This is a genomic window from Marinobacter panjinensis (genome assembly GCF_005298175.1).
In the GTDB taxonomy this organism is placed as follows: domain Bacteria; phylum Pseudomonadota; class Gammaproteobacteria; order Pseudomonadales; family Oleiphilaceae; genus Marinobacter; species Marinobacter panjinensis.
Genome location: NZ_SZYH01000001.1, coordinates 1,669,274 through 1,782,633 on the forward strand (window position 1 = coordinate 1,669,274; position 113,360 = coordinate 1,782,633).

The 113,360-nt window shown below is 55.8% G+C and carries 118 protein-coding genes, 1 tRNA gene and 1 pseudogene (2 of these 120 running past the window's edge); 50 read left to right on the forward strand and 70 right to left on the reverse strand.

What is annotated here, in order from left to right:
- The 3 genes from FDP08_RS07600 to FDP08_RS07610 form a co-directional block, all read right to left on the reverse strand.
- On the reverse strand, positions 1-602 hold the 5' portion of the coding sequence (locus tag FDP08_RS07600; RefSeq protein ID WP_137435384.1) for a DUF4124 domain-containing protein. Its footprint begins 346 nt before the window's first position; only the first 602 of its 948 coding nucleotides appear in the window; it begins with the start codon at positions 600-602; the stop codon falls past the left edge of the window.
- 298 nt (positions 603-900) lie between these two features.
- A complete protein-coding gene (locus FDP08_RS07605; protein WP_137435385.1) occupies positions 901-1,377 on the reverse strand; it encodes a sll1863 family stress response protein in 477 nt (158 codons plus the stop codon).
- Between the two features lie 118 nt (positions 1,378-1,495).
- A complete protein-coding gene (locus tag FDP08_RS07610) occupies positions 1,496-2,881 on the reverse strand; it encodes an FAD-binding oxidoreductase (RefSeq protein WP_137435386.1) in 1,386 nt (461 codons plus the stop codon).
- Between the two features lie 232 nt (positions 2,882-3,113).
- On the opposite strand from FDP08_RS07610, the gene FDP08_RS07615 reads away from it, so the two are divergent.
- The gene (locus FDP08_RS07615; RefSeq protein ID WP_170978986.1) at positions 3,114-4,415 is read left to right on the forward strand and encodes a flavin-containing monooxygenase; all 1,302 of its coding nucleotides are present in this window, start codon (positions 3,114-3,116) and stop codon (positions 4,413-4,415) included.
- Between the two features lie 43 nt (positions 4,416-4,458).
- Here FDP08_RS07615 and trxC read toward each other — a convergent pair whose 3' ends face one another.
- Positions 4,459-4,899 (reverse strand): thioredoxin TrxC, encoded by a 441-nt coding sequence (trxC, locus tag FDP08_RS07620; protein ID WP_137435388.1) that lies wholly within the window; start codon positions 4,897-4,899, stop codon positions 4,459-4,461.
- A 115-nt stretch (positions 4,900-5,014) separates the two neighbouring features.
- Positions 5,015-5,797: a helix-turn-helix domain-containing protein gene (locus FDP08_RS07625; protein ID WP_137435389.1), complete on the reverse strand. Its 783-nt coding sequence runs from the start codon at positions 5,795-5,797 to the stop codon at positions 5,015-5,017.
- A 150-nt stretch (positions 5,798-5,947) separates the two neighbouring features.
- On the opposite strand from FDP08_RS07625, the gene FDP08_RS07630 reads away from it, so the two are divergent.
- The gene (locus FDP08_RS07630; RefSeq protein WP_137435390.1) at positions 5,948-6,355 is read left to right on the forward strand and encodes a hypothetical protein; all 408 of its coding nucleotides are present in this window, start codon (positions 5,948-5,950) and stop codon (positions 6,353-6,355) included.
- Positions 6,356-6,503: 148 nt separating this feature from the next.
- On the forward strand, positions 6,504-9,197 hold the full coding sequence (locus FDP08_RS07635; protein ID WP_137435391.1) for a cation-translocating P-type ATPase: 2,694 nt from the start codon (positions 6,504-6,506) through the stop codon (positions 9,195-9,197).
- A 236-nt stretch (positions 9,198-9,433) separates the two neighbouring features.
- Here the strand turns inward: FDP08_RS07635 and FDP08_RS07640 are convergent, their stop codons facing one another.
- The gene (locus tag FDP08_RS07640; protein ID WP_137435392.1) at positions 9,434-9,892 is read right to left on the reverse strand and encodes a styrene oxide isomerase; all 459 of its coding nucleotides are present in this window, start codon (positions 9,890-9,892) and stop codon (positions 9,434-9,436) included.
- Positions 9,893-10,029: 137 nt separating this feature from the next.
- Between FDP08_RS07640 and FDP08_RS07645 the strand changes: the two genes are divergently transcribed.
- Positions 10,030-10,632 carry a TetR/AcrR family transcriptional regulator gene (locus FDP08_RS07645; protein ID WP_137435393.1) on the forward strand — a complete coding sequence of 201 codons (603 nt, stop codon included), beginning with the start codon at positions 10,030-10,032 and terminating at the stop codon, positions 10,630-10,632.
- On the opposite strand, the gene FDP08_RS07650 is transcribed toward FDP08_RS07645, so the two are convergent.
- The 4 genes from FDP08_RS07650 to FDP08_RS07665 form a co-directional block, all read right to left on the reverse strand.
- Positions 10,622-10,852: a hypothetical protein gene (locus FDP08_RS07650; protein WP_228263258.1), complete on the reverse strand. Its 231-nt coding sequence runs from the start codon at positions 10,850-10,852 to the stop codon at positions 10,622-10,624. The two genes, FDP08_RS07645 and FDP08_RS07650, sit on opposite strands and share 11 nt — an antisense overlap.
- The gene (locus FDP08_RS07655; RefSeq protein ID WP_137435394.1) at positions 10,849-12,561 is read right to left on the reverse strand and encodes a mechanosensitive ion channel family protein; all 1,713 of its coding nucleotides are present in this window, start codon (positions 12,559-12,561) and stop codon (positions 10,849-10,851) included. The genes FDP08_RS07650 and FDP08_RS07655 overlap by 4 nt, the downstream gene beginning before the upstream one ends.
- Before the next feature lie 83 nt (positions 12,562-12,644).
- The gene (radD, locus tag FDP08_RS07660) at positions 12,645-14,423 is read right to left on the reverse strand and encodes a DNA repair helicase RadD (protein WP_137435395.1); all 1,779 of its coding nucleotides are present in this window, start codon (positions 14,421-14,423) and stop codon (positions 12,645-12,647) included.
- Positions 14,424-14,441: 18 nt separating this feature from the next.
- Positions 14,442-14,921 (reverse strand): FKBP-type peptidyl-prolyl cis-trans isomerase, encoded by a 480-nt coding sequence (locus FDP08_RS07665; RefSeq protein WP_137435396.1) that lies wholly within the window; start codon positions 14,919-14,921, stop codon positions 14,442-14,444.
- A 194-nt stretch (positions 14,922-15,115) separates the two neighbouring features.
- Between FDP08_RS07665 and FDP08_RS07670 the strand changes: the two genes are divergently transcribed.
- The 4 genes from FDP08_RS07670 (at position 15,116) to FDP08_RS07690 (ending at position 17,723) form a co-directional block, all read left to right on the forward strand.
- Entirely contained in the window at positions 15,116-15,412 is a 297-nt protein-coding gene (locus FDP08_RS07670) for a hypothetical protein (protein ID WP_137435397.1), read from the forward strand.
- Between the two features lie 155 nt (positions 15,413-15,567).
- The gene (locus FDP08_RS07675; protein ID WP_137435398.1) at positions 15,568-16,314 is read left to right on the forward strand and encodes a class I SAM-dependent DNA methyltransferase; all 747 of its coding nucleotides are present in this window, start codon (positions 15,568-15,570) and stop codon (positions 16,312-16,314) included.
- Positions 16,315-16,986: 672 nt separating this feature from the next.
- Positions 16,987-17,286 carry a 2OG-Fe(II) oxygenase gene (locus tag FDP08_RS07685; RefSeq protein WP_137435400.1) on the forward strand — a complete coding sequence of 100 codons (300 nt, stop codon included), beginning with the start codon at positions 16,987-16,989 and terminating at the stop codon, positions 17,284-17,286.
- Between the two features lie 152 nt (positions 17,287-17,438).
- The gene (locus FDP08_RS07690) at positions 17,439-17,723 is read left to right on the forward strand and encodes a DUF3175 domain-containing protein (RefSeq protein ID WP_137435401.1); all 285 of its coding nucleotides are present in this window, start codon (positions 17,439-17,441) and stop codon (positions 17,721-17,723) included.
- Positions 17,724-17,882: 159 nt separating this feature from the next.
- Here the strand turns inward: FDP08_RS07690 and FDP08_RS07695 are convergent, their stop codons facing one another.
- Entirely contained in the window at positions 17,883-18,125 is a 243-nt protein-coding gene (locus tag FDP08_RS07695) for a hypothetical protein (RefSeq protein ID WP_137435402.1), read from the reverse strand.
- Positions 18,126-18,358: 233 nt separating this feature from the next.
- Here FDP08_RS07695 and rlmF point away from each other — a divergent pair, with 233 nt between their 5' ends.
- Positions 18,359-19,291, forward strand: coding sequence for a 23S rRNA (adenine(1618)-N(6))-methyltransferase RlmF (rlmF, locus tag FDP08_RS07700; RefSeq protein WP_137435403.1), 933 nt, complete (start codon positions 18,359-18,361; stop codon positions 19,289-19,291).
- A gap of 44 nt (positions 19,292-19,335) precedes the next feature.
- Positions 19,336-19,857: an FAD-dependent oxidoreductase gene (locus FDP08_RS20580; protein ID WP_137435404.1), complete on the forward strand. Its 522-nt coding sequence runs from the start codon at positions 19,336-19,338 to the stop codon at positions 19,855-19,857.
- A 113-nt stretch (positions 19,858-19,970) separates the two neighbouring features.
- On the opposite strand, the gene bcp is transcribed toward FDP08_RS20580, so the two are convergent.
- The gene (gene bcp / locus FDP08_RS07710; protein ID WP_137435405.1) at positions 19,971-20,426 is read right to left on the reverse strand and encodes a thioredoxin-dependent thiol peroxidase; all 456 of its coding nucleotides are present in this window, start codon (positions 20,424-20,426) and stop codon (positions 19,971-19,973) included.
- Between the two features lie 136 nt (positions 20,427-20,562).
- Here bcp and FDP08_RS07715 point away from each other — a divergent pair, with 136 nt between their 5' ends.
- Together FDP08_RS07715 and FDP08_RS07720 are read left to right on the forward strand one after the other, a co-directional pair.
- Positions 20,563-21,108, forward strand: coding sequence for a nucleoside 2-deoxyribosyltransferase (locus FDP08_RS07715; RefSeq protein WP_137435406.1), 546 nt, complete (start codon positions 20,563-20,565; stop codon positions 21,106-21,108).
- The gene (locus FDP08_RS07720) at positions 21,101-21,613 is read left to right on the forward strand and encodes an MOSC domain-containing protein (RefSeq protein WP_137435407.1); all 513 of its coding nucleotides are present in this window, start codon (positions 21,101-21,103) and stop codon (positions 21,611-21,613) included. The genes FDP08_RS07715 and FDP08_RS07720 overlap by 8 nt, the downstream gene beginning before the upstream one ends.
- A gap of 32 nt (positions 21,614-21,645) precedes the next feature.
- Here the strand turns inward: FDP08_RS07720 and FDP08_RS07725 are convergent, their stop codons facing one another.
- The 3 genes from FDP08_RS07725 to FDP08_RS07735 form a co-directional block, all read right to left on the reverse strand.
- Positions 21,646-21,942: a hypothetical protein gene (locus tag FDP08_RS07725; protein ID WP_137435408.1), complete on the reverse strand. Its 297-nt coding sequence runs from the start codon at positions 21,940-21,942 to the stop codon at positions 21,646-21,648.
- Positions 21,943-22,246: 304 nt separating this feature from the next.
- Positions 22,247-22,320, reverse strand: a tRNA-Gly gene (locus FDP08_RS07730).
- Between the two features lie 18 nt (positions 22,321-22,338).
- Positions 22,339-22,566, reverse strand: coding sequence for a hypothetical protein (locus tag FDP08_RS07735; RefSeq protein WP_228263259.1), 228 nt, complete (start codon positions 22,564-22,566; stop codon positions 22,339-22,341).
- 357 nt (positions 22,567-22,923) lie between these two features.
- Here FDP08_RS07735 and FDP08_RS07740 point away from each other — a divergent pair, with 357 nt between their 5' ends.
- Positions 22,924-23,865, forward strand: coding sequence for a hypothetical protein (locus tag FDP08_RS07740; RefSeq protein ID WP_137435409.1), 942 nt, complete (start codon positions 22,924-22,926; stop codon positions 23,863-23,865).
- An 85-nt stretch (positions 23,866-23,950) separates the two neighbouring features.
- On the opposite strand, the gene FDP08_RS07745 is transcribed toward FDP08_RS07740, so the two are convergent.
- On the reverse strand, positions 23,951-24,361 hold the full coding sequence (locus tag FDP08_RS07745; protein ID WP_137435410.1) for a hypothetical protein: 411 nt from the start codon (positions 24,359-24,361) through the stop codon (positions 23,951-23,953).
- Positions 24,362-24,804: 443 nt separating this feature from the next.
- Between FDP08_RS07745 and FDP08_RS07755 the strand changes: the two genes are divergently transcribed.
- The 3 genes from FDP08_RS07755 to FDP08_RS07765 all read left to right on the forward strand — a co-directional run bounded on the left by FDP08_RS07755 (position 24,805) and on the right by FDP08_RS07765 (position 26,876).
- Positions 24,805-25,644, forward strand: a complete 840-nt coding sequence (locus FDP08_RS07755) for a hypothetical protein (protein ID WP_137435411.1) — start codon at positions 24,805-24,807, stop codon at positions 25,642-25,644.
- Positions 25,645-25,837: 193 nt separating this feature from the next.
- Entirely contained in the window at positions 25,838-26,095 is a 258-nt protein-coding gene (locus FDP08_RS07760; protein ID WP_137435412.1) for a DOMON domain-containing protein, read from the forward strand.
- A gap of 103 nt (positions 26,096-26,198) precedes the next feature.
- On the forward strand, positions 26,199-26,876 hold the full coding sequence (locus FDP08_RS07765; protein ID WP_206077273.1) for a 1-phosphofructokinase family hexose kinase: 678 nt from the start codon (positions 26,199-26,201) through the stop codon (positions 26,874-26,876).
- Between the two features lie 175 nt (positions 26,877-27,051).
- Here FDP08_RS07765 and FDP08_RS07770 read toward each other — a convergent pair whose 3' ends face one another.
- The 6 genes from FDP08_RS07770 to FDP08_RS07800 form a co-directional block, all read right to left on the reverse strand.
- On the reverse strand, positions 27,052-27,936 hold the full coding sequence (locus tag FDP08_RS07770) for an alpha/beta fold hydrolase (RefSeq protein ID WP_137435413.1): 885 nt from the start codon (positions 27,934-27,936) through the stop codon (positions 27,052-27,054).
- A 319-nt stretch (positions 27,937-28,255) separates the two neighbouring features.
- Entirely contained in the window at positions 28,256-28,417 is a 162-nt protein-coding gene (locus tag FDP08_RS20300; RefSeq protein WP_170978988.1) for a hypothetical protein, read from the reverse strand.
- A gap of 142 nt (positions 28,418-28,559) precedes the next feature.
- Positions 28,560-29,480 carry a M14 family metallopeptidase gene (locus FDP08_RS07785; protein ID WP_137435414.1) on the reverse strand — a complete coding sequence of 307 codons (921 nt, stop codon included), beginning with the start codon at positions 29,478-29,480 and terminating at the stop codon, positions 28,560-28,562.
- An 89-nt stretch (positions 29,481-29,569) separates the two neighbouring features.
- On the reverse strand, positions 29,570-29,851 hold the full coding sequence (locus tag FDP08_RS07790) for a hypothetical protein (RefSeq protein WP_137435415.1): 282 nt from the start codon (positions 29,849-29,851) through the stop codon (positions 29,570-29,572).
- Positions 29,852-29,920: 69 nt separating this feature from the next.
- Entirely contained in the window at positions 29,921-30,202 is a 282-nt protein-coding gene (locus FDP08_RS07795; protein ID WP_137435416.1) for a hypothetical protein, read from the reverse strand.
- 627 nt (positions 30,203-30,829) lie between these two features.
- Positions 30,830-31,882 (reverse strand): AraC family transcriptional regulator, encoded by a 1,053-nt coding sequence (locus tag FDP08_RS07800; protein ID WP_170978989.1) that lies wholly within the window; start codon positions 31,880-31,882, stop codon positions 30,830-30,832.
- Between the two features lie 71 nt (positions 31,883-31,953).
- On the opposite strand from FDP08_RS07800, the gene FDP08_RS07805 reads away from it, so the two are divergent.
- The 4 genes from FDP08_RS07805 (at position 31,954) to FDP08_RS07820 (ending at position 34,722) form a co-directional block, all read left to right on the forward strand.
- Positions 31,954-32,763: a class I SAM-dependent methyltransferase gene (locus FDP08_RS07805; protein WP_137435418.1), complete on the forward strand. Its 810-nt coding sequence runs from the start codon at positions 31,954-31,956 to the stop codon at positions 32,761-32,763.
- Positions 32,764-32,990: 227 nt separating this feature from the next.
- The gene (locus FDP08_RS07810; protein ID WP_137435419.1) at positions 32,991-33,440 is read left to right on the forward strand and encodes a hypothetical protein; all 450 of its coding nucleotides are present in this window, start codon (positions 32,991-32,993) and stop codon (positions 33,438-33,440) included.
- Between the two features lie 116 nt (positions 33,441-33,556).
- Positions 33,557-34,045, forward strand: coding sequence for a hypothetical protein (locus FDP08_RS07815; RefSeq protein ID WP_137435420.1), 489 nt, complete (start codon positions 33,557-33,559; stop codon positions 34,043-34,045).
- A gap of 11 nt (positions 34,046-34,056) precedes the next feature.
- The gene (locus tag FDP08_RS07820) at positions 34,057-34,722 is read left to right on the forward strand and encodes a hypothetical protein (RefSeq protein WP_137435421.1); all 666 of its coding nucleotides are present in this window, start codon (positions 34,057-34,059) and stop codon (positions 34,720-34,722) included.
- Positions 34,723-34,806: 84 nt separating this feature from the next.
- Here FDP08_RS07820 and FDP08_RS07825 read toward each other — a convergent pair whose 3' ends face one another.
- On the reverse strand, positions 34,807-37,032 hold the full coding sequence (locus FDP08_RS07825) for a tetratricopeptide repeat protein (RefSeq protein WP_137435422.1): 2,226 nt from the start codon (positions 37,030-37,032) through the stop codon (positions 34,807-34,809).
- Positions 37,033-37,283: 251 nt separating this feature from the next.
- Here FDP08_RS07825 and FDP08_RS07830 point away from each other — a divergent pair, with 251 nt between their 5' ends.
- The 4 genes from FDP08_RS07830 to FDP08_RS07845 all read left to right on the forward strand — a co-directional run bounded on the left by FDP08_RS07830 (position 37,284) and on the right by FDP08_RS07845 (position 41,630).
- Positions 37,284-39,173, forward strand: coding sequence for an amidohydrolase (locus FDP08_RS07830; RefSeq protein ID WP_206077275.1), 1,890 nt, complete (start codon positions 37,284-37,286; stop codon positions 39,171-39,173).
- 34 nt (positions 39,174-39,207) lie between these two features.
- Complete coding sequence (locus FDP08_RS07835) at positions 39,208-40,020, forward strand: transporter (protein WP_206077276.1); 813 nt, start codon at positions 39,208-39,210, stop codon at positions 40,018-40,020.
- 185 nt (positions 40,021-40,205) lie between these two features.
- Positions 40,206-40,772, forward strand: a complete 567-nt coding sequence (locus FDP08_RS07840; RefSeq protein WP_137435423.1) for an outer membrane beta-barrel protein — start codon at positions 40,206-40,208, stop codon at positions 40,770-40,772.
- A gap of 189 nt (positions 40,773-40,961) precedes the next feature.
- Entirely contained in the window at positions 40,962-41,630 is a 669-nt protein-coding gene (locus tag FDP08_RS07845; protein WP_137435424.1) for a glutathione S-transferase family protein, read from the forward strand.
- Between the two features lie 907 nt (positions 41,631-42,537).
- Here the strand turns inward: FDP08_RS07845 and FDP08_RS07850 are convergent.
- Entirely contained in the window at positions 42,538-44,139 is a 1,602-nt protein-coding gene (locus FDP08_RS07850) for a winged helix-turn-helix domain-containing protein (RefSeq protein WP_137435425.1), read from the reverse strand.
- Between the two features lie 177 nt (positions 44,140-44,316).
- On the opposite strand from FDP08_RS07850, the gene FDP08_RS07855 reads away from it, so the two are divergent.
- From FDP08_RS07855 to sorU, 4 genes are all read left to right on the forward strand, one after another.
- Positions 44,317-44,538 (forward strand): tautomerase family protein, encoded by a 222-nt coding sequence (locus FDP08_RS07855; RefSeq protein WP_137435426.1) that lies wholly within the window; start codon positions 44,317-44,319, stop codon positions 44,536-44,538.
- 179 nt (positions 44,539-44,717) lie between these two features.
- Positions 44,718-46,343, forward strand: coding sequence for a tetratricopeptide repeat protein (locus tag FDP08_RS07860; RefSeq protein ID WP_137435427.1), 1,626 nt, complete (start codon positions 44,718-44,720; stop codon positions 46,341-46,343).
- Positions 46,344-46,530: 187 nt separating this feature from the next.
- Positions 46,531-47,757, forward strand: coding sequence for a SorT family sulfite dehydrogenase catalytic subunit (gene sorT / locus FDP08_RS07865; RefSeq protein WP_137435428.1), 1,227 nt, complete (start codon positions 46,531-46,533; stop codon positions 47,755-47,757).
- A 51-nt stretch (positions 47,758-47,808) separates the two neighbouring features.
- The gene (gene sorU / locus FDP08_RS07870) at positions 47,809-48,129 is read left to right on the forward strand and encodes a SorU family sulfite dehydrogenase c-type cytochrome subunit (RefSeq protein ID WP_137435429.1); all 321 of its coding nucleotides are present in this window, start codon (positions 47,809-47,811) and stop codon (positions 48,127-48,129) included.
- A gap of 3 nt (positions 48,130-48,132) precedes the next feature.
- Here sorU and FDP08_RS07875 read toward each other — a convergent pair whose 3' ends face one another.
- A complete protein-coding gene (locus FDP08_RS07875; RefSeq protein WP_137435430.1) occupies positions 48,133-49,023 on the reverse strand; it encodes an alpha/beta fold hydrolase in 891 nt (296 codons plus the stop codon).
- 217 nt (positions 49,024-49,240) lie between these two features.
- Here FDP08_RS07875 and FDP08_RS07880 point away from each other — a divergent pair, with 217 nt between their 5' ends.
- Positions 49,241-50,566 (forward strand): ethylbenzene dehydrogenase-related protein, encoded by a 1,326-nt coding sequence (locus FDP08_RS07880; RefSeq protein WP_137435431.1) that lies wholly within the window; start codon positions 49,241-49,243, stop codon positions 50,564-50,566.
- Between the two features lie 110 nt (positions 50,567-50,676).
- Here the strand turns inward: FDP08_RS07880 and FDP08_RS07885 are convergent, their stop codons facing one another.
- Both FDP08_RS07885 and FDP08_RS07890 read right to left on the reverse strand, forming a co-directional pair.
- Positions 50,677-52,434: an alkaline phosphatase family protein gene (locus tag FDP08_RS07885; RefSeq protein WP_137435432.1), complete on the reverse strand. Its 1,758-nt coding sequence runs from the start codon at positions 52,432-52,434 to the stop codon at positions 50,677-50,679.
- A 214-nt stretch (positions 52,435-52,648) separates the two neighbouring features.
- Positions 52,649-53,104, reverse strand: a complete 456-nt coding sequence (locus tag FDP08_RS07890) for a metallophosphoesterase family protein (RefSeq protein WP_137435433.1) — start codon at positions 53,102-53,104, stop codon at positions 52,649-52,651.
- Positions 53,105-53,252: 148 nt separating this feature from the next.
- Between FDP08_RS07890 and FDP08_RS20470 the strand changes: the two genes are divergently transcribed.
- From FDP08_RS20470 to FDP08_RS07900, 3 genes are all read left to right on the forward strand, one after another.
- On the forward strand, positions 53,253-53,381 hold the full coding sequence (locus FDP08_RS20470; protein ID WP_228263260.1) for a tautomerase family protein: 129 nt from the start codon (positions 53,253-53,255) through the stop codon (positions 53,379-53,381).
- A gap of 42 nt (positions 53,382-53,423) precedes the next feature.
- Positions 53,424-53,687, forward strand: coding sequence for a tautomerase family protein (locus tag FDP08_RS20475; RefSeq protein WP_228263261.1), 264 nt, complete (start codon positions 53,424-53,426; stop codon positions 53,685-53,687).
- Positions 53,688-53,796: 109 nt separating this feature from the next.
- A complete protein-coding gene (locus tag FDP08_RS07900; RefSeq protein ID WP_137435434.1) occupies positions 53,797-54,897 on the forward strand; it encodes a mandelate racemase/muconate lactonizing enzyme family protein in 1,101 nt (366 codons plus the stop codon).
- A 691-nt stretch (positions 54,898-55,588) separates the two neighbouring features.
- Here FDP08_RS07900 and FDP08_RS07905 read toward each other — a convergent pair.
- From FDP08_RS07905 to FDP08_RS07915, 3 genes are all read right to left on the reverse strand, one after another.
- Positions 55,589-56,317 carry a substrate-binding periplasmic protein gene (locus tag FDP08_RS07905; RefSeq protein WP_170978990.1) on the reverse strand — a complete coding sequence of 243 codons (729 nt, stop codon included), beginning with the start codon at positions 56,315-56,317 and terminating at the stop codon, positions 55,589-55,591.
- 217 nt (positions 56,318-56,534) lie between these two features.
- Positions 56,535-57,425: a hypothetical protein gene (locus tag FDP08_RS07910; protein WP_137435436.1), complete on the reverse strand. Its 891-nt coding sequence runs from the start codon at positions 57,423-57,425 to the stop codon at positions 56,535-56,537.
- A 221-nt stretch (positions 57,426-57,646) separates the two neighbouring features.
- On the reverse strand, positions 57,647-59,017 hold the full coding sequence (locus FDP08_RS07915; protein WP_170978991.1) for a S41 family peptidase: 1,371 nt from the start codon (positions 59,015-59,017) through the stop codon (positions 57,647-57,649).
- A gap of 238 nt (positions 59,018-59,255) precedes the next feature.
- Here FDP08_RS07915 and FDP08_RS07920 point away from each other — a divergent pair, with 238 nt between their 5' ends.
- Positions 59,256-59,675 (forward strand): universal stress protein, encoded by a 420-nt coding sequence (locus FDP08_RS07920; RefSeq protein ID WP_137435438.1) that lies wholly within the window; start codon positions 59,256-59,258, stop codon positions 59,673-59,675.
- Between the two features lie 285 nt (positions 59,676-59,960).
- Here the strand turns inward: FDP08_RS07920 and FDP08_RS07925 are convergent, their stop codons facing one another.
- The 8 genes from FDP08_RS07925 to FDP08_RS07960 form a co-directional block, all read right to left on the reverse strand.
- Positions 59,961-60,497 (reverse strand): hypothetical protein, encoded by a 537-nt coding sequence (locus FDP08_RS07925; RefSeq protein WP_137435439.1) that lies wholly within the window; start codon positions 60,495-60,497, stop codon positions 59,961-59,963.
- Entirely contained in the window at positions 60,494-61,108 is a 615-nt protein-coding gene (locus tag FDP08_RS07930; RefSeq protein ID WP_137435440.1) for a hypothetical protein, read from the reverse strand. The genes FDP08_RS07925 and FDP08_RS07930 overlap by 4 nt, the downstream gene beginning before the upstream one ends.
- Positions 61,109-61,195: 87 nt before the next feature.
- The gene (locus FDP08_RS07935) at positions 61,196-62,056 is read right to left on the reverse strand and encodes an AbiJ-NTD4 domain-containing protein (protein ID WP_137435441.1); all 861 of its coding nucleotides are present in this window, start codon (positions 62,054-62,056) and stop codon (positions 61,196-61,198) included.
- Positions 62,057-62,194: 138 nt separating this feature from the next.
- Positions 62,195-62,503, reverse strand: coding sequence for a hypothetical protein (locus FDP08_RS07940; protein WP_137435442.1), 309 nt, complete (start codon positions 62,501-62,503; stop codon positions 62,195-62,197).
- A gap of 113 nt (positions 62,504-62,616) precedes the next feature.
- Entirely contained in the window at positions 62,617-63,537 is a 921-nt protein-coding gene (locus FDP08_RS07945) for a beta/alpha barrel domain-containing protein (protein WP_137435443.1), read from the reverse strand.
- A gap of 414 nt (positions 63,538-63,951) precedes the next feature.
- Positions 63,952-65,115 (reverse strand): AlbA family DNA-binding domain-containing protein, encoded by a 1,164-nt coding sequence (locus FDP08_RS07950; RefSeq protein WP_137435444.1) that lies wholly within the window; start codon positions 65,113-65,115, stop codon positions 63,952-63,954.
- A 100-nt stretch (positions 65,116-65,215) separates the two neighbouring features.
- Complete coding sequence (locus FDP08_RS07955; RefSeq protein WP_137435445.1) at positions 65,216-66,334, reverse strand: DUF3800 domain-containing protein; 1,119 nt, start codon at positions 66,332-66,334, stop codon at positions 65,216-65,218.
- A 107-nt stretch (positions 66,335-66,441) separates the two neighbouring features.
- Positions 66,442-67,203 (reverse strand): hypothetical protein, encoded by a 762-nt coding sequence (locus tag FDP08_RS07960; protein ID WP_137435446.1) that lies wholly within the window; start codon positions 67,201-67,203, stop codon positions 66,442-66,444.
- A gap of 480 nt (positions 67,204-67,683) precedes the next feature.
- Here FDP08_RS07960 and FDP08_RS07965 point away from each other — a divergent pair, with 480 nt between their 5' ends.
- Entirely contained in the window at positions 67,684-69,633 is a 1,950-nt protein-coding gene (locus FDP08_RS07965) for a DUF3604 domain-containing protein (RefSeq protein ID WP_206077277.1), read from the forward strand.
- Between the two features lie 302 nt (positions 69,634-69,935).
- Here FDP08_RS07965 and FDP08_RS07970 read toward each other — a convergent pair whose 3' ends face one another.
- The 5 genes from FDP08_RS07970 to FDP08_RS07995 form a co-directional block, all read right to left on the reverse strand.
- Positions 69,936-70,949, reverse strand: coding sequence for an alpha-ketoacid dehydrogenase subunit beta (locus tag FDP08_RS07970; RefSeq protein WP_137435447.1), 1,014 nt, complete (start codon positions 70,947-70,949; stop codon positions 69,936-69,938).
- Positions 70,946-71,992, reverse strand: a complete 1,047-nt coding sequence (locus tag FDP08_RS07975) for a thiamine pyrophosphate-dependent dehydrogenase E1 component subunit alpha (RefSeq protein ID WP_137435448.1) — start codon at positions 71,990-71,992, stop codon at positions 70,946-70,948. Before FDP08_RS07975 ends, FDP08_RS07970 begins: the two co-directional genes overlap by 4 nt.
- Before the next feature lie 348 nt (positions 71,993-72,340).
- Positions 72,341-72,700 (reverse strand): hypothetical protein, encoded by a 360-nt coding sequence (locus tag FDP08_RS07980; RefSeq protein WP_137435449.1) that lies wholly within the window; start codon positions 72,698-72,700, stop codon positions 72,341-72,343.
- A 278-nt stretch (positions 72,701-72,978) separates the two neighbouring features.
- Positions 72,979-73,668 (reverse strand): glutathione S-transferase, encoded by a 690-nt coding sequence (locus FDP08_RS07990; protein ID WP_137435450.1) that lies wholly within the window; start codon positions 73,666-73,668, stop codon positions 72,979-72,981.
- Between the two features lie 209 nt (positions 73,669-73,877).
- The gene (locus tag FDP08_RS07995) at positions 73,878-74,204 is read right to left on the reverse strand and encodes an SHOCT domain-containing protein (protein WP_137435451.1); all 327 of its coding nucleotides are present in this window, start codon (positions 74,202-74,204) and stop codon (positions 73,878-73,880) included.
- A gap of 572 nt (positions 74,205-74,776) precedes the next feature.
- On the opposite strand from FDP08_RS07995, the gene FDP08_RS08000 reads away from it, so the two are divergent.
- The gene (locus FDP08_RS08000; RefSeq protein WP_137435452.1) at positions 74,777-75,235 is read left to right on the forward strand and encodes a hypothetical protein; all 459 of its coding nucleotides are present in this window, start codon (positions 74,777-74,779) and stop codon (positions 75,233-75,235) included.
- Positions 75,236-75,536: 301 nt separating this feature from the next.
- Positions 75,537-75,953, forward strand: coding sequence for a globin (locus FDP08_RS08005; protein WP_137435453.1), 417 nt, complete (start codon positions 75,537-75,539; stop codon positions 75,951-75,953).
- A 132-nt stretch (positions 75,954-76,085) separates the two neighbouring features.
- Here the strand turns inward: FDP08_RS08005 and FDP08_RS20365 are convergent, their stop codons facing one another.
- The gene (locus FDP08_RS20365) at positions 76,086-76,364 is read right to left on the reverse strand and encodes a hypothetical protein (protein WP_206077278.1); all 279 of its coding nucleotides are present in this window, start codon (positions 76,362-76,364) and stop codon (positions 76,086-76,088) included.
- A 161-nt stretch (positions 76,365-76,525) separates the two neighbouring features.
- Here FDP08_RS20365 and FDP08_RS08015 point away from each other — a divergent pair, with 161 nt between their 5' ends.
- Entirely contained in the window at positions 76,526-77,725 is a 1,200-nt protein-coding gene (locus tag FDP08_RS08015) for an MFS transporter (RefSeq protein WP_137435454.1), read from the forward strand.
- Here FDP08_RS08015 and FDP08_RS08020 read toward each other — a convergent pair.
- Complete coding sequence (locus tag FDP08_RS08020; protein WP_137435455.1) at positions 77,666-78,418, reverse strand: glutathione S-transferase; 753 nt, start codon at positions 78,416-78,418, stop codon at positions 77,666-77,668. The two genes, FDP08_RS08015 and FDP08_RS08020, sit on opposite strands and share 60 nt — an antisense overlap.
- A 185-nt stretch (positions 78,419-78,603) precedes the next feature.
- Between FDP08_RS08020 and FDP08_RS08025 the strand changes: the two genes are divergently transcribed.
- A complete protein-coding gene (locus FDP08_RS08025) occupies positions 78,604-78,948 on the forward strand; it encodes a DUF2956 domain-containing protein (protein ID WP_137435456.1) in 345 nt (114 codons plus the stop codon).
- Positions 78,949-79,051: 103 nt separating this feature from the next.
- Here the strand turns inward: FDP08_RS08025 and FDP08_RS08035 are convergent, their stop codons facing one another.
- On the reverse strand, positions 79,052-79,411 hold the full coding sequence (locus FDP08_RS08035) for a YajD family HNH nuclease (protein WP_137435457.1): 360 nt from the start codon (positions 79,409-79,411) through the stop codon (positions 79,052-79,054).
- A gap of 506 nt (positions 79,412-79,917) precedes the next feature.
- On the opposite strand from FDP08_RS08035, the gene FDP08_RS08045 reads away from it, so the two are divergent.
- Positions 79,918-80,271: a sugar porter family MFS transporter gene (locus FDP08_RS08045; protein ID WP_257791957.1), complete on the forward strand. Its 354-nt coding sequence runs from the start codon at positions 79,918-79,920 to the stop codon at positions 80,269-80,271.
- Positions 80,272-80,305: 34 nt separating this feature from the next.
- Here FDP08_RS08045 and FDP08_RS08050 read toward each other — a convergent pair whose 3' ends face one another.
- On the reverse strand, positions 80,306-80,872 hold the full coding sequence (locus tag FDP08_RS08050) for an OsmC family protein (protein ID WP_137435458.1): 567 nt from the start codon (positions 80,870-80,872) through the stop codon (positions 80,306-80,308).
- A 157-nt stretch (positions 80,873-81,029) separates the two neighbouring features.
- Between FDP08_RS08050 and FDP08_RS08055 the strand changes: the two genes are divergently transcribed.
- Both FDP08_RS08055 and FDP08_RS08060 read left to right on the forward strand, forming a co-directional pair.
- A complete protein-coding gene (locus FDP08_RS08055; protein WP_137435459.1) occupies positions 81,030-82,064 on the forward strand; it encodes a GlxA family transcriptional regulator in 1,035 nt (344 codons plus the stop codon).
- Between the two features lie 148 nt (positions 82,065-82,212).
- A complete protein-coding gene (locus tag FDP08_RS08060; RefSeq protein ID WP_137435460.1) occupies positions 82,213-82,893 on the forward strand; it encodes a flagellar basal body-associated FliL family protein in 681 nt (226 codons plus the stop codon).
- A 49-nt stretch (positions 82,894-82,942) separates the two neighbouring features.
- On the opposite strand, the gene FDP08_RS08065 is transcribed toward FDP08_RS08060, so the two are convergent.
- From FDP08_RS08065 to FDP08_RS08075, 3 genes are read right to left on the reverse strand one after another with little or no spacing between them, the layout of a single operon-like run.
- Positions 82,943-83,359 (reverse strand): hypothetical protein, encoded by a 417-nt coding sequence (locus FDP08_RS08065; protein WP_137435461.1) that lies wholly within the window; start codon positions 83,357-83,359, stop codon positions 82,943-82,945.
- A gap of 60 nt (positions 83,360-83,419) precedes the next feature.
- Positions 83,420-83,749 (reverse strand): thioredoxin family protein, encoded by a 330-nt coding sequence (locus tag FDP08_RS08070; RefSeq protein ID WP_137435462.1) that lies wholly within the window; start codon positions 83,747-83,749, stop codon positions 83,420-83,422.
- 2 nt (positions 83,750-83,751) lie between these two features.
- Positions 83,752-84,396 carry a DUF1294 domain-containing protein gene (locus FDP08_RS08075; RefSeq protein ID WP_137435463.1) on the reverse strand — a complete coding sequence of 215 codons (645 nt, stop codon included), beginning with the start codon at positions 84,394-84,396 and terminating at the stop codon, positions 83,752-83,754.
- Positions 84,397-84,623: 227 nt separating this feature from the next.
- Here FDP08_RS08075 and FDP08_RS08080 point away from each other — a divergent pair, with 227 nt between their 5' ends.
- Together FDP08_RS08080 and FDP08_RS08085 are read left to right on the forward strand one after the other, a co-directional pair.
- Entirely contained in the window at positions 84,624-85,175 is a 552-nt protein-coding gene (locus FDP08_RS08080; RefSeq protein ID WP_137435464.1) for a hypothetical protein, read from the forward strand.
- A 36-nt stretch (positions 85,176-85,211) separates the two neighbouring features.
- Positions 85,212-85,826: a PEGA domain-containing protein gene (locus FDP08_RS08085; RefSeq protein ID WP_137435465.1), complete on the forward strand. Its 615-nt coding sequence runs from the start codon at positions 85,212-85,214 to the stop codon at positions 85,824-85,826.
- 202 nt (positions 85,827-86,028) lie between these two features.
- Here the strand turns inward: FDP08_RS08085 and FDP08_RS08090 are convergent, their stop codons facing one another.
- Positions 86,029-86,529, reverse strand: a complete 501-nt coding sequence (locus FDP08_RS08090) for a transposase (protein ID WP_206077279.1) — start codon at positions 86,527-86,529, stop codon at positions 86,029-86,031.
- 390 nt (positions 86,530-86,919) lie between these two features.
- Positions 86,920-88,737, reverse strand: coding sequence for a cytidine/deoxycytidylate deaminase family protein (locus FDP08_RS08095; RefSeq protein WP_137435466.1), 1,818 nt, complete (start codon positions 88,735-88,737; stop codon positions 86,920-86,922).
- A 148-nt stretch (positions 88,738-88,885) separates the two neighbouring features.
- Here FDP08_RS08095 and FDP08_RS20305 point away from each other — a divergent pair, with 148 nt between their 5' ends.
- The gene (locus FDP08_RS20305; protein WP_170978992.1) at positions 88,886-89,038 is read left to right on the forward strand and encodes a hypothetical protein; all 153 of its coding nucleotides are present in this window, start codon (positions 88,886-88,888) and stop codon (positions 89,036-89,038) included.
- Positions 89,039-89,280: 242 nt separating this feature from the next.
- Here the strand turns inward: FDP08_RS20305 and FDP08_RS08105 are convergent, their stop codons facing one another.
- From FDP08_RS08105 to urtA, 18 genes and pseudogenes are all read right to left on the reverse strand, one after another.
- Entirely contained in the window at positions 89,281-89,466 is a 186-nt protein-coding gene (locus tag FDP08_RS08105; RefSeq protein ID WP_137435467.1) for a hypothetical protein, read from the reverse strand.
- Positions 89,467-89,510: 44 nt separating this feature from the next.
- Positions 89,511-89,810 (reverse strand): annotated as a pseudogene (locus tag FDP08_RS08110) (GTP-binding protein); the annotation flags it as partial.
- A 246-nt stretch (positions 89,811-90,056) separates the two neighbouring features.
- Positions 90,057-90,596: an ATP-binding protein gene (locus FDP08_RS08115; RefSeq protein ID WP_137435468.1), complete on the reverse strand. Its 540-nt coding sequence runs from the start codon at positions 90,594-90,596 to the stop codon at positions 90,057-90,059.
- Complete coding sequence (locus FDP08_RS08120; protein WP_170978993.1) at positions 90,590-91,567, reverse strand: beta-ribofuranosylaminobenzene 5'-phosphate synthase family protein; 978 nt, start codon at positions 91,565-91,567, stop codon at positions 90,590-90,592. Before FDP08_RS08120 ends, FDP08_RS08115 begins: the two co-directional genes overlap by 7 nt.
- Positions 91,548-92,297 carry a phospholipase D-like domain-containing protein gene (locus tag FDP08_RS20310; RefSeq protein ID WP_170978994.1) on the reverse strand — a complete coding sequence of 250 codons (750 nt, stop codon included), beginning with the start codon at positions 92,295-92,297 and terminating at the stop codon, positions 91,548-91,550. The genes FDP08_RS08120 and FDP08_RS20310 overlap by 20 nt, the downstream gene beginning before the upstream one ends.
- Before the next feature lie 307 nt (positions 92,298-92,604).
- Positions 92,605-92,784 (reverse strand): hypothetical protein, encoded by a 180-nt coding sequence (locus FDP08_RS08125; protein ID WP_137435470.1) that lies wholly within the window; start codon positions 92,782-92,784, stop codon positions 92,605-92,607.
- Positions 92,785-92,824: 40 nt separating this feature from the next.
- Positions 92,825-93,463 carry an urease accessory protein UreG gene (ureG, locus tag FDP08_RS08130; RefSeq protein WP_137435471.1) on the reverse strand — a complete coding sequence of 213 codons (639 nt, stop codon included), beginning with the start codon at positions 93,461-93,463 and terminating at the stop codon, positions 92,825-92,827.
- Between the two features lie 32 nt (positions 93,464-93,495).
- The gene (locus tag FDP08_RS08135; protein ID WP_137435472.1) at positions 93,496-94,197 is read right to left on the reverse strand and encodes an urease accessory protein UreF; all 702 of its coding nucleotides are present in this window, start codon (positions 94,195-94,197) and stop codon (positions 93,496-93,498) included.
- A complete protein-coding gene (ureE, locus tag FDP08_RS08140; RefSeq protein WP_137435473.1) occupies positions 94,181-94,729 on the reverse strand; it encodes an urease accessory protein UreE in 549 nt (182 codons plus the stop codon). The genes FDP08_RS08135 and ureE overlap by 17 nt, the downstream gene beginning before the upstream one ends.
- Positions 94,730-94,762: 33 nt before the next feature.
- A complete protein-coding gene (gene ureC / locus FDP08_RS08145) occupies positions 94,763-96,466 on the reverse strand; it encodes an urease subunit alpha (protein ID WP_137435474.1) in 1,704 nt (567 codons plus the stop codon).
- Between the two features lie 148 nt (positions 96,467-96,614).
- Positions 96,615-96,932: an urease subunit beta gene (locus tag FDP08_RS08150; RefSeq protein ID WP_137435475.1), complete on the reverse strand. Its 318-nt coding sequence runs from the start codon at positions 96,930-96,932 to the stop codon at positions 96,615-96,617.
- A 10-nt stretch (positions 96,933-96,942) separates the two neighbouring features.
- Positions 96,943-97,245 carry an urease subunit gamma gene (gene ureA, locus FDP08_RS08155; RefSeq protein WP_070964506.1) on the reverse strand — a complete coding sequence of 101 codons (303 nt, stop codon included), beginning with the start codon at positions 97,243-97,245 and terminating at the stop codon, positions 96,943-96,945.
- Positions 97,246-97,320: 75 nt separating this feature from the next.
- Positions 97,321-98,217, reverse strand: coding sequence for an urease accessory protein UreD (locus tag FDP08_RS08160; RefSeq protein WP_137435476.1), 897 nt, complete (start codon positions 98,215-98,217; stop codon positions 97,321-97,323).
- Positions 98,214-98,912, reverse strand: coding sequence for an urea ABC transporter ATP-binding subunit UrtE (gene urtE, locus FDP08_RS08165; RefSeq protein ID WP_137435477.1), 699 nt, complete (start codon positions 98,910-98,912; stop codon positions 98,214-98,216). The genes FDP08_RS08160 and urtE overlap by 4 nt, the downstream gene beginning before the upstream one ends.
- A complete protein-coding gene (gene urtD, locus FDP08_RS08170) occupies positions 98,912-99,736 on the reverse strand; it encodes an urea ABC transporter ATP-binding protein UrtD (RefSeq protein ID WP_137435478.1) in 825 nt (274 codons plus the stop codon). The genes urtE and urtD overlap by 1 nt, the downstream gene beginning before the upstream one ends.
- Positions 99,733-100,872, reverse strand: coding sequence for an urea ABC transporter permease subunit UrtC (urtC, locus tag FDP08_RS08175; RefSeq protein ID WP_137435479.1), 1,140 nt, complete (start codon positions 100,870-100,872; stop codon positions 99,733-99,735). The genes urtD and urtC overlap by 4 nt, the downstream gene beginning before the upstream one ends.
- 3 nt (positions 100,873-100,875) lie before the next feature.
- On the reverse strand, positions 100,876-102,474 hold the full coding sequence (urtB, locus tag FDP08_RS08180; RefSeq protein ID WP_137435480.1) for an urea ABC transporter permease subunit UrtB: 1,599 nt from the start codon (positions 102,472-102,474) through the stop codon (positions 100,876-100,878).
- A gap of 97 nt (positions 102,475-102,571) precedes the next feature.
- Complete coding sequence (gene urtA / locus FDP08_RS08185; RefSeq protein ID WP_137435481.1) at positions 102,572-103,879, reverse strand: urea ABC transporter substrate-binding protein; 1,308 nt, start codon at positions 103,877-103,879, stop codon at positions 102,572-102,574.
- A gap of 352 nt (positions 103,880-104,231) precedes the next feature.
- On the opposite strand from urtA, the gene atzF reads away from it, so the two are divergent.
- The 6 genes from atzF to FDP08_RS08215 form a co-directional block, all read left to right on the forward strand.
- Positions 104,232-106,076, forward strand: coding sequence for an allophanate hydrolase (atzF, locus tag FDP08_RS08190; protein ID WP_137435482.1), 1,845 nt, complete (start codon positions 104,232-104,234; stop codon positions 106,074-106,076).
- 14 nt (positions 106,077-106,090) lie between these two features.
- A complete protein-coding gene (gene uca / locus FDP08_RS08195) occupies positions 106,091-109,723 on the forward strand; it encodes an urea carboxylase (RefSeq protein ID WP_137435483.1) in 3,633 nt (1,210 codons plus the stop codon).
- Positions 109,724-110,147: 424 nt separating this feature from the next.
- A complete protein-coding gene (locus tag FDP08_RS08200) occupies positions 110,148-110,873 on the forward strand; it encodes a GntR family transcriptional regulator (RefSeq protein ID WP_137435484.1) in 726 nt (241 codons plus the stop codon).
- Between the two features lie 421 nt (positions 110,874-111,294).
- Positions 111,295-111,564 (forward strand): ComEA family DNA-binding protein, encoded by a 270-nt coding sequence (locus tag FDP08_RS08205; RefSeq protein WP_137435485.1) that lies wholly within the window; start codon positions 111,295-111,297, stop codon positions 111,562-111,564.
- 138 nt (positions 111,565-111,702) lie between these two features.
- A complete protein-coding gene (locus tag FDP08_RS08210; RefSeq protein ID WP_137437258.1) occupies positions 111,703-112,482 on the forward strand; it encodes a (Fe-S)-binding protein in 780 nt (259 codons plus the stop codon).
- A protein-coding gene (locus tag FDP08_RS08215; protein WP_137435486.1) for a LutB/LldF family L-lactate oxidation iron-sulfur protein crosses the window boundary here: on the forward strand, positions 112,479-113,360 show its 5' portion. 558 nt of this gene lie beyond the right edge of the window; the window shows 882 of its 1,440 coding nt (coding positions 1-882); its start codon is at positions 112,479-112,481; its stop codon lies off the right edge, out of view. The genes FDP08_RS08210 and FDP08_RS08215 overlap by 4 nt, the downstream gene beginning before the upstream one ends.

The following is a 113,360-nucleotide window of genomic DNA, read 5'->3' on the forward strand; positions in this document are numbered from 1 at the left end:
TACAAACCCGATTCATCACGCTCCAGCATCTCCATCTGCTCGGCAAGGCCCTCATTTAACCAGGCAGGCGCATAAGGAACGATGGTATCGACGACCGCGTGACTCACCTCGTGCTTGATCGTTTTAAAGGTGAGGCTCCTGTTTTCCCGCACATAGACCGCTATCTGATGCTCAGAGGGTATATACAGGCCGTACGACGCAACCGCCGTGCCTCTGTTATTGCGAATCAGGTATTTCTGGTATTCAGCCCTATCTTTGAAAATCAGGATGTTGACGGGCACGGTCCTGTACATGTCAAAGGACATCACACGATCAAAAAACTCATAGACGTTGTTCACGCCGTCAACGATCTGCTGGTTTTCCTCGTCACTCAGCTCTACATCTACTGCTTTAACCTTGATATCAAAACGCGACCATTTCGACGCGCCCGGATTCACGTTGACAACTTCCTGCTCAACGCTGTGGTCTTTTCGGTCGCTGAAATGAATCTTCCCGTCTTCATCAACCCATTTATAAATCTCTGCATAACCTGAGTTTGCAATGATTAAAAAGAGCGAAAACACAACGACTGGATGTACGGCTTTCCTTAACCTATTAAACACTGCGATTTACCCGACGGCGAGGTGAATTAGTTGCTGTGGCCTTAAGTCTGACTCTTTAGCGCCCTAGCGCACCGACCAGCCCAACTCCCTTAGCGTAGATTAGAAATCTCACTCGGTTCGCTGGAGAGTCCTTTGAAAAACCTACATTCGCTCGCATTTTACGCATAGATTACACCAGGCCCTAGCCCTGGGCTCAGGTGCCGTGCTCGTCGCACAAGGTAGCGAGGGGAAACTGATCTGGGAGAACAGGGCATGGGCCAGGATGGTAAAGCGGCTCAATGCATGAACCTGCCGGGCCCTATGAGTCCTTCTCGAGAACCTGGCGGACATTTTCCTCTGCGCTCTGCCAGGCCTCGGAGAGTTTGTCGAAGGCGTCGTTGAAGCCGTCCTTCATGGATTCCCAGGTAGAATCAGTGCTGTCCTGCATACGCTGGTACCATTCAGTCACCCGCGACCGCTCCCCGCGCAGTGATGCCAGCGCGGTCTGCGCCTGGGCCCGGGCCAACCTATCGGTCGCATCCCGATCCTCCTGCAGACGATTGTCCATTGCCACTATGCGGGCATCAATGGCGCCGAGAACGTCGTCGATGTCCGCCATCAATCGTTCCCGCCGCTCGGCGGTAAAATCCGCCAGCTCCTGATTAAGGCTCTGCACCTCCTGGCGCAATGATTCCATGGCCGCATCACCGTCATCCTCAGCGGCGTGCCCTTGGGCCAGCGGCAGCACCATGGCCAGCAGCAAGGCGCTGGCCTGTAATCGCAATGGGGATCGCACGGTCTGTTACCTCCTCTGAATCACATTTGAAAATCTCAGTCCTTCTGATAATCAGTCTATCACCCAGCCAGGCAATGGAACCTGCACGTGCCCCACGTTCTCAATGGACACCCTCCCCCTAACCAGGTCGAATATTCTGATTCACCCGGAACAGGTTATCCGGATCATACTTCTGCTTTACCTTCACCAGGCGCTTATAAGCCGCCCCGTAGGCAAACTCTACCCGGTCAGCCTCATCGTGCGAAAGAAAATTAATGTAAGCACCGCCGCTGGCATAAGGCTTGGCAGCCTCAAAGAATGCGCGCGCCCACTGGCGGCAATGCTCATCTTCCTCAGACGTTTCCCAGCGTGCATGCACGTTCATCACATAGTTGGCGTCGCGGCTGGAATAGGCCATGGCATCGTGCGCCACCCGGCCGGTTTCGCCACCAATGGAGGCAATGAAGATCTCACAGTGGGGCGATGGCAGCTTGTCCCCAAACTCCAGCGCAACCCGGATCACATCGTCGGTCAGCTTCACAAAGTTGTGGGACTTCCAGTAATTCCGGGCACCCTCCGCCAACAAGGGGTCGAAGGCCTGCTGCCAGTTGACGTAGGGCTGAATACCAACATGCTCTCCGTGAGCCTCGCCGAATGAACGCAGCGGCGCAATCAGCTTTTTGCCAGCTTCCGGGTCCCCGGCGTAGCAAATCGCCAGGGCGACGATCGGCTCGCCATGAACCGATTCAGGCAGGAAGGGCAGCGGCGGTGCATGGCGAATAACCAACCAAATATTGAGCTCATCGGGCATGGTTTCCGTGAAACGCGCAAACTGCGTCACCACCGACTGGGCCTGGTCGAAGGGGAACACCATCAGCCCACTCAACAACTCCGGCCCCACCGGGTGCAGCTGGAACTCGAACCGCGTGACAATCCCGAAGTTACCACCACCGCCCCGCGTGCCCCAGAACAGGTCCGGATTCTCGGTGGCGCTGGCGCGAGTCTGGCGACCGTTGGCAGTCACCATGTCCACAGAGATCAGGTTATCAACGGTCATCCCATGCTTCCGGCTGAGCCAGCCAAACCCGCCGCCCAGGGTCAGTCCCGCGACACCCGTTGTGGAATTGATACCCAGCGGCGTTGCCAATCCATGCAACTGGGCTGCAGCGTCAAAGTCTGCCAACGTGCAGCCGGGCCCCACGTAGGCACGCTGTTTTTCAACATCGACCTCTACATCCTTCATTTTCGACAGATCAATCATCAGACCATCGTTGCACACCGCGTTGCCCGCGATGTTGTGCCCACCTCCCTTGACCGAAACCAGCATCGACTGATCGCGCCCGAAGTTTACCGCGGCCACCACATCCTTCACCGAGTGGCACTGGGCTATCAGCGCCGGTTTACGGTCGATCATGGCGTTCCAGATCTGGCGCGCCTCGTCATACCCGGCGTCTGCCGGCTCAAACACAGGGCCACCGAACTGCCCCCTGAAGGTGTCTATCGTTCCTTGCTGTAACCTGGTCATAGCCATCTCCTCGCCCCATAAGGCACCACCCTTTATCCTCCGCCGTTTCAGCAGGAACACCAGCGGGTTATTAGACTGTTTAAGGACTATGGCGGAACTGTTAGCCGGTTTTAGTCAGGAAAACCGGGAATATTGGCGCTGGGAATCAGGAGGGTGTAGCTTAATAATTGAACGCAATGCGTCGATCACCCCTACCCTCTTCGGGATGCCACCGCATTCGCAGGAGTACCCGATGATTCAGAGCACCAATCAAGGCCTTGATCTGGTTATCGTGGGCGGAGGCATTGGCGGCATCATCTGCTTGAAGTATGCCAAAGACGCCGGGCTGAACGCGCTGCTTCTTGAGCGCGGTGACCACATCGGTGGTCTATGGCGCGACCTCCCGTCCTGGCAGGACATTCAATTCCGCAAGGAAGACTGGACGCTTGGCAATTTACCGCTCGCCGGAGAGGACCAGCCCAGCATTCTGGGTAACATAGAAGCCTGGGTCGAACGCTTTGAATTATCGCCCTACATCCGCCTGAATGAGTCCGTAACAAGTGCCCGGCCGTGCGAGAAGGGCTGGAGGCTGACCACAGATACAGCAACACACGAAGCGAAGTGGCTGATTGCCGCCACCGGTGGACACAACCGCCCTGTCGTCCCAAACGTCGAGCGGATCGATTCTTCGATCACTGAATATCATTCCTCCGCCTTACGCGATCCCGAGGAATTGCGGGACAAGCGGGTTACCGTGGTGGGCGGCGGTGCGTCCGCCTATGATCTTCTGGATCTCTGCTTCGCCCACGGTGCTCGCAGTGTCGTGTGGCTCTATCGCTCCACCAAGTGGATGCGGCCGACGCGCCGAGGCAAACACTTTGGCATCGACATGCGGGTTCTGGCCAGGTATCAGATGCTCTGCTTGCCAGCGAGTCTGGTCCACCGACTGTCCAACAAAGACCTGCGGGCGAGGTACGCGAAAGCAGGCATCAACGAGATAATGCCAGAGGGCGATTTCGACATCCGCCGCGACCAGCTCATCCCGGGCCGGCCGGGGATGCTCACTAACTTTGCCAGCATTGAGCGCCATCAAGGCGAAGTAAGCTCACTCCGCGGCAAGACCATCGAGCTCTCAAACGGTGAAGCGCTGGAAACCGATCTGCTACTCTGGGGTACTGGGTATGGTGTTGACTTCGGCTATCTCGGCCTGGAGGCGCTTAACAAGGCAAAAAACCTCAACGAGATTGGCAGTCGCTGCTACTCCGGCTTCCTCTCCGCCGACGCTCCCAATCTCTTCCTGCTGGCACCAGGAGTGCTCGACACTAATACCTCGACGCCCTGGGCCTATGCCCATGTGGCCAAGTCCATCATGTCTCATATCGGGGGCAGACCGGTTTTTGTGAAGGCGCCTTGCGAAGCCTTCACGAATCATTTTGATCTGGTCAAGTTACTGGCGCCGCAGGACCGGGGAAACTATCCGCTCGGGATCTGGTACCTGAAGTATCTCTGGCTCGCAGTATGCCATCCCTGGAAACGATCAATGCCTATCCCCTGAACGTCCCCGTTTTCCCCCGAATGACCGGGCATGAAAATCGCGGCTACCGAATACCGTTGGACTGCAGCCACTGGCTGATCTGCGACTGGTTCATGGCACCGCTCTGGCGCGCCACTTCCCGGCCATTCTGGAACAGGATCAGCGTGGGTATGCTGCGAATACCAAACTGGCCGGCCGGCCCGGGCGATTGTTCGGTATTCAGCTTGGCAAAGCGCACTTTTCCCCGCCAGGCTTTCGCAGCCTGCTCGAACTGAGGCGCCATCGCTTTACAGGGGCCGCACCAGCTGGCCCAGAAATCCACCAGTACCGGCACATCACTGCGTGCGGTATGGGCACTGAAGCTCTGGTCCCCCAGCTCCAGAACCTGATCCGGCCAGAGCGGCTGTTTGCAGGCACCGCAATTGCCGCCGGATGACAGCTTATCGGCGGGCACGCGATTCACTTTGTGGCAATGCGGACACACGAGGTGTCGAATATCGGTCATTATCTATCTGCCTTTGATTGCATACTGACTTGAATAATCAGGGCAGATCGAGAGAAATCAAGCGGGGTTGGGCGCAACCGGGATTGAAGTAAAGTATGACACCGATATGCATGCGTCAGCCTTGCCAATAAGCCTTACTGTCCTCATCCATCGGAAAGAAATGCTCAATCCGCAAATTCTGGGCGGTAACGTCCAGGGGCGTGCCTATGGTTGCGATGGTGGAAAAGATTCTGAGTTGTTGGTTTCCCAGGTTCAGGGTAAACGGAATCGCCGGGTAGTCCAGGTGTTCCACCACGTGGCTTTTCCAGGTCTGTGGCACGCCGGGCACAGTCAGCGCCTGTTCCAGCAATCGATTGGGCTGATCCCGAAACGGGCCGGCAAGATGCTCATGGTAGACACGTTGCAGCATATGGCAGGCGATATTCTCCCAATCGCCCACGAAGGGTTTTATGCCGTGACCATCCAACAGCGACAACAGAAAGTTCGGCCGGGCCGGAAACTGAGCGCCCAGCGCCACCATTCTTGCCATCATCTCCTGCATGGCCTGGTTGGCCATAACCAGATAATACTCGTGATCGAACACCACAGCCGGGTACGGCAGGTGCCCCTGCAACAGATGCTCAAGCGCATCCCTGATCATGGCCATACCGGGCGCGTTCAAATCCTGGTCGGAGTAGACCTGGCTGTACCCCGCCGCCGACAACAGCCGGTTGGTTCCGGCCAGATCCGATTGCAGCATCTGGGCTAAATGCAGAACCATACCTTTGCTGGGCTGGCTGCGGCCGGTTTCCAGAAAGCTGATGTGCTTCGCCGACACCTCGCACGCAAGGGCGAAATCCATCTGGCTCAGGCGCTTACCCTGCCGCATTTCTCTGAACAGCGTACCGAAGGCGCTCATTGGGTTTCCTGTCAATTGCGAGTATTCCGCCATTATGCTGGCCGAGGGTAGGCTACACCATTACCTCACAGGTAATTGAGTCTATCTCCGCCCGGGTAGAAGCTTTGTAGCGTAGTCAAACACATTGCGAAACCCGATTGAGGTGATCCTATGAAAAACTTAGTCCGTCGATTCAGCGTGAAGCAAATCATCCTGAGCGATGTATTCCTCTCCACGCCCCTGGCGCTGGCTCTCATTCTGGCCGCCGAGCCGATTGCCCAGTGGGCAGGCGGCCCCGGCGCAACCTTCTACCTGGTGGTCGGCATTATAATGCTGCTGTGGTGCGTGGATATGGCCGCCATGGCCATCAATGAACAGTGGCAGGAGCGATACTTGAACCTGATGATTGCTGCCGATGTAACCTGGAGCCTGCTGTCCCTTGGCTTGATGGTGTGGTTTGCGCAGAGCCTGCAGCCCCTGGGCTGGGTGCTGTTCGCCCTGAACGTACTGGTTCCGCTGGACATGGCGTGGATGAAACGGGTTGCTGCGGGTAAACCGCACCAGCCGGCGTTCAGATGATGGCCCTTCCCTGCAATTGAAAATGTGTGGCTGAGCGGCACCCTGCCAGCCACACAAGCGGTCGAAGCTATTGATGGACCGGGGTAAAAATAGCGGGCTACACTTCCTGTACACGGCACTCCCTATCCTGCATGGCCCGATAAAAACTATGAACAGCGCAGCCCCAGAGCAACCCATCACACCGGATCCCGCTGACAACGGGCTATCCAACCAGGAGGCCAGTGCACGCCTGGAGAAATATGGTTACAACCAGCTGCCCACCCCTCCCATGCCGGGTGTGCTGGAGCTTTTTGCGCGGCAATTCCTCAGCCCTTTCATTTACATCCTGCTGATCGCTTCCGTGGTTTCGTTTGCCCTCGGCCAGCCCCCCAGCGGTGTTTTCATCCTGATCGTCCTGCTGATCAATGCGCTTATCGGCACGGTCCAGGAGTTTTCGGCCCAGAAGGCGGCTGCCGCGTTGAAGCAACTGATGAAAGGTACCGCGCATGTACTTCGGGATGGCCAGATCGTAACCGTTGAAGTCGAAGAGATCGTTCCAGGCGATGTTGTTCTGCTTTCCTCCGGCGACAAGGTGCCGGCTGATATTCAATTGCTCAGCGCCAGCAGCCTGGCGGTGGATGAGTCCATGCTGACGGGGGAATCCCTGGCGGTTGCCAAGAATGCCGGCGCGGCAAGCGACGACAGTACGCCGCTCACAGAGCGCGGTAACCAGTGCTTTGCGGGCAGCATCATCACCCATGGGCGGGGACGCGGCCGGGTGATAGCGACCGCCTCTGATACCCAGCTTGGCAAGATCGCCCAGGGAGTCACCGGCAAAACGTCTGCCGAACCGCCCTTGATGATCCGGATCCGAAAGTTCACCTACCAGGTTGCCTTTGGCATTCTGGTGGCCATTGCCGCCCTGGCCGGCCTGATGATCCTGGATGGCGGGTATTCAGTCGAAGACATGGTTCTGATGACCATCGGCCTGGCGGTATCGGTGATTCCCGAGGGTCTGCCTGCCGCACTGACCGTTGCCCTCGCCATCGGCATGACCCGGATGGCAAAGCGCAACGTGATCATCCGCAAGCTTGTGGCTGTGGAAGCCCTGGGGTCCTGCACCCTCATCTGCTCCGACAAGACCGGCACCCTGACCGTCAACGAACTCACTATTCGCAAGGTGATGCTGCCTGATGGTCGCCAGTTCGATGTCACAGGCGAAGGCGTGGCCCCGGGAGGAGAGATCACCGGCCATGCCGGAGCCCAGGTAGGCCCGGACCAGGACACCCTCAGGGAGCTCTGTATCGCAGGCGTCCTCGCCAATGAAAGCCACCTGGACTATAGCGGCGGCGAATGGGTTTCCCAGGGTGATATCGTGGACATCGCCTTCCTGGTCATGGCCAAGAAGCTGGGCATGTCCATCTCTGACCTGCGAACCCGGCAGGAGCAGGTAGCCCTGATCCCCTATGAGTCGGAAAAGGCCTACAGCGGTGTGGTCAACCGGGTCGGCGATCAAACCGTTATCTACGCCAAAGGCAGCCCTGAAAAGATGCTGGCCATGTGCAACCGCATGGCAACCACTGACGGCTCCACAGAAATCGACAAACCAGCCCTCGAAAGCCAGTTCACCGAGCTCGCTTCCCGGGGCTATCGGATTATCGCCCTGGCGAAGAAAACCTCGTCACCCGGCGACCATGAGATGGCCGATATGGTCTTTCTCGGTATGGTCGCCATGATCGACCCGCTCCGTCATGAAGCCTTTGACGCCATCGAAAAGTGCCGCACCGGCGGTATTGAAGTGGCCATGGTCACAGGCGACCATCCTGCTACCGCAAAATCGATCGCCCTGGAACTGGGCCTGTGTGACGCGGACGCAAAGGTTGTTACCGGCCCAATGCTGGACGAAGCCAGCACCAGGGGCCAGGAGGCCGTCGACCAGCTCATTCGCCAGGCCCGGGTATTCGCCCGCATAGAACCTGGCAGGAAAGCCCAGATTGTGGACAGCTTTATGCGAGACGGGCATTTTGTCGCGGTCACCGGGGATGGCGTCAACGATGCACCGGCCATGCGGCAGGCCCATGCGGGAATCGCCATGGGCAAGCGCGGCACGGATGTGGCCAAGGAAACGGCGGACCTGATCGTTACCGATGATAATTTTTCCTCCATTGTCGCCGGCATCGAGCAGGGGCGCGTGGTTTACAACAATATCCGCAAGGTTATCGGGCTGCTGGTTGCCACCGGTTTCTCGGCGATCCTGCTCTTCTTGTTTTGTGTACTGGCCGGTCTGCCAATGCCCATGATCGCGGTACAGTTGCTCTGGCTAAACCTGGTTGCAAACGGCTTCCAGGACGTGGCCCTGGCCTTTGAACCGAAGGAAGGCGGCGAATTGTCAGTAAAGCCGCGCTCACCTCAGGAGCCCGTGTTCGATAAACACATCATTCAGCATGTCCTGGTGGTGGGATCATGGATGGGCCTCGTCGCATTCCTGAATTTCCAGTGGACGCTCGAACAGGGCCAAAGTGTTGAGGAAGCCCGTAACCTGACGCTGATGCTGATGGTGCTTTTCGGCAACATCCACGCGCTGAACAGCCGCTCGGAGCTCCGCTCCCTGTTTAGCATGCCCCTGCTTAGAAACCCTTTCCTGATGCTGGCTGTTCCCCTCGCGCAACTCGCCCACATTGGTGCCATGTATACCCCGGGCCTCTCCGATGTCCTGCAGATTCAGCCGATTTCAATGGAGGAATGGTTGCAGTTGCTCGCGTTCGCCATGAGCCTTCTCGCCGTGGAGGAGTTGCACAAGATGCTGATCAGGAGGCAATCGCAGGCAGGCAATCTGATCGATCACCCGATTTCCGTAGGTTAACTTCCCCTTTCGTGAATCGTGTCAAGGCGGCAATGTGACAGCGACAAGGTAAGCAACGATCACAAAAAGCGGTTTCATCTGTCGAGCCAGTTTCTCGACCTCTGGCCATTCAATCCAGTCTTCCACAGAGCCTTTGGCATCGCGGTCACAATGATCGACCGGAGAGTGACGGGCTAAAATTCAGGCCGCGGGGACAGATCATTCCCACGAAACGGAATACCTGGAGGCGATATCACTTATCCAACCTGACTTCCCTTACCGCAGACTCCCCACAGCACCATCAAAGCAACCACCACCATCGCCACCGAGAGCGATGTCAGGGCGATGGCAATGAGGCCTTCCTGTAGCGCCGAGCCCTCGAAGCCTGCAGCAGCGATCGGCATTATGGATGACCCTGCACCGATAAAGCCGGCAGCCAGCGTGGCCAGCCAGTTGGTGTAGGTACCGAATACCGCAAGACCAAATGCAATTCTTTCGGCCGTGCGGCCCAGCCGAAGCTTGGGCCAGATCACACCCAGCACAATCAGCACCATTCCGTTCATGATGCCCTCAAGGTGGCTCGAAAGCCCCATTCTGGCATTCTCCATTAACGGCAGTAGAAATCCGGTCAACAGCCCCATGAGAAACAAGAGGATGCCAAGTTGGTAAAGTCGGCGCTCGCGGTTGATGCCAGTCGGCAGAGATGCGTTATTCATGAGTTATCCCCCTGATTGTAGTCAGGGAGACCCGCCCCCGACTCGCGTTCCACTCAATTTAGGAATACACTGTGTATATTCAATACGAGAGATTATCCCTCGTTCATGCGCCTGTCAATATTGAGTATACAGCCTGTATGTCGATTAATTCCCCGAAACGTAGCTACCGCAAAACCACTCGGGCAAAACAGGAAGAACAGACCCGGCGACGGATTACCGAAGCGGTCGTTGAGTTACACAGAACGGTCGGGCCAGCGCAGACAACCATTAGTGACATTGCAAACCTGGCGGGTGTCGGCCGCGTAACGGTGTACAAACACTTCCCTGATGACTCTGCGATGTTTCGTGCCTGTAGTGATCACTGGATTGCCGATAATCCTCCGCCAGATTTTGCGCAGGCACTCGCAGAACCGGATGAGCTAAAGCGGGCCGCCTGCGTACTCCGATTACTTTACGACTACTACCGCCGTACCTACGACATGATGGGAAAAGTGATGCGGGACGCGAAGACTATGCCCGCCCTGGCAGATGTGGTTGAAAACGGATGGATGCAGCTGCTGCAAAGCCTTGAGGACGCTTTGGTGCCAGAGGGGAAGCTAGGCGCCAACGCGAAACCTTATCGCGCAACGCTCCGGGTGGCTATGGATATCGATACATGGAGTACAATCTCCGAAATGGGTATTGATGACCGCTCGGCAGCAGAGCTGGTGTGCCAGTGGTTAAAGAAGGCTAGAGCCTGATGACTCCTTTACCCTGTTCGTGCAACCAACGCCTCCAGTCCAAACCCAACATACTTACCCCGCCAATGTAATTATCATCCACCAGGTAATACGCCAGGGTGCGATCACCCCGGTTAAAGTTGTGCATTAGCCGCACCACAAAGTTACGGCGGGTCGGTTTGGAGAGCAGGAAACTAAGGAAAAAAGCGAAAAACCAGCGCCGGCTACGTTTTAGCATCACGTTGAGTCTCCTGCGTCGGGGCCGTCTGCAACGGTCGCCGGGCTGGCCGTTGGCCTTTTCCCGAGAGCCATGTCGTGGTGGCTGGCGACCACCACCTCCCTCGGCCACCATTCGGGGTGGTTGTCGCGGATGAATGCCAGCAACTTCTCACGGACATTCATTTCGGCCTCCCAGCCGGCAAAGGGCTCGGAGGTCATGAGGTAGAAAGAAACCTTCTGGGCAGCCTCGGTCTGCGCAGTGACAAAGCACGAGAGCTTGTGGTGCTCGATGACGTTTTTTTCTGCCTCGGCGAACTCCTTGAATTTGTCCCTCAGGCACTCGATGTCGGCGTTCAGATGAAGCGACAGCTCTATCATCCTGTACATTTTGGCACTCTTGACCGACAAATTCTGGAAGGGCTTCGAGGTGAAGTACTGGACCGGTACAACCAAACGGCGTTCATCCCAGGTTCTCAAACGAATGAACGTATAGAAGATGCCTTCCACATAGCACCATTGATCCTCGAAGACGACCAGGTCACCCATTCGTATGGGCTTGGCGAGCGACACTTGAAATGAAGAGAGAATATTGCCCAGCACTGCCTGACCCGCAATACCCAGCAGAACCGTCAGGATACTGGCCGAGGCCAGGAGGGTCATGCCCAGCGTCTCGAAAAGCGCGATCTGCGAAAGTATGTAGATGGTGACTGCGACAACCGTCACCAGGATGATGCCTCGCCGCACCGCATAGAGCGATGTCAATAACTTGCGTTCATCCCGGGGTTTGGTGTCATCGATTTCTCCCACCAGACGTCGCTTTATGTTCAGCAGGATCACGTCCACGAAACGCAGCGCGATCATACCGATGCCCCAGGCCAGGATGGTGATCAGCAGTATGCGGAAAGACGTCGTCGCCACGGCCGAGAAGGATACCACGTAATTGAGAAGGGCCTGGGCCACGAGCGTCATGACGACTAATGCCATGGGCAGCCTGATCTCGCCAGCGAAGATGCTGGGCGAGCCGGAGGGTAGCCATCGTGCCACCAGTCCGACCAGGCGATGAACAAACCACCCCACGGAACCTACCCCCAGCAGGAAAACTGGAATAGCGATCCACTCCCAGATCTGGAGCGAGCCGAACGTTGACTTGAAACGCTGCGGCACATGCTCTTCCAGCCAGGAGGGGCCGTATTCTTCATAAAGCAGAGGGACGGAGGACAGACTGTCCGGCGTGATCAGCCAGACGGGGTTCTCTTCGCCCACGCGGTATCGGGCCAGACGAATATCATAGGATTGCCCTTCGGCACGGAGTGATGCGAGTTGGAGATTGCGTCGTGGTTGCCCTGCCAGGGGATTTTTCCCCGACGGATCTACAATGGCGGCATCCTGCCGGCCGGACAGGTTGGAGGTATCGATCCACTCGCCACGCCTGAGAACGGCGGCGAGTTGCCTCGCTAACTCGCTACCCTTCTCGCGCTGTTCTGCAGCACTCAGCTTGGAAAGATTGAGAAGGTGCGCCGCCGCCTCAAACTCCTCCTGTTTGGTGAGGTCAAAAAAGCTACGGACCGACTCGCGTGGCGTCTGCCGCTTGACCGCCTCGGGGGGTGCATCAAGCCCCACATTCAACGAATCGATGGAAAACCATCGCATCTCTTTGTCTTCCGTCTGCGCCACGCACAGGCTGGAAAACACGAGAGCAACGACCAGCCACCCTATCGCATATTTTTTCATTCGCGTCCTACCGGCATTGAGGTGCATCCATGGTCTATATCACTATAGAAGAAAGAAAACGCCGGGGAAAAACCGGGACGGTTCTATTTACACGCCTTGCGATAGCCCCCCTGATAGTCAAAGATCCGTTCCTGCACCTGCCAATAATGCTTTTGTTTGCGGGCAATCACAAAATCCGGTGCCGGTAATAAGCCCTGCATCTCAAGCACCTCATCCGCCCTCCTGAACATTTTCGGAGCCTGACCATCGGCGAAACGACGCCCGAACAGTTTGTTAAAGACGTTGCGCTGGCCCGGCTTGTCGAAATCAAACGACTCACTAAGTTCCTCCCCATCCTCACCGTGATAGGTAATCCTCAGTTTGCTGCCGGTCTTGGAGGCCTGGGCACCTAATGTGATCCCGGCGCAACGGATCACCATGGCATCTTTGAGTTTCAGCGCATCTCGTAGCTGATCATCCGGGTCGATGATGGCTTTGTAGCATCGCCCACAGTTACGGGCCGCAATGTCATTCTCGCCACCGCAGTGTGGGCACTCCTTGAAACGAAAACGGTAATCGCACTGTTGCGGACGCCCGTTCTGCAAGGCAGTCCCACCCTCTACCGCAAGCTCCAGCAGCCCCTGACAACGGCGGCCGTAGTGCTCGAGCACTCGGCCGTCACTATCGGTTTTGCCCCAGAAGATATTGGCAAACCCACAGCCCGGGCAGAACACCTGCACCGGCTCACTGTCGGGGTTCGGCTTCGGCTCCCCCACCTCCGGGTGATGCAGGTTCACGTGGTTGCCCGCGTAATCGATCACCAGGCAATCCTGCTTGCCTTTGTCCAAACGAAGTCCACGGCCCACGATCTGCTGATACAGGCTGACCGACTGGGTAGGCCGAAGAATGGCGATAAAGTCCACATGGGGCGCATCGAAGCCCGTGGTGAGCACGGACACGTTCACCAGATACTTCAACTGCCGCTGTTTGAAGCGCCGAATCAGCAGATCCCGATCATGCAGATCGGTCGCGCCGGTCACCAGGGCGGTCTGGTGTTCCGGCAGATAGCGGGTGATCTCCCGGGCATGCTCCACCGTTGCCGCAAAAACCATCACCCCCTTGCGCTCAGCCGCCAGCTCCATCACCTGCTCAATGATGGCACGGGTCACACGCTTATGTTTGCTCAGCAGCTGGTTGACGTCCTTCTCAGCGTATTCACCAAAGCGATCCTGAGGCAGCGCGGAGAAATCGTATTGCGTCACCGCCGCGTTCACCAACTCAGGCCGGGTGAGGTACCCCCGATTGATCATATAGCTCAACGGCAGTTCATAAATGCAGTGCTGAAAAGGCTTCTCCTGTTCACCTCGGACAAAGCCCCGGTAGTGATAGCGATAAATCCAGCCCATGGCCAAGCGATAAGGTGTGGCGGTCAGCCCGAGCACTTTGAGGGAGTCGTTCTGTTGCCGCAGCAGCTCGATGATCCGTTGATACTGGCTGGTTTCTTCACCGCTGACCCGATGGCACTCATCGATGATGACCAACGAGTATTCATCCCTGAACTGATCCGGATTCGCCGATACGGACTGGACGCTGGCGAAAGTCACCTGATGCCGGTTTTCCTTACGCTTCAGCCCGGCGGAGAAGATGCCGCCCGTTAACCCATAACTCTGGTATTTGGCGTGATTCTGCTCCACAAGCTCTTTTACGTGGGTCAGCACCAGAATCTTCCGGCGGGCAAGGCGGGCCAACTCGGCGATGACCAGACTCTTACCCGCACCGGTGGGCAGAACAATAACGGCAGACTCATCGGATTGGCGAAAATGCCTCAGCGTGGCATCCACCGCTTCCTGCTGGTAAGGCCGCAGCGTAAAAGGCGCATTCATTTTGCTGGGCTTAATCGTTCAATGATGCCCGCCCGGCCCATGCGCGTGGCCGTGCGCAATCTCTTCCGTGTCAGCAGCGCGTACTTCAATGACTTCGATATCAAAGGTCAGGGTTTTACCGGCCATCGGATGGTTGGTGTCGACATCGGCAAACTTGTGGCCGACCTTGGCGACGACTACATGGCGCGGCCCCTGCTCGGTTTCCACCTGGGCAATCATGCCCGGCTTCCAGCGTTTGGCACCCATCAAATGCTTAATAGGCACGCGCTGCACGGCATCGGCCTTGCGTGGTCCGTAGGCTTTTTCCGGACTGACGGTGACGGTGAACGTATCGCCGGCCTCGCGACCTTCCAGGGCTTCTTCCAGACCTGGGATAATGCCGCCGTGACCATGCAGGTAGGCGTTCGGCTCGCCGCCCCGGGAATTTTCGACAACGTTGCCTTGGTCATCACTGACACTGTAGTGAAACAAGACCACCTGATTCTTTTCGATTGGCATAGAGTTCTCTGCGACGGTTCAAAGTTCGTCATTATAACCAGCAGTGGCGCCAGAAACGATGGTTAGCACCGGCGCTCAACGGCCGGCTCAATAAGATAGAGCAGTATGCCGAGTTGATAAGCACAACTTCCTGAGCTTAGATTAAAGGATCATCCGGAATTCCGTATGAAACATCGTATTCGAAGGAGAAATCTATGAAAAAGCTACATTCACTCGCCTTTTATGCCTTGATCACACCGGCCATAGCCCTGGGTTCGGCTGCTTTGCTCGCCCAAGAAGGCGGCAATGGGGATAAGGATCTGGGAGAGCAGGATATGGACCAACATGCTGAACCCGAGGATCAGAACTCTGAGCTACACGATGAGTCCACCAAGTCCAAATACAATACAGATGACGCAACTGGCACAAATGACCCGGAAACGAAAGACCAGTCTGGCAAGCAGAAAAAGGATGATCGGGAGTCTACTTCGGATAATGATATGGACGAGTAACCCTATCGGACCTGAGCTCAATACCCCTCGTGATGTAAGCATGGGTGTGTCGAATTGACCAATCCGGCAGTTCGATGATGTCACCCGCCACACCGCCTTCATACACCTTCTGCTATACTGCCGGCCAGCCCGCCTACCCCGCCCAGTGAGCCGTCATGCAACCGTCCACCAAGCTCTACACCGACCTCTCCGGTTATTACGACCTGATGTGTGCCGACATCGACTACCCGGAACAAAGCAGCGGCGTGCGCAGGCTTAACCAGTTGTTCGGAAACGGCGGTCACAGTCACCTGGACCTGGCCTGTGGAACCGGCCCCCACATTCGGCATTTCCTCGACTTTGGCTACCAAAGCCAGGGCCTGGACATCAATCAGCCTATGCTGGATAAAGCGAAAGTGCGCTGCCCTGAAGCCGAGTTCACCCTGGGTGACATTGGCAGTTTTGCCTTTGACCAGCCTTTCGATCTGATCACCTGCTTTCTGTATTCGATTCACTACAGCAGTGACATCGACCGCCTGAAATCCTGCATCACCAGCGTACACGATGCCCTGCAGGCCAATGGCGTTTTCTGCTTCAATGCAGTGGACAAGAACAAGATCAACAACAACCTGTTTGTAACCCATACCGCAGAGCACCAGGGCGGTGCTTTCACATTCAGTTCGGGCTGGCACTACCGCGGCTATGGTGAGCAACAGTCACTCAAGCTGCGGATCAAAAAAACCACGCAAAATGTCAGCGAGACCTGGAAGGACGAGCATCCCATGGTGGCGTTGGGTTTCGAAGAGCTTGCAAAGTTGCTGGAACCCTTTTTCGAGGTTCATATATTCGAGCACGACTACGGCAAGATAGAGCCTTGGGACGGGCAGTCCGGGAACGCCCTGTTTGTCTGCGTAAAGAGCTAGAGTAATGTTGCCTTGTTTATAGGCTCATACCAACGCAAAGCGCCGGCGCGGCATCGTTGTAGGTTCACAGGAAGTGTAGTTGAGGTTATCGCTATATGCTGATCCGGGAAAGCCGGGAATTTTCCGGTTTCCACCGCAGTTTTCAATAAAACCATAACAACAGGCAAGCAACCCCGAAAAGAAGCGCGGCAAAATGGATAGCCAGGTTTTTCCGGATAGTTGGGGCGGGCTTTCTGGAGAAACTGAAGTAATCCTCACCAAACAGCCCCACACCGCAGCCCTCACAGTAGTTTCTCGAGTAAGAAACCCTCAGTGCAGACGGCTCGAACTTTTTCCGACAACTGTAACAACCAGGCTTAATCATTTCGGGCTCCGGGCAAAACGATGTTTGAACAAAAATACTGAGATTTTCTCACGGACCAGGTAACGCCCCATGAGCATGGCCGGCTTAATATTACCATTCAGACGATAGATTTGACTGGTCTCCGCTAGGTCTCAAATTCTAAAAATAAATATCTGATGCAATGTCAGCAGGCGTTGATCGACTGCTGGCGCATGTCTCACCCGCCGGAGCCGGAAACGGGCACAATCGCCCCGGGCCGTCAGGTTGACCGCACCCAACCAGACCGCGCAGACTTGGCCTGTCACCCTTACATAGTGAACGCACACCCAATGGCAACAAACGTAAAAACCCGGATCCTGTTTCATTCCAGACGGCTCAGCATATACCTGGTTCGATATCCCCAGGGCCATAAGGTAGTGCCCCATGTGGACATGGTTTCAGAAGGCTGGCTCTACAAACTGAACTGCGTTCTGGTCAAACCCGCAGCCGGTGGCGAGTTCACTTGTGAGAAGAATATTTTCAACCTGTTCGGGCGGGTCTACCTGTTTCGCCCGGATCTTTATCAGCACCGGGTATCAAAGATCGAGCGTGGTAACCGCTGGCTGCTCAGTTTTGCGATTACAGGCTGAGAGCAAACCATCAGGAAGCAACAGGACACCTGATTAGATAAAACCATGGAAGGTGAGTGAGCCTTTCTGATTCAATTCGCTTCCCCCTTGCGTAACGCCCTTCTCTTGATATGGTTATAAATAACGTCTTGCCACACGACTGGAGGTAAGTTTTGGATAAATCTGAGCGCTGGTCGCAGAAGGTGACAGAATCCAGTGATGCCCTGAACCTTGAGCACGGCGTATTCGCTCTGGAAGATCCCCGGGAAATCGCCCGCTCTCTGAAGAAGTCTGCCGAGGAGAGCAAGCGTCGCAAATCAGACCCTTATCGGTCAGCCATGTCGATGCTGACGTTTTACATCAATCGGGCGGGAAAACAACTCTCCACGGAGCAAAGAGAACGCCTTGAGGCTGCAAAGGATGAGCTGCGCGACCTTTTCGGCAAGCCCCGCAAGTAAGTCCTGTCCGAATCGAGCAAATATAGCCCGCACCTTCCAGGGCAGACTGACCGGAGGACCTCACCCCTTGGAAACCGCAGATATCTTCCTGGCGCTGCTCTTCGGCTGCGCCGGTTTCGGGTACGTCATGGACAGCGTGGTTTTGCTATTGATTATCCCTTACAACGCAGCGTCCAGTTCATCGATCGCTTTTCTTAGCGCAATCTCAGCCTCGGAATGTTTACCCTGATTGTGCAGCGATTCACCCCGATCCCGGAGCTCTTTAACCTTGGCCTCAGCCTTAATGTCCAGTTGCGCTGACTGCAGTTGATGATCGATCTGTTTAACCAGGCTCGGGCACTGGCCACTAAGGGCATTGCCCGCAAAGAAAACCGTGAATAACACAACCGCAAGATACCGCATGTCAGTTCCTCCTTTTTAACAGGACCCTATTGAGTATAGACAATCGGGGGGCAATGGGCCGCGCAGACGGCTCAAACTTATTCCGGGAACTGTAACAACCAGGCCTTGTCACTATGGGCTCCGTGCAAAACAACTGCGCATCATGTTTTCATGCATCACATACTTTAAGATTATACTCACGGACCAAGCCAGCCCCATCCTACTATTGAACTCCAAGCCCCGGGCCTATGACTGTGAGCAGCCTCCATCGAAGTGAAAAAAGCCAGGCCAAGCCTGTTCGCAAAGGCCTGCACCCGAGGAATCTACACAACCAGGGCTACGACTTCCCGGCTCTCGTAAAAAGCCACCCGGCACTAGCGCCCCATGTGAAACCGAACGCCCATGGCGACCTTTCCATCGATTTCGCAGACCCATTGGCAGTAAGAGTTCTCAACGCCGCATTATTAACCCGGTACTACAACATCGTCGATTGGGATATTCCAGAGGGCGCGCTTTGCCCTCCAATCCCGGGAAGAGCCGACTATATCCATTACATGGCAGACTTGCTGGGGCCTGAACAGCCCAGCATCAGGCTGCTCGATATTGGCACTGGCGCAAATGGAATCTACCCGCTACTGGCCTGCCAGATTTACGGCTGGCAGTGTGTCGGTAGTGACATTAACACCCAGTCGCTTGAGAACGTCGCCACCATTATCGCCAACAACCCCACCCTCAAAGAACGCTTCACGCTGCGCACGCAGCCAGACAAAAACCACATGTTTGAAGGGATCATTCAAGCCGGGGAGTTCTTTGACGTCAGCGTATGCAACCCACCCTTCCATGCCTCGCCCGAAGAAGCACTTAAAGGTAGCCAGCTTAAACGCAATAACCTTGCTCGTAGCCGCGGTGAACAGAAAGCAAAAACCGAATCCCCCACTCTCAACTTTGGCGGGCTGGGAGCAGAGCTTTGGTGTAAAGGGGGCGAACAGCTGTTTCTGAAAAAGCTGATAAGAGAAAGCCAGGTGTATTCAACTCAATGCCGCTGGTTCACCAGCCTGGTTTCAAAAGCCGACAATGTTAAACCTGCAAAGAAGTTGATTCGCAAGCTCGGTGCCGTTGATATTCGGGAAATAGAGATGAAGCAGGGAAACAAGATTACCAGGGTATTGGCCTGGACATTCCTCTGAGCCGCTACCGAGGTGGCGCATGATTATGAGAAGGGAGCTACACGATGCCGGAACTGAACGACGCCATGATAAGCAACCATTCCTTCTGGCAATACAAATATGGCGATTATTCCGCCAACACCGCCCTTCCTCACGGTTCCTATGAAACCGACGTATTGGTTATTGGAGCTGGATACACAGGCCTGACCTGCGCAAGAGAAATCCGTAAAGACGACAAAACAAAGCGCGTTATGGTGCTCGATGCCAACGAAATAGGCTTTGGCGCATCCGGCCGCAATGGCGGCTTTAACATGACTCTGTTTGGCGTTGAGCCAGAAGTGACTCAGCTGCGCTGGAGAAAAGAAAAACCCGCGAAGCCCAGGCCTATATGCAAAAGACTAATAGCCGACCTCGTTCTCGGGAAAGACACAAGCCTCACCAAATTCTGGGTCGTGAACCGTAAGGCGATTCCCATGCCTCCGGGAAACATCCTGCGTTTTGCAGGCGTTAAATTGATTGAAGGCATCTTGACCGCGGTTGACCGTTATGAAGAAAGCGGATCAAGAACAATCAAGCCCCGCAAGTAAGCCCTTGCTTGCCCTCGCTCTCCAACAGGATCACGGCCGAGAGAACATGTAATGCGATAGCCAGACTCATATAGTGATTCCCGGATGAGAAATGTGTGTGATGCAGTTGTTAATTACGCCAGGTCATCCAATATTTCCTGCACATGCTCGGCCGGTTTGACCTTGCCGTAATGGCGCAGAATCACACCCTGTTCATCAATCAGGAACGACTCCCGGTTCACGGACATCACCTGTTTACCGTACATGTTTTTCTGTTTGAGCACTTCGTACTGGTTGACCACCACTTCTTCGGGGTCCGCCAGAATCGGGAAGTTCAACGACTCTTTCCGGGCGAACTTCTCGTGTGAGCGAACCGTGTCCCGGCTCACACCCAGCACCTGCACGCCATGACTGCGGAGTTCGTCCAGCCGGTCCCGGAATTGCTGAGCCTCGATGGTACAGCCGGGCGTGTCGTCACGTGGGTAAAAGTAGAGCAGGACTTTCTGTCCCTGATAATCCGACAGAGAGTGTTTTTTACCTTCCTGGTCTTCCAGCGTGAAATCGGGTGCGCTTTTGCCTTCCCAGCTCATAGGGTGTTCCTCCTTACAAAATCCAAGGCTAACGATATACGAATCCGGTACAAGTTAAGAGTAAAATCTGCCTGGAGGTCCTACCCCGAAAATACCGGATGCTATCCTGCAGTTTCATCAGCTCTCAGAGGCACCCATGGCAAAGCCAAAACGAATCTACCTCGCCGGCCCGGAAGTCTTCTTTCCGGCTGAAGACCACCAGACCATCGTCGCCGAGAAAAAACGCCTGCTCCGGGAATACGGATTTGAGGGTGTGGACCCACTGGACACGGAGCTCGTAGTTTCAGACGACGAAGCAAAACCGGCGCGCGGTCAGCAAATCTACCAGGCCAACCGCGAACTGATGGACAGCTGCAATGCCATCATCGCCAACCTGACTCCCTTTCGAAGCATCAGCGCGGACCCGGGTACCGTCTTTGAGGTGGGCTACATGATCGGACAGGGCAAGCCCGCCTTCGGATTTACCATGGACAGCCGTTGCTACCGGGAACGGGCGGGCTCAAGCAGCCTGGACGAACTGGGCCACACCATTGAGGATTTTGAGATGAGTGACAACCTGATGATCGAAGGCGGAATCAGCGATTCCGGTGGTCAGCTGTTCGTGGCAGAGCAGCCAGGCGAACACCGGTTCTTCTCGGCGGAGCTGTTCCGCCGCTGTGTGCGAGCGTTGGCCCATGCCTGAACAAACCCCACTACAAACCCTGTTCGACACCCTCCCCCAAACCGGCCGGGTGGAATGGATCGGCATCCGCCCCGCCCGTGGTGAGGCCATGGAAGCACTCGATAGCGTAGCGATCACACCCGGAAAAGGCCTGGAAGGAGACCGATTCAAGGGCCGCGAAGCCAGCAAGCGGCAAGTGACCCTGATCCAGAAAGAGCACCTGCACGCCATCGCCTCCTGCCTGCAGCGGGAGGCCATCGCACCCGAGGTTTTCCGGCGAAACATTGTGGTGTCTGGCCTGAATTTGCTGGCTCTGAAAGGCAAGCGATTCCGAATCGGAAATGTGGAGCTGGAATACACAGGCCTTTGCCACCCCTGCAGCAAAATGGAAACGTCGCTTGGACCGGGCGGTTACAACGCCATGCGCGGGCATGGGGGTATTACAACGCGGGTGGTTGAAGGGGGTGCGGTGGCGCTTGGTGACGAGGTTCAGGCCTGCCTGGGCACCAGGCAGACTGGAAAATAAATCTGTCCCGGTTTTCTCGCAGTTATTTCAAATCAGACATTATCAACGTCGATACCAACGGGTATGTAGGCCCCACGAGAAGCAGGCTTGATGAATTCAACATAGCTTCCAGAAAACCTCTCTGCTTTTCTGTTGAGGGTGCGAGCAAACTGAAAGAACGAATCGCTCTTGCTTTCTACCAAGCTCCGAACCCGCTCCAAGCGAAAATACGGCACTTCGTCTGCAACGATTTTCATCGTGTCGAAGGTGCTACTGGAGAGATCATGCTGCATGGCTTCAACAACAGAAATCAGCGAATCGATTTCTCTAAAAATAGAGTAAGTATTCATAACAGATCCTCTGTTTTTAATTTAAACATATATATAAACTAGACATGACATAGGATTTTTGTTTAATTTAAGCGTCAAATCACAATTGAGCGATATTAAAACATTTAAAAATAGGGCACTCATACTAATTTATATGAATTGTTTGTTAAATTAAATTAAATATTAAAAACAGGGTCTTGCAACCTTGAATTGCAAAATATTACTTGCAAGTAAAGTTGACACGCCTCGGTTTTTAGACACCGGAAAAACAATAAGTAAAAACATCTAGAATGGCTATTAACCTGCTTTGCAATACGCTTTCAGATGGAGCGGGTGAAGGGAATCGAACCCTCGTCGTAAGCTTGGGAAGCTTCTGCTCTGCCATTGAGCTACACCCGCATCCTGCGCCCCAATATACTAAAGCGATCCCGGTTTTCCTACTGACAGCGGATACACGTCCAGGCCATATTCCAGACGGCCATACTCTTGCACGTTGAAGCGCCAACGCAGCCGCTCGACCACGCTCAACACGTCGGACTCGTAACTGCGGTGACGGGTTTGCCGTGACAGCCACTGGGCACGTTCCGCATTGCCCCAGGGAGTGCCGGGCGTGCCGATTGGATGGGCCGCTGAAACGGTGCTCATATCGCTTTTCCCTTGGGTCAGCCACCAAATGGTTCAGACGCCACAAGGTGACGTCGCATGCTAGCAGAATGCCCCGATGGAGAGTAAACAGGCTACAGCCCCGCGTACACCGTACTCAAGAACAGCACAGGCGTGTCACACAACTGAACGCCCAGACTTTACCTTTATAAGCGTATGTCGTATTAATGTGCAGTTGTTCAGGGATAGATAGGAAGCAACATTGGATGTTGTAAACACGCCTCCTTTTTACCTCCAGTGCTCCCTTGAAATCCTCTGAATATAGACACGTTCGTCTGGAATAAACTCCGAACGCTGGACTCCAGACATAGAGCATTTGAGGAAATCTGAGAGGGAAGCATGAATAAACAGAAATTGAGCGGGCGTTTCATTGTAGTCTCCAGTTTGGCTCTACTGGCCGCCTGCGGTGGTGGGGGTGGTGGAGAGGGCGGCGGAAGTGCAGAGCCAACACTCTCGCTTGACTCAAGCAACTACGCGAACAAAAAAATTGAAATTTCCTCGTCAACGAACGTCGACAATATCAACCAGCTTTCGACTGATATGAACGATGCTTTTGGTTTACTTGGTGATCTTCATGAATCTCTTTGGGATCAATCCGGAGGGGAATCGGGAACCACCAATTGTGACGGGGGAGGCACGGCCAACGTCACCTACGCGGGCAAAGACTGGAATGTTGATGAAAGCTGGGAGTTCAATGACTGCATAGTTTCAACCTATAGTCACGGCGACGTACTGCTTAACGGAACTTTCCGGTATGTTGATACCCTCACCGGTGAAACGGCGACCAGCGAAAGCTGGAAGGGGTATGAAAGCTATAATATCATCGGTGAGCTTAAGGATAGTGGCGAGCCATTGAACGTGAAAGGTCGCAGCGACTGGGACCAACTTTTACGCTGGGATAATGACACGAAAAGCGGCCGTTCTGTTGACACCATCGAAGCCTTCGAGCTCAAAGTCGGTAATCGTTACGTCGCTCTCACCAATATCGAGACGCGCCTGGAAGGGACGGAGTTTGGCGCCGAATTCACGATGGATGGCACGCTGATCGGGTCTGCGATTGAAGGGTATGTTCAGATATCGACACCCACTCCGGTAAGCATCTCAGTCAATGAAACCTGTCCAACCGAGGGCATCTTCCGTATTTCCAGTGATGGTTCTGCAGAAGTGCGATATGGCAGCAGTGCGGCTGGTACAGCAGGCGCCGTAGCTGTGTGGATAGATGGCCAGATTGTTGAAAGCTATGAAGACTGCAACGACGTTGGCTTTGCACCGGTCTATTGAGGAGTGGCGGCGAGGAATGCTATTCCTCGCCATCTATCGTCAGCGAATTAAATACTGCTGCTTTTGGTGGTTCCCCCTGAGAGCTCTAAAGCGTCTTCAGGCTTTCAGGCCGGAACAGCGCCGTACCCAACACCAGAACAAACGCTGTTACCACAAACACCTTATTCACAAACCAGTTCGTGCGCCAGATGGACCACTCCGGCTCCGCCAGGAACCAGATGAACAGCGTGGAGATGATCAGAATCTCAACCACCGACATGCCGATGGCAAGCATGCGCGTATACCACGGCCTCGCCAATAACGCCCAGGCCAGCCAGAGGTGCGCAACCGGCCACAGGTCCCAGTAGATATAGGTTGTCCATGCCTCATTACTGGCCAGCGCAAAGCCGATCGGGAACAGGTATTTGATAAAGAGGGTCCAGGCCACGAGGATCACGAACAGATGCGCGAGGAACGTGATCCAGGGGCTCCGAACAGTTTCAATGGGCGATGTCATTATGGCGCTCCTGTCGGCGAGCTCATTCGAAACTGGGACAGATCTATTCTTCAGATGCCGGCTGGCGGTTATGACCGCGTTGAACAATATGATGGGGAAAACCGGGCACGATAACCCTGGCCTGTCTGGGCATCACCTACTCCCTGCTTTTTTCGGCACAGAATCCGTTCTGTGTAATGGGATTGATGTTAGCGGAAGTATTGCCACTGTTGGTAGCTGAATACCGTCAGGTTTGGGGCACCCGAGACACTCCGAAAATAAACCTGTCCCAGTTTTCCCCTCTACCTGAGTGTCGGGAAACTATACATATTTATTATTAACTGCCGGAGTAACGACATACCCAGCTGATTAAAAGAGCTTATTTTTTACAGGCGCAATATTTGCAGTCCAAACGATGCTGGCCAACTTGTGCTTGGTTGGTACAAACAATTTGGAGAATAAGTATGTTCAGGAAAACAAGAAAAGCAGATATTGTCCTCGCAACAACCTTCATGTTCGCACTGCCTGTGGCGGCATTAGCAACACCCGTATCAAACCTTGACAACCAACCATGGGAAAGAACCCTGGTGGCTGATGGTGGAACGGCTGAAATTGTAGACTTGACCGGACAAGGCGGTAACCTTGAGAACAATGCGCCCTTGCAGTCGGGAGCGGTGAAGCTTCAGACCGGGTCGACAAATGCTTCACGCGCAGAAATTCAGCTTCTTCCTGACGGCGGTTTTGGCACTGTCAATGATCTTTCTGCTGCGAACGCCTCCTTCAGTTATTCGATGTACAAGGGCAGCACCGGTGCTGCTGAACCCGCCCCTTCGTTAAAAATGCAGTTTTATAATGCTTCTCCAACCCAAAATCAGGGTGGTTATACTCAACTGATCTTCGAACCCTACTGGAACCAGCCTGGTGCCGAAGGCTCAAGCTCTGCAGTGCCGAACGGTGAGTGGATTGACTACTCCGTCAGTTTTGACAGCGGTTTGCTTTGGAGCACCGGTGGTTTTAGCGCAACCAACAGCGCAGGTGGTCCGCCTCTACTTACCCTGGGCGATTGGCTTACGACGCTGAACTCAGATTTTGGCGAGGCTAATCTGTTCGGTATCAGTCTAGGTCTGGGCTCGTACACTCCCGATCAGACTGGTTATATCGACAATGTCTCCGTCAGTGCCGGAGATTACCAGAAGACATTTGATTTCGAGGTCGCCGCCGAAGTGCCAGCGCCAGCATCACTGCCATTGCTTCTGATAGGCCTGCTTGGGGTCGCCGCAAGGAAGTTACTTCGTCGTTCCTGAATGAGTAACCAAATCCAAGAAAAGCGCCAGCGTTCAGCTGGCGCGCTGAAGGAAGCGGTGACGAGAAAAAAGGAGAACAAGTAAATCTGCCCTGGGTTTCCCTTGTAGTCTATGTTGTGGTCATGGACGAGCGTTTCCAGGGCAGATTAAAAGTTTCGCCGTCGGAACCCACCTACCATGCCGAGGATGCACCATGTTGCAGACTTCACTGAGATACCTCGCCGTGGTTGCCTTTGCCGCTAACTTTTCTGCAGCTTCCGCTCTGGCTGACGCCACAACACCAATCGACTGGACATCGGTTCCGGTTGAAGAGGTTACGCTGTTCTATCCCGGACAATCTAGCCTCCAGTGGTTACATAGCCCGGAACATCCCGGTGCGCGCATGCTGGAACGCGGCACCGCCTGCACGGACTGCCACCGTGACTCGGAACGACGCATGGCTGGATTGTGACCTGGATCAGACCGCTCGACACCGGCCATTACGACGACATCACCCTGAAGCGCGGTAAGACCTGTACCTTCGGGTCCAGGATGCAACCTCCCAGGAGCATTTGATGATCGATGTTCACACCCGAATGCCGGTGGCCGTTCTGAGCCTGAATCCAGCGGTGGATATCACTTATGAAATCCCTCAGCTGGTTGCAGACCAGAAGGTTCATGCCCTTGCATCGCGCTACGATCCCGGTGGCAACGGGATCAATGTTGGTCGGGCGCTAAAACGGCTGGACGCGCAAGCTTGTACCTTCTGTGTTGTTGCAGGCGAAATAGGCCGCTTCCTGCGTCACCAGCTCGATGCGCAGCTGGATCAAGTGAGCTATCTGGAGGTGAAGGGGGAAACCCGGATCAATGGGACTATTCTTGAAAACCTGACGGGGGCCCAGTTTGAAGTCAGTGGTGTTGGCCCTGAGGTATCGACCCGTCAATGGGAAGACCTGCTGGACCGATTCGTAACCCATTGCAGCAATGGGTTGGGAATAATCACCGGCTCACTACAGCCCGACTTACCAAGAGATTTGTACGCGCAGGCGGTGCGACGGTTGAGAGCCGCTGGCGGGCAGGCAGTGGTGGACTCCCACGATGAATTACTCCGCAACGCGATTGATGCCCAACCCTTTCTGATCAAACCCAACCGGTTCGAACTAGAAAACCTGACCGGGCAGCCCTTGAGAAACCTTCAGGACATTGTTCGGGAAGCCCGACACTTGCAGGAACGGGGCGCGACCTGGGTGTGAGTGTCACTGGGCTCCGAGGGTGCAATACTGGTAACGCAAGACAGTGTCTTGCAGGGCGCGTCGGCCGAGGATTCATTACGACAGGGGGCGCAGCGACTGTCATGCAACCGGGGACCGAGTTATTCGATACGAAAACGGTCGACCGGTTACGGGCTGAAGTTAGCATAACGCGGCTTTAAAACCGGGACAGGAAATCAAGCTGATCTTCGATTGACTGAACCAGCGCGTCGCCCCGATAGACATCAAAATGACCGACCGGATAGTGCTTCACTTCCGCGCTCGGCATTCTTTCGGCCGCTTTGACCGCAGCACTCGCCGGGGCGACCGTATCGTGGTCGCAAATCAACACCAGTGCCGGGCAGGCGACTTTGCTGGCCAACCGGATGGGCCGGAAAAAGGGAATGGCATAACTCACGCCCGCTGCAACGTAATTCGACGCGTTATCGGCCAGCAAGGGAACATACCCCTCCTGGCAGTCCTCAGCGGTCATCATGCCCAACTCGCCGGGGCGACCGGCCGACGCAATATACCGAGGAGACATCCCCAGCCCACGGCGAAGCCAGTCGACCGTTCCGTGCCAGGTCAGGCGTATCGCCTGCATGAAGCCGGCATAACCGATAACCCCCAGCAAAGACGCCAGACCATCCATCATCGGGCACTGGGAGATGATGCACTGCACGTTTCCATCCTTTGCCGCGGCCGCAATCACAAGGCCGCCAGAAAACGACGTTCCCCACAGGCAAATGCGGCTGCCATCGACACGATCCAGCTGCCGCGCGAAATTCAGTGCCGCCAGCCAATCCGCCACTTCCTTGCGCGGGCTCAGCGTCTGTCGTGGCTGACCATCACTGTCACCGAAATGGCGGTAGTCAAAGGCAAACACCGCATAACCCGCATTGCAGAAGGCTTCTTTAAACGGTGCCAGACCACTGGCATGAGTCAGACCAAAACCATGCGCCATCAAGACACACGGCAAATTTCTACTGTCGCCATTCGGAGTGTAAAGAACACCACGACAGGTTGTACCATGACTCGGAAATTCCAGGGGATTTTCGATCATCGTTTGGCTCTCATGCTTGAAGGTCGAAAGTCTCAGGATAGCTCATTGCTTCAAGATGAGGTCGAGGGGTAACAAAACCACCTCGTTTGTGTCTGAAGGCGGAAGGTACACCGCAACAGTTTCACATGCACCCATGCCGCAACCGCAGCGTAATATAGGTTGTGCTACCAAGGCTTCGCCGGCGGCTACTGCGCCTGGGCGGTCGCCCAGGGCTACCTCGCCAAAGGTGATCCACAACATTGGGCCATTCGGGATGGCCGTCTATATTTAAACTACAACCAGTCTGTTCAGGACCGGTGGCTGAAGGACGCCCCCAACTTCATTCGGCGGGCGCGTGAATCAGGCGCACCAGGTGTATGTGCAAGGCCTGGTAAGGCAAAGCCGCAGTAACGAGGTCAAGCAGGCCCTGATGATCCAGATGCTTGAAGAGATAGTCCGAATTGCAGGCATAACTGTTGAGGACGTCTGGATCTATTTGCAAGACATTCCAGCCACTCAGATGATCGAGTTTGGCAGATTTCTTCCAGCGCCGGGAGACGAAGCTGAGTGGGAGTGGGAAATGACTCCAGAAAAGCGGTCCAGGTTACCCAAATAACCGAAATAAAAGATCTGTCCCAGTTTTCCTATCCTGACAGCGCATAGTCGATCGCCGCACACACCGCGGCAACCTGCGCGGCATTGCATTGCTCGGGGGTCACTCGGTCGCTGTCCGGATATACCTCGGTGGTGGTCCTGTAGCGGGCGTTGGTCATGCTGGTGCAAAGGCCAAGCTGCGCCAGCGGATACTGAATAACGCCCCGAGCGGCCGCCGGTGAGCCGAGGATCTCGCCGTTGTCATCCGCCGGCGCGATATGGGTGATCTTTTCCACCGCCTTGATCAACGCCTGCTGGAATTCCGGGTGCGGGCTCTCGGTGTCATCCACCAGGTAGAAGCCGTCCGGAATGTCCCCCGGCTCAAACGGTTTGCCATCACGGGCTGCAAGCGCCGGGCGAAACTCGGTTTCGTCGGTATCGGTCGTCTCGTGCAGGTCGATGTGCAGCAGTATTGGCTCCTGTGTCGCAGCGACCAGCTGCATGAGCGCTACGGACTCCCCGGCCTGGCCGTCTTCACGAAACGAGCGGTTTGGATCAATCGCGTTCGCGTTCCAGCGATGGATGCGCTCGTAAGCCCAGGGGCTGACACAAGGCGCGACCAGCAGGTTTACACGACCGGCATAGTCCGATGCATGTTGTTCAACGAACTGCAGCGCACCACGGACACCGCTTGTTTCATAGCCATGCACGCCGCCCGTAATCAGCACCACCGGCCGATCGGCCCGCCAGTCGCGGCTGCGGCTTGCCATCAGCGGATAAACGTCCTGGCCATATTCCAGTCGGCCATACTCTTGCACATTGAAGCGCGAACGCAGCCGCTCGACCACGCTCAACACGTCGGACTCGTAACTGCGGTGACGGGTATGCCGTGACAGCCACTGGGCACGTTCCGCGTTGCCCCAGGGAGTGCCGGGCGTGCCGATTGGATAGGCCGCTGAAGCGGTGTTCATATCGCTTGTCTCCTTCAGTCAGTCACTCGCGCATGCATAACAAAAACCGATGCAAATACGGCCTTATCGATAACTTTCGATCAAAGTGTTCAGTTGTGATTGGAATTCGGAATAAAATCAACCTTGCGAACTTCCAGCTTCTTCGAATAGCCAAGTTGTCGAGCAATGAATCGGGCGTCTTCAGCGGGCTGCACCAAATCCGGAAACAGCCCGACAGCCCTCTCGTCACGCGAGAAACTGTAAGGCGGTGATTTTCCGCTGAACGCGAAAGTCAGATTGCTGCTTCCCATCGAGACACCAGGCAAAGCAAGGAATACAACCAGAAACGCGAGGCAAAACGCCGGAAATCCTTCCAAAAGATGCTTATTCACCAAAGTTACCTCTGAGGAGCTCTGTGCTTGCATGAACAAGTCATCATGGCGCTAACACGTCAGTTTTAATTATAGAGTGGAAATGCCGTCGATCGCGGTCACCGTTTTGGCATCCGCCCGCTCAATAATTTTCACGAGGGTGGATTGAATCGTTTCATCTTCGCGGGCATCACCGCCACTTACAAACGTTTGCTTCTGAGGATCGGCACCCTCTTCCTCAGTATATGAAACAACGACCTCGGTGGCTGAACCCGGCGCTTTACCAAAGTACTCTAGCGAAACCAGCGGATAGCCATGAAAGCCCTTCTTAATCTGCTTTGCAATGCGCTTTTTTGCTTTATCCAAATGCATAATAAGGCCTGTCGCTGCGCTTGTTATCTGGGTGCCACACAAACACCCAGTCGATACCATTCGCCAATTCTATGCCGTTAAACCCATCAAAAATAGACCTGCCGCTGTTTGGTTAGCACTGTCATTTCCGGGTGAGACAATCGCCAGGGACGAGGCCCTGGCGATTGTCTGTTACGATGCAGCACGCAGACGCGCACGAAGGATGAGTGCCACATTCATGGTTGATAGCTCAGTCTAAAGGAGTGTGAGAGAAGGGTCGGCTTACGCCGACAAGCTATCCCTCCCCGCCTCTAAGGATGGGGTTTCTCACGAACCATCTTATGAATTACGAACACGCAATTGTAAAATTTGAAGGAGACGTTGCTGTCTTGCTCTGCAACGGATGCGGCATCACTATCGCAGAGGGCACCAAACACGAGGACCGTGAGCACTACTGTACGATGTGCATGAGCGGCAATTGCAAAGCAAAATTCGAAAAAGGAAAATAAAAAACATAGAGTAACGCTCGTCTACCAACGCGGAAGAGCATTCAAAGTGTGGAGAGGTTTGATAGCGACTCAAATTAGCCCTGAGCCACCAGAGATACCGTCAGCAACGGCGACACGAAAAATAGGTCTGCCCCGGTTTTCAGTCCCGGTTTTCACCGATTTTTGCCGATTGCGAGGACCGTCGGAAGGCACTGGGACTTACCCCCATAGAACGTTTGAAGGCGCGACTGAAAGCCATCTCCGACTCGTAGCCAACGCTTGAAGCAATCGACAGGATTTTATCCGGCCGCTCCCTCAGCAATCGCGCCGCCACCTGCAATCGCCATTGGCTCAGATATTTCATCGGCGGCACCCCAATCACCCTACTGAATCGTTCCGCCAGAATGGACCGGGAACAATTCAGCTGGCCAGCCAATTTTTCAAGGGTCCAGGTCTCCGCCATGCGGCCGTGGAGCAACGAAAGGCATTTTGCGATAAGCGGGTCAGCAAGCCCCCGCATCCAGGGGTTGTTCGTCAGACCCTCGTTTTGGCAATACTGTCTGATGACTTCAATGAACAGCAATTCCCCCAGCCGCCTCATCACCGAACGACTGCCGGCCCAGGGATGGCCGCATTCCCGGAGCACAATATCAATCAGATCGTTGACCGGGCCCTCCAGCGCCGAGCGGGACAGCAGGATATAACGGGGCAATCCGTCAAGCAGCGGGTTCCATGGATAACGATCACACCCCAGAAACCCGCACACCAGCCGGTTCTGTCCGGGCCCACCACCGCCATTTTCAATGACCAGGGGCAGCTCACCGGCCGCCATCAACGTGAAAAACTGCCGGGCGGGCTCGATATCCTTGTCAGACGGGTCCCGGGGTTGGTTCGAAATGGCGTAAGCATCGCCATGCGGGAACAGAATAATGTCGCCACCGTCCAGCCTGACGGGAGGCTCGCCCTCCACGGTCGCCCAGCAAGGCCCCTCTATAACAACATGATAGGAGATCACCTGATCAGACGCCGGCAAAATCAGATCCCGAAAATAACGTTCATTAGGCACACCGGTGGCGTAAGGCCAGCTGGGCCGCCAGGCAAAAAACACCGCCCCCTGCAGCCGGATGTTCTCAAGGACATTGGAGATGAGGGCATCCACCATCCCGGACGTTTGGACAAGCGAATCGGACGACAGGCTATGGTTCCTTTGCATGGTAGTCCCTAGCATATGACGTAAGGGAACCGGATCACCATTGAGACCCGACGATGGAAAAGGAGGCTGCCATGTCCTCGCTCAGCAAAGTGGAAACTAAACCTCCAAGCCCTGCTTTAATCTACCACCAACAATTTGTGCCCGCATTATTCGGTCAGTGGGGTCCGCGACTCGCGGTGCAAGCCGGACTGCGCAATGGCATGGCTATACTTGATGTGGGCTGCGGCACCGGCGTGCTGGCCTCGGCTGCCGCCGATATTGTCGGTGATGAAGGCGTCACCGGTGTGGATATCAACCCGGACATGCTGGATGTGGCCCGGCAACTGCGCCCAAGCATCACATGGCTCCAGGCACCGGCCGAACACCTTCCATTCGCTGACGCCAGCTTTGACGCGGTTCTGAGCCAGTTTGCCCTGATGTTTTTTGACTCCCGCGCACAGGGGCTGGCAGAAATGTGGCGTGTGCTCAGACCGGGCGGAACCCTCCTGGTTGCCGTCTGCGATGGCATCCACCGGTCGGCGGGTTATTCGGTGTTTGCTGAAGTGCTGAACAGCCTGTTTGGCCCCGATGTCGCGGAGTCTTTCAGGGCGCCGTTCAGTGCCGGTAACGCGGACCACCTGCGCGAACTTGTGCAGAAAGCGGGCATCCCTGACGCGAGCATCGAGCAACAGCTGGGAACCGTAAAATTTGACACCATCGGCGACATGATCTCAACCGAACGAGCCTGTGTGTTCACCCTGGGTGGGATTCTGGATGATGTGCAGTTTACGAAGCTGATGCGCGAAGCCGACGTGGCGTTCCGGGACTTTCTGACCAGTAAGGGGACCGTTGAGTTCACCATGCCAGCCTTAACCATTCAGGCGCAGAAAAGTGCAGAGTGAAGGGTGCGTGTTCCCGGTTTTCACTTAAGTCTGAAATACTGTGCCGGAGTCAAATATTGGGTCTTGGATATGCCGCAAACACCATCGTCGTCATGAAATGGTGATCATTTCGTTATCGTGATATGAGGAACTCTCGTTAGGGATGGCAGAAGCTATACCTAGTCCGTTGGAAATCTTGCGGGCTGGAAGACATAGCGCGACAACTATACTGCCAAGGAGAATCCACCATGTCACGTATCGCTCTGTTTTTACTGGGAAGCTTGCTCATGACCAGTCTGGCTCACGCAGACCCCGGTCAGCCAAATTTCATGCCTGCACTTTGGGGTGATGGCGAAGTCTGGGGTACCAAGGGAACCACCACCTTGCCGGCTCCCACGGCCAACAACCTTCAGTCTTTCGACGCTCTCTACGTGGTGACCAATTCCAATAACCCGGAAGGTCAGCTGCCAATCTCCGAAGCGGCGCCTGGCAATCCGGCCTATAACGGGGGGCGTTGGTTCACACACACTGTAGAATGGACCGGACCCGGGTTTATGTATCATGGCATCGTGCCGGTTCTGACCTCCGATGAGGACATCGACTATCACGAAGCCATGGGCCACCTGACCATCACTCCGGGATCTTTTCCGGACGGCCCGCCGGTCTACTTCCAGTGTCCCTTGCTTCCCGTAAAGTAAGGTAAAGCTGAGAGCGGGATGAGTCGATCAACCCGCTCTCTGTTTACTGAGACCGCTGTATTTTAGCGCTGGATTGACTACACTTTAATCAGGTCCAGTGCACGGAGGATGTGTTCATGGAACATTCTCCTGGCTTTACGCCATGCCTTTACAAACGCCTTTCATTTTCAGGTCCGAGTCACCGGATTTTGTGGCTGGTGATGCTTCTTGCCATCACTTATCCCACTCACCCACTCGCTGATGAACAGTCTCCACTGCCCATGGCGCTGGACGGCAAATCCTTCCAGAGTCGGCTTGGCCCGGTAGGGCAACCTGCGGATGTTGATGACCTGCTGGTGTTTGAAGACGGCTATTTCGTATCCAGGGAGTGCGAGCGGCGTTGCGGTTACGCCAAGGTCGAGTACTGGCTGAGGACCCGGGAAGACGGCATTGAGATGCGAGCAGAAGTACCGTGCACCGATTCGGGTGCCATGATGTACTGGCGGGGTACCGTCCGGGGCGACGAGATTGAAGGCTCATTCACCTGGGTAAACAAGCGTTGGTACTGGACCTTTGAGAAAGAGTTCTGGTTTGAGGGTCGGCTGGTAAAGGCCGACAATCCATGACCCGGTCCGTCATGCCAGCCAGACGACGTGTGGCAGGGCTGCTAAAACTCACCATTCTGATCGTCATCATTGTGGCAGGAAACCTGCTGACCAAGGGTATTATTGATGGCCTGGACATGGACATCCGACCATCGAACGAGCCCATGCTGCACCAGATCATCATGATCTCCATGGTCGCCTACATCCTGCTGATGGCCATTCCTTTTGTGCCTGGTGTTGAAATCGGGCTCGCACTGATGATGATCCTCGGGCCCAAAATTGTGCCCCTGGTGTATGGGGCCACCCTGATTTCCCTGTGTCTCGCCTTCATGGCCGGAAGACTGTTACCGGAAAAAAGCATCACCCGTTTTTTGCGTGAAGTGCGCCTCGTAAGGGCCGCGGCGTTTTTGGAGAGCTTCCACGGGCTTGGCCCCGAGCAACGACTGGCCCGGCTAATGGACATATCGCCCCGGCGATGGGTGCCGTGGCTTTTGAAGCACCGCTACCTGACCCTGATGCTTGCCATCAACCTTCCGGGCAATATGGTTGTGGGCGGCGGTGGCGGTCTGGCGCTGATGGCTGGCATGAGCAGGATGTTTTCCATTCACCGATACATACCCATGGTCGCCGTTGCGATTTCCCCAGTCCCTCTTTTTCTGCTGGTATTCGGAAACAGAATTGCCAGTTGGCCGATCTGAGTTGAAGCTCGTTCAACACAGATCAATCCGTCTCCGGCTTTCGTACCTAAGGCCTTGATGATCCGGTGAACAACCCGGAGATGTTCACCTTTGCTGCAGTCGTTGCTCATAATTCCTGGCTTTATCCGTTTCACCCAAAGACCGATGAAAACTCATTAGTGCCGATAACATGTCGCGGTTGTCGGGAAACTTTTCAATTGCCCGCTCCAATACGGCGATGGCCTCGCGGGTCTGTCCGCTGGATTCCAGGGCAACCGCATAGACGTAGATGTAGCGATCGGTCGCGCTGCTGCCCTCGGCCGCCCTTTCAAGATAGTTCAGCGCTTCGGCAAGCCTGCCCTCGCGCACCAGAAGCAGACCGAGAGAGTGCTCAATCGGCGCCGGATCACGAACGGCAGTGAGGCCATTTTCCAGAACCTGCCTGCCCTCACCGTCTCTGCCATCAGCGCGCAGAAACGCCGCCAGATTAACGTAGGCCGGGGTGTAATAGGGCGCCCGCTCAATGGCTCTTCGGTAGTAAGATTCGGCCTTGTCGACCTTGCCCTGGCGCCACAGATACTCACCCAGATTCAGCAGCGACTCAGGCCTGTCTGAGTTATTCAGCTGGGACTGGACATAGTCCGACAAGGCACGTCGGTATCGCTCTCGCACTTCTGCCGGCCGCTCAGGCAGGGCCGGTTCCGAGAGCTGACTGGCAGTCAGGCTGCTGATTACCCGGTGCTGATCATACAAACCGGGCACGCCAAACATCGGTCGGTACTCTTCCGGCAATGCACCAAGCGCTCGTGCGGCGCCCAAGGCCACCAGCGGATCGTCAGACCGGCTGGCCTGCTGCAGCACAGCCGCTGACTGCCGGGACAGATACCCTGGCAACAGAGTCACTGCGGTAGCCCGCGCTATCGCGGGCTGCGTGGTATCCAGGATCAGTTGCGCCAGCAGAGCCTCAGCCTCGGGGCTGCCGTATCGCCCTGCCTGCAGAGCCAGGGCAAAGTGACCCTCATCCGGCGCGCCATGGCGCGCCTCCAAGACATTTGCGGCCCATTCCGCTGTTTTATCCGTGTGGCATTGATTACAGGCATTGGGCACTCCCAGCTGCAGGGACAGATCGGGCCGGGGCACCCGGAAACTGTGATCCCTGCGGGCATCCACCCCCATATACACTTTGTCTGGCATGTGGCAGTTGACACATTGCGCGCCGGCACTGCCTTCGGGATGACCGTGGTGTTTTTCGACAGCAAATGTTGTCGGCAGATGACACTGGCCACACACGGCATTACCCGGCGCTTTCAACGACAAACTGTGTGGATTGTGGCAATCGGAACAGGTCACGCCCGCATGGAACATGGCGCTCTGAACGAATGACCCATAAACGAAAACCTCACCGTCAATCTGACCGTCTGCGTGGTACAGGCCTTGGTCCAGAAGTGCCGGCATAAAATGCTGGAAAAGGCCGTCTGCCGGACGTGCACCATGGAACTGGGTTACCCGGCGTGAATGACACTGGGCGCAGGTTTCAAGTTCCGGCTGCGATGCCGCGCCGGAACGTCCGGGGGCTGGGCTACCAGTCTGAGGATCAGCGAACCAGTCTTTGGTCTTCGCCCGGGAAAGCGCCAGCTCAAAGCCCGAAAACGGCAGGCTCCTGTTGCCATCTTCCATGGCCGAGACGTGCTCCTGCCCGGGGCCATGACAGGCCTCGCAGGCGACATTCACCTCACTCCAGGTGGTGTCATAGCGATCGAGCTTCAGATCGTAGTTTTTCTGCAGGTGTGTGGAGTGGCAATCCGCACACATAAAGTTCCAGTTCTGGTTCAGTCCCGTCCAGTGAAGCTCATCGCCGGCACGGATGGGTTCGTCCGGATACAGGTGATACCAACGCTGCCCACCCATCACCGATGGCCGGGTATCCCAGACAATGCTCAAAGCCTGCAAACGGCCGCCGGGCATTTCAATCAGGTACTGCTGCAATGGGTAAACGCCAAAGGTGTAGGCGATGGGATAGTCCGTCAGCTCGCCATCAGGCCCGTCTGTCCTGACCATAAACCGATCGCCCCGGCGAAAAAACCGGGACTCTACCCCAAAATACTCAAACGAGACGTCATCAAATCGGCCGAGAACCGTCTTGGGGGTTGCTGGCTGCATCGCTTTCTCGTGGTGGGAGTCCTGCCAAAGCGCATACTCAGACTGATGGCACCCGGCGCAGACCGCCGCGCCCACATAACCGGCGGCACCGCTGGCATCGAAAACGTTTACGGCGTTTTGGGCCGGAAAACTGGCACATAGCAACAGCAGCGCAAGAACTGTTCTGATCATAAGCCTTCCCTGACGAGCTACCTCGATAATAATGGCAGATAAAAATTAGAATGCACTGAGAATGACAAGAGTTAATAGTGCCATTGTCATGATCCGTTTTGACTGAGTTTCAACTTATGCGGGCGCTTGCGGCCGCGCCAAAACTGTTCTAGATTTTGAATCACAAACCCGCCCTATTGCCGCAGGAGTACGCGTTGTTCGTCACGAGGGCTGCCTGATAGTGATCCGCCCCCGCATACAAGGAGGCTTCCGTGACCGTTCAGCGTCGACTAGCGCTTATCCTTTTCTTGTTATTAAGCCTGACCAGCCGTTCTCAGGCAGCAACCGAAGCAACTGTAGAGTCTGACGTCAACGCCGACACGATTTATCAGGGCGGGCCAGTTATCACCATCAATGACGCGCAGCCTGGCGCCGAGGCGGTCGCCGTTAAAGACGGCATCATCATTGCTGTAGGCGCTCAAGCCCAGATTGAGCGCCTGAAAGGGCCTCAGACCAAAGTCCATGACCTCCAGGGAAAAACCCTGCTCCCCGGGTTTGTGGATTCCCACGGCCACGCTTACCTGCAGGGCGTTCAGGCAACCACGGCAAACCTGCTGCCACCACCGGATGGGGCCGGAAAAGACATCCCCGCCCTTGTCAGCCTGCTGTCCGACTGGGCGGCAAACAATCAGGACGCCATCGAAAAGGTCGGATGGATTGTCGGATTCGGGTATGACGACTCCCAGCTGGCAGAGCAAAGACACCCCAACCGCGACGACCTGGATAAAGTCTCCACCGAACTGCCTGTATTGATCATTCACCAGTCCGGCCACCTCGGCGCGGGCAACAGTAAAGCACTCGAACTGGCGGGGGTGACCGCCAAAACCCCGGATCCCCAAGGGGGGGTATTCCGCCGCCGGGAGGGCTCCAATGAGCCAAGCGGCGTCAGCGAGGAATACGCGTTTTTCTATCTGCTCAGCAAACTGGCTGGCCGCTTCAACGATGAAATCAACGATGCGCTGGTAGAGGCAGGCACAAAACAGCTGGCCGCCTTTGGCTACACCACTGGCCAGGAGGGCAGAGCCACCGGTGCTGGGCTGGCCGCCATGAGCCGGGTTGCGGGCAAAGGAAACCTGCCGATCGATCTGGTCGCCTATCCCGATATTCTGGAAGTGGAAACCATTCAGCCAACGTTGGACTATCAAAACCGGTATCGTGTGGGGGGCGCAAAGTTGACCATCGATGGCTCGCCGCAGGGTAAAACAGCTTGGTTATCAGAACCTTACCATGTGCCTCCTGAAGGCAGGGAACAGGGTTATCGAGGCTATGCAGCGGTGGACCAGGCGACGGTGGACACGGCGGTAGACAAGGCCTTTGCCAACGGCTGGCAGATCCTTACCCACGCCAATGGGGATGCAGCAACCGACAGCCTGATCAGTGCCCTCAGCAAAGCCCGGGAGAAATACCCCTCGATGAAGAACCGCCCGGTACTGATTCATGGGCAAGTGCTTCGAAGAGACCAGGTCAAGAAGCTGAAGGCGCTCTCCGTTTTTCCATCCCTATTCCCCATGCACACCTTCTATTGGGGCGACTGGCACCGCGAATCCGTACTCGGTCCAGAGCGTGCCGAAAACATCTCGCCCACGGGTTGGGTGCTGGAAGAAGGTATGATGTTCGGGACCCATCACGACGCACCAGTGGCACTGCCCGATTCAATGCGAGTGCTGTCTGCCACCGTGACCCGTACAACCCGCAGTGGGCGAGTCCTGGGGCCGGAGCACAAGGTGCCCGTGCTGACAGCCCTCAAGGCCATGACCCTGTGGCCGGCCTGGCAGCATTTTGAAGAGCAGCAAAAAGGCAGCATCGAGGTCGGCAAGGTTGCAGACTTTGTCGTATTGTCAGAAAACCCGCTGGAAACGCCGGAACAGGATCTAGCCGACATCAAGGTCCTGAAAACCATCAAAGCTGACCAACTGGTTTACGAAAGGCCATCCGACGTGACCGCAATCTCCACACCTGCTCTGTTCGGACTGGTCCGGGGCTCTGAGTATCACGACCATTCGCCGGATGCGCCTACAGCAGCGCTGGGCGGAGACGGCTGCTTCAATGACGCGCTGAACCTTTTATACCGTGCAATCAATAGTCCTGCACCGGAACTCTGAATCCCGATGACCCGAATAGGGCCAGGAGATGAGCATGCCCAATGTCCGTTTCAGAACAATCAAGAGTCTGTCGTTGCTCTTTCTCAGCGCATCTGCTTCCAACACAATGGCACAGGAAGGCAGCGCGGATCTTGCCAAACAACTGGCCAACCCGATAGCGGCGCTGGTCAGTGTGCCCCTGCAGTTGAATTATGACGACCATATCGGGCCAAAGGATGACGGGGAACGCTGGACCCTGAATGTGCAGCCGGTAATACCTGTTGAACTGAACCCCGAGTGGAACCTTATTTCCCGGACTATTGTGCCGCTGATTTCGCAAGACGATATTGTACCGGGCGACAGCCAGTCAGGCCTGGGTGACGTTGTTCAAAGCGTCTTCTTCTCGCCAAAGGCGCCAACGCAATCAGGATGGATCTGGGGTGTGGGGCCGGTTGCATTGTTGCCAACGGGCACCGACGATGCTCTTACGGCTGACAAATGGGGCGTAGGGCCAACGGCCGTCGCACTGAAACAGGACCGTGGCTGGACCTACGGCGGCCTGGTCAACCATATTTCATCCTTCGCCGGAGATGACGACAGGGCCGATATCAGTGCCAGCTTCGTCCAGCCCTTTATTTCCTTCACCACTCCCGAAGCCATCACCTATTCCCTCAACACAGAAAGCACTTATGACTGGAAAGGCAACCAATGGAGCGTCCCTGTGAATGCAAGCGTGTCGAAAGTCACCAAAGTCGGCACTCAGCTGCTGAGTGTTGGTGGTGGCGTTCGATATTGGGCTGAATCCACTGCTGGTTCTCCTGAAGGTTGGGGATTCAGAGCAACTATCACACTGCTTTATCCCAAGTAGAAATCCAGGCGGTTAATGGTTTCCAGAGCCTGGCAACCCACTGAAATGTAGCGTAAAGCTGCACAAATGACCGAAAAATGGAAACTTTCGGGGGAATTAAGGGTTTTCCGCCTTATTAATTCGACAATGACCAAAGGATTGTCTAGTTTTTAACCGATGCTCTCTTGGCATAGGAGGCTAAGACCATGAAAACTATCATTCCCCTGATATTTGCAGTTCCCCTTCTGGCAGTATCCAGCAACACCCTCGCAGGCAGCGACAGCGGCCTGTACATCGGCGCCTCAGTCGGCCAGGCTCAACTCGACTTCGACGACGAACTTCCGGACCCCGGCAATGTTGACGTTGATATTGACTTTGATGACGACGACACCGCCTTCAAGATTTTTGCCGGCTACAACTTTGGCCTGATTCCGCTGGTGGATCTTGCCGTCGAGGGTGCCTACGTTGATTTCGGTAAATTCAACGGCCGTGTCGGCACCTTCAATAACTCAGAGCTTGAGGTTGACGGGTGGACCGCTGCCGGGCTCGCAGGCTTCAAGCTGGGCCCTGTTGGGGTGTTCGGCAAAGTCGGGTTTATCAACTGGGATGGCGACGCTGACAACTTCGGTGGCGACGACGGGACCGATCCGCTGTATGGCATCGGGGCGCGGTTTACCCTGATGTCCTTCCAGGTTCGGGCCGAATACGAGCGCTACGATCTGGATAACATCGACATCGACTACTTCTCCGTAGGCGGCGCTATCACCTTCTAACCTAACCTCACCGGGCGACGCCGCAGGCGCTGGTTGTCCCGGCCTCCTCCCGCTAAAAAACGTCCAGACTTCTGGCACGGCTCGCGCTCCGGGCATTTGACGTCATCGTCAGGCATGGCGGCGAACCAGAAAGCCATTTGCAACCTACTCTGATAACCTGCCCATTCTTTTTGCGAATGGAGCTTCCGCATGATTACAGTTCATCACCTTAACAATTCCCGCTCACAGCGAGTTCTCTGGATGCTGGAAGAGCTGGGCGTGCCCTACGAGATCCAGCGTTACGAGCGCGATCCAAAAACCATGCTGGCGCCAGCAAGTCTCAAGAAAATACACCCGCTGGGTAAATCGCCGGTAATCACCGACGGCGACCTGGTGGTGGCGGAGTCCGGTGCCATTATCGAATACCTGGCCCATACCTATGGCAAAGACACCATGCTGCCCGAAGGCGGCGGCCAGGCATGGCTTGATTACACCTACTGGCTGCATTACGCCGAGGGCTCGTTAATGCCTCCGCTGGTGATGCGCCTGGTATTTCAAAAGGTGAAAACCAGCCCGATGCCGTTTTTTGTCAAGCCAGTCGCCAAAGGCATTGTCGACAAAACCAATGAAACGTTCATCGGCCCGATGATCAAGACCCACCTGGATTTCGTGGAGTCCCATCTGGAGAAAAACACCTGGTTTCTCGGAGATAATCTCAGCGCAGCGGATATCCAGATGAGCTTTCCTCTGGAAGCCTCAGTAGCACGGGGCATTGTCGGCAAGAACCGGCCCCACATCACCGCTTGGGTGGAGCGGGTGCACGCCAGGCCGGCTTACCAGAGCGCTCTCGAAAAGGGCGGGAACTACGATTTCGCCTGAAGAAACAACATCGCTTTGCTAAGACGCGTTGCTGAATGTTGATGGTTTCCTCTGGAGGATATACCTGTGCCCGATAGAGCAGATGTTACTCGATGAACATCACCGTGCATTTCGCAAAGGCCATGCCCGCCGTACCCGGTTCTCGTTTCGGGATCAGTGCCTTGCTTTGGTCACCACTTACGGTGCTGCCGGCTCACCGGGTTCTGCACATCTTTGTTAAGGCGCGGGCGCGTCGGATAATAAACCTGGCCCGATTTTCCAGATTTATTCAAATCCCTTGTAACTTTTATCCGCTTTGACTTTCTAATTTTCAGGCACCACTCGTCAGGGTATGCATCACTGAGGTAATGGGATCGATCAAAAATAACATGCCCGTTTCCTTGGACTGTTCCGATGCAAGCCATCGGATAGAGATCTGGGAGGGCAAGCCATGAAACATTCATTCATTTATCCCGCATCCCTGTCATTATTCCTGGTCGTTTCACCTTCATACGGCAACCAGTGGGAACGGCATCTGGGCGCTGAGGCAATGGGCGAGAGCATATCAGTCACCGCAGGCACCCCCCGCTATGATTGGTCAGAAGTGCACGCCCAAAGAAGGGAACAACTGGAGCGAGGTTCATACGAGGAACCGGTCTTTGATATCGAAAACCTGCCGCCTACGGCTGCCGGGCCTCAAGGCAACCGCGGCAGGAGTAAGACGTGGGGTGAGGCAGAGGCCGAGCGTCGGAGGCAGCTGGAACGTGGTAGGTTCTAAAGCGCGACTTTTATTCACCTGGGAGCCAATCGCCAGAGTCCCGGCCCTGGCGATTGCCTGTTACCAGATAAGCGGCCGCAAAGACTTCGACCAATCAAAGCCCAATTATTGGCGCCAACTCATCCCCTCTGGCGCCGACCTCAGGTGCCCCTAGGGCGGCAGTCCATCCAACAAGCCTCCTTTTTGTAATAACGCCATTTCGGCGCGACTGGCAAAGCAGGCGATCTCTCTCTGGCCCAGATTAGGCCGGATTCGACGGGCATCATTCAAGGCATCGACTGCCCGTGGGATATTGCCCTCGTGAATATGGGCAATGGCGAGCACAACTCTGGGCAGGAAAATCCGGTCATCACAACGACAGGCATCACTGGCGGTGCGAATGGCATTGTCGATCTGGCCGAAATTGAGCATCCCCCTGGCAAGCAACGCGCCCCAGGCCGAGCGACGATTATCACGCGGGCTGATCTTCATGCCCCGGAGCATAAAATCGATGCCCTGGACATCGCCCTGGCGAATCATGGCAGCCCCCAGGGCGGCCATCGCCTGGGCATTACTGGGGTCCAGTTCCACGGCGCGACGCAACATGCCGACGCCCCGCTGCAGGTCCCCCATATCGGCAAACGCACAGCCGGCATAGCCCAGAACGTCGGTATCCTGACCGTCCAGAGCCACGGCTGTTTCAGCTGACTGGGCGGCCTCCATGAGCCATTCGTGCCCACGGATGAGCCCCACCAGATGACCAATGGCAATAATCAGGGCCAGATAGGCATGGGCAAATGCCAGTTCCGGATCCCGCTGGATTGCCTGTCGCAGGAGGTTGGCAGCTTCGGTGAAACTTTCCTCACTCCAGCCTTTTTGGCCAAGAATGGCGTGCCCCTGGCGATACAGGGCCCAGGCACCGAGGTCCACCGTGCGTCGTTTCCGGAGCTGGCTCAGCTCAGCCCGATTGAGTTCGGGCTCAATTCGGCTCACGATCTCGCGCACCACCTCCTCTTCCAGCGCGTTCAGGCTTTCGGCCGGGATCAGTTTCCGGTCCGACCAGAGCATGTTGCCGCTCGCCGCGTCCAGCAGCTGGACCCCGACTCGCAGATTGTCCCCCATGGCCCACACCGAGCCTTCGATGACGTAGTCCACACCCAGCTCTCTCGCGATGTGCTGAATGCTCACTTCCCGCTGACGATACTGAGATGCGGTATTGCGAGACAGCACCAGAAAACCGGGAATGCGGGCCAGGTGAATACTGATATCTTCACTGAGCACTTCCGCAATCCAGGCAGTCTGGTCAACGCCCACGCCGTGAGAGAACGGAAGCACCGCCAGCACGGGCTGCTCTTTCTCCCTTTCATTGCCGGACGAAAACAGGCAGGCGGCGGCCAGCTCCTGATGCGCCTCGGCAGCGCTCTGCTGCATGGCATCTGACTCGGAGTTCGGGGCAAGGGGATCGGGAGCATCAATGTCGGCCACAAAGCGATAGCCCCGACGATTGAACGTGGCGATGAAGCCCTGTGTCTGCCCGTTATCCCCCAAGGCCTGGCGTGCTGCTTTGACGGCACTGCTCAAGGCGGACTCGCTGACGACCTTGCCCGTCCATAGCTGATCCAGCAGCTCCGTCCGGCTGACGATACGGTCGCGGTGAGTCACCAGATAGGTCAGCAAATCGAAGACAAGCGGCTCCAGGGGCTGGGCTACGCCGGCGCGACGCAGCTGCAGCTGGTGGGTGTCCAACTGAAAATCAGAAAAACTGAAAATCATGGATTGAGTCCGCAATAACTAGCTGTGTATAAAATTAGCAGACAACACCCCGAGATTCTCCACATATTCCCCACACCCACCCCAAGTATGGTCCAGGGCAACCCCGTAGACTGATCTCAAGTTGTTTCACACGCCGCCCATTACGGGAGGCTTCCAACCAGAGCAAGGAGAACGACCATGCCATTAGTCACCATCAATCTGATCGAAAACGTATTCGACAAGACACAGAAGCAGGAGATGATTGCGAAAGTCACCGACGCCATGGTGGGCATTGAAGGTGAGGCCATGCGAGGTCTGACCTGGGTAGTCATTAATGAAGTCAGCGAGGGGGAATGGGGAATCGGAGGAAAGCCCCTCAGTAGTGAGGATGTGCACAAAATCCAAGCCTCTGCTGCTTGAGATCAAGATGGGCCGGTCACTCGATTGGCCGGCCCGCAGCTTTTCAAGAAGCGACGCCAGGAGTAAATTTAAAGCTGTAAGCTGCGCATGCAGAGCCAGTAACTGGCAGTTCGTATTCAGACTCTGACCGGAGTAGACATGCCGGCTCCACCACCAACACGGTCCACTGGAGTCATGTCATGAACACAATCTCTCACCTAGTACTTGCGGTAACTCTGAGCTTTATCCCGCCCGCATTAGCGCATCAGGACACCATGAATGATGGCCATACCCGTAGCACCGGGGATGACATCGGCACCGTCAATTTTAAGGCTGACTGTGATGACAGTGTGCGCGCTGATGTCGATCATGCACTGGGCATGATGCATCACATGATGTACACCCAGGCCCGCGCCGAGTTCGACGCCATTATCCAGGCCGATCCCGACTGCGCCATGGCCCATTGGGGTGTTGCCACGTCGCTGTTCCAGCCATTATGGGGCACCACCCCGAGCCCTGAGGATATCACCCGGGGTCGCCAGGCCATCGAGCAAGCCCGGAACGCGGCCGAAGATGAGCGTGAACGGCTACTGATAGACGCGACCGCTGCGTTCTTCGAGCCGGATACCGACCAGGTCCGGGAACGGCTGGCCGGCTGGATTGAGGGTATGGATCAGGCCTATCAAGCCTTCCCGGACGACGCTAATGTCGCTACCCTTTATGCCTTGTCCCGCTTGACGCTGTCGCTGTCCGCCGAAGACCGCAAGGCACTGCACAACGAAGCAGAAAAGGTACTGCGTGGGGTTTGGGAAACCGAGCCCACCCATCCCGGGGCAGTGCATTACTCCATACACGCCACGGATGCCGATGGCCGCGCTGGGAACGCCACTGAAATCGTGGACTCCTATACCGGAATAGCCCCCAGCGTTCCCCATGCCCTGCACATGCCGTCTCACATTTATGTGCGGCTCGGTGACTGGCCCCGGATGATTGAGTGGAATCAGCAGTCCGCAGACGTGGCGGTCGATCACAAGGTCGATGGCGCGACGTCGTTCCACTACATTCATGCCCTTGATTATCTGGTCTATGGCCACCTCCAGCGTGGTGAAGACAGCGCCGCACGCAGCGTCTGGGAGACCGCCCAGGCCAACGGACCACACCAGGCCAATTTCCCCGGCGCCTTTCACCTGGCATCCATCCCCGCAAGGTTGGCCGTTGAGGAACGGGATTGGGAGGCGGCCGCCGCCATCACCCCCCGTGCGGTCGACTATATCAGCTGGGACAAGTTCGCCTGGCCAGAGGCTCTGAGTTGGTTTGCACACGGGCTTGGGGCTGTCCACACCGGTGATCTGGAAGCCGCCCGCACGGCCGAAGAGCGCCTGGAGACTCTGGTGGAAACCGCCCGGTCCGCGGCCGATCCGCGTTTCTCGACCTACATTGAGGTGGATCGAAGGATCCTTGCCGGGTGGATTGCGCAGGCCGAGGGTGAACCAGACCGTGCCATCGAACTGATGCGTTCCGCCGGGCAGCTGGAAGCCAGCGTCGAGAAGCATCCGGTCAGCCCCGGAACCCTTCTCCCTCCCTACGAGGCGCTTGGCGATCTGCTAATCGCCCTGGATCGCCCGGCCGAGGCCCTCGCCGCTTATCAGCAGTCCGATCGCACCTGGCCAAATCGGTATAACACCCTGGAAGGAGCGGCCCGCGCGGCCGATCTGGCCGGCGATACCGGATCCGCCGGGCAGTGGGCCCGCCGACTGCTGGAGATAGCCCCGGAAGCAGAGCGCGGCTCGATCGAAGGAGTACAGGGGTTGGCGGGGAGAAGCTAGGCCCCTCGGGGCGGGGAGCGCGATGAGTCAGTGTCACGACCATCAGCAGACAGCCCTCGCCCCCTACCCGGCCAATAAGTTGCTCATTATTTGATCAACGCCTATAAGTATGTAGTTGGGACCTGCAATCTTCTACGAGTGCAAGTCACACCGTCGACTAACAACAAGGAAGGCAAGGAGAAGGACCATGCAAACGGAAGCAGCACTTCAGCGCGGCCGAAATGACCCTGGTCTTGAGAACCCAACGCGCCGAAGCCTTTTGATTGGCAGCGCCGGGGCCATGGCCGCCGTAAGCCTACTAGGCTTTATACCACTCGCAAAAGGCGAGGAGCCCAAAACATTGCCCGATTACGCCGCCTGGAAAGAGCGCAATGCCCTGATTCTGCATAGCGCCAACACCATGGAGACCAAACGGGGTGCAATCGGCAACGGCGTCATCACCGCCAGTGATCGCCTCTTTGTTCGCAATAACCTGCCTGCGATTCCGGAGTCGGAAACAGAAAATCCCGATGCCTGGGAAGTTCACATCGAAGGCGTCCAAAATCCGCGTACCCTCACCGTCGGGGAATTGAAAAAGATGGGCGTCACAACCACTGCCTCCGTGCTCCAGTGCTCCGGTAACGGTCGAGCCTTTTTTCCTCATGGTGCGAGTGGTACTCAATGGTCTGTTGGTGCCGCCGGTTGCGTTATGTGGACAGGCGTTCCCCTGAAAGATGTTGTGGAAGCCCTGGGCGGAGCCGTCGCTGGTGCGAAGTACATTACCAGCACGGGTGGCGAATCCCTGCCGGAGGGGATTGATCCCAAAACGATCGTGGTCGAGCGCTCGGTACCCACCAGGGCAATGGAAACGGCGTTACTGGCGTGGGAGATGAACGACGAGCCTCTCAGCAATACTCATGGTGGCCCCCTGCGCATGGTGGTGCCCGGCTACTATGGCGTTAATAACGTCAAGTACGTGAAGAACATAGCCTTCACGGAGAATGAGACCGATGCCAAGATTCAGGCCTCGGGTTACCGCATCCGGGATGTGGGTGATAAAGGCGCCCCGGACCAACCCTCTATGTGGGAGATGAACGTCAAATCCTGGGTGACTGCGCCTCTGGAAACCGGAAGCAGTGGCCGGAACATGATCTACGGCGTTGCCTTGGGCGGCACAGTGCAGCTTGAAAAAGTGGAGGTTTCGGTGGATGGCGGTAAAACCTGGAAGCAAGCACGGTTCCTGGGGCCGGACCTTGGCCCCTACGCCTGGCGCCCCTTTGTCCTGGCAGCGGACCTATCGCCCGGCGAACATCGAATTGTCAGCCGGGCAACAGACATCGAAGGTAATAGCCAGCCGGAGGGCCGCACCGATAACGAGCGTGGCTATGGCCACAATGGCTGGAAAGACCATGGGGTCACAGTAGCGATCAGTTGATAGGTGTGGGGCGGGGCCGCCCCCGCCCAGCCTGCCCCAGAGAGACGTGATATGAGAATGATTGCCGTACTATTTGTTGCGCCCCTGCTTGGCACCTCGCTTCTGGCCGAGGCCAGCGACACCGAAAAGGGAAAACAGGTATTCACCCAAGAAGCACAGCCTTCCTGCACTGTGTGTCATACCCTTGCAGACGCCGGGTCTTCCGGCGAAATCGGCCCGAACCTGGATGAACTTAAACCATCGCGGGAAATGGTAATTAATGCTGTTACCAGCGGCGTTGGAGTTATGCCGGGGTTCAAGGCATCCCTGTCTCCGGAGCAGATCCAGGCTGTGGCGGCTTACGTTGCCAAGGTGACAGGCGGGGATAAATAAAGCCTAGAAATCAGATCGGGCCAGGAAATCAAGCTGATCTTTGATTGACTGAACCAGAGCTTCGCCCCGATAAACATCAAAATGACCAACCGGATAGTGCTTCACTTCCGCGTTCGGCAGTCTCTCGGCCGCTTTGGCCGCAGCACTCGCCGGGGCGACCGTATCGTGGTCGCAAATCAACACCAGTGCGGGGCAGGCGACTTTGCTGGCCAACCGGATGGGCCGGAAGAAGGGAATCGCATAACTCACGCCCGCTGCAACATAATTCGACGCATTATCGGCCAGCAAGGGAACATACCCCTGCTGGCAGTCCTCAGCGGTCATCATGCCCAACTCGCCGGGGTAGCCTGCCGATGCAATATACCGGGGAGACATCCCCAGCCCGCGACGAAGCCAGTCCACCGTTCCGTGCCAGGTCAGGCGCATCGCCTGCATGAGGCCGGCATAACCGATAACACCCAGCAAAGACGCCAAACCATCAACCATCGGGCATTGGGCGATGGTGCATTGTACGCCTCCATCCTTTGCCGCGGCCGCAATCACAAGCCCGCCCGAAAACGATGTGCCCCACAGGCAAATGCGGCTCCCATCGATACGATCCAGCTGCCGCGCAAAATTCAGTGCCGCCAGCCAATCCGCCACTTCCTTCCGAGGGCTCAGCGTCTGTCGTGGCTGACCATCACTGTCACCGAAATGGCGGTAGTCAAAGGCAAAGACCGCATAACCCGCATTGCAGAAGGCTTCTTTAAACGGAGCCAGACCACTGGCATGAGTCAGCCCAAAACCATGCGCCATCACGACACACGGCAAACTTCCACTGTCGGCATTCGGCGTGTAAAGAACACCGCGACAGGTTGTACCATGGCTCGTAAATTCCAGGGGAGTTTCGATCATTGTTTGGCTCGCATGCTTGAAGGTCGAGAGACTCAGGATAGCTCATTGCTGCTAGTTGAGGGCGCAGAGGTTTTGACGTCGTGGAGCATGAACAAAGTCGAGTTTGGCCGGTTTCCCAAACAGGCATCGTAGTCTATGTTTTGAGTATGGACGAGCGTTTTCAGGGCAGATTGAAAGTCCCGCTGTCGAAGCCCACCTACCCTGCCGAGGATGCACCATGTTGAAGACTTCACTGAGATACCTCACCGTGGTTGCCTTTGCCGCTAACTTTACTGCTGTTTCCGCTCTGGCTGACGCCACAACACCAATCGACTGGACATCGGTTCCGATTGAAGAAGTTACCCTGTTCTATCCCGGACAATCGAGCTTGCAGTGGTTACATAGCCGGGAACATCCCGGTGCGCGTAAGTTGCAACGCGGCGCCGCCTGCACGGACTGCCACCGTGACTCGGAACGAGACATGGGTAACGATATTGTCTCAGGTGGCCACCTGGAACCCAATCCGATCGATGGCAAGAAAGGGTCACTACAATTGGCTGTCCAGGCTGCTCACGACGAGGAAAACCTGTATCTCCGGTTCCGCTGGAAGACCCAAGCGGAACGGCCCGGAGTGATGCACAACTACATGCGCTACGATAGGCAGGCATGGGCATTCTACGGCGGCCCCCGATCGGCAAAGCGCGTGCGTCAGGGAGAGGAGCCGCCCCTCTACGAAGACCGACTTGCGATCATGATCGACGATGGCGATGTACAACGTTTTGCCGAGCAGGGGTGCTGGCTCAGTTGCCACACCGGCATGCGGGACATGCCGGGCGAACCTACATCAGAAGCGGTCCGCTCTCACCCGTATTTGGGCGAAGGTGGCCTGGGCCGCAATGACGTGCGCAAGTACCTTCCCGTCTCCCGTACCGACACATCCTCGAGCTGGGACAAGGTTGAATCCCCCGACGTTCTTGCGGAGCTCAAGGAAAAGGGCGTTTTTCTGGATCTGATGCAGTGGCGTGCGGCCCGGAGCAACCCGGTCAACATGGCAGACGACGGCTTTGTACTCGGATACCGCCTTTTCGACGAAGGGAAAAACCCGTTCTCCTGGAACGTCGATCGCGACTCCATGACCCCCAAATTCATGTTCGATCCCAAGAAAGTTGGCAGGAAATCCCTCACCGTGTCGGATATAGAGACTGGCCCGGAACCTGCCGCCCTGATCCGCGAAGATAATTCGGTCCCCTATGACCCCGATGCCGGGTGGAAAGAAGGCGACGTGCTTCCAGGCCGACTGCTGAGTCGCATAGACGCCCGGGGGTCGGCGGCGGACAACACCAGGGTTACCGGCAAGTGGGAAGATGAGAGCTGGACTGTGACCTGGGTCAGACCGCTCGACACCGGCCATGACGACGACATCACCCTGAAGCGCGGTAACACCTATACCTTCGGCTTTGCCGTGCATGACGACAATGTCACGACGCGTTTCCACTTTGTGTCATTCCCAGTTGTCGTCGGGATCGGCCGAGGCGGAGATATTACAGCTGTCCCTCTGGATTAACCGTCGGGGCCAGGGTAACTCCGACCCCGGAACATGGTCGATCTGTGTGGTGCCACCTGCAGTGGTACAGGGCCGAAAAAAAAGCTTTCCCGCTGGAGAAAGGCTTTAGGTCAGTGCCCCAGAACTTCTGGTAACGGCTCACCCACGGCCCCGGAGGGCGCTTTTGAGCCGATCAGGGATGACAGGGTCGGGGCAATGTCATACGGCGCTATTGGTCGACTGACGGTTTGGGCCTTCAGGCCGTATCCGGAAAAAACCACCGGTACATGGGTGTCATAACGCCACGGGGAACCGTGAACCGACGCCACCTCCAGACCATCAAAATCGTTGATAAAAACATTGGGCTTGAAGACCACGTAGATGTCGCCCGACCGTTTCGGATGGAAGTTATTCAAGACGGCATCAATGACTGGCACTGTCGGGAACGAACCCGAGCGCAGGGCCGAGCTGGATATCGCCACAGAGACACCCTCAAACTGCATCAGCGTCTCTGCAAGAGTCTGTTCGATCTCCGCTTTATTCAGACCTTTTTCATCGATGATCTCATCGTTGAGATACAAGTAGGGTTGGAAGAACGCCTCTATGAGTTCCTCACCAATGCCAAACTCCTTCTTCAGGGCCTCAATGGCCGGCGTCTTGTCGAGCGCCTCGACATCGAAATAGTTGGCAGTGGACACGCCAAGCTGATTGAGATGGCCAGGAACTTCGGGCTGTCCGTGATCGGCCGAAAGCACCACCAAAGTGTTCTCAAGGCCCACGTGCTCATCAACAAAATTGAGCAGGTCAGCCAGGGTACGATCCAGGCGAGCCATATTGTCCTCGGTTTCCAGGCTGGAAGCGCCGAAAACGTGACCGACATAGTCGGTTGAGGAAAAGCTGACCGCAAGGAAATCCGGAATCTCGTCCTGCCCCAACCCCTCGGCTTTAAGCAGCGTGGTTGCAAAATCCAGGGTTAATTCGTCACCGGCCGGGCTGAGCGTCAGGCGGGTCGTCATGTAGTTGTCGTCAGCCGCCCCCCAGGCATGGGGGAAGGTACGCCCGAAACCCGGAAAATCGGTTTCGAAATCCTGATCATCAGACCCACCAAACTGGTAAGCATCCGGCTTCAGGAGCAGCTCCCAGGCCTGGCCCGCGTATTTGCCAGCGGGCTTGCCCGCGTTCCAGTCCGTCACCCATTGCGGGTACTCGTCATAATAATACGTGCTGGTAACAAACTCCCCGGTGGCCTTGGAGAACCAGAAGGCTTTCCCGGTCTGCCCAGCCAGGGTCACTGCGCCCCGGTCTTTCATGGAGACGCCGAAGATCTTCGACCGCCCATTGAAGTGAATCGCCAATTCATCACTGAACGTTGACGTGAGGATGGCGGTTGGTGACCGGCCATCCACCTTTGCTGCCTTCTGGGTCGGATCGATTTCAGTCTGTTTATCGACATCAGCACCGACGGTCAGCAACCGATAGCGTGCATCTTCAATGTTATAGATCAGACGCCCCAACTCACGGTCAAACCAGACATTTCCGATCATCCCGTGGCGTGCGGGTACTGTGCCAGTGGCCAGGGATGTGTGGCCAACGACAGTCTCTGTGTTGGCGTGTCGATAGTTGGCGTTGGAATAGGTGATTCCGTTGTTCCAGAGGCGCTTGAAGCCATCGTCCCCCAGGACTGACGCGTAACGCTCGGGAAGATCGGCGCGCAGTGCATCCACGGTGATTTGCAGAATCAGCTTTGGGTGGCCGCCACTTTCAGTTTCCGCAGCGCCTGCTGCGCCGGGGACCAGACCGACTACCAGGACAGAAAACGCAGAGGTGAGCGAGAGGCACGCCCAACTGTTCCGAAACTGCTTCAGGAAAGAGAAAGAAAGCCTGGTCATGGGCGCACCCTTATTTGGTTGAATGTCCTTATTAACCAAACAATCACCACCACGGCTCCGTGTTGCTACAGAGTCACTGCCCAGATTGTGTTATTTTGGTATAACACAGCCCCGGCTTTTTTCAAGCCGACAGGGGGAAAATCTGTCCCGCTTATCCTGCCAGGAACAGGATAGTCATAACAACTGGGTGCATCCTGATGAGGTTGGCAAATGATCAAACCGCCAGCTCGATAATCTCACCAACCACACCGTCTTCACTCACCTGCAGCCGCCCCACCGTGATCGGCAGAGAAAAACGCCGAGGCCCGGAGCCACCTGGATTGAAATAAAGCACATCGCCAATCCACTCATTACGGGGCTTATGGGAATGGCCGGCGATCACCACCCGGTAACGGCCATGCGGATCAATATCGAGGGTTTTGACGTCGTGGAGCATGTAAAAAGCGTGGCCGAGAAATTCCAGATCCTGAACATCGGGAAGGGTCGCTGCGCGGCCTGTTTTGTCGATATTGCCACGGATCGCAACCAAGGGGGCGATCGCCTCCAGCGCATCCAGAACCTCGTCCCGCCCCACGTCACCGGCATGAAGGATCAAATCCGAGCCTTTCAAAACCTCCAGGGCTTCGGGACGCATTTTGCTGTGGGTGTCTGCGATCACTCCGATTTGCATACTCCTGCCCTCCGAATCGCTCAATCACACCCACCCAGCCTATGCACAAGGCCATGCAGGTAAGTGTTGCTATAGTGAAAGAAGACCACCTGATTCTCAATGTCGGCCAGAACAGGTAAATACATGTCACTCCCGGTAGGACTTCCCCATGCCCACTTATACCGTTACGGTCGCAAATCTTTCTCTGTCGCAGCAGCAGAAATCACAGATAGCGGAGGCCATAACATCGGCCCATAACACGCAAACCGGCGCGCCCCGATTTTTTGCCCAGGTTTAGTTTTTTGCTGCCAGTGAGGGCGAGCACTTTGTAGGTGGCAGCGTGAACACCGCGCCTCAAGTGTATGTGCACGGCCTGGTACGGGAAGGCCGCAGCACCGAAGTCAAACAGGCCCTGATGAGCCAGATGCTTGAAGAGATAGCCCGAATTGCGGGCATAACAGCTGAGGACGTCTGGATCTATCTGCAGGACATTCCCGCCACTCAGATGATCGAATTTGGGCGGTTTCTGCCAACGCCGGGCAAAGAAGCGGAGTGGGAAAAGGGAATGACTCCGGAAAAGCGGTCCAGGTTACCCAAATACTAGATTTGTCCCGGTTTTCGGTGCTCAAGCTCAGATTTGGCGCCGCTATCTATTCATACACCGGTGAACTAAATTTGTTCTCATCACGGTTCCACCTATGGCGGGGTTGCGTATGCGCATCGAGCGAATGGCGGTATACACGGCGAATCTGGAATATACCGGAAAAGCTTATGCCTTTGCTGGCGGCCGCTCCCATCAGGGATTCGAGACGACGGTTGTTGCCCTCTCAACAGACACGGGACTGGAGGGCTATGGTGAGGTGTGCCCCTGCGGTCCCAACTACATGGCGGCTTTTGCCGAGGGCCTACCTTCCTGTCTATCACTACTGGCACCTGAGGTACTTGGCCAGGACCCTCGGCAAGTGTCGGTGATTCAGGAGCGCATGAATCAGGCGCTCACCGGCCAGGCTGTCGCCAAGGCGGCCATCGATATTGCCTGCTGGGATCTCCTGGGCAAGGCGTGTGGGCTTCCTGTCTACACACTGCTTGGTGGGCTTCAGTCGCCATCCATGCCCTTGCACCGGATTGTTCCACTGGCCGAACCAGGGGAAATGGAAGAGTCTCTTCGTCGTTATCGTGCCGAAGGTTTTCGGCACATTCAGATTAAACTAGGCCATGAGGTGGAAGAGGACATCGATCTGGTTCGCAGGCTTGGCAAGCTCAAGCAGCCTGATGAACTCTGGGTTGGCGATATTAACGCCGCCTGGCGGCGTGATCAGGCACTGCGATTCTCAAGGGCCATCGAGGATGTGGATATTTACCTTGAGCAACCCTGTCGCAGTTACGAAGAGTGCCTATCTGTCAGGCGGCACGCCAGGCATCCAGTCAAACTGGATGAAGCTTTTAACACTTTGAACGAGTTGCAGCGTGGACTAAGAGACAATGCCATGGATGCCATTGCGTTGAAAGTCAGCAAGTTCGGTGGGCTGACACCGTCCCGGATCATTCGGGATGTGTGTGCAGACGCCGGCATACCCATGACCATTGAAGACGCTTGGGGCAGTGGCATCGCGACGGCTGCCTATGCACACCTCGCCGCCAGCACATCCCCCAGAGCCTTGCTGAATACCACTGATTTGCACAACTACAACACAGTGCAGCTTGCCACGGGTGCCCCGGAAGTGGCGGACGGCCGAATGTGGCTCAGTGATCGACCCGGGCTCGGCGTTGTACCAGACTTTACCTTACTTTCCTTGCGGGATGTCTACGAGTAAGACCGGGAAATAAATCGGTCCCGGTGCTCCCTCGGCATTCCGTCACCCGTCACGCTTGGCGGTGCCTGTAGTTTTAGAATATTTCTAAATAATCTGAAAACAGTTATGAAAACTAGGTCTGTAAACATCTGTAAACGTCTGTAACCTTCCCCTGCAGAGGATGTCTCAATTTATGAGAACCAGCACAGCATGGTTCTTATTAAGTAGTAGTGGATCAAGATGGTTAACAACGCAGAGGAGTACACAATCATGAAACACTTATCATTGATAGCCGTCTTGGCACTAATGTTCGCAGGAACAGCCGTCGCCGAGGGCGTTGGAGAAGAAGATATCAAGTGCAAAGGACAATCCCCTTGCGCCAAAATAATCGACTTGCCGACTCTGCCAGACTCTCTCACCGCTGAGCGTTTTCATCAGGATGTATTGTGAAAGTAGAGCAAGCCAGTTGATGACATCAAACCTGTTTGGGGCACCCTCTGTTCGGTGGTAAGGGTGCCTTTTTGGGTTCATTACAGATTGGCGTGACCAGTTGAATGCGTCCTGTTAAAAATGGGGATTTACTTCGTCGTTCCGTAGCCCGGGCCCCATCCGATTCCTGATACTTGCCCGTTTTCACCAGTGCCGTCAGCACTTCATTTTCATTGACCTCGAAACCCAGGTCGCGGAGTTCGTCCAGCACGGCCCGTAACGGTCAGAATGGCATATAGAGATCCCCGGCCTCTTCCCGGTACCCACCCGCTTCCTTGAGCTTTTTGAGCTCTGCGGACAGATCCCGGATAAAGTCGCGATTGCGTTCCGTGTTATGGCAGTTTAGCCGATCGAAATTCTGCAGCAGCGGGTGCTCGGGGGAGTAGCTCAGCCGGTCGAGGAAGGGGCGGATGTCCGGCATTGCTGCAATGAAGGCATCAATACGACCCAGCTCCAGCATCCGGATGGCCTGCTTCTCGCTTCTTACCTGCTCCAGCCCATGGTTCTCTCCCAGTACCGGTCTGAGATAGACCTCGTGCCCAATGATACCGCCAACAACGCGGTCATTCAGCTCATCCACGGATTCTATGGGAGCCTCTCCGGAGGGCATGAACACGTAGAACACAAACTTTCCGAGGGGGTAGCTCTGAACAATGCGTTCAGCCCCGAGGCGCTTTTTGAGAATAGCGCCGAGCGAGAAGATGCAGTCTACCCGCCCCTGCTCGAACGCCTTGAAGGATCGTCTGTACGGATAGAATACCTGCTCAACGCTGTAATCCAGTGGTTCAAGCGCACGCCCCACCAGGCGCTGATACACCCCGGAGTTGTCCCGCTCCAGCAGGTTCGCCAGAGGCGGAACCGCTACCCGGATCGCCTCCCCCCAGGCCGGAGCAAACGCCATCAGGCATACACAGGCGAAGAGCACTCGACTGGCCTCCCTATGTATCGTCATCGTCGCCATAACACCGCATGCAGGAAACCCACTCTATCGATTAGACCCGTCGTAGTTCTCAGGCGAGTCTATCCTCTTGGCTGATGAACGTACATTACTTGAAGCGTGCCTCCACCCCGAAGGCATCCCCCAGTTCCGGCCACTGCTCCCTGGGCGATGTAATCTCAACCCGCACCGGTACCCGCTGCTTGAAAATAAACCTGTCCCGGTTTCCGCGCTAGCGTTCTTCTGAGCCATGCAAGAACCAATTGCCGTCATCATCGAGACATATTTGCAGCTCAGTCTGCTTGAACAGTTTGTTCGCCTTACGGCTTCTGAGCGCCACAAGTCGACAATCCATCGAGTCAATCTGCATATGGGAAAGTAGCTCGAACTGTAGCGAAATTGTGGGCTCTTCAGTCACGAAGGTCTGAACATCGCCTATTTGGGCGATGGACAAAAAATCTTGCATACGTTTTTTGAGTTCTGCTATGTCGCTCTCAGACAGCTGGGTGTTCGAGGGCAAGAGAAAATCGGTCACATTTCCCAGCAGTTTTACCGGAGCTTTAAAGATGCCTGAAATCATCCCCGTGAAAACGTTCTCTCCAGCCTCCGAGGCGATTTCATCGGCCTCCAGCACAATTCGCTCGACCCGATTAAGCGTAGGGGGAATAGTCTCGCGAATCCGTTGACTCTCATCCAGTACTTGAGGAACCAGTGCACGGTACGCTTCCAGTTCAGCGAGCATTCCCGGAACCTGTGCGCGAAAGAGCGCAACCTCGGCTCGAATCTGCTCCGACTCTTTCCTCATCAACTCCGTTTGTTCAAGAATGGCTGGCATGCTTTGCCTGATGGCGGCAGACTCGTCCAGTATTCGCGGGACCAAGGAGCGAACTGCTTCCACCTCTGCAACAACCTCCGTTGCCGTGCCTCGGAGTTGCTCGGACTCATCAAGAAACTCCGGGCTCAAGTCAACGACTGGGCCGAGTTTTTCAGCAATCCCCTCCGACGTCGTCACCATCACCTCAACCCGAGCAGCGGTTTTGAGCAAGGCATAGCCAAGGTAGAAAATGGACGCGGCTAACAACGCGACGCAAACCGAATGGAAGCCTTTCAGGATCGTCTTCACGGGCCGCTCCCCTATGGTTCCCCGCTTCGCAGAGGGATCAAAAAAGACTAGCTCAATGCCTCGGGCTCTTGCATGGATCAGGTGGGCTTATCAATAGCGCGCTAGGTGGACACCCACCCCTAAATGCCTATTATGCGTGGCGTCTCCAATGGGTGTCCACGGAATTCGTAAAGCGGAAACCCATGTCCAAGACCAGCTGTCACTATTGATTTAAATAGCTTTTATGCGCGGGTGTTCTGTTTAGTTCTCCCGCCGACCAGCTTAACTACCCGCTCCAGCATCGGGTCTTTGCCTTCCTCGCGCCCTTTTCGTCCAAGGTACTTGAGACGGATGTGTGGCGGGATGCCGACATCTTCGTATATCTCACCGTCGTAGGCCCGGTAGATTTCATTGGACAAGGTCAGGTGCCAGCCATTTGGCAGATGGCGCTCGAGCGTGTCGGAAAGGATGCCATGGGTAGGCTCGCCAATAAGGGTGAGACGGGGATGCTGCAGCAATGAGAGCACGAAGATTTCTGCGGCACTTGCCGTTAGCTCGCTGGTCAGCACAAACAGGTTGCCCTGGTAAGTCTCATTGACAGGCGTGATATGGACAGACTGCTTTCCGGTGAATCCATTGCCACGACGGGCTGACTTGGTGAAAGCCAGCCGTTTGCGATCCATCAGGTACGCTGAAAAGCGCAGTGCGACACCATCGTACCCCCCACCATTATTGCGAAGATCGACCACCAGATTGGGGAGCTCGCCAACATCTGCCAGCACCCTCTTCATCACACTATCGACCGCACTGAGATCCGCAGCCGGTTTGCCTGACTTGCCGCTTTGCCCGGCCATGGCCCGAATGTTCAGGTAACCGATGAGGTCATTAAGGCATCCCCACTCCACCAGCCGGTTGCCGCCATGGCTAACGGCGCTTGCGAGATAATCCTCATGGATCACGTCACGCGCCGACTCTTTGAGATCGCCCAGGTAGCTGGTGAGTTCCCGGTCATCATTGGCGTCTTCAAGTTCCCGTGTCAGCCGACTGAAGAGCGCCGGCTGGGCACCTGCCCTGTAATGACCCCAGGGTGAATGCAGACGAATATGGCCATCCTTCAGGGGCCGTAGCATCGCAGCCATGATGGCAAAGAGCGTTTCCTGTGATGTGTTCGCGTTAATCTGGGGAAGATAGTCATGATGCGCCCGGTCCCAGGCCACACCCTTGAGTTCAAACAGGGCGTATTGCTCGTGAAAGGTTCGCCAGAAAACGTCAAAGTTGTATTGCGGATCCTTTGCCTCGTGCCTGTGACTTTCAGTGACACTGGCGGGCAATCCTTTCAGGCGACGGAAGCTGATGCGTGCTACTCCAGTTACCCGATGGGCACTGAACGCCTGGCCACTAGGGGATACCGCCAAATCTTCGTAATAGTGGCCAAGTTCTTCAATACTGCCCTCATCAATCTTCAGGCAGCTGATGCTGGTTTCTTCAAAAAGGGTGTACCAATCTTCCTCGATCAGCAACACATTGCCGTAACCCTGGGAACGCCAGACACCCTGCAGGCGCGCAAAATCAGGGCTGGAAAGAGAACTGCCTCGGCGTTGGGCGGTTTTCATAGAGGACTCCAGGTCCATTTCTGTTGTTTTCAGACGTCAGGCTACAGTCACACAACCATTGCACCTTTCTTCGCCGCAAAAAAGTGTTTTAATTTGGAAAAGACATCAAAACGCCACCGATTTTTGGAAGTATTCCAAAAAACTGCCAAGCTTGAAGTATAGAAGCCTGAGATTAGGGGCCTGAAATCGGATGCATGAATTGGTATCGGATGCATGAATTGGTAAAAGGAGCACCATTATGTACCGCAAGATTCTAGTACCCGTAGACATGACACACATGGACAAACTTTCCAAAGCACTGGATACCGCCATCGATATTGGCAAGCACTATGGTGCCAGTATCTGCTACGTCGCAGTGACCAACAGCACGCCCTCTGCGGCGGCGCACAACCCGAAAGAACTGGCGTCCAAGCTTGCTGACTTTGCAAACGAGCAGGGCCAGACCCATGGCATCAAGACGGAAAGCAAAGTGATGCCCACGGCTGACACCGCCGTTGAGCTGGATGACCGTTTGCTGGAAGCCATCAAAGACACAGGCGCAGACCTTGTCGTAATGGCCTCCCATGCGCCCGGCATCGGGGACAAGCTGCACATTATCCACTCCAATGGCTCCATCATCGTCAAGCACAGCGATGTGTCGGTCTTTGTGGTTCGCTAGCGCAGCGCCCGTCAGAAAACAGGACGAACAGCCATCGGAATGATGGTTCAAAGGGTTTTCCTGTCAGCTATGCGCTATGGGCAGAAGGAGCAGGAAGACGCCTGGCTGATTCACGGTGACCTGTCCGAGGTTGGTATTGGGACCATAATTTGGCCGGAGATTGACGCCATAAATTGGCCGCTTGGGTCGCAAAGCGAACGTTCAACTGGTGCAATAACGACGGTGGTGATGGGCGGCAACGTAGCCCAGCGCAAATGGCGTTCCATTGATCACAAGGTTAGTGGTTTATATCTCCAGGCTCGCAATCAACTTATTGAGATCAGACTCAACTACGGCTTGTGCCCGCATAAACTCAGAAAATGCCTGTTCTTGAGTGATCGCCTCTAATGTCCCGGAGCTCTTGATGGATTCAACAACAAATGAAACGTTTGCCGTACCATCCGGCTGAGGCATCAGCCTGACTGAGTCCAAATGATCTTGATGGGCAAAGGCGTTGCGCCGACTCAGTAAAACATGGAACGCGTTTTTATCGACTTTCAGCGAGAGCTCCTTAGCGATCGCCAGGATGAGCTTAACCTTTGCACCGAAAGACATTGTTGAGTTATTCAACAGGTATGAGTTGACGAATTCAAGTCGGTGATCTGGCGCTTCGATGAACGCCGAGATGACACGTTTCATGATAGTTTCGACAACATTTGTAGCGCGAATAACAAAGACCAGGCGCTCTTCTTCTGAACTCAACTCTGTATCCATAATCCCGCTCACGCCCTGAATAAGCCGCCAATTTGGAGCACCAGCAGAGAATTGGTTGGCTTCATTCACTGGTTGGGCTCTTTAGTTTCAAGATTCTCCGATGCCTCGTTGACAAGCTCTGAGCAATCCTTGAAAACAGACTCAAGCTCAGTCCAAAACTCGTCAGTAAGATTCAGCTCTTTACTTCCGCCGGAGTAATATTTAACAAAACAGCCTTTTCTATTGTCGTGCTGGACTTTTCCGTGCGCGAAGGCGTTTCGCCACCCCATGATGCTTTTGAGCGCACTCTGCAATCTGTTTTTCTTCTTACCTTTCAACAAGTCCTCATGGTTGACGACTTTTGAAATAAGTTCTTTTTTTGAACTGAATGAGAGAGCAGATGACTGCAGTATTTCTCTTTCAAAAACATCTCTACGATGATCGTGTTTGACGAAAGGCCCCATGAAGTATCTTAGTAAAAGCCCTTCTAGCTGTTGTTCAATAGAGGTGGTTGCATAAAGCACTTTTCCGCCATTGGCTCTAGCTTTTTCCATGCTCTCGGAAATTTCGCTGTTCATCGCAGTGCCAAGCGGAACCACGAGAAGGCCGTCTTCGTTCTCGACCGCATTGCTATAGTCAAGATTTTGAGTATCGATTGTTATAGAGACGGTCTGGGTCAAAGGGAGTTTGATATCTTTCATAAAGTTTTATTTGAGCCTGACGCTTTGCTCACCGGAAAATTAGGAGCGCAGCGAGTAATTTTTCCGCGTGCAGCAACTTGTTGGGAGTCATTCCAATGCCCGTCCCAGCAAGCCAGCAGCGTCCGATTTGGCAATCAGGTAATTGACGAATGCTGAGCAAGAAACCAGCATGTATTTAGCTTCGTCAAAGCCGACGTTAGGCTCCTCAAGGATTGCATGCCGAATCCCATCCGAATCGCTCGTATATCCATACAATCTGATGAATCCTTGCTTCATGGCGCCGTGTATCGGCACCGACTTTTCTAGTTCTGCCAACGCGCCAGCTAGTCCCTGAGCATCCGAACCGGAAATCTGTTTAACGACTGACTCGACGGCGCTGATAGATTCCTTAATAGAATTTCGATACTCGGGGTTTGGCTTTCGCCCAAGCAATGTGAGCGCCGTATGGATGTGCGACCTAGCGCCCGACAGCCCTTTGCTTGAGCTTGCTTCCAATGCATCTGAAATGGCTCCAGTTTCAGCCGGATTAGAAATTGGTGCCAAAACGCCAGCTACGAAGCGATAACCAGACAACTCCGACACAAAGATTTCATTATAACCCTTCTCGATACGCTCCTGATCGCGCCCCTGATAGTCGATAATCATCTGATTGTTGGCGACCAAAAATTCAATGAGATCGTAGACCTCATACCATTCGAGACCATAGAAATAGGCTTTGATCCATTTCCGACATTCATAATCTCGGAACGGAAGCTCATCTACAGGAACCTTCCGAAAGAACTGCGCAACAAATTTTGAGACGCGGATCCAATGATCATGACGCAGCGAATGGAATTGAGAATGGACGAAGTTCCACAAAGAGTTCCGAAGCTCATCAGACATGCCCTCTGTCTGGATGTTGTGAACTGGTTCGACAATGCCTATTCGCTCGGAAAACTTCTTTGTCACAGGCCTATACCTTTGCTTTCAATGACGCCCAACGCCAGCCAGCATGCGCGCCTTCGGAATGGAGGCGAAGCCGCAATGCAGTGGGCGTCGCGTGACTGGCCTTGTTAGGAGCGATCGGGTGCATTGGGCGAAATCGAGCTATAGATTGTAGAAGTAGCACTCGCCGGAAACAGATTCCCCGCTCTCTGTTTCCGCACTTTCTAACTCGGCGTAACGCTCGGAATAACGGTAGCACTCACCGGAAACTGATTCCCCGTCTCCTGTCTCAGCTCCATCGAGCTCACCGTATTGATCGCTATACATATAGCATTCGCCATCGACGTCTTGCCCACTTTCGGTGGAAGCGCCATCTAGTTCGCAATACTTGCCTTGGTAACCCTGCGCACTCAAGTTAAGCGAGTAGAAAATCACGAACGCGAATACCGATATGATCTGTAATCTCTGCATTTTATTACTCCTTGGCGAAGACGCCTAACGCCTTGGCTCTGCGGCGCACCGAAGCGCCAGCGGAGGTGAGTCCGACAACAGCCATTGGTTAGGCATAAATCCCAACCAGCCGCTCATTCGCCCGCTGCATCCGGGTGATCAGTCCAGTCACAAACACCACAACTTGAAAAGTATTCACCGTCGTCACCTATGGACAGATCAAAGTGCGTTCTGATGTTCCGTGACTTACAAACCGGGCACTCTTCATTCTTGTCAAATCGGCTCCTTTCCAGAATCTGGATAAAATGGCCAATCACCGTTTGGCAAGAATGAATTGCTATAGAAGACGCTGTCTGATTGGCGCTCCTTGAGTGAGTAAGCCAGTTCACCAACTGCCAAGACTCTTTTGCGACACTCTTCAAGTGTTGCCTCAGAGTCTTATTGCTACTCCCAGGGCACAACTGGTTCATCAGAACAATTGACCAATCGATAAAATTGGCATCTTGCGGTTGTTCTATACCCTCTGGTATTTCAGTTCTCCGTCTTAGGGCACCAATCAGCGAAATTAGAGCTTCCCTTAGCAGCATTCCGACGGTTTGGTAATCCTCGGCCTCAACAGCGCTATCATGCCTGTCGGATGCCTGCTCCTCGCGGCGAATCACTTCATCGAATGGGCTTGGCTCTCCTGCATCGACATTATCCGACCGGCTTCTGAGGCGCATCATAAGCCCAATATGGAAAGACAAAGTGTAGTCGAGGCTTGGAAAATGCTTTTGGGAATAGAGGTTGGTGAGATTCGTTATGACCCACCAACGGTTACTATCGGTAGTTACATCCCACATTTCGTAGGTATCGCCTAACACAACCTCGGTCTTGATACGCTCAACGTGTTGAACCTCTTCGTCACGAGCCTGACCCTCAACATAGCTCGCAATGTCAGCCTCAGAATAAGGATCTCGATCGATGCTGTATCTGGCGAGCTCTTCCGGAGGAACAGGATGATCATGTACGACACATTCGTCAGTCACTTCCTTTTCATCATGTGGTTTGACCACGTTACCTCCTGCCTAACAGCAATTAGGCAGCGCGCTTCATCATTGCAGAAATTTGACTGCGTCATTTTACTGACTTTGAACCATCGATCGCGCTGCACATAAATTTATAAAACAATAGCTTAGCCGAGCATGGCCAACTCTGCCATGTAATCATTCAGCGTCTAAAAGTTGCTCTCGCAATCATACTGGATGAAATGGCTGGGATTAGCTCGTAGGATCTGAAGGAAAGGCCTGACTCGAATGTTCACTCTTGTTTAAGATCGAGGGAAGGCTGCGAGGGTCGCAAAGCGAACATTTATATGGTTCGATAACGTTGAGCTTTGCAGAGCTTTTGGCACGGCGAAGCTGTGAAAAATTGTCCGACAACGGCGACTTGTTCGATAGCAAAAGATGGCGATCCCGCAAGATACCGCGTCACAGTGACAACAACTCAGTTATGCTGAGAGTAGTTTCGACGACCGTCATATCAATTGCTATCTCAATCTCTTTGGGCTTCGGTAAGTTGTCGGCGAAAATAGTGCCTTTTAATTTAATTACTTGGCTACTTCTAGAGCCGAAGTAGACAATTTCCGACCAGACCTTACGTCCGGGCTGCAGGTCACCACAATCAACCTCGACACAAGAGTTTTCAATCGTAACGGAGCCCGGGATCTTAGAGTTGATGGTCGGGAGTGCCTGTGGACCATGCATCAAAAAAGGGTTTTGTTTCTTATGCGGGCGCGACGGTAAATCAGAATCGTCGACTATGGCTACTTCAAAGTCGCCTATTACCTTAAAATCGACCTGAACATTACGAGCAGCAACTTCACCTTTGTTCTTTATCATGAATCGAATGGGTCGGAACAAACGATGCATAAACTCGAAGTTAGCTAATTCCCGATAATAGCTAGTGTTAACGTCGAAGCTATTAATACTAGAAACGAAGGAGGCCCCCAGTCCAAAAGTATCGCCGGGCTCTGGTGGCCGAAAGTTCGGAATTTCACTTTGTTCGGGAACCGAGCAGTTTTCTGCCTCCCAATCAATCCTTGCTCCAAGCGACTCTTCCTTTTCCGGATCAGCAAGTTCAACAACCAAATCGCAAGATGGCTCATGCGATACCCCACCCATTTTGGCTATCTCATCTATCGATGCGGGTTTAGTCGGATCTGTCGAGCTTCCTCGCCGGACATAAACCGTTTCTTTCGATAGCTTGCCATAATCTCGCTTCAGATAAATGGGGCGGTCTTGCTGCTCTATTTTTATTATTCCTACTTGCTTGCCCTCAAACTCAAAGGCTTCATAGTGAAAGCGGATTGGTCGGTTTGTCCGATTGTTCACAAATTGTTGTAGTACATGGTCATCCAGATGCTCTGAGTGTTCTAGGCCAACGACTTCACCCCGACCTCCACGAACTTCCTTTACGCCGATTAGGATAAAGGCATCAGATCGACGCCAAGCGTTTGCGAATCCCAAGATGTCCTTTAAGAGCTCCGACTTCACATCTTCGCTTTCTTTCGAAAAACGGTATTGCTGTTTCTTAAAGTCCAGCGTCGTGCTCTCTTCCTCATAGATAAGGTTTTCGAAAAGCCCGATATTCATTCGATACTCCGCACTGAATCAAAAAAGCGCATCGCGCTTTTATTGGTGGTATTGGAACGCCAGCTCTAAGCGGCTCCCTGACAACGGCCACTGGTTAAAACTATTTTCGGATAGCGTTTTGGCGACGGGCCTCATCCAAGTCGGTCATTTCCTTTGCTTTCGCAAGCTGTTCTTCCGTTGGCTCAGGCAGCTCCTGAATGATTTTTGACCACTTAGAATTAAGCGCGTTTATCGAAATCTCATCGGTTATTCCGCGCCTCAATTGAGGATTAACAATTGGATATAATTCTGGCGGCAACCGTTTCTCATCCATAATTTGTTTGAACAACCATAGATATACATCGACCAGCTCTAAGCCAACACTATCGGTGCCGGCCACAAAACTGAGAGGAGCTCTCGGAATATTTGAAAGATCCATCTCCGGTAAGCCAGGACCGACTAGCCAAGGTACATCTCTTGCTCCATCATAAAACTCAGCCAACGCTTTCTGCGCTTTATTGAACTGAGACTGCCGATCTACCACAATTCTCTTGGCATGGTCTGGATTCTTGGTTCTACCAGCAATTCCATGCATTACAAACTGAAATCCAATGATGTTCGGTGTAATCGTTAAAACTTCTTTCTTTGTTTTGCAGTTGTAATGAATCTTTTCTGGATGATCCTTTGCCCACCGTAACGCATCGCCTATGACCTGGCGTGACCTTTCGTCAGGCAAAACATGCACACGTCCTAATAGCTCCCCGCATATCGATTTTAGCTCAGACTCAGCTTTTGCATCGTTGAGCTGTATCCTTGCTTCCCAGGCTCGACGTGCAAGATCATCATCAAATAGAAAGGCTAGTTTGCCAAGGTACACATACCTCATTGGTGTCCAGTAGCCAATCCAGCCAACAGCAGGATTCATTCCCTGATCAAAGACCTGATCGAAGAAGCAAATAATGGCGTGGTCAGGTTTCGCTACCCTATATAAATCGAATCTGGGGCTATATTTCTTTTGAATTTCGGCTAACTCATCAACAATTTGAACCAAGCCACCAAAACCGATCTCATTCGCATGCAAGCGCTTAACACCAAGTTTCTTGCGGGCCGCTCTTACCTTGGGAGCAGCCAAAACGTCCAAGTTCGTTTTAGCACTCAGCACACCATAATTGAGAATCGGTTGATTCTCATCAAACAGGTTCGTTCCTGTATGTCCGCTTTCATCCACAAAAAAATACATATGAAGCGTATCCGTACTTGATTTAAAACCCACCGCACTCGCGGCTTAGGAATGAGGGTGAAGCCGCAATGAAGCGGCCCTCGCCCTGACTGTGATGGTTAGGAATCTCACGCTCCTCGTGACGCTGCCTCACGGCGCGCCAACATGGCAGCATCAGCTTCAGCCCTGAATGTTTTATGCATGATAAAGTCGAGAAAAACTTTTGTTTTTAAAAGATCATCTTGTGAGATTTCGACTTGGTTATTCTGTGAGTGTGCTACCTGGCTCGACCGGATTTTATAGACCGTTCTCAATTCCTCTATAAGCTCTTTATCGTTGGTCAAAGTTCGCAACGCCCGTTGTAAATCACGGAGTTCGTTGGAGAGTTTGCGAACCTTGAGAATACGATTAGCCGCAAAGTGTTCTAAGGCCCGGTAAAAGCAAAGAAATGACTCTCTACGGAAATTCAACTCAAGCACGTTCATACGCATGAGTAGAAGGCCTCTGATATATTCCCCGGTAAGAACCGAAGTGCGCTCGCGAGCAACAATGCCGAATATCAAAACAGAATTCTCGACATCGCGGTCAGTAAGTTGCTGACGATCTGGATAGGCAGTCTTTGGTTCTACGACTAGCGCTGCTTTTCGAGAGTTCCTACCTTCCAAGTCGTCGGCTACAGTTAGGATTGGATGGGCCCATGGGTCTTCATCGAGCGTGAAAGTACCGAGACACCCTGCGTTGAGAGCGATAAGCATTGCATTGATTACACGATTGCAGTCATGAACTCGCTCAGTTTCCGACGCATGCTCGTCCATCGGCCGAACCGATAAGACAAGATCATGCTCGCGAACCTCATGAATCCGAATATTTGAATCCTCACGTTGGAACAAGTGAAAAGATTCCGATGTCATCACATGAGAATCACAACGAATTCTACTGGAGACCCACATATATATTCCTAAAAGTAATTAGACAATGCGCTTTATCATGGCAGAAATTGAACTGCGTATACTGACTTTGAGCTATTGATCACGCTGCACATAAATCGATAAAACAATAGCTTAGCCGAGCACGGACATCTCTACCATGTAATCATTCAGCGTCTGCAATTTGCTCCGCCAATCATACTGGATGAAATGGCTGTGATTGGCCTGGAGGATCTGGAGAAAAGCCCTGACTCGAACGTTCGCTTTTGTTTACCTGAGGTCTGTGAGTAGCCTTGGTCGCAAAGCGGACACTCAAGGGCATGGGCTCCGCCGATTATCCGCCTGTTATCGACTCTTTGGACATTCCGGGTGGACTGACTAATCTTCGATTAACGGCAGTAACCTCACAACGACGAATCTGGTCACCTCAGGGAGGGGTCAACCATGCCATCCGACATCAACCGAACCCATGGAATGTTATCGGTTCTACTCGCTTCAACTTCCTTCGGCGCAGCACTACTTGCAGCTACACCCGTATTCGCTCAGGAACTGCACATCCCGCATTCATTGGGCTCAGGCGACGTTGAGTATTCACCGTACCTGAAAGAGGACTTTCCCAATCAGGTTTTCTTCGGCGACACCCATCTTCACACGGCGTTTTCAGCCGATGCGGGTCTCGCAATGGCAACAACCACGCCCGATGACGCCTACCGTTTTGCCAAAGGGGAGGAGGTCATTTCATCGCAGGGACTTCCTGCCCGACTTCAGCGGCCACTCGATTTCCTGGTTGTCGCCGATCATTCAGAAAATCTCGGGATCGCCATTGCCCTTGAAGAAGAGAACCCGGTCCTCGACTCAAATGAATGGGGGCGAACCCTGGCTGAAACCTACGCGCCCAGGACCATCGACGCGCGCGATAAGACCTATGTTCAGTGGTTCGGTGCAGTCAACAAGAAGGGAGGCTCCGACCCGATGAAGGGCAGTGGTCTCGACGAGACGATGTGGCAACGCCTCACCGAAGCCGCTGAACGCCACAACCTGCCCGGTAGCTTCACCGCGTTCATCGGCTACGAATGGACGTCCGGCCCAAACGGCAACAACCTGCACCGGAATGTGATCTTCCGGGATGGGAAGGAGCTTGCCGACCAGATCGTGCCTTTCTCAACCTATGATAGTGACGACCCCGAAGACCTCTGGCAGTGGATGGCAGACTACGAAGCGAAAACAGGAGGCCGCTTACTGGCCATCCCCCACAACGGGAATCTGTCGAACGGACTCATGTTTGATGATGTCACGCTGTCCGGGAAGCCCCTGACTGCTGATTACGCCGAACGCCGCCAGAAGTGGGAGCCTATCTACGAAGTTACGCAGATCAAGGGCGATGGTGAGGCGCACCCGATGCTTTCGCCCAATGACGAATTCGCGGACTACTACACCTGGGACACGGGAAGTTTCGGGGAAGAGCCCAAGACACCAGACATGCTGCCTCGAGAGTATGCGCGGTCTGCCTGGAAGCGTGGCCTGACCTACGAGGCCGAACTGGGCGTAAATCCCTTCAAGATGGGCGTTGTTGGATCAACCGACGCACACACGGGCCTCTCTACCGCTCAGGAAAACAACTTCTTTGGCAAGGTAACATTTGTCGAGCCAACGTCGGACCCCGTCCGTTTTGAAGAGCAAATTACCGGACGTTTTACGCCTGATGACCCCTCTGATGATCAGATCGCTAGCGACACCCTTGCTGCCGGACTCGCTGCCGTTTGGGCCCGTGAAAACACACGTGAAGCAATTTGGGACGCCATGAAACGCAAAGAGACCTTTGCGACAACAGGCACGCGGATGCGGGTAAGAGTCTTTGCAGGCTGGGGCTTTGAGGAGAGCGACCTTCAGCGCTCGAATTTTGCAGCCTATGGGTATGATAACGGTGTGCCTATGGGGGGCGACCTTACCGCAGCGCCTGATGGTGGCGCACCAACATTGCTGGTTCGAGCCCTACGCGACCCTGACGGGGCAAACCTCGATCGCGTTCAAATCATCAAGGGATGGACAACGGAAGAGGGAGAGCCACAGGAGAAAGTCTACGATGTCGCTTGGTCCGACGACCGACAGCCGGGAGCCGATGGCAAGCTTCCTCCTGTCGGCAACACGGTCGACGTTGAAACGGCGGAATACAGCAACTCCATCGGAGATCCGTTCCTGCAAGCCTTCTGGAAAGACCCGGACTTCGATGCCTCTCAGCGAGCGTTCTATTACATCCGCGTTCTTGAGATTCCGACACCAAGCTGGCTGACATACGACAGTGCCTTTTTCGGTGTGGAAATCCCTGAAGGTAAGCGTAAAACACAGCAGGAGCGGGTTTACACGTCGCCGATCTGGTACACGCCCCAGGGCTAGGGGCATCTATCCGCGGGGCAGCCTTAGGCTGTCCCATTCATTCCCGGGAACAGCGGAAGAGAGTGTGAATGTTCGCTTTTGTTTAGGTATTGCCTGGGATGCGGGAGGTCGCAAAGCGGACATTCAGGTTTAGAGACTTGGGTTTTCCTATGGAGTTTCGGTAGTCTTGCGTGCACAGCTTAACCCCACGGTCCAAACCTAAACCCGAGCGCCGATAACGATGCGGAGGGATGATCCTGCCCCCGTTTCACTCCCGCTTATGCTGTCGTCGGCGGTTCGACTTGACTGCGTGCAGCACCGATTTACCGAGCCACCAGCCGTCGAGCCGCCTCGACAATTCGCTCGACATTGGGCAGAGCCGCCCGTTCCCGTGCCGGAGCAAAGGGAATCGTTTCGTTTACCGCAACCCGCGCATATTGCGGAGCCAACCCGGCTTCCAGGAGCGCGGCGGCAAGCTCGCCGGTCAAGCCAAAGTGGCAATAGTCCTCATCCACCACAAGCAGGCGTCCCGTGCGCCGGACGTCATTGACCAGCGCTTCACGGTTGAGGGGGGCCACGGTGCGCAGGTCAAGCACACTGGCGGAGATACCGTTAGTCGCGAGCGACTCAGCAGCCGCAGCGGCCCGATGAATCCCCACACCGACGCCCGCAATTGTCAGGTCGGTGCCGGTGCGACGGAAGGCCACTTGGCCGATCTCTATCGCGTCCCAGTGGTCGGGCACCTCCCCCTCACGCCCCTCGGCGGGGATATCATAGGAAACCGTGGTGCGCCCACCGGAGCCCAGGTATTCAAGCCAGTCCTCAGCCAGCAACTGATGCTCAAGAAAAATGACGGGGCCTTCGTCGGCGAGTGCAGCCATAAGCAACCCACCCGCATCCGCCGGTGTTGACGGCACAACCACCTTGAGTCCAGGAATGTGGGCCAACCACCCCCACAGCGCTTGGGAATGCTGACCTCCATCGCCGTAACCACCGCCACAACCGGCTCGGACGACCAACGGTACCTGCCACTGACCGCCCGAGAAGGCGTCGATCTTGGCCGCGTGATTGATGATGGCATCCGTCGCTACCGCGAGGAAATCGATCATGATCAACTCGACCACCGGTCGCAGACCCGCCATCGCCGCTGCCACCCCCGCCCCCAAAAACGCCGACTCGCTGATTGGGGTGGGGCGCACACGGCGTTCGCCAAACCGAGCGTAGAGGTTCATTCGAAGCGCGTGCACGTCCTCACCAAACACCACCACCCGTTCATCGGCGGCCATCGCCTGGGCCAGCGCGTCTTCGATGGCTTGCGCATAGGTCATCCGCCTCATACCCCGCCCTCCTCGTTCGCTGCCCCCAAGGCGTTCAGTGCTTCCTCGACCGCTCCAGAAACCAAGCGGTTCACCTCCTGCTCCAGGGATTCCAACGTAGCAGACGGGATAGCGAGACGTTTACGGAGCTGAAGTACCGGATCCCGGGCGGTTCCCAGTTGAGAGCGTGCAACGCGGCGGAACATGGACGCCAGCCTGCCAAAACTGGCCGCGCGCTGCGCTATCGATGAGCCCTGGCCGCTGGTCGCCGCCGAAGCCAGCGGACCAATCCGTGGCCGAAGTTCGGCAACGGGGCGACGTGCAATACGAATCAGCGGATCGCCCAGGAAGTGCCCCTCCGGCCGAACGCAGGTTGCCCGCAAGAATCCTGGGCCACGCCCACCACGGGCCCGATCAATGAGATCCGCCGCAGCCAACCAGACCGACTGCACATCCGCACCATCCACCGTCGCCCACGGGAGTCCAAATCCCCGTGCCCTCTCCTCAAGGCTGCCTCCCGTGACGGAGGCGGATGGCGTAGTGATAGCCATACCGTTGTCACGGCAGACGAACAGCACGGGGAGTTCCCAGGCGGCAGCGAGATTCAACGACTCCAGCAACATGCCCTGGTTCATTGCCGCTTCGCCAAAAAACGCCACCGCCAACTTTCCGGGCCGAAGCTGCTGGGCCGCCAGGGCAAAACCGCAACTGGCGGGGCCGGAGGCTCCCACGATACCGGATGAGGCGGCCAGGTGGGCCTTGGAATAAAGATGCATATGCCCCCCCATCCCACGGCAAAGACCATCGGCAGCGCCCAGGCATTCCTTGAGGATGGCGGTCAAATCAACGCCCCGCAACACCATTCCCGCTGTGCCGCGATGGTCGAGAGCAACGGCGTCGCCGTCTTCAAGGTGGTCGAGCACACCGGCGTTGATACCTTCCTCGCCGATGCCAAGATGCATTTCACCAGAGATACGGCCATCATGCCAAAGGTCGGCGATGGCCTCTTCCACCCGCCGGCAGGTCAACATCTTACGGTAGAGTGCGATGAAGTCCGGTTCCATGCTCGTTTCCCTTAACACTGACGGCCAAGCGGAGGCTGAACCAGGACTATCTTCTGAAGCGGACAAGGCATGCGGTGGCGCAGGCCATACCCTTACGATCTGCTGAAGGAGGACCTGATTCTCTCTAGAAAGTGTAGTTCATCATCGCTGAAGCCCCGATCTTCGACGCCATTTCCATCGGACGTTCCCCACTCTCGTGGACACGCCTAGCCTATGATTACAGCATAGGAGGACGGCGGCGCGGGTCGCAAAGCGGACATTCGAGTAGGACGATTGACGCCTCGCATCAGCGGCAGACAGACGGCGTAGCCGGCTGGCTGTCCTTCTGCATGCGCTTGTTATGAGCAACTACCAAAGTAATCTAATACCTCCAATTAAAGACAAAAACACAATTACCCACATAACTATTGGCCCTGATGCCCCTTCGAATTTAAAGCCTAAACCTTCGAATTTAATTGGGCCTGAAACATTCTCTAAAATACTAACGATTACAAACGCTACAATTATTGAACCGGGAACGCCAACAGCCGCGGCGAGATGTTCATACATTATGTCGATAAACCGGGCGTCATAACTGAACCCCCAAATAAGCCAAAACAAGTAAACTGCCGCAAGTAGCACGGCTCCAACTATTGCAAGCCATTTCACCGTTTCTTTGGCAAGGTCTTTATCTCGCATCGCTGCAATGTCTTCCTCTTCAATTATCAACAGTAATCATAACGCCGCTCAGCACGCGCAGCTATGGACTGGAGGCGGGATAGATCCCTTAATGGTCAGCGGCTTGAATCAACGACGCTGTTTAATCGTTCTCCACGCTGAATATACAGCGGCCACTCGGACTCCCGGAGTAATGAAACCAAACCCCTTGGCGTCGTTCCAGGCACTTTGTAACCCTTTCTGATTCAATGCACTTCCCCCTGCAGAGGGTTATACCGGGCCGGCGTCAGTAGTCGCCTGGTTACAACTGGCCAAACAGGGTTTCCACGCTACCGTATGACGTCCCGCAGGGACCGCTCAATCTGACCACCACAATAGGCCTTACCCAACTCCTTTCGCTGATCCTCGAGAAAAGGCCTTATCGACGGACGGTCTTCCACTCGCTGGCAGAGACCCGCCACGCGGGGGGCGTTGTGTTCCAGATCTGCGGCGAGTTCCGGAAAGCTGTGGACGAGGGTGCCAAACAATGCAGCAGTTGCGATATCGGCCACCGAGAGCCTGGAGCCCAGCAGATAGCCCGCGTTCGGCTTGAGGAGGTGCGCCTGGCCGGTCTTTTCGAAAATGGCCATCCAGTCGGCCAGGCGATGGGTCCGGAATTCGGCCCATGAATCCTGATCCCACATCACTGTGCCATTGTTGTTGGTGATTTCCATGAGAATATCATTGCAGTCCAGAATCACCTTAAGAGCGAGGGTGTGTTGCTCCGGCTCGTCGGGAAGAAAATGGTAGGCCTTCGCCAGATGCATGAGAATCGCCGGCATCTGGGCGAACCAGACCTGGGCCCTGCAGTCGTAAAGATAGGGTGGTGCCATCCCGGGGTACTGAATGTTCAGGTTTTTATCAGGGTAGACCTCGCTGGCATCCAGCTTGCGGTAATCCGCCCCAACCTCCTCCAGAAAAAGTTGAATAAAATTACCGCGAAAGGGCAGGCCCCAGTAATAGAGTTCGTAGTCCTGCATTGTGACTCTCCCCCACTGACAGTTGAGAAGATAACTGTTGTCTGGAAGTGTAGCGCACAGGAAAAGACCCGATCCGAAAGCCAGGTCTATTCAACTCAATGCCGCTGGTTTAGCAACCTGGTTTCAAAAGCCGACAATGTTAGGGAAAACCGGAACTGAAAATAGATCTGTCCCGGTTTTCGCAGAAACGGGCCAGCCCCCCGTTTGGGCTAACGAGATATCAGCTTTTTCTTCTCTTCGAATTCTTGTTGATCGATTTCCCCGCGTGCAAATCGTTCATTCAGAATGTCCAGTGACGTTTTATCAGACGGATGCCGGTGACCGCTCCCGCTGTGGGTCGCACGGATAGCGTAAACAATTGCGAAAATAATCCCACCCCAGAAGAGGATCATCATCAGCAAGCCAAAAAACATGTGACCCCAGCCCCAACCATAATGCCAATGGCCAAACTGGTCAGAAGTCGCTGCTGCCTGCGACTGGAACGATACCAATGTCAGGCCTGCCGAAATTAGCGCTGTTTTGATCGTATCTAACATTTTCTACCTCCTTTAAAAAACGCTATAGGCTCACTTGCGGAAGAATTGCCTCTACCGGAGCAACACTTTAAAACCACTATACAGGACGTCCTCAGCCAACGTCCGTCAAAGTCTGGACTTACCTGCGCGACCAAAGGAACTGCTAAAAGTTATGGATATGGAACATCAGCGGCTGCCCCAGAACGGGTCGAGGGTCTTGTGTCAATTGGCGGCGCCGCGAGGGGCAAGGAAGAGGGCGGCATTTACGCACTCTTTCAAGGTCCGCAGTTTTGTTGACTTCATTGATGGATTTTTTGGCGATCCCCCGTACTGGGACAGGTTGGAGTAACGACCGATTGCCACAGCGGTCACGCACTTTATTCAACTAAAGTCATACTTAAAATGACCCGAAAAAGCACACACTGCCCCTTTAAATGACGCTCTTCGACCCAGAATGAGTGCACGTCGGAGGGCTGATTACCGTTGACTCCGTCCTGCCACAGCTATACGCGTCACTATTTGCGACGTATAGGGCATGAATCTTTTTAAAACGGCTCATATCCGGACCCAGTAAAGCCTCAGCTTCCAGCTCAATGTTATCTTTTGAAATCTTCATCTGCCTGATCGTTTTTTGGCCAAGTTCCTGCATAGGCTATTTAACAATCAAAAAACAACTCGCGGACACAAGATTTTTTTGGCGGATCAGAATGAACGCTTCCGTAATGCCAATCTGGGAAGCGATTGGCAGAACACGACAACACACTCACTTCTCCAGGCTGACCGGTGATGCTCAGGCCAATGCCGCCGCATTCAGTGCTTTCGGCGAGGTCGTTCTTTACCAGGGCGATCTGGTCATCGGGAAAAAACCCGGGCAAGAACTGTATTTCGTTTACGTAGATGGAGTGGAATACCTCTCAGACCTGGAGTCGTGCGAGAACGCCCTTTTCGGACATGCCGAGTCCTATGGCACGCTGCCAGAGATGTACAGGCCGACCGGCCTTCAAAGGCATGAACCTGGACCCCGAACATTCGCATTTTCGCAGGAATGGTGAACCACACGCGCGGCAATTTCAGAGCGGGGAGGCTGCTGATTGGCAGCCTTTTCTGCAGCTGGATTGCTGACGAGGTGAGCGATCCGAACCGCTATTGCCAATCTTCTTCATCCTTTCTCATTGTCTTTCGCAGCACTGATAAGATCTTTGACCAGCAGCAAAACTTGCCATGCACGAATTTGCGGTGTTCTATGAGCTGTTCCTGGTGGTTAACTGGTGGTTCTACCAAATAAATAATGCTTACATAAAGAACCCGTAATGCGGGCATAACGAGGAATAAAGTCAGCCTCCGGAGCCATTCATGTCCTTCGATGACATCTTCGACGCCAGCTTTGACCGGATCCGGTCTTCCCACGCTCAGGGTCTTGAATTTTTCGAGGCTTTCTACCAGCGCTTTCTGATCTCTTCTGCGGAAGTTCGTTGGCTTTTCCGGAACACGGATATGGTCGCGCAGAGAAGCATGCTGAAAAAATCCTTCTATAGCCTGATTTCGTTTTACGCCAGCGGCTCTGTAGATGATGTCCTGCACAGAACCGCGTATCTGCACAGCGCCAGTCAACTCGATATCAAACCTCATCTCTACGACTTGTGGCTGGAGTGCCTGATCGAAACCGTCTCGGACTTCGACCCTTATTTTGATGATGATGTCGAACTGGCCTGGCGGCTCATCCTTAGCCCCGGCATTACCTACATGAAGTTCGGCTATAACCACTTCTGACAGGGATTCCCCATGGTATTGAACCCCCTGGTATCGGCATAGGCTCTGCTACGTAGGTTTCGACTTACAGAAACCTACTCTGACTTCCCTACATATCTTTTCGTTTTCTTGATGAACAAAATCGGGACAGATCTATTTTTCAGATGCCGGCCTCCCTGGCTTACGATTTTCAACCCTGATACCGATACGGTTTTCGATTTCATCCACGAACTTGCTGCCACCAGTCAGCTTGTTGCTAATAATCACCGCCTGAATCAAGTCATCTGACGGATCAGCCTCTTCCTGCTCAACAAACTGACGATAGGCGTCAGTATCAATCGGGCTAATCTTGTAGCGTCCTTCCCAGAGCGAACCACTCCGTTTTTCGAGGGCATTCACAAAACGGGTCTGCAGACCAGCCAGACGCTTCATCAGTTGAGGAATTGCGGTCAGGTTTAGGGCACCCGAGACACTCCGAAAATAAATCTGTCCCTGTTTTCCAAAGGCAAGACCTGACCCCGTTATCCCTTCGATTCGCCCGACCCTTCTGATAGGGTAGCCAACTTCTAAAGATCGCCGACCGGGAATCCTGCATGCCCTCACCCAAGCAACACCGCTGGTTTCCGCTGCTTATTTTCCTGGGCGCAGCCTTCACCTTCAGTGTCACGATGATCGGCACCACCATGCCGACGCCTCTTTACCCGATCTACCAGGACAGTTTCGGGTTTTCCGACCTGATGATCACCATCATCTTTGCCGCCTATGCCTTTGGTGTGATCGCCGCACTGATACTGACTGGGCGCTGGTCTGATCAGATAGGCCGCCGGCCTTTACTGTTTGCGGGCCTGGTTTGCTCCATCATCAGTGACCTGGTGTTCGTGCAGGCCGATGGCCTGGCGATGATCCTGACCGGCCGGGTGCTGTCGGGGCTGTCCGCAGGGATCTTTACCGGCACGGCCACGGTGGCAGTCATTGAACTGGCCCCGCCCCACTGGCGGGAGAAGGCCACTTTCTTTGCCACGGCGGCAAACATGGGCGGGCTGGGCCTGGGGCCGATGTTAGCTGGCGCTCTTTCCCAGTACCTACCCTGGCCACTGCACCTGACCTTTCTGGTGCACATTGTCATGGCGGTGCTGGCCGTGTGCTGCATCTGGGCAGCGCCTGAGACCGTCTCGAAACCCGCTCGCCCAAAACTGTCTATCCAGCGACTGAACGTGCCGGCGGAAGTCCGCGGTGTATTTATTCCCGCCGCTATTGCAGGTTTCGCCGGCTTCGCCATGTGCGGCTTCTTCACATCCATCGCCCCGGCGATGATGGGCAAGGTGCTGGGCTACGACAATCGGTTGTTGATCGGCGTTGTGGCCGGCAGCATCTTCATCGCCTCAACCCTGGGCCAGTTCCTGCAGGGCACACTGCCGCTCAGGCTGCGCCTGCCTCTGGGCTGCGCATCCCTGATGCTCGGGGTGATTCCGATAGCGCTAGGCATATACACCCAGTCCCTCGCGCTGTTCATCGGCGGTGCTGTGATTGCCGGTATCGGCCAGGGCATCTCATTCCGCGCCGGCATGGGCGCCATCGCTGCGGCCAGCCCTGCAGGGGAGAAGGCAGCGGTGACGTCCACGTTCTTTGTCGTGGCCTATATCGCTATCTCGGTGCCGGTGATCGGCCTGGGATTGATGGCGAGCATCACCAGCCTGAAGACGACCGGGATCACTTTCGCCGCTGTGATGGGGTCACTGGCGGCGCTGGCTTTGGTACTGCTGATTCGGCGGGAACGGGCAGGGGGAAAATAGATCTGTCCCGGTTTTCGTGTCATCGCCTTCCTGCCAGGACGGGAATTTGATCATGGTCTGCAGGAACACTGGATGTTCCAGCCAATCCCTCAGCCATTTCTGTAAATTCGGATAGGGCAGACTGTAAAACACCTCCCGATCGACATGGGCGAACTGGCGTACAAAGGGCATGATGCCAATATCAGCGATGCCTATGTTGCTCCCCAGGAGATATCGGTTCCTGGCTAACAGGTTTTCCAACGCCTGCAAAAACACCTCACCCTTTTGCTGGTAATCCAACTGGGAGAGTTCTGGATGGCGATCCGCGTATTTATAACGATCCAGCCAGTGTTTGAATTCGTTATCGTTGCGGTCGATCAGGGCATTAGCGCTTACTAAATCCGTGTTCAACAAACCCTTCGGATCACTCTGCCGCAACGCCCATTCGACGATTTCCCTGCTTTCCTCAATAACGAGCCTCTCGGAACGATCGCCTCCTGCCAGCTCCAGAACAGGAACCGTGCCTTTGGGACTGACCGCCAGCATCTGTGCCGGCTTGTTTTTTAGCACGACCTCCCGCAGCTCCACCGTCAGTCCGGCAAACAAGATCCCGAGCCGAGCGCGCATAGCGTACGGACAACGACGGAAAGAATATAAACGCGGCAGCGGAAAGGTAATGGCGTGGCTCCTGGCTGAATAAACGAAGCTGATCATGGGGAAAACCGAGCACAATCTCCCTGGCCTGTCTTGGCATCAGCTTCTCCTTGCTTTTCAAACACAGAATCCTTTCTGCGCTGGACGCCGATCTTAACCGAAGCACGGTGATCGTGGAAACATTCGACGCCGCCCCCTGCGATGCGCTCCAATAGCCCATTCACCAACAACCCGAGCCGAGCCCTATGGCAAAAATCAAAAAGCAGCAACCGTCACCGCAAACCCAGGACGAAGCCTTGGCCATGGCAAAGGCGACTCAGCGGCCCCGGCAAAGCAAGGAGCAGACAAAAATGATCGCGCAGGGTATCGAGAAGGGCATTGATCAGTATAAAAAACAGCAAAAAGCGAAAGCCCGGGAAAAAGACAAACAGCGCAAAAAAGAAGAACACCAAACAGCGACCGAAAGCGCGGAACAAAATCCTGCAAAATCCGAGATCCACTATCGAACCCCATGGCTACCTTGGGCGCTGCTACTGATCACCTGGACTGGAATCGGTCTCTATATACTGGGCTTGGGCCTGGGGGGCTAAACGAATCAATGGCGGCCAGGTTCATGCTGGCGTCTTCGCGGATGGCGGTGTGCAGGCGACCGCCGGTTTCAAAAAATAGATCTGTCCCGGTTTTATGTCCGAGCTACTTCTTCTGATCCATTTTTTCCTTTAAATCTGCGAAGGGATTATGGGTTGCCGGGGCTTGATTGCTTTCTTTTCTACTGCCATAACGCACGAGATTTTCAAATTTTGAGTGCTCCTCATCGTGGCAATAAAGACACAAGAGTTCCCAATTACTGCCGTCCGGCGGATTGTTATCGTGGTTATGGTCGACATGATGCACAGTTAACTCCGATAGATTCTTGCCAGCAAACTCCCGCGCACAGCGGCCACAAATATGGGGAAAGAGTTTCAGCGCCTGCTCTCGATAGCCCGAAGCTCGCTTCGCGTTGTATTTCAGCTGTTCAGCCCGAACTTGGTCGAAAGTGGTTTTTTTATTCATAGCGAAACCTGAGTCCTTATCGTTTCCTTCCAGCCAAGTTAAAGCTGTGGCGCGCCGTGATCGCCAACGAGTGGCGTCACCACCAGCGACTGGTTAGGTCTAATTATCTTCTTTATTAAATTTTTTGTCTTTAAGGGGAAAATAGATCTATCCCGGTTTTCACAGCGACCCACTACGTTTCTCGAGGGCATTCACAAGGCGAGTCTGCCGACCAGCCAGACGCTTCATCAACTGAGGAATTGCGGTCAAGGTATCGTTAGTACTCAAAGTCACGGCGTTCGACGAACACCGCTTGCCGGTTATGGCCGCGCTGAACAATATGGTGGGAAAAACCGGGCACAATCACCCTAGCCTGTCTTGGCATCAGCTTCTCCTTGCATTTGAAACACAGAATCCTTTCTGCTCTGGACGCCGATCTTAACCGAAGCACGGTGAGGGTTGGTAGTGACTCACGTTAGCTCTAAGCCATCAGTGAAGCCGATAAAATAAATCTGTCCCGGTTTTCTATCAGTGACCTGGTGTTCTGGCAGGCCGATGGCCTGGCGATGATCCTGACCGGCCGGGTGCTGTCGGGGCTGTCCGCAGGGATCTTTACCGGCACGGCCACGGTGGCCGTCATTGAACTGGCCCCGCCCCACTGGCGGGAGAAGGCAGCGGTGACGTCCACGTTCTTTGTCGTGGCCTATATCGCTATCTCGGTGCCGGTGATCGGCCTGGGATTGATGGCGAGCATCACCAGCCTGAAGACGACCGGGATCACTTTCGCCGCTGTGATGGGGTCACTGGCGGCGCTGGCTTTGGTACTGCTGATTCGGCGGGAACGGGCAGGGGAAAATAGATCTGTCCCGGATTACAGGTGAGTCCGGGACGGGTGCCCCCGCCCCGGACTGGCCCTCAGACCCGCTCAAGGGTTACCGGAACCGGCCGGCATACAGTGTTGCAGACCGGAGAGTGGTCCCTGGCAAACGATAAGAGATCATCCAGCTCCTCGTCGCTGCAGTCAGCCTCAATGTCCATGAGGATACGAATGTTCTCGTAGCCGGCTACAGCCTCGTCATTTAGCGCCAGCAGTCCTTCCAGGTTGATATTGCCCGACAGTCTGGTTGACAGTTTTCGGATGGTGATGCCCCGTGCAGTGGCATGCAGGACCGTGGTGGTGGTAACACAGCCGGCCAGAGCATGCAGGAGAAATTCCACCGGGTTGGCACCTTCGTTATTGCCCAGCAGGACCGGGGGCTCACCATTGGTGAAGACGAAGTCTTCGTGACGGGATTCGTCTTCAGCGCCGGCTCCGTAGAATCCGCGGATGGCAGAGCGATTTTCACCTCCGTCCACCCATTCGTTTCTTGCCCGGAATTCGAACTGCGCGAGGCCCGGGTCGTTTTTCAGCGCTTCAACGGTCTGGCCCATCTGGATCAGATCAAGGCCATTACGGGTCTTAATATTTACTTGTGTGTTCATCTTTCTCACCTTGCTTCGTCGTCTAAAGGGACCCGGCGGACCGGGAGGCGCACTTTGTGGCGTCTGGGTATAAAGTAAGGAATAACTGCTCACTGGGTCAGATGGAGTTCTGACAAAAAGGAGGCATTTGTGCCACCAATTGCAGGGAGGATGGAACATGGGCCAACAGCAAAAAAACGTTCTGATTCTGGCTCTGCCCGAAACGGCAGGTTCGGCGCTGTATGGGATGGTGGATGTGCTTATGGCGACGGGCAATATCTGGCAGTCCCTGGTGGGGGATCCGATTCCATATCAACCGTTTGATGTGCAGATTGTTTCCGTCGACTCGGCGCCATTTCATTGTGGCCATGGCATTCCCGTTGAGCCGGCGTACGCCATTGCGGATGACCCTGCCGCTGATATCCTGATCCTCCCCGAGATCTGGCTGGGTCCCCAAGAAGAGATCGGAGGCCGCTATGAAGCGCTTATGGACTGGATTAAGCTCAGATTCCGTTCGGGTACAACGATCTATTCCGCCTGTTCCGGATCGGTGTTACTGGCAGAGAGTGGTTTGCTGGACAACTGCAACGCAACGTCTCACTGGGGTTATCAGGAGCTTTTTCGAACGCACTATCCCAGGGTGCATTTCCGGCCGGAGACCAACCTTGTTTATGCCCACCCCGATGGCCGGTTGGTGACGGCGGGCGGAACGACATCGTGGCATGACCTGGCACTGCATATCATTGCCCGATACGTGGGTATCGGTGAAGCGCTTCGCATTGCAAAAGTGTACCTGCTGAAATGGCACGGAGAAGGCCAGCTGCCGTTCACAGGACTGGTCCGGCAAACACACCATGCCGACTCGGCTGTGCGCAAATGTGAGGAATGGCTCAAGATGCATTGGCGGGATCCCCGGGCCATTGCCCTGCTGGTAGAGTCCTCCCCTCTGCCAGAGAGAACACTCAAGCGGCGGTTCAAGGCTGCCACTGGTTCCTCAATGATTGAGTACCTTCAGAACCTTCGCATTGAAGCGGCCAAGCGCGCACTGGAACATGGCAGATTGTCAGTGGAGGAGGTAAGCCTGGAGGCCGGCTACGAGGATGTATCCTTTTTTCGCCGGTTATTCAGGCGCCTGACGGGCCTTACACCTGGCGAGTACCGGCGTCTGTTTCGACCTCTTGTTGAAGAATTGGAGGATCTTTCCGAGGCGTAGGCATAGATCGGAGAAAATAAATCTGTCCCGGTTTTCGAACGAAAGTATGTAATTATAATCAGCGGAGAAGCTGGCTACAGGAGAGGAAAACCGACTGCCCCTCGGACCCAACGGAGGGAATTCAAACTGCAATCAGGTGACATTGGCGATGAGTGAGACAACCGAGAATAAAACAGCATCAGCGCCGCCACCCGCAAAGAAGGGCTTCAGTGGCTTGCATGTCTTTGGCATTGTCCTGCTCACTATCATTGCCACCGTCGGCGTCGGTTACTGGTGGTTAAGCCACTATGTGTTTCCTGAGAACTTCGAACCCGTAACCCTGAATGCCAGTGAACAGGATTCACTCAACAACAAACTGAATACTCTGGGCATTGATACCCAAGGCGGCGAATCCGGCCGCCCGTTGCAGCCGGTACCCTACAGTGAGGAAGGCGCCAGCCGGGAAGTACGCTTTAGCGAGCGGGAGCTCAACGGAATGCTGGCCAATAACACTGATCTGGCTCAGAGACTCGCAGTCGACCTTTCGGACGACCTGCTGAGCGCCCTCCTTCTGGTGCCTCTTGACGAGGACTTCCCTGTACTCGGCGGCAGAACCCTAAGAGTCAATGCCGGTGTGGAACTCTCCTTTGCCAACGGTCGCCCCCTGGTTAAGTTAAGGGGCGTCAGCCTCATGGGCGTACCCATTCCGAATGCCTGGCTGGGTAACCTCAAGAATGTGGACCTGGTTAACGAGTTCGGCGCCAACCAGGGATTCTGGCAATCCTTTGCAGCGGGCGTGGATTATATCCAGGTTGAGGATGGCCGGTTGATCGTCCGGCTCAAGGAATAGCGCTGGGCCATCAGAGAAGCCGAGAAAATAGATCTGTCCCGGTTTCCCGCTAGGAAGACCGCATCTTCAGAGTTTCCGGACGGAACAGTGCCGTACCCAACACCAGAACAAACGCTGACAGCACAAACACCTTATTCACAAACCAGTTCGTGCGCCAGATGGACCATTCCGGCTCCGCCAGGAACCAGATGAACAAAGTGGTGATGATCAGAATCTCAACCACAGACATGCCAATAGCCAGCATCCGCGCATACCACGGCCTCGCCAACAGCGCCCAGGCCAGCCAGAGGTGTGCAACCGGCCACAGGTCCCAGTAAATATAAGTGGCCCACGCCTCATTGGTGGCCAGCGCAAAGACGATCGGAAACAGGTATTTGATAAAGACAGTCCAGGCCACGAGGATCACGAACAGATGTGCGAGAAACCTGGTCCAGGGGCTCCGAACATTTTCACTAGGTGATGTCATTACGGCACTCCTGTCGGCGAGTAGGCAAAACCGGGACACATCTATTTTTCAGACCTGGCGCTAAGTCAAAAGCCCATAAGGCCGCTCCAGCGCCGAACGAACATCGCCGATGGAGAACACCCTGGCGAATTCCGCGAATCGCTGCCCATCAAACCACAGCTGAACAACCGGCAGAGAAAAAATACCGCGAGCCGCACATAATGGGCCGGCGGCTTCCTGGCAATCAATGTAAGCAGTGATCAATTTCGGGAATTCCTCGTTGGCAAGCTTCTCCAGCCGGGGCTTGATGGCCTGACAGACGCCGCAACTTGCGCCCCCATACAGGAGCAGCACCGCAGGGCTGGACTGGAGCAATTCCGATAAGGCCTCTTCAGAGAATATGTTTTGCACAGTTAACTCCCGAGAAGCATGACCGGCTCAATATCCAGAGCCTGCCGGGCAAACTCGGCATCCGGCCACATCAGCAGCCAGCCAAGAACCGCAAGATTGAGAATCACATTGAACCAGAAAGCCACCTGAAACGACGTTTTGCGGGTTTTGTGGCGAAAGAATTGCTGGCCCACCAGAGCCCCCGGCCAGCCACACAGAAGTTCAAACAGATGCAACCGTCCCTCAGGTACCCGTCGGTTGCCGCTCTCGGCGGCTCCTTTGTCGACCGCGTACATCAAGAAAGTAACCAGGCTCATCACCCCATAAGCGACCGGCAAAAGCAGCGGCACGTAACCCTGAAGATACAACACAGAGACCGCCCCTCCGACCGCGGCTGCAATCAACAGAGAGACCCAGGCACCAGTCGCTGCCGCTGCCGCTGCCGCTGCGCGGTGCCGTGCAACGCCGGCGTACTGGAAACTGGCAGCCCTTAACCGGCCTTTCTCGTCTTTTGTCTGCGCGTAAACCACCTTGCAACTGGCTGAAGGCCTGCCCCGCCCCTGATAGGCGCTGATATGGGCAAACAGACGCTCACCTCCGTTTTCCGGGGTGATGAAACCGAAGCCCTTGGCATCGTTCCATGAGGTGAGTGAGCCTTTTTGATTCACCTGATGATTCCTTGAATAGTCATTTTTGTGGCTGGCAGAAAGAGCCCAGAGACCTGAAACGAAATCCAGCCCGGCTTCCCCATGCGATTTCACGAGATTTTACTCCGGTTACCCCTTCAGTTCATAGCAAGCTCATCAACGCCCAGCTACCATGTCGCGCCGCCATGAGCTCCGGCTTATCGGCAGGAAATACCCAAAATAATCAGATAAATAAGAAGGAATCTACTGTGCGAAACGCAAAGATCCTGGCAGTACTGGCAGCGCTGATCTACCTCACCGGCTGCGCGTCCGGCGCCAAGATGGGCAACATGGTGTATGAGGGGCCAGTGAAGGCCTACGACACAACCCTGGAAAACAATGTGGATGTCACCAACGTCTCGGGCGGCGAGGAAACCAACCCTGCTTGGACCTCCGAGATCGACAACGACGCCTTCGCAGGCGCCCTGAAACAAACCCTGCAGAAACAGGGCCTGCTTTCCGGCTCCGGCCGCTATCAGCTCGAAGCTCTCCTGCTTGAGGTGGACCAACCCATGTTTGGGCTGAACTTCGAAGTGACCACCCAAGTGAAATACATCCTGACTGACCGCGATAACAACGGAGCGGTAGTCATGAACGAAACGATTGTCGCCCCCTATACCGCCACAGTTGGCGATGCCTTTGCCGCCATCAAGCGTCTGAGACTGGCCAACGAAGGATCCGGAAAAGCGAATATCCAGGGCCTGGTTGAGAAACTCTCCGAACTACGAATCCAGCCCGGCGACATCTCCCTGGCGCAATAACTTTCCTGGAATTCAACCCTATTACAAGGAAGCATCATGAAGTATCCGCTCCTACTCACATTGGCCGCCATCGCGTTTCTGTCTACCGGTTGCGCATCGGTGGTATCCGGAACCGACCAGAAACTCACCTTCAACAGCGAGCCTGAAGAAGCCACCGTTACTGTTTCCGGCCGTGTGCTCGGTAAAACGCCGCTGACTGTGCCGGTAGACCGGGGCTCCAACCAATCCATTACCTTTGAAAAGGAGGGCTACAAGACCTACACCGCTCAGCTTTCCACCACAACCAACCCGTGGTTCTTCGGTAACATCGTGCTTGGCGGGCTGGTGGGCTCCACTACCGATGGCGTCTCCGGTGCCATTCACGAGTTTTCCCCGGACCAGTACTTCGTCACCCTGAAGCCTGACACACCAACGGGACTCTCAACCTCCAGGCCGCGACAGATTAAGGAAATCATCATCGCGTTCAGCGGAGAATTTCGCCACGAGCTGGCAAGCGGCGGTGGTGAAAAGGTGGACACCATCGTGCAACTGCTGGATATCGACGCCTTGGAGAAAGACACCACCATCCGGGCACTGAACCAGCTTGCGCTGGCGAACGAGAACGACCTTGAGCTGGCTAAAACGATTATTGAGGTTTACGACGTTCAGTAACGATCCACTCTCGAAACCGGGGCAGATCTATTTTTCAGCTGCCGGTCTCCCCGGCTTGCGAGTTTCAATTCTGATACCGATACGGCTCTCAATTTCATCCACGAACTTGTTACCGCAGGTCAGCTTGTTGCTATTGATCGCCGCACGAATCAATTCATCTGAAGGCGAATCATTTTCCCGCTCAACAAACTGCCGATAGGACTCAACCCTCGTCTGATGACTGCCTGGACGAGCCCGAAAGGTGTCGGGCTCGTCCAGGCATTGGCAATGTGACACCCCCTACCCGCGCAGAATAGCTCGACCACTCATACAACCCAGGTTTATCCACCATCCCTGCTTTAACAGGATTGAGTTCCACATAACGACAGCAAGCCAACAGGTAGGCATCAGTATCAATCGGGCTAATCTTGTAGCGCCCTTCCCAGAGAGAACCACTGCGTTTTTCGAGGGCATTTACAAAGCGTGTTTGACGACCAGCCAGACGCTTCATCAATTGAGGAATTGCGGTCAGATTGTCGTTTGCCTGAACGACCAGGTGAACATGGTTCGTCATCAGGCAATAGCTGAACACATCCAGCTCATAGATCCGCTTCCATTCCTGAAGGTTTGCGAGGTAGTACTCAAATTCACGGCGCTCGACAAACACCGGTTGGCGGTTACGGCCGCGTTGGAAAACATGGTGGGAAAAACCGGGCACAATCACCCTGGCCTGTCGTGGCGTCAGATTCTCCTTGCTTTTGAAGCACAGAATCCGTTCTGTGCATTGAAGGTCGATGTTAACCGAACTACAAAGCCGGTTAGATAGGGGCTAAAATTGGCCTCGAGGCACTGGAGAAGCCGGAAAAATAAATCTGTCCCGGTTTTCCCAAGTGCGCCATTATCTTTTGAAGAACCGCATGATAACGAGCGAAAATAACTGTCTGAATTAAAATTTCCAGACAATAAACATTTTCGAATGAAGCAATTAAACTTTATTAAAAAAATCTCTCATAGAATATCAGACAAATCGAAAAATTGAATACTAAACCCTCAAACCGTTACCCGGTTCATTTTTTTCGGATAAAACACGATCTTAAACCAAACCCTTTAAATCTTATAAATCTTCTTTCAACCTGTCCAATTCGCCCTGAAGGCGCCCATTTTTATACTCTAGCTCCTTAATTCTAGCTCGGAGCTCTGACTTCACATTTGGTACGTTAAGCATTTCTGATATTTTTAACTCTTCCTTATATGGCATAATTGGATCAAATAATTGTTGATAAGCACGACCCACAGCACCGGTAAAGAGGCATAGGTCAGGCTGTCGCCCCCCAATTCTGAGAATTTGGTCCTTAGCAATCCCAGGATAAGGATCGATATAAAATATTTTCGTTATTCCAATCTGGTATGCTTTTTTTGAGCACAACTCACAAGGACTAGCGGTCGTAAATAGAACACCACCTTCCAGAGGTTGTCCTCCATATTTACTAATCTGAATAAAAGCATTTTCCTCGGCATGAAGTGCCCTTGTATGCACCTGATTTTTTTCTCCATCCAGCGAATTCTGTATGTCTTTGAAGCAAAAACTACACGGAATTCCGCTAGAAGTGGAAGAACCAACTCCACGACCATAAATTCGATCAACTAAACCACGAAATTCGGAGTTTTCTTTTTCGTACTTAGAGTATGCATCTCGATCTTCGCCTTTTTGCAAATCCTCTACATTTCTGAGATTACAAGGCGTTTGCCCCTGAGCCACATCATTCCAACCAATGGCTTTAACCGAGTAGTTAGCGTCCGCCACTGCGGCGCCAACTTGCCGAGAAATACATCCAGAGTTAACCTTTGCATCAAAAGCAAGTTGCATACACCTCTCACTTCTGGATGGAGTAACTAGACCTGGATGCATCATTAGCGCCAAATATTTTACTAACTGTTTTTTTAACTCCCTGTATCCGCTTCCGGCATCTTCTTGGTTAAAAATATGAACATCCGCCAACTGTATACATCTAGGAATATCTTGTGAAAAGAAAAATTCGTCACCTTTTAGCTTTTCCGGATTTTCTCTGAGGTCTACGGCCTTTATTTTCACATCAGTTAAGTTCAGATCTCTCCGTAATCTTGCCTTTCTATCAGAATCATGTGCTGAGATAGCCATTAAGTAAAAAGAAGAATAGCGCTCCCTAAAAAAAGATGCCTCGAATGGATTTCGAATTGCATCCAAACAGACCAATACTCTTTCTGAATTTTTGAGGCTTCGTCTTCTTAGCAGCTTAATTAATTTGTTTGCACGCTGCGCTAGTTTATATATATTATCTGGTTTAAAAACATCACTATAGGCCAGACCGGATCGCCTTATATTGTTGGCGAACGATTGATAAAGCTTAGTGAACGTTCCGGTCGAAAAAATATCGACGCTTTTGCGTATAATCTGAGTGAATTCGGGCACCTTTTTAAAGTAAAAATCATAAATAAAATCTTCATCCAGTCCACCTTCTGATTTTTCAACCATTAGCTTTGCCTGCACTCTCTCTTCATGCAGTTTATTAAAATCTTCTTCGAAACCGGCGCCTAATTTTTGCCGGATATCTACAACATCTAAACCAGCTAGCGACGACAAGAAGGCTGAAAATGAGCCAAAGTCGTTTTCGAGAACAAAAGTTGTAATCAGATCTCTAAGCTGAATATGATGGAATCGACCCCAGTTTTTATCCAAGTATTCGTAAAGAACTTTATATTTCCTATCTTCATCACTCTCAAAGTTTACTGACACCGGGCGAGGCGGGCAAAATGATTCAAACGATGAGGCAAGCAATCGGGCTGCAGTGGTGCATCCTGATCCGGTCCGCCCAGTCAAACCAACAACAATGAATTTTCTTCTCTCTTCAAAAACCTTATTTAGGGCAGACTTTGACTTACTTGCGTTACTCATAAATCTCACCAATTAATTTTTAATCCAGTCGCATTGCTTTTTGCTACCGAAGATCCTGCCCGTCGTGTTCTTAGGTTCCACCACAAACATCACTTACCGGGAAACAATGATGTAGTCGATCTGGGTGGTACCATCCTCTGTGGGCAGGATGACATTTTTGATTGATCGGGTGGTAACGGTCTTTGTCGAGGAACAGGCGAGCGGAGACGTTAACAATGAATTCGCCCAGATGGCCTGTGAACCACCGGGAACGCAGAACGGCTACCAGCAGCACGAGTGGTATGAAATACCAGAAGTGTAAAAAAGGCTGTATCAGTACTGAGGGGTCCATTGGCCGTTTTCCCTAACAATCGGTACTTCCGTAGCGTTTAGCTACCTAAGGTAGACCATCCCAGCGCTACTTGTCTGCCCCAATTACAAAAATATGTAAACTTTATGCCACAAAAAAAGCTGCAAGGCATTGCCTCGCAGCTTTCTGTTTTCCCAATGCTTTTTTGTCAGGCCTGCCCAATACTAAGTTGCTTGAGGCCCGCAATATTAGCGTTAGTCCTGCCCATCCCGCTTGTGCCGAATCAGGGCAAAGAGGCCAACGGCAGCAGCCGAACCAGCCGCCAGCAGGTACTCAATATGCACCCCATCACCGAGGGCTTCATGTCCGGCATGGCCCCAGGCTAAGCCAGAAACGAGAAGCAGGCTGGCCGTCAGAGTGAGTCGATTGCGTAGTTTCATGGATGTATCTCCGTAGTGCGTTAAACGTTCAAGATTCGTTGTCTTTAGGCAGTTTCAGCCACTTTCCCCGGCCGGCGCTCGGGCAACATGCCCCGCTCCAGAATGAAGCTGATGATCGTCTCCAGCCCTACCCCGTCATACAGGTTGGTAAACACGAACGGCCGCTCACCGCGCATTTTCTTGCTGTCCCGATCCATCACATCCAGAGAGGCGTGCACCTGTTCAGCAATGTCGATCTTGTTGATGATCAGCAGGTCGGACTTGGTGATGCCGGGTCCGCCCTTGCGGGGGATCTTGTCGCCGCCGGATTCCACCAGTGCCAGCGCCAGTTCAAAGTTGGGTGGCTGCTCTGCAGGTCGCCGATAGCGGCGGGCGAGCAACCGCCGGTTTCAAGAAATAGATATGTACCAGTTTTACTATTGATATTGCCGACTATGCTGCGGGGTTGATTGGCTATATCCCATAATGGGACTGTGCTCTGTATGGTTTCCGTACTCGTGCCTCCTGTTCGAGTAGGTGCCCTGTTAGTGCTTAGTGGTCACCAGTGACCGGGGTTCGGATCACAGTTAAAAAGTCAGACGGTCTACCGTTTAATATTTTACCCCAAGCGCTAATTCTGCAGCCGCAAAGTATTCCGTTAGCTGGGTGAAATTGTTTTCGAGCAAGAGAACGTCAGGGTGGTCCCTGATGTCGTTTAAACCCATAGATACATGGAGACGATCATCTTCGTCCATGCGGTTAGCATCGTGGTCACTGCTGCCGGGACGTCCGCGAGCAACACAGCGTGCCACTCGTACTTCGATAAAAGCATCGACGTATAGGACCAATGGACTGTGTCCGAAAAGTCGCCGAACGCAATCGATCTCTTTCATAGATCGCAGGCCGGTCAACACAACCCGCCGATGGGATGGTGCGGTACGAAACAGTTCATTGGGCACCGCACAGGGATTACCGATCAGCGTCCGCGCGGCGAACTCATCAAGGGTTTCCGCACCTTTCCCATCTCGTTCAAAAAGCATTCGCATTACGTCACTTGCTTCTACATGACACAACTTGTGCCGCGCTTCCAAATGAGCCCCGAGAACACTCTTCCCGGCACAGCGTGGTCCCACAACAATCAGCTTCACCATTCTAAGCACCGCCCTGTGTTCTGGAACGCTACTTCAGTGGCGAGGAAAGCCCCGTTGCTACGACGATTTGCAACCACAGAAGACGTGTCGTCCGAAATAAAAAAAAGGGCAGGCCCGAGGCTGCTCATTGCTACCCCCTCAGCACCTAAACTCTCAAGCGACTTACGTTCCGATTTTACTCCCGGGCCATACTCTGCCACCTCTTGCCGCTTCCACGCACATTCTTGCAGCGCGTTAATGGCAGATGTGAACGTTGAGCGGTTTGTCTCCAGAACCCCCGCTGCAACGCCGGACACAACATGGTAAAGAATTTCAGCCACATCTCCTTGCGTTAGTGGCTTAAAGTTGGCGAAGAAACTCTTCTCGGCAGACTCAGTGAGTAGAGGCAGCGCGGGGACGACAACTCCAGCGGGCCATGCAGGCATCTCAGCACGGAGCAGCGGTGTCGCGCAGCCTGGAGTCATCTCTGCCAAGCTCGATGGGCGCGCTGGCCCATTGTGGTGAGGATGCCCTAGATCTACCACGAGACCACCAACGAAATAGGTATTGATTCCGATGCCGGATGTTCCCCCACGTTTGGACAGTCTGGACAAAAGGGTTTGGTCTGGCTCCATGTCATTGGCCAGTAATAGCAGTTCTAAGCACGCCAAGCGCACTGCAGTCGTTGAGCCAAAACCCGAATGAGTCGGCATTTCACCAGAAATAACGAAGCTTAGCCGACTGTCGAGAGCCAACTCGGTCGAGGCTTCGGTTAGTACACGCTCCAGTCGGAGAAGCTCGTAATCCCTAAACCCCACTCGACGATCATCTCTTATCTTGAGTGTCGAGGAGGGAGATGCTTCTACGCGAACTGTCGGCCTATCAATAGCGAAACCGGCACCGCCGTTTCTGCGATATCCGTTAAAACCCATATCAACAAGGGTTAGGTGGATACGCGGGTACGCCAATATGCTAGGCAGGGTCTGTCGCATTCTTTTGCGCTCCTTCCTTCCATTGTCGTTCAAAAAAGCGAAAATACGATTCGAGAAATGGGCTATCGCTATCTGCATGAATTGCCGGACTGAGCCGACTCGACTCCATTGGTAATACAGGCCCAAAAATACAATTTCGGTCAGCAAGTACGTAAGTCTGCCCAGGCATGGACGACAGGTACCTGTACTCGAAATTATCGCCATACTCTTCCCTTAGCTCGCGCATTCGGGCGATGACTTTCGTCTGCTGCTCCTGCTTATCCTGCGGAAGACTCTCTAGCCCAGCAACCAGGATTCTGACCTTGACCCCCCGTTGCATTGCATCCAGAAGAAGTCGGTCGACCGGAGCAGCACCCTCTTCCGCGAAAGCGAAGTCAGACAAAAAGCTGTTAGCTGTCTTACCAAGAAAGTCAATTCTTTTCCTGGCTGAACGAATGAGTTCAGCATAGTACCGCTGCCTGTCATCCCGGTGCGGGAGTATATCTTGGAATCCCATACGCTTGAGGCGCTCAATCTCCCGATGATGAGCCATCGCGAGAAGGAACTGGATAAGTACCGCCACGAAAGTTGCAGTCAACCCTCCCATCAACGAGCCTAATTTGGTATTTGCGTCGCCCGTAAAGAACATGTATCCGACGACCATAAGCGATACTATTAGAAGGATAAGGACTATTAGCGACAGCCGTACAGACACGTATCGGTTATAGACAGATTTAAAGCTATTTGGCATTTCTGGACTCCGTTGAAAGTCGTACCGACAGCGCCTGACACTAACTGGACCGAATTCGTCCATGCTATGTATAACAGAGACTTCAGCATTGGTATGCAAAACAGCCGAACCGAAGCTCAGCCATTCCATATTTAAAACAATACCTTAATCCATGAATTGGATGAACGCACGAACTCGCCTGACTTCCGGATTAATAAGTTTTTCCGGTGGCCAGGCGATTCAAGCATGGTTTTGCGGGATGACTGGCGTTTACAGCCAGCAGATCTTATGGGATCAGTCTGGTGCTACGTGCTAGCGCTCTGAACCCTTAGCGACGCTCATTAACTTTTTTCCAGGCCATCAGCGCAATCGCACCAACAATCCCAGCCGCAAACAAATACTCAACGTGCAGCACATCACCAATAGCTTCATGCCCCGAATGCGCAATCACGCTTGTTGAGGCCACTAGCAATCCCACACTGGCACTGATCTTTTGGAATCTTTTCATATCTGTTTCTCCGTTAACGGTTAAAACCAAAACTGTTTAATCAGGCAGTCGCCGCCACTTTTTCGGGCCTGCGCTCCGGCAGCATGCCCCGCTCCAGAATGAAGCTGATGATGGTTTCCAGCCCTACCCCGTCGTACAGGTTAGTGAACACGAAGGGCCGCTCACCGCGCATCTTCTTCGAATCCCGGTCCATCACATCAAGGGACGCATGCACCTGCTCGGCGATGTCGATCTTGTTGATGATCAGCAGGTCGGATTTGGTGATGCCGGGGCCGCCCTTGCGGGGGATCTTGTCGCCGGCGGAGACGTCGATCACGTACAGAGTGAGGTCGCTCAGTTCCGGGCTGAAGGTTGCCGAAAGGTTGTCGCCGCCGGATTCCACCAGCACCAGTTCCAGGTTCGGGTGGCGGCTCTGCAGGTCGTCGATGGCGGCCAGGTTCATGGAGGCGTCCTCACGGATGGCGGTGTGCGGGCAGCCGCCGGTTTCCACGCCGAGGATGCGGTCCGCTGGCAGGGCGTCGTGTTTGAGCAGGAAGTCGGCGTCCTCTCTTGTGTAGATGTCGTTGGTGACCACGGCGATGTCGTAGTGATCTTTCAGGGCCTTGCACAGCTGGCGCAGCAGGGCGGTTTTGCCGGAGCCGACCGGGCCGCCGACGCCTACTCTCAGGCAATGTTTCATGGTGCGTTCTCCTGTTCCTGTTCTTTGTTGGTTCAGCTTCTGAAAAGCCGTGAATACTGGGTTTCGTGCAGGGCGCTGCCGAGCGCCAGGCCCGGCAGGACCGGGCCGAGTTCGTGGTCTTCTTTCTCCAAAGCGTTATCCACGGCCATCACCAGTTGCGGGCGCAGCCGTTCGGTCAGGCGCTGGGCGGCTGTGTGGCCCAGGGGCATGGCCTTGCAGGCAACCGCGAGCTGGTTTTCCAGCCAGGCCCAGGCGAAGCCGAGCAGGGTCTGCCGTGCGGGTACGCGGCGCATGTGGGCGGCCCAGGCGAACAGGGTGACGTAGCCGGGGTCTTGCGGCAGCAGGCCTTCCTCCGGCAACAGCTCCAGGCTGCCGAGCAGGCGCACCAGGGCTGCGCCGAGACGGAGGTCCTCATCCGTCAGTTCGGCGGTTTCCCGGGTGGCATGCAGCCAGTCGTTCCACTGGGCCAAGGTTTGGCCATCGCCGTTCGCCCAGGCCTCCTGAACCCGGATCAGCAACGGCAGTTCGCAGTTGGTCAGGCCGTCTTCCAGCACGCCTTCCAGCCAATCCCCCAGCTCGTTCTCGTTATTCACCCAGCCCAGTTCAAAGGCGCTTTCCAGGCCCTGGGACCAGGCAAAGGCGCCGATGGGCAGCGCGGGGCTGACCAGTTGCAGCAGGCCAAGCAGGGCGAGATCGCCCACCGGGGTCTGGCTGCTGTCAGTGGGAGTGGTCATGGCTGTGCCCGTGGCTGTGTGAGTGTCCGTGGGAATGCCCATTGCCCGCCTGGGCGTAGGCACCCGGTTCCGGATCGAAGGGTGCGCGGTGGTGTTCCAGGGTTGCGCCCAGGCGTTCGGCCAGCTCTTCCAGCACGTGGTCCGGCGGAAAGCGGACCCAGCCCGTTTTACCATCCACAGGGCCGTCTTCCCTGCCCTCGTCACTGCCAATCGCGCCGCTGGAGCCAATCTGCAGAGCCACATGCCGGTTGCCCAGGTGGTAGCACAGCCGCGCCATGGCCAGGCCCGGCTCGATGTGAGCGGTTACTACCGGCTCATCGGCGGCGCGGATGCGGATGATCTCGCCACTTTCCGCCTGTAGAAACGCGCCGTCGCGCAGCACCGGGCCACGATCGAGGAACAGGCCGACGTCGTAACCGGTGTCGGTTTTGGCGCGCAGGCGGCCGCGCATGCGCAGCTCGAACGGCAGTGTGAGGTGGTCGTGGATTTCTGCGGTCTCGACCGGTCCGACCCGTTGGGTAAGTTCAAGCATGTCGGTCTCCTGGAACAGCTATGAGCTGTCTTTTTAAAAAAGGTGATAACGCTGGGCCAGCGGCAGTTCGGTGGCCGGCTCGCAGGTAAGCAGTTCGCCGTCGGCGTGCACTTCGTAGGTTTGCGGGTCTACGGTGATGTGCGGGCAGGCGTCGTTCAGTTTCATGTCGCTCTTACGCACGGTGCGCACGCCCTTGCAGGCGGACAGCGGGCTGTCCAGCCCCAGCTCCTTGCCAATGCCGGCGTCAATGGCAGCCTGGCTGACAAAGCTCAGGCGGGTGGCACTGGCGGCCTTGCCGAAGGCGCCGAACATGGGGCGGTAGTGCACCGGCTGGGGCGTGGGGATGGAAGCGTTGGGATCGCCCATGGGGGCGGCGGCAATCATGCCGCCCTTGAGGATGGTGGCCGGCTTCACGCCGAAGAAGGCCGGGCTCCACAGCACCAGGTCCGCCAGCTTGCCCACTTCCACCGAACCCACTTCGTGCGCGATGCCGTGGGTGATGGCGGGGTTGATGGTGTACTTGGCGATGTAGCGTTTGGCGCGCAGGTTGTCGGCGCCCAGGGCTTCGTCTTCCGGCAGCAGGCCGCGCTGCTGTTTCATCTTGTGGGCGGTCTGCCAGGTGCGGCATACCACTTCCCCTACCCGGCCCATGGCCTGGGAATCGGAGGCGATCATGGAGATCACGCCCAGGTCGTGGAGGATGTCCTCGGCGGCGATGGTCTCCCGGCGGATGCGCGAATCCGCGAAGGCGACGTCTTCCGGGATGTTCGGGTCCAGGTGGTGGCACACCATCAGCATGTCCAGGTGTTCGTCGATGGTGTTCACGGTGTAGGGCCGCGTCGGGTTGGTGGAGGACGGCAGCACGTAGGGTTTGGAGCAGGCGGTAATGATGTCCGGTGCGTGGCCGCCGCCGGCGCCTTCGGTGTGGTAGGTGTGGATGCAGCGTTCTTTGAACGCAGCCAGGGTGTCTTCCACGAACCCGGATTCGTTCAGGGTGTCGGTGTGGATGGCCACCTGCACATCGTATTTGTCGGCCACGGTGAGGCAGTTGTCGATGGAGGCCGGGGTGGTGCCCCAGTCTTCATGGAGTTTCAGGCCCATGGCGCCGGCCTGGATCTGCAGTTCCAGGGATTCCGGCAGGCTGGCGTTGCCTTTGCCGAGGAAGCCGATGTTCATGGGCATGGCGTCCACGGCCTGGAGCATTTTGCCGATGTGCCAGGGGCCCGGGGTGCAGGTGGTGGCGTTGGTGCCGGTGGCCGGGCCGGTGCCGCCGCCGAGCATGGTGGTGATGCCGCTCATCAGGGCTTCTTCGATCTGCTGGGGGCAGACGAAGTGGATATGGGCGTCGATGCCGCCGGCGGTGAGGATTTTGCCTTCACCGGCGATGATTTCGGTGCCGGGGCCGATGACGATGGTGACGTCGGGCTGGGTATCGGGGTTGCCGGCTTTGCCGATGGCGGCGATGCGGCCTTTCTGGATGCCGACGTCGGCTTTGACGATGCCCCACCAGTCGAGGATCAGGGCGTTGGTGATGACGGTGTCCATCACGGAATCATCGGCGCGCTGGCTCTGGCCCATGCCGTCGCGGATGACTTTGCCGCCGCCGAATTTTACTTCGTCGCCGTAGTGGGCGGTGTCGCTTTCCACTTCAATCCACAGGTCGGTGTCGCCGAGTCTGACTCGGTCGCCGGTGGTTGGGCCGTACATGTCGGCGTAGGCTTGCCTTGTTATCTTCATCGTATCCCTCGTTTTAACTTGGGTGCCAGGAGCGGGTGGGATGAGCTTTCCAAAACACGCTCCTTGCGGCACATCCCTGTGGCGCTTGAGCTCCGCCATCCATGGCTCCGCACAGTTTTGGAAAGCTCATCCCACCCACTCCTCAGACTTAATTCGTGGAGTCCAATTTGCCCATGACTTCAGCTCGGAAGCCGTAGATTTCCCTCCCGCCGGTAAACGGAATCAATGTGACTTCGCGGCTTTGGCCGGGTTCGAAGCGGATGGCGGTGCCGGCGGCGACGTCCAGGCGATAGCCCCTGGCTTTGGCGCGGTCGAAATCCAGCGCCGGGTTGGCTTCGGCGAAGTGGTAGTGGGAGCCGATCTGGACCGGGCGGTCGCCGGTGTTGGCCACGTCTATCTGGATGCGTTCGCGGCCTTCGCAGAGTTCGATGTCGCCGTCTTTCAGGTCGTATTCACCAGGGATCATGGCGCGCTCCTTACACGATCGGGTTGTGGACGGTGACGAGTTTGGTGCCGTCCGGGAAGGTGGCTTCCACCTGCACTTCGTCGACCATTTCGGCGATGCCGTCCATCACGTCGTCGCGGGTGAGGATTTCGGTGCCGGCAGTCATGAGCTCGGCCACCGTGCGGCCTTCCCTGGCGCCTTCCATGATTTCAGCGCTGATGAGGGCGACGGCTTCGGGGTAGTTAAGTTTCAAACCCTTGGCTTTGCGGCGTTCCGCCAGCAGGGCTGCGGTAAACAGCAGCAGTTTGTCTTTGTCTCTGGGCGTTAATTCCATTTCCTTGCTCTCCTGGTAATCGTCGGGAGTTTTTGTTGTCGGATTACGCTGGGCTAATCCGACCTGCCATTGTGTTCAGGTCAGCCAGATTCTTGGCACGCTGGCTGGCTGGCCGGTGAGTCTTGGTCTGAGCAGTTCCCAGGCTTGCTGGCACAGCGCCCAGGCTTCGTTTCTTTCCTGCCCCAGGTAGCGCAGCAACACCACGCCCCGGCGGCGGGTGACCGCCCAGCGGTGGCTGGCGGGCAGGGTTTCTCTGAGTGCTTCGATGGCGGCGGCTTCGTCGTCCAGGCCGACCACCCACAGGGTGGCCTGCACGGTAGCGCCGCCCTGGCCCCAGTGGCCTTTGAACCTGGGGTGGTTCGGGTCCATGGGCTGGCGTTCCAGCCACAGGGGGCGGCCGTCCATCAGCAGGCGGAATTTCTGTTCCAGGTGGCCGGAGACGAACGGCAGCTGGCTGGCCGGGCGGCCGAGGGCGAGGATTTCCCAGCCGATGCATCTGGCGCCGGTGGCCAGTTCGATGGTGGTGCTTTGTTCACCCCGGGAGCCGTCGAAGGCGAGGGTTTCCTGGGGCAGGTATTCGAGGATGCCGCCCTTCTCCACGCTCAAATGAGTGTGCTGGGCCCAGGCGACGCCGTGGCTGTCGGCCTTGTAGAGTTTGGCGGCGGCCGGGGTGGTTAGCAGGGTGTGGGCACCCTCACCGACCCGGGCCTGGATGCTCAGGGCATCGCCGCTGACCAGCCCGCCCGGTGGGTGCAGCAGGTACACGTGGCAGCAGCCGGTTTTGCCTTCCGGGTAGAACGGGCGCTGGACCCGCAACGGGCCGATGTGCCGGCGGCGTACCAGCCGGGTAACCGGACTGGCCTGGTTCTCCACCCGGCTTTCAAACCCCAGGTCCAGGGCCGCTGCCCAGCGCCGTTCCCGGTCGAAACGGTGGCCAGAGGCGTGGTCGGCGATGGGCTGGTAGGCAGTCATACAGTCAGGTGCTTCTTGATGAGTTCATCGGTCAGGCCGGCGATCTCGTCTTCTGCCACCCGGCGACCCCGGTCGATGATGGCGAAGCGGTCGGCGTACTTGCGGGCGAAGGGGAGCTTTTGCTCCACCAGCAACACGGTCAGGCCGTCTTCCTCGATCAGCTTGCGAATAACCTCGCCAATCTGGGCCACGATATTGGGCTGAATGCCCTCGCCGGGCTCGTCCAGGATCAGCAGGCGCGGTTCGATGACCAGCGCCCGGCCAATGGCCAGCTGCTGTTGCTGGCCGCCGGAGAGGTCGCCGCCGCGGCGGTGTTTCATTTCTTTCAGCACCGGAAACAACTCATACACTCGCTCGGGGATTTTCTTGCTGCCGTCCTTGCGCACGGCGAGGCCGGTGCGCAGGTTTTCTTCCACGGTCAGCAGCGGGAAGATCTGCCGGCCCTGGGGCACATAGCCGATGCCGAGGCGGGAGCGGTCTTCGATTTTCTTCCGGGTGAGCTCCACGTCCTGGGCGAACAGGATGGAGCCGCTTTTCACGGTTTCCTCGCCCATGATGCATTTCATCAGGGTGGTCTTGCCCACGCCGTTACGGCCCATCACGCAGGTGCACTGGCCCTGGGGCACGTCGAGGTCGAGATCCCAGAGGGTGTGGCTTTCGCCGTAGAACTGGTTGAGTTTTTCGATCTTCAGCATTACGCCTCCTCCCCGAGATACACCTTGATCACTTCCGGGTCGTTGGAGACCTGGTCCATGGTGCCTTCGGCCAGCACGCTGCCCTGGTGCAGCACGGTGACTTTGCGGGCGATGGAGCGCACGAAGCCCATGTCGTGCTCCACCACCACCACAGACTGTTTGCCGGCCAGGCTGGTGAGCAGTTCGGCGGTGCGTTCCATTTCCTGTTCGGTCATGCCGGCCACGGGTTCGTCCACCAGCAGCAGGCGCGGCTTCTGCATCAGCAGCATGCCGATTTCCAGCCACTGCTTCTGGCCGTGGGAGAGGATGCCGGCCAGGGCGTCACGCAGGTCCTTGAGGCCGATCATTTCCAGCACTTCGCCGATACGCTCCCGGAATTGCGGTTTCATGATCGCGGTGAGCGTGGGGAGCACGCGCTTGTCCGCCGCCATGGCCAGTTCCAGGTTTTCGAACACGGTGAGGGCTTCGAACACCGTGGGCTTCTGGAACTTGCGGCCGATGCCGAGGGAGGCGATGTCCGGCTCGTTCATGGTGAGCAGGTTGTGGCGGCTGCCGAACCACACCGAGCCGCTGTCCGGGCGGGTCTTGCCGGTGATGATGTCCATCATGGTGGTCTTGCCCGCGCCGTTGGGGCCGATGATGCAGCGCAGCTCGCCGTCGTCGATGGTGAGGTTGAGGTTGTTGATGGCCCTGAAACCGTCGAAGCTCACGTTCACGTCGTCCAGGTACAGGATCGGGCCGTGGCGCACGTCCACCGGCGACTGCACCTGGGTGAGAAACTCGAACACGTGTTCCCGGTCACTCAGCTCCTGAAAAATGCTCATGCGGTGGCCTCCTGCGCGGCGGGTGTATTGCTGGTGTCATCGGCTTTCTTTTTACGGAACAGCAAGCCGGCGATGCCCTTGGGCAGGAACACGGTCACCAGCACAAACAGGCCGCCAAGGGCGAACAGCCAGGCATCCGGCATTACGCCGGTGAATACGGTTTTGGCGTAGTTCACCAGGATGGCGCCGATCACTGCGCCGTAGAGGGTTGCGCGGCCGCCCAGGGCGACCCACACCACGATTTCAATAGAGAACAGCGGCGAGAATTCGCTGGGGTTGATGATGCCTACCTGCGGCACGTACAGCGCCCCGGCCACACCCGCCAGCATGGCGGACACCACGAACACGAACAGCTGCACCCGTTCCACCCGGTAACCCAGGAAGCGGGTGCGGGCCTCGGCGTCGCGGCAGGCGATGCTCACCCGGCCCAGTTTGCTGGTCACAATGGCGCGGCAGATCACGTAGCCGACGGCCAGCGCGATGCCGGTGGCGATGAACAGCCCCAGCCGGGTGGCGTCGGTACGCAGGTTGAAGCCGAGGATGTCGCGGAAGTCGGTCAGGCCGTTGTTGCCGCCAAAGCCCATTTCATTGCGGAAGAAGGCCAGCATCAGCGCAAAGGTCAGCGCCTGGGTGATGATGGAGAGGTACACCCCGGTCACCCGCGAGCGGAAGGCCAGGAAGCCAAACACCAGCGCCAGTATGCCCGGTGCCAGCAGCACCATGATGAACGCAAACCAGGCCATGTCGAAGCCCAGCCAGTACCAGGGCAGTTCGTCCCAGTTCAGGAACACCATGAAGTCCGGCAGTATCGGGTCGCCGTAGGTACCGCGGTCGCCGATCTGTCGCATCAGGTACATGCCCATGGCATAGCCGCCGAGCGCAAAGAAGGCGCCGTGGCCCAGGCTGAGGATACCGAGGTAACCCCACACCAGGTCCACCGCGACCGCCAGCAGCGCGTAGCACAGGTATTTGCCCAGCAGGGTGACGGTGTAGGCACTTACGTGCAGGGCGCTGTCCTGCGGCATGAACAGGTGAAGGAGGGTCACCACCACCAGGGCCGAGAAAAGAACACCCAGGAATATCTGCGTGGAACGCTCCTGAAAAGGCCGGAGCAGCCAGTTCTGTGATACCGCCATAACTCAGCCCTCCGCCGCACGGCCTTTCTGGGGGAAGAGCCCCTTTGGCCGTTTCTGTATGAAAAGAATGATGAACACCAGCACGATGATTTTCGCGAGTACGGCACCGGCCCAGGGTTCAAGCAGCTGGTTGATGGTGCCCAGGGAGAGCCCGGCAATGAGGGTGCCCCACAGATTGCCCACGCCACCGAACACCACCACCATGAAGGAGTCGATGATGTAGTTCTGGCCCAGGTTGGGGCCCACGTTGGTGAGCTGGGAAAGCGCCACACCGGCCAGGCCGGCAACGCCGGAGCCCAGGGCAAAGGTCATGATGTCTACCCGGGTGGCGCGGATGCCCATGGAGCGGGCCATGTTGCGGTTCTGGGTGACGGCACGCACCTCCAGGCCCAGGCGGGTCTTGCGCATGATCAGCATCAGTGTGGCGAAAACCACAAGCGCAAACGCCAGTACGTACAGGCGGTTGAGCGTGAGGGAGAGTGCGTCGTTGATCACCAGCGAGCCGCTCATCCACTCCGGTGTGACCACGGTGCGGTTCTGGGGGGAGATCACGGTACGCACCAGCTGCTGCAGGATCAGGCTGATGCCGAAGGTGGCCAGCAGGGTTTCCAGCGGGCGGCCCTTGAGGTACTGGATCACGCTGCGTTCAATGATGATGCCGGCGGTGGCGGCCACCATGAAACCGGCGGGAATGGAAAGAATCAATGCCAAGCCGGGCTGGCCGGGGAAGAGTTGCTGCATGCCCCAGGTGGTGTAGGCACCCAGCATGATCAGTTCGCCGTGGGCCATGTTGATCACGCCCATCACGCCGAAGGTGATGGCCAGGCCGATGGCGGCGAGGACCAGAACCGAGCCGAGGGAGAGCCCGAAATACAGGGTCTCGGCGGCGCGGTTCAGTTTGAGTTTCTGTTCGATGGTGCCCAGCGCCTGTTTGGCCTTGGTGGCGAGCGCAGGGTTATCGCCCCGGACGGCTTCGTTCAGGGCGGCACGGGCGCGGGGGTGCAGGCTGCCGGCCAGTACGTCGATGGCCTCCAGGTCGCCCTCACCCACCCGGTAAATGGCCAGGGCTTCTTCAATGCGGTTGCGCACCCTGGCGCTGTCTTCCTGTTCCAGCCGCGCTTCCAGCGGCGCAACCAGCGAGGCGTCCACTTTACCCATCATGTCCTGTGCGGAGGCTTCACGCACGTCCGGGTCTGCGGCGTTCAGGTCCAGCATGGCGAGTATGCCTTCAAGCTGGCCACGAATTCGGTTGTTGATGGCCACTCTGTCCAGCTCGCGGCGGGACATGTCGCCCATGTTCTCTCCGGTCAGCGGGTTGGCGATTTCCCAGTCCCGGCCCCGGTTGTTCAGAACCAGCACAACCTGGCCGGTGTCTTTTATCCGGCTCAGGCGGTTGTTGCCGTAGGCTTCAATCCAGTCCCTGGCTCTTTCATCACCGCTGCTGACGATGGCGTTAATCGCTTCTTCCACTTTGCTGGCCGGTGCTTCTGCGAGGTTGAACAGCAGTTGCTCTCCCGGGTCCTCTTCCTGTGCCGTTGCAGGAAGTGATAACACCGAAGCCAGGGCAATAAGCAGCAATGTGAGCGATCGAAGGATGCCCATGAGTGTGTCCTGTCTGTTGAAAGCGGGTTGCGGGGTGGCAACCGGGGGCGGTGTCGCTACCCCCGGTTGCCTTTGGTGCTTTGCTGGTGGCTATGCCTTATTCGTCAGCAGCCGCCATTTCGCCGGCGGAGGCACCGCAACTGCCGGTTTTGGTGTTGAAGGTTCCGCAGAACATCGGCTTGCGCCAGTCGGCAATCAGGTCCCGCGAACCGGGCAGGTAATCAGACCAGGCATCGCCAGCGACGGTGGACGGGGTTTCCCACACTACGGAGAACTGGCCGTTGTCCTGGATCTCGCCAATCAGCACCGGCTTGGTGATGTGGTGGTTGGGCATCATGGCCGCGTAGCCACCCGTGAGGTTGGGTACGCTTACGCCGATGATGGCGTCTTTCACCGCGTCCACGTCGGTGGTGCCGGCTTTCTTGACGGCCTCGATGTACATGTTGAAGCCGATGTAGTGCGCTTCCATCGGGTCGTTGGTGACGGCTTCGTCGTTGCCGGTGTGTTCGATCCACTGGTCGATGAAGTCGTAGTTGGCGTCGCTGTCCACGCTCATGAAGTAGTTCCAGGCAGCCAGGTGGCCGACCAGCGGGCCGGTGTCGATACCGGAGAGTTCCTGCTCACCCACGGAGAAAGCCACCACCGGGATGTCGGAAGCAGCAATGCCCTGGTTGCCCAGCTCACGGTAGAAAGGCACGTTGGCGTCACCGTTGATGGTGGACACCACAGCCGTCTTCTTGCCAGCGGAACCGAAGCGCTTGATGTCAGACACAATGTTCTGCCAGTCGGAATGCCCGAAAGGCGTGTAGTTGATCATGATGTCTTCCTTGGCCACGCCCATGTCCATCAGGTAGGTCTCAAGGATCTTGTTGGTGGTGCGCGGGTAGACGTAATCGGTGCCCGCCAGTACCCAGCGTTCCACGCCGATTTCGTTCATCAGGTAGTTCACCGCAGGAATCGCCTGCTGGTTGGGGGCGGCGCCGGTGTAGAAGACGTTCTCGGAAGACTCTTCACCTTCGTACTGAACCGGGTAGAACAGCAGGCCGTTGAGTTCTTCCACTACCGGGAGTACGGATTTGCGGGACACCGAGGTCCAGTTGCCGAAGATAACGTCAACCTTTTCCTGGGCCAGCAGTTCGCGGGCTTTTTCCGCAAACAGCGGCCAGTCAGAGGCCGGGTCTACCACTACGGCTTCCAGTTGGCGGCCGAGCACACCGCCTTCGGCGTTCTGCTTTTCAATGAGCATTTCAACGGTGTCTTTCAGGACCGTTTCACTGATGGCCATGGTGCCGGAGAGGGAGTGCAGGATACCGACCTTGATCGGGTCTTCGGCGGCCATTGCGTTAAGGGAGACAGAGAGGGCCAGCGCTGAGAGGCCAAGTTTCACGTGTTTTTTAATCGTCATGTTATGCGTCCTTGTTTTACGGGTTGGTTCGTACCATTCGCTTTGAGTAAACGCACCCCTCCCACTGCATCCGGCGTTCCAGCTTTTATTAAACCATATACAAAACAGTCGCTTATCTAGTATACAAGCTAACGATTACCACGCCTCAGACACTCCACAACCCGTAAATCTCTCGTTTCCAGGCCTTTTTCTGGTGCACCCGCCCATCAACAGTGCACCCTCAAAATGCCCCTATTACCGTCACAGCCGAACATGCCGCTGTTTTTATTGATTATTTTTAAATCTCTTCCGAATGGCACAGGCATTGCCATTGCTCATGTATACAAGATGACAACGCACATGAGGACGAACCATGCCTGCACCACTCGGATGGACCATTGAAGACTGGCGGAAGGCCTATCAGTCGGGCGCCAAGCCCGCGGAGCTTATTGGCGAGCTGGTCGCCAGCCTGGATACAACCGACAACGCCTGGATTGCACTGTCAGGGAGCACGCAGTTGCAGGCGGCCCTGTTCGATCTGGCGGGCACCCTTAATAAGGTGGGCGGTGATATCAGCCGCCTGCCGCTGTACGGCGTTCCGTTCGCCGCGAAGGACAACATCGACGCCACCGGGTTCGACACCACGGCCGGCTGCCCGGCCTACGCCTATCAACCAAAGCAGGATGCCAACACCATTGCCCGGCTGAAGGCCGCCGGTGCGGTGCTGATCGGTAAAACCAACCTGGACCAGTTCGCCACCGGGCTGGTGGGCACGCGTTCGCCTTACGGTGCGGTACCAAACAGCTTCAGGCCGGAGGTGGTGAGCGGCGGTTCCAGCTCTGGTTCCGCGTCGGTGGTGGCCCGCGGCCTGGTGCCCTTTGCACTGGGTACCGATACCGCAGGCTCCGGCCGGGTACCTGCCGGGCTGAACAACCTGGTGGGGCTGAAGCCGACGAAAGGACTGTTCAGCATCTACGGAGTGGTGCCCGCCTGCCGCTCCCTGGATTGTGTGTCGGTTTTTGCCCTGACGGTGAACGACGCCGGGGTGGTGGCCGATGCCATGGCCGGGTTTGATGCCGACGATGCGTTCTCCCGCAAAGCGCCCTATGCCCTGCCCCTGGACGGCCCGGCCATTCGTCGCCCTGGCCCGCTCAAACGCCTGGGCATTCCGGAGCACCCGCAATGGTTTGGCGATCAGCAAGCAGAAGCTGCCTGGAATACCGCCATCAGCCAGTGGCGCCAGCAGAATGTAGAGCTGGTGCCTCTGGACTTCAGGCCCATGCAGGAACTGGCTGCCCTGCTCTATGAAGGCCCCTGGGTGGCAGAGCGCCATGCCGCGGTGGAAGACTTCATGGCCAGCCATGGCGACGACATGAACCCGGTGGTGAGAAGCATCATCGCCAACGCCGGCAAGTTTACCGCCACCGATACCTTCGGGGCCCAGTACCGCAAGGAAGAACTGCTGCGCCAGATTGATGAGCTGCTGGCCGATGTAGATGCCCTGCTGGTGCCTACCGCACCCACGGCACCGACGATTGAAGCGGTCAACAACGACCCGGTTACGCTGAATAGCCAACTGGGCACCTACACCAATTTTGTGAACCTGGCGGATATGAGCGCCCTGGCCATTCCCGCCGGCTTCCGGGACGACGGCCTGCCCTTCGGCGTTACGTTGATCAGCGGCGCCTGGAAAGATAACGAGCTGCAACATCTGGCCTGCCAGTGGCTGAATGCCAACCCCACCCCACTGGGCGCCACCGACAAGCCCCGGCCGGAAGAAACACCCGGGGCGGCGACTTCCACTCCCACTGTGCAGGTGGCTGTAGTAGGCGCCCATCTCAGCGGCATGCCCCTGAACACCCAGCTGACCGAACGTTATTCCGCCCTGCTGGAGCAGACCACCACGTCTGCCAACTACCGGCTCTACGCCCTGCCCAACACCACCCCGCCCAAGCCCGGTTTGAAGCGGGTGGCAGCGGGCGAAGGTGAACAAATCGTCGTGGAAGTCTGGGAAATGCCGGCCTCGGCCTTCGGTTCCTTCGTGGACCTGATCCCGGCGCCATTGGGCATCGGCAATGTGGAACTGGCGGATGGCCGTTGGGTAAACGGCTTTATCTGCGAAGGCTACGGCTTCGACGGCGCCCGGGATGTCACCGAATTCGGCGGCTGGCGCGCATACATTACTTCTCTCAGATCTGGCAAATCCGGCACGGCATAAGGAGAACGGCCATCATGTTCAGTAAAGTACTGATTGCCAACCGAGGCGAAATCGCGGTCCGCACCATTCGCACTCTCAAGGCCATGGGCGTTGGCAGTGTCGCCGTTTATTCCCATCAGGACCGCCACAGCCTGCACGTCACCCTGGCCGATGAATCCGTGGCCCTGACCGGCAACAGTGCCAGCGAAACCTATCTCGACAAGGCCCAGATACTCGCTGCGGCGAAACACACCGGCGCCGAGGCCATTATTCCAGGGTATGGTTTCCTCTCCGAAAATGCTGACTTTGCGGACGCCTGCGAGGCCGATGGCATTGCCTTCATCGGCCCCACGCCGGAGCAGATGCGCGAATTCGGCCTGAAGCACCGGGCCCGGGAGCTGGCGGAAGCCGCTGGCGTGCCCCTGGCCCCGGGCAGCGGCCTGCTGGATACCCTGGACGAAGCGGTAACCGTGGCTGAGCGGCTGGGCTACCCGGTGATGCTAAAAAGTACCGCCGGCGGTGGTGGTATCGGCCTGACCCGCTGCAACAGCGAAGCCGAACTGCGAGACGCCTTTGAAACCGTTCGCCGCCAGGGCCAGAGTTTCTTCAACGACAGCGGCGTGTTCCTGGAGCGCTTCATCGCCCGCGCCCGCCATGTGGAAGTGCAGATGTTCGGCGACGGCGACGGCAATGTCGTCGCCCTGGGCGAACGGGACTGTTCCCTGCAGCGTCGCAACCAGAAAGTGGTGGAGGAAACCCCGGCCCCGAACCTGCCGGCCGCCACCCGCCAGAAGATGCTGGATGCGGCTGTGTCCCTCGGCCAGTCGGTGAATTACCGCTCCGCCGGCACCGTGGAATACATCTACGACGCCGACCGGGACGAGTTCTACTTCCTGGAAGTGAATACCCGCTTACAGGTTGAGCACCCGGTAACCGAGTCTGTCACCGGCCTGGACCTGATCGAGTGGATGCTGAAGATCGCCGCCGGCGAAAGCCCGAACCTGGCCAGTTTTGAGTCGGAGCTGAACGGCGCCTCCATGGAAGTGCGCATCTATGCCGAAGATCCGTTGAAGGACTTCCAGCCCTCTCCCGGTGAACTGACCGATGTGCATTGGCCGGAAGACGGCGTGCGCATCGATACCTGGGTTGAAAACGGAAGCCAGGTGTCCGCCCACTACGACCCGATGATCGCCAAGCTGATCGTGCACGGCAAAGACCGCGCCGATGCCCTGGCCAAGCTCAAAGCCGCCCTGGCAGAAACTCGGCTGATGGGCATTGCCACCAACCTGGATTACCTGCGCCAGGTGGTGGCCCAGCAGAGCTTTGCCGATGGCATTGTCTCCACCCGCGCGCTGGAGAGCTTCGAGTTCAAACCCTCCGTGGCGGAAGTGGTCAAGCCCGGCACCTACACCACCGTGCAGGATTACCCCGGCCGCGTGGGCTACTGGAACATTGGCGTGCCCCCCAGTGGACCGATGGACGACTACGCCTTCCGGATTGCCAACCGTATCGTGGGTAACCACTTTGAGGCGGCGGGTCTGGAAGCAACCCTGATCGGCCCCAGCCTGAAATTCCACAAGGACTCGGTGGTGGCCCTGACCGGTGCGCTGACCGAAGCCACCCTGGACGACAAGGCGGTGGAGTTCTGGAAACCCATCACCGTAAAAGCCGGCCAGGTTCTGGCGGTGGGCAAGGCCATCAAGGGTTGTCGCACCTACCTGGCGATTCGTGGCGGGTTCGATGTGCCGGTGTACCTGGGCAGCCGCTCCACCTTTGCCCTCGGCCAGTTCGGCGGCCACGGCGGCCGGCCCCTGCGACCGGGCGACATGCTGGGCATCAGCCAGACGACCCTGCCCGCCTGCACCACCACGGCACCCACCCATGACCCGGTCCCCGCTGACCCGGATCTGATTCCTGACTACCCCGACCATTGGGAAATCGGTGTGCTTTATGGCCCCCACGGTGCCCCGGATTTCTTCACCGAGAAGTCCATCGAGAAGTTCTTCGAGCAGGACTGGGAAGTGCACTACAACTCCAACCGCCTGGGCATACGCCTGAACGGACCCAAGCCGGAGTTCACCCGCGCCGATGGTGGCGAGGCGGGCCTGCACCCCTCCAACATCCACGACTGCGAATACGCCATTGGCTCCATCAACTTCACCGGCGACATGCCGGTGATTCTGACCAAAGACGGCCCCAGCCTGGGCGGCTTTGTGTGCCCGGTGACCATCGCCAAGGCGGAGCTGTGGAAAGTAGGCCAGGTAAAGCCCGGCGATACGATCCGTTTTGTCGCCATCGACAACGATACCGCCGTGAAACTCTCCAAACGTCAGGAACTGGCCATCAAGAGCCTTATGGCACCGCCGCTGCCGAAGCTGGAGGCACCGGACCTGAAACCACTGAACGGGCTCTCCGCCACGATCCTCGCCCACCTGGAAGAAACCGACGGCCGCCCGGAAGTCACCTATCGCCAGGCCGGTGACCAGTACATCCTTCTGGAATACGGCCCCAACGTGATGGACCTGGGCGTCCGCTTGCGCATACACGCCCTGATGGAAGCCATCGCTGACGTACAGCCCGCGGGATTGCTGGAACTGTCCCCGGGTGTGCGGTCCCTGCAGCTAAGATACGACGCCCGCATCCTGCCGCAGCAGGCACTGATGGAATACCTGCTGGACCTGGAAGCCACCCTGCCGCCCACGGACGAACTGAAAGTCCGCAGCCGGGTGATTCACCTGCCCATGGCTTTCGAGGACAGCGCCACACTTGAGGCGGTCGACAAATACCGCCAGTCTGTTCGCGACACCGCGCCCTGGCTGCCCAACAACGTCGACTTCATGCAACGCATCAACGGCCTGCCCAGCCGCGAGGCCGTCCGCGACATCCTGTTCTCGGCCCGCTATCTCGTGCTTGGTCTCGGCGATGTTTACCTGGGCGCCCCCTGCGCCGTGCCCCTGGACCCACGGCACCGCATGCTCACCTCCAAGTACAACCCGGCCCGGACCTACACCGCCGAAGGCACCGTCGGCATCGGCGGTGTGTACATGTGCATCTACGGCATGGACTCCCCGGGTGGTTACCAGCTCGTCGGCCGCACCCTGCCGATCTGGAACAAATACCTCAAAAACCCCCAGTTCGCCGAAGGCGCCCCCTGGCTGCTGCGGTTCTTTGACCAGGTGTGCTACTACCCGGTTTCCGAAGCCGAACTGGACGACATGCGAGACCAGTTCCGCGCCGGCCAGCTGACCGTGAAAATCGAGGAAGAAACCTTCGACCTCAAATCCCACCAGGCCTTCCTGGACGCCAACGGCGACTCCATTGCCGAATTCCGAGAACTGCAGCAGGCGGCCTATGCGAAGGAGGTGGCCCGTTGGAAAGACAGCGAAGCCGAAGAACTCGACAAACTCGCCAAGGCACTGCCGAAAGCGGATGTCTCTGACCTGGAGAGATTCGGGGAGCTGGTGAGTGCGGAGATTGCCGGGAATATCTGGAAGTGCCTGGTGAAACCCGGCGATACCGTGGCAGAAGGTGATCCGCTGGTGATCGTAGAGGCCATGAAAATGGAATTCGAGATAAATGCCACGCTCGCCGGTCAGATCAGCGCCATGCACGTTGAGCCCGGTAAAGCCGTTACTCCCGGGGAGCCTCTACTGAGTATCAAGATCTGACTTGGGAGTTTGGCGCTTTACTGCACTGCCCGCTTGTTGGGTGGTGGGTCGATGGTGGAAGGGGTGTACCAGACCCGCCGTGAACCCATCCATGGGGGCTTGAGCGCAGCGTCCCTGCTGCGCACAGTCTGGTACACCCCTTCCACCACCGACTGGCCAACGATTGGTGCATGCAACGTTGAAAATAGAGATGGCGGCGGTTCGTTGAAGGCCCGCTAAAAGCGAGATGCCTGAACACTCGCATGCAAAGGGAGTCGGGGACGGATGGCGGGGTGAGGGTTTCAAAAGTGTGCGCAGCAAGGATGCTGCGCTCAAGTCCCCATGGATGGGTTCACGACGTCTTTTGAAACCCTCACCCCGCCAGCCGGCCCCAGAAACCAAGCACCATGACAAGAGGCCCCGGAACCAGAGGGAATCAAAAAAAATGGCAACAAACACCAAAAGAAAAGAGTCCATGGCAGACAGGGTTTATGAAGCCCTGAAGGACGACATCTTTGAGTTTCGGCTGATCCCCGGCGACAAATTCAGCGAGGGGGATGTGGGAACGCGCCTGAATGCGAGCCGGACGCCGGTGCGGGAGGCGCTGTACCGGCTGCAGCGGGAAGGCTTTGTCGAGGTGCTGTTTCGCAGCGGCTGGCAGGTGAAACCGTTCGACTTCCAGCAGGTCGAGGAACTCTACGACCTGCGCATCACCCTCGAACGGGCCGCGATGCACAAGATCTGCCAGTTGCCGGAAATGCCACAGTCCGTCAGAACCCTCACCGCCATCTGGAACCCCGACCACCCCTCCGAGCGTGCCGTTGGCAGCACCGTAAGAGCACTGGACGAAAGCTTCCACTGTGACCTGGTCAGTGCCGCCGGCAATCGGGAGATGACACGGATTCACCGGGAAATCACCGACCGCCTGCGAATTATTCGGCGGCTGGACTTTACCCGTGACGACCGGATTGATGCCACTTACCTGGAACACGCCGAAATACTCGAGGCCATTCGTGCCGGCCATGCGGTAGAGGCGGCGGATCGGTTAACAAACCACATTCGCATCAGCCAGAAGGCCGTGCGGGAAATTACCATGGAGAAGATCCGCGAGGCCGCTGAAGCCCACCAGTCATCATTGAGGACGAGCCTCGAAAATCTCGCAAAAACATGAACCTATATTCACTTATACTGCGCCAGGGAAGATTACAAATCTGTAAGAGATATCGCACAGGCCACGGAGCGAATGTCCGATTTCTCGAGAACCGTTCCCACGTAGAATGGTCAGCGTCAAGGATGAGAAGCCGGCAAGGACAGCTGGCTCAGGGAAGATAACTCCACGGAACAGGAGTTGCCCAGGGAATCAGGGCTTACAGGGACGATGCACAGGGAAGACGCGCACAGGAAGGTGCGCAAGCCTGAAGGATCAGGCATGGGGTCAGCCACGGATTCAGGATCACATGGAAGGTGTTCTGGTCCGTGCACTTCTCCCCATCTCACTCCCCAATTTCCTTCTTCTTGCTCCATCAGCTCCGCCGCTTTTGCGTCCTGACGAACAACCAGTCACGTAAATACACTCTCAGGAGCCTACTAGAATGAAACGCACCCCGATTATGGCCATGATGGTCCTTCTGTTCAGCCTGTTCGCCGGTTTTGCCCACGCTGAGCCCGCCACAATCAACATCAACACCGCAGACATCGAAACCCTGGCCAGCCTCAACGGCATCGGGCAGAGCAAGGCTGAAGCCATCGTGGCCTATCGCGATGCCAACGGTCCTTTCCAGTCCAGCGAGGACCTCACCAACGTCAAGGGCATTGGTGAGCGCACGGTTGAAAAGAACGCCGAGCGCCTGACTGTCGAATAAGCCTGCCGGGCAGTGGCCTGGCGCCGCTGCCCCCTCCGCTCCCTCTACGGAAACTTCCCATAAAGTCGCCTAGCAACACCCGGCATGCCGCCCTATCATTATGAGTTACTAACAATGATAAGGATGAGCGGCAGCGAAATGGTTGATCCCATCAAGGTATACCCGGCCAAACCTTCCAAAGTGTATTTCTACGGCACCTGTCTGGTGGACATGTTCTACCCGGACGCAGGCATGGCAGGCATTCAGCTACTGGAGCGGGAAGGGATCGAGGTGATCTACCCCGAAGACCAGACCTGTTGCGGCCAGCCTGCCTACACCTCCGGTTACCACGACGAAGCCCGCGCGGTTGCAAAGGCCCAGCTCGGGCTGTTCCCGGAAGACTGGCCGATTGTGGTGCCCTCCGGTTCCTGTGGCGGCATGATGCGCAAACACTACCCTGCACTGTTCAAGGATACCGCCGACGACGTGAAGGCGGCGGAAATTGCCGGGCGGATATGGGAGCTGACGGATTTCCTGGTGAACGTGTGCCACATCAAACTGGACGACCTGGGCGAGCCCACGACCGTGGCCATGCATACCTCCTGCTCTGCCCGCCGGGAAATGGGCGTGGCGGAAGTGGGCCCGAAACTGCTGGGGCAACTGAAGAACGTCAACCTGGTGGAACAGGTACGGGCCGAGGAATGCTGTGGTTTTGGCGGCACCTTTGCCATACGTCATCCGGAGATTTCCGGCGCCATGGTGAGTGAAAAAGTGGACACCCTGGTGGACACCGGCGCCAAGGAATTCGTCACCACGGATTGCGGCTGCCTGATGAACATTGACGGCTACGCCGAGAAAAACCACAAGCCTGTCACCGGCCAGCACATTCTGAGCTTTCTCTGGGAACGCACCAACGGCGATGGGGGCAAACGCTCATGAGCGAAACAGCACAGCACTCGGCCCACCACATCGATGTAAAGGAATTCCACCCGCGCGCCCGGGCGGCCATCCACAACCCGCAGATTCGCCAGAACTTCCGCAAGGCGATGGACGGGCTGATGACCAAGCGCAAGTCCGCGTTCGAGGGCTGGGACCTGGAGACCCTGCGGGATCTGGGGGCCAATATCCGCCTGCGGGCGCTGGCCAACCTGCCGGATTTGCTGGAGCAACTGGAACAGAAACTGACCGAGAACGGCATTACCGTGCACTGGGCCACCGATGGCGATGAGGCCTGTGAGATTGTGCGGGACATTTGTCTGGCCCGGAACGCCAAGAGCGTGATCAAGGGCAAGTCCATGGTCTCCGAGGAAATGGAACTGAACCATTACCTGGAAGAACAGGGCATTGAAGCCCTGGAATCGGATCTGGGCGAGTACATCGTGCAGCTTGCTGACGAAACGCCGTCTCACATCATCATGCCGGCGATTCACAAGAACACCGAAGAGATTTCCCAGCTACTGCATGACAAGACCGGCACCGATCTGTCCCACGATGTGGAATACCTGACCGCCAACGCCCGTTTGCAGTTGCGCGAGAAATTCATGAATGCGGATGTGGGCGTCTCCGGCGTGAACTTCGCCGTTGCCGAAACCGGCACCCTGTGCCTGGTGGAGAACGAGGGCAACGGCCGCATGACCACCACTGTGCCGCCCTGCCACATTGCCGTGACCGGCATCGAGAAGGTGGTACCCAACCTGGAGGACGTGACCGCCCTGCTGGCTCTGCTGACCCGCTCGGCCACCGGCCAGCACATCACCACCTATTTCAACATGATTTCCGGCCCCCGCAAGGCTGATGAGCTGGACGGACCGGAAGAG

Coding starts and splice junctions, on each gene's coding strand:
- FDP08_RS07610 (WP_137435386.1), bottom strand. CDS start 2,881: ATGACCAGGTTACAGCAAGGAACGATAGACACCTTCAGGGGGCAGTTC.
- FDP08_RS07615 (WP_170978986.1), top strand. CDS start 3,114: ATGATTCAGAGCACCAATCAAGGCCTTGATCTGGTTATCGTGGGCGGA.
- trxC (WP_137435388.1), bottom strand. CDS start 4,899: ATGACCGATATTCGACACCTCGTGTGTCCGCATTGCCACAAAGTGAAT.
- FDP08_RS07625 (WP_137435389.1), bottom strand. CDS start 5,797: ATGAGCGCCTTCGGTACGCTGTTCAGAGAAATGCGGCAGGGTAAGCGC.
- FDP08_RS07630 (WP_137435390.1), top strand. CDS start 5,948: ATGAAAAACTTAGTCCGTCGATTCAGCGTGAAGCAAATCATCCTGAGC.
- FDP08_RS07635 (WP_137435391.1), top strand. CDS start 6,504: ATGAACAGCGCAGCCCCAGAGCAACCCATCACACCGGATCCCGCTGAC.
- FDP08_RS07640 (WP_137435392.1), bottom strand. CDS start 9,892: ATGAATAACGCATCTCTGCCGACTGGCATCAACCGCGAGCGCCGACTT.
- FDP08_RS07645 (WP_137435393.1), top strand. CDS start 10,030: ATGTCGATTAATTCCCCGAAACGTAGCTACCGCAAAACCACTCGGGCA.
- FDP08_RS07655 (WP_137435394.1), bottom strand. CDS start 12,561: ATGAAAAAATATGCGATAGGGTGGCTGGTCGTTGCTCTCGTGTTTTCC.
- radD (WP_137435395.1), bottom strand. CDS start 14,423: ATGAATGCGCCTTTTACGCTGCGGCCTTACCAGCAGGAAGCGGTGGAT.
- FDP08_RS07665 (WP_137435396.1), bottom strand. CDS start 14,921: ATGCCAATCGAAAAGAATCAGGTGGTCTTGTTTCACTACAGTGTCAGT.
- FDP08_RS07670 (WP_137435397.1), top strand. CDS start 15,116: ATGAAAAAGCTACATTCACTCGCCTTTTATGCCTTGATCACACCGGCC.
- FDP08_RS07675 (WP_137435398.1), top strand. CDS start 15,568: ATGCAACCGTCCACCAAGCTCTACACCGACCTCTCCGGTTATTACGAC.
- FDP08_RS07685 (WP_137435400.1), top strand. CDS start 16,987: ATGGCAACAAACGTAAAAACCCGGATCCTGTTTCATTCCAGACGGCTC.
- FDP08_RS07695 (WP_137435402.1), bottom strand. CDS start 18,125: ATGCGGTATCTTGCGGTTGTGTTATTCACGGTTTTCTTTGCGGGCAAT.
- FDP08_RS20580 (WP_137435404.1), top strand. CDS start 19,336: ATGCCGGAACTGAACGACGCCATGATAAGCAACCATTCCTTCTGGCAA.
- bcp (WP_137435405.1), bottom strand. CDS start 20,426: ATGAGCTGGGAAGGCAAAAGCGCACCCGATTTCACGCTGGAAGACCAG.
- FDP08_RS07715 (WP_137435406.1), top strand. CDS start 20,563: ATGGCAAAGCCAAAACGAATCTACCTCGCCGGCCCGGAAGTCTTCTTT.
- FDP08_RS07720 (WP_137435407.1), top strand. CDS start 21,101: ATGCCTGAACAAACCCCACTACAAACCCTGTTCGACACCCTCCCCCAA.
- FDP08_RS07725 (WP_137435408.1), bottom strand. CDS start 21,942: ATGAATACTTACTCTATTTTTAGAGAAATCGATTCGCTGATTTCTGTT.
- FDP08_RS07735 (WP_228263259.1), bottom strand. CDS start 22,566: ATGAGCACCGTTTCAGCGGCCCATCCAATCGGCACGCCCGGCACTCCC.
- FDP08_RS07740 (WP_137435409.1), top strand. CDS start 22,924: ATGAATAAACAGAAATTGAGCGGGCGTTTCATTGTAGTCTCCAGTTTG.
- FDP08_RS07745 (WP_137435410.1), bottom strand. CDS start 24,361: ATGACATCGCCCATTGAAACTGTTCGGAGCCCCTGGATCACGTTCCTC.
- FDP08_RS07755 (WP_137435411.1), top strand. CDS start 24,805: ATGTTCAGGAAAACAAGAAAAGCAGATATTGTCCTCGCAACAACCTTC.
- FDP08_RS07760 (WP_137435412.1), top strand. CDS start 25,838: ATGTTGCAGACTTCACTGAGATACCTCGCCGTGGTTGCCTTTGCCGCT.
- FDP08_RS07765 (WP_206077273.1), top strand. CDS start 26,199: ATGATCGATGTTCACACCCGAATGCCGGTGGCCGTTCTGAGCCTGAAT.
- FDP08_RS07770 (WP_137435413.1), bottom strand. CDS start 27,936: ATGATCGAAAATCCCCTGGAATTTCCGAGTCATGGTACAACCTGTCGT.
- FDP08_RS07785 (WP_137435414.1), bottom strand. CDS start 29,480: ATGAACACCGCTTCAGCGGCCTATCCAATCGGCACGCCCGGCACTCCC.
- FDP08_RS07795 (WP_137435416.1), bottom strand. CDS start 30,202: ATGCATTTGGATAAAGCAAAAAAGCGCATTGCAAAGCAGATTAAGAAG.
- FDP08_RS07800 (WP_170978989.1), bottom strand. CDS start 31,882: ATGCAAAGGAACCATAGCCTGTCGTCCGATTCGCTTGTCCAAACGTCC.
- FDP08_RS07805 (WP_137435418.1), top strand. CDS start 31,954: ATGTCCTCGCTCAGCAAAGTGGAAACTAAACCTCCAAGCCCTGCTTTA.
- FDP08_RS07810 (WP_137435419.1), top strand. CDS start 32,991: ATGTCACGTATCGCTCTGTTTTTACTGGGAAGCTTGCTCATGACCAGT.
- FDP08_RS07815 (WP_137435420.1), top strand. CDS start 33,557: ATGGAACATTCTCCTGGCTTTACGCCATGCCTTTACAAACGCCTTTCA.
- FDP08_RS07820 (WP_137435421.1), top strand. CDS start 34,057: ATGCCAGCCAGACGACGTGTGGCAGGGCTGCTAAAACTCACCATTCTG.
- FDP08_RS07825 (WP_137435422.1), bottom strand. CDS start 37,032: ATGATCAGAACAGTTCTTGCGCTGCTGTTGCTATGTGCCAGTTTTCCG.
- FDP08_RS07835 (WP_206077276.1), top strand. CDS start 39,208: ATGCCCAATGTCCGTTTCAGAACAATCAAGAGTCTGTCGTTGCTCTTT.
- FDP08_RS07840 (WP_137435423.1), top strand. CDS start 40,206: ATGAAAACTATCATTCCCCTGATATTTGCAGTTCCCCTTCTGGCAGTA.
- FDP08_RS07845 (WP_137435424.1), top strand. CDS start 40,962: ATGATTACAGTTCATCACCTTAACAATTCCCGCTCACAGCGAGTTCTC.
- FDP08_RS07850 (WP_137435425.1), bottom strand. CDS start 44,139: ATGATTTTCAGTTTTTCTGATTTTCAGTTGGACACCCACCAGCTGCAG.
- FDP08_RS07855 (WP_137435426.1), top strand. CDS start 44,317: ATGCCATTAGTCACCATCAATCTGATCGAAAACGTATTCGACAAGACA.
- FDP08_RS07860 (WP_137435427.1), top strand. CDS start 44,718: ATGAACACAATCTCTCACCTAGTACTTGCGGTAACTCTGAGCTTTATC.
- sorT (WP_137435428.1), top strand. CDS start 46,531: ATGCAAACGGAAGCAGCACTTCAGCGCGGCCGAAATGACCCTGGTCTT.
- sorU (WP_137435429.1), top strand. CDS start 47,809: ATGAGAATGATTGCCGTACTATTTGTTGCGCCCCTGCTTGGCACCTCG.
- FDP08_RS07875 (WP_137435430.1), bottom strand. CDS start 49,023: ATGATCGAAACTCCCCTGGAATTTACGAGCCATGGTACAACCTGTCGC.
- FDP08_RS07880 (WP_137435431.1), top strand. CDS start 49,241: ATGTTGAAGACTTCACTGAGATACCTCACCGTGGTTGCCTTTGCCGCT.
- FDP08_RS07885 (WP_137435432.1), bottom strand. CDS start 52,434: ATGACCAGGCTTTCTTTCTCTTTCCTGAAGCAGTTTCGGAACAGTTGG.
- FDP08_RS07890 (WP_137435433.1), bottom strand. CDS start 53,104: ATGCAAATCGGAGTGATCGCAGACACCCACAGCAAAATGCGTCCCGAA.
- FDP08_RS20470 (WP_228263260.1), top strand. CDS start 53,253: ATGCCCACTTATACCGTTACGGTCGCAAATCTTTCTCTGTCGCAGCAG.
- FDP08_RS07900 (WP_137435434.1), top strand. CDS start 53,797: ATGCGCATCGAGCGAATGGCGGTATACACGGCGAATCTGGAATATACC.
- FDP08_RS07905 (WP_170978990.1), bottom strand. CDS start 56,317: ATGACGATACATAGGGAGGCCAGTCGAGTGCTCTTCGCCTGTGTATGC.
- FDP08_RS07915 (WP_170978991.1), bottom strand. CDS start 59,017: ATGAAAACCGCCCAACGCCGAGGCAGTTCTCTTTCCAGCCCTGATTTT.
- FDP08_RS07920 (WP_137435438.1), top strand. CDS start 59,256: ATGTACCGCAAGATTCTAGTACCCGTAGACATGACACACATGGACAAA.
- FDP08_RS07930 (WP_137435440.1), bottom strand. CDS start 61,108: ATGAAAGATATCAAACTCCCTTTGACCCAGACCGTCTCTATAACAATC.
- FDP08_RS07940 (WP_137435442.1), bottom strand. CDS start 62,503: ATGCAGAGATTACAGATCATATCGGTATTCGCGTTCGTGATTTTCTAC.
- FDP08_RS07950 (WP_137435444.1), bottom strand. CDS start 65,115: ATGAATATCGGGCTTTTCGAAAACCTTATCTATGAGGAAGAGAGCACG.
- FDP08_RS07955 (WP_137435445.1), bottom strand. CDS start 66,334: ATGTATTTTTTTGTGGATGAAAGCGGACATACAGGAACGAACCTGTTT.
- FDP08_RS07965 (WP_206077277.1), top strand. CDS start 67,684: ATGCCATCCGACATCAACCGAACCCATGGAATGTTATCGGTTCTACTC.
- FDP08_RS07970 (WP_137435447.1), bottom strand. CDS start 70,949: ATGAGGCGGATGACCTATGCGCAAGCCATCGAAGACGCGCTGGCCCAG.
- FDP08_RS07975 (WP_137435448.1), bottom strand. CDS start 71,992: ATGGAACCGGACTTCATCGCACTCTACCGTAAGATGTTGACCTGCCGG.
- FDP08_RS07990 (WP_137435450.1), bottom strand. CDS start 73,668: ATGCAGGACTACGAACTCTATTACTGGGGCCTGCCCTTTCGCGGTAAT.
- FDP08_RS07995 (WP_137435451.1), bottom strand. CDS start 74,204: ATGTTAGATACGATCAAAACAGCGCTAATTTCGGCAGGCCTGACATTG.
- FDP08_RS08000 (WP_137435452.1), top strand. CDS start 74,777: ATGTTATCTTTTGAAATCTTCATCTGCCTGATCGTTTTTTGGCCAAGT.
- FDP08_RS08005 (WP_137435453.1), top strand. CDS start 75,537: ATGTCCTTCGATGACATCTTCGACGCCAGCTTTGACCGGATCCGGTCT.
- FDP08_RS20365 (WP_206077278.1), bottom strand. CDS start 76,364: ATGAAGCGTCTGGCTGGTCTGCAGACCCGTTTTGTGAATGCCCTCGAA.
- FDP08_RS08015 (WP_137435454.1), top strand. CDS start 76,526: ATGCCCTCACCCAAGCAACACCGCTGGTTTCCGCTGCTTATTTTCCTG.
- FDP08_RS08020 (WP_137435455.1), bottom strand. CDS start 78,418: ATGATCAGCTTCGTTTATTCAGCCAGGAGCCACGCCATTACCTTTCCG.
- FDP08_RS08025 (WP_137435456.1), top strand. CDS start 78,604: ATGGCAAAAATCAAAAAGCAGCAACCGTCACCGCAAACCCAGGACGAA.
- FDP08_RS08035 (WP_137435457.1), bottom strand. CDS start 79,411: ATGAATAAAAAAACCACTTTCGACCAAGTTCGGGCTGAACAGCTGAAA.
- FDP08_RS08050 (WP_137435458.1), bottom strand. CDS start 80,872: ATGAACACACAAGTAAATATTAAGACCCGTAATGGCCTTGATCTGATC.
- FDP08_RS08055 (WP_137435459.1), top strand. CDS start 81,030: ATGGGCCAACAGCAAAAAAACGTTCTGATTCTGGCTCTGCCCGAAACG.
- FDP08_RS08060 (WP_137435460.1), top strand. CDS start 82,213: ATGAGTGAGACAACCGAGAATAAAACAGCATCAGCGCCGCCACCCGCA.
- FDP08_RS08065 (WP_137435461.1), bottom strand. CDS start 83,359: ATGACATCACCTAGTGAAAATGTTCGGAGCCCCTGGACCAGGTTTCTC.
- FDP08_RS08085 (WP_137435465.1), top strand. CDS start 85,212: ATGAAGTATCCGCTCCTACTCACATTGGCCGCCATCGCGTTTCTGTCT.
- FDP08_RS08095 (WP_137435466.1), bottom strand. CDS start 88,737: ATGAGTAACGCAAGTAAGTCAAAGTCTGCCCTAAATAAGGTTTTTGAA.
- FDP08_RS20305 (WP_170978992.1), top strand. CDS start 88,886: ATGACATTTTTGATTGATCGGGTGGTAACGGTCTTTGTCGAGGAACAG.
- FDP08_RS08105 (WP_137435467.1), bottom strand. CDS start 89,466: ATGAAACTACGCAATCGACTCACTCTGACGGCCAGCCTGCTTCTCGTT.
- FDP08_RS08115 (WP_137435468.1), bottom strand. CDS start 90,596: ATGGTGAAGCTGATTGTTGTGGGACCACGCTGTGCCGGGAAGAGTGTT.
- FDP08_RS08120 (WP_170978993.1), bottom strand. CDS start 91,567: ATGCGACAGACCCTGCCTAGCATATTGGCGTACCCGCGTATCCACCTA.
- FDP08_RS20310 (WP_170978994.1), bottom strand. CDS start 92,297: ATGCCAAATAGCTTTAAATCTGTCTATAACCGATACGTGTCTGTACGG.
- FDP08_RS08125 (WP_137435470.1), bottom strand. CDS start 92,784: ATGAAAAGATTCCAAAAGATCAGTGCCAGTGTGGGATTGCTAGTGGCC.
- ureG (WP_137435471.1), bottom strand. CDS start 93,463: ATGAAACATTGCCTGAGAGTAGGCGTCGGCGGCCCGGTCGGCTCCGGC.
- FDP08_RS08135 (WP_137435472.1), bottom strand. CDS start 94,197: ATGACCACTCCCACTGACAGCAGCCAGACCCCGGTGGGCGATCTCGCC.
- ureE (WP_137435473.1), bottom strand. CDS start 94,729: ATGCTTGAACTTACCCAACGGGTCGGACCGGTCGAGACCGCAGAAATC.
- ureC (WP_137435474.1), bottom strand. CDS start 96,466: ATGAAGATAACAAGGCAAGCCTACGCCGACATGTACGGCCCAACCACC.
- FDP08_RS08150 (WP_137435475.1), bottom strand. CDS start 96,932: ATGATCCCTGGTGAATACGACCTGAAAGACGGCGACATCGAACTCTGC.
- ureA (WP_070964506.1), bottom strand. CDS start 97,245: ATGGAATTAACGCCCAGAGACAAAGACAAACTGCTGCTGTTTACCGCA.
- FDP08_RS08160 (WP_137435476.1), bottom strand. CDS start 98,217: ATGACTGCCTACCAGCCCATCGCCGACCACGCCTCTGGCCACCGTTTC.
- urtE (WP_137435477.1), bottom strand. CDS start 98,912: ATGCTGAAGATCGAAAAACTCAACCAGTTCTACGGCGAAAGCCACACC.
- urtD (WP_137435478.1), bottom strand. CDS start 99,736: ATGAGCATTTTTCAGGAGCTGAGTGACCGGGAACACGTGTTCGAGTTT.
- urtC (WP_137435479.1), bottom strand. CDS start 100,872: ATGGCGGTATCACAGAACTGGCTGCTCCGGCCTTTTCAGGAGCGTTCC.
- urtB (WP_137435480.1), bottom strand. CDS start 102,474: ATGGGCATCCTTCGATCGCTCACATTGCTGCTTATTGCCCTGGCTTCG.
- urtA (WP_137435481.1), bottom strand. CDS start 103,879: ATGACGATTAAAAAACACGTGAAACTTGGCCTCTCAGCGCTGGCCCTC.
- atzF (WP_137435482.1), top strand. CDS start 104,232: ATGCCTGCACCACTCGGATGGACCATTGAAGACTGGCGGAAGGCCTAT.
- uca (WP_137435483.1), top strand. CDS start 106,091: ATGTTCAGTAAAGTACTGATTGCCAACCGAGGCGAAATCGCGGTCCGC.
- FDP08_RS08200 (WP_137435484.1), top strand. CDS start 110,148: ATGGCAACAAACACCAAAAGAAAAGAGTCCATGGCAGACAGGGTTTAT.
- FDP08_RS08205 (WP_137435485.1), top strand. CDS start 111,295: ATGAAACGCACCCCGATTATGGCCATGATGGTCCTTCTGTTCAGCCTG.
- FDP08_RS08210 (WP_137437258.1), top strand. CDS start 111,703: ATGGTTGATCCCATCAAGGTATACCCGGCCAAACCTTCCAAAGTGTAT.